Source organism: Devosia sp. Root635, from assembly GCF_001427605.1.
Lineage (GTDB): Bacteria > Pseudomonadota > Alphaproteobacteria > Rhizobiales > Devosiaceae > Devosia.
The window spans coordinates 1-112376 of the sequence record NZ_LMGZ01000001.1 but is presented as its reverse complement, the minus strand read 5'-3'; the positions used below and the strand labels follow the sequence as shown (position 1 = coordinate 112376).

Annotated in this window: 111 protein-coding genes and 1 pseudogene (1 of these 112 running past the window's edge); 73 read left to right on the top strand and 39 right to left on the bottom strand. The window is 65.0% G+C overall.

Annotation, left to right across the window (positions count from 1 at the left end):
- The 3 genes in view from ASD80_RS00545 to ASD80_RS00535 are tightly spaced (at most 9 nt apart) and all read left to right on the top strand, a layout consistent with a single transcriptional unit that may run on beyond the window.
- Nucleotides 1-661 carry the end of a PAS domain-containing sensor histidine kinase gene (locus ASD80_RS00545; protein ID WP_082554948.1) on the top strand. Its footprint begins 1157 nt before the window's first position, so 661 of the gene's 1818 nt are visible here — the last part of the coding sequence; its start codon lies beyond the left edge, outside the window; the stop codon is at nucleotides 659-661.
- Complete coding sequence (locus ASD80_RS00540) at nucleotides 658-1725, top strand: peptidoglycan-binding domain-containing protein (protein WP_056227419.1); 1068 nt, start codon at nucleotides 658-660, stop codon at nucleotides 1723-1725. The genes ASD80_RS00545 and ASD80_RS00540 overlap by 4 nt, the downstream gene beginning before the upstream one ends.
- A gap of 9 nt (nucleotides 1726-1734) precedes the next feature.
- The gene (locus tag ASD80_RS00535) at nucleotides 1735-2070 is read left to right on the top strand and encodes a DUF1491 family protein (protein ID WP_082554946.1); all 336 of its coding nucleotides are present in this window, start codon (nucleotides 1735-1737) and stop codon (nucleotides 2068-2070) included.
- Between the two features lie 40 nt (nucleotides 2071-2110).
- On the opposite strand, the gene ASD80_RS00530 is transcribed toward ASD80_RS00535, so the two are convergent.
- Nucleotides 2111-3259 (bottom strand): DUF2336 domain-containing protein, encoded by a 1149-nt coding sequence (locus tag ASD80_RS00530; protein WP_056227412.1) that lies wholly within the window; start codon nucleotides 3257-3259, stop codon nucleotides 2111-2113.
- A gap of 201 nt (nucleotides 3260-3460) precedes the next feature.
- Here ASD80_RS00530 and ASD80_RS18670 point away from each other — a divergent pair, with 201 nt between their 5' ends.
- The 4 genes from ASD80_RS18670 to ASD80_RS00515 all read left to right on the top strand — a co-directional run bounded on the left by ASD80_RS18670 (nucleotide 3461) and on the right by ASD80_RS00515 (nucleotide 6607).
- Nucleotides 3461-3631, top strand: a complete 171-nt coding sequence (locus tag ASD80_RS18670) for a hypothetical protein (protein ID WP_156460256.1) — start codon at nucleotides 3461-3463, stop codon at nucleotides 3629-3631.
- Nucleotides 3624-4439, top strand: a complete 816-nt coding sequence (locus ASD80_RS00525; protein WP_156460255.1) for a hypothetical protein — start codon at nucleotides 3624-3626, stop codon at nucleotides 4437-4439. The genes ASD80_RS18670 and ASD80_RS00525 overlap by 8 nt, the downstream gene beginning before the upstream one ends.
- Before the next feature lie 128 nt (nucleotides 4440-4567).
- On the top strand, nucleotides 4568-5794 hold the full coding sequence (gene chrA / locus ASD80_RS00520) for a chromate efflux transporter (RefSeq protein ID WP_056228194.1): 1227 nt from the start codon (nucleotides 4568-4570) through the stop codon (nucleotides 5792-5794).
- 78 nt (nucleotides 5795-5872) lie between these two features.
- Nucleotides 5873-6607, top strand: coding sequence for a hypothetical protein (locus ASD80_RS00515; protein WP_056227406.1), 735 nt, complete (start codon nucleotides 5873-5875; stop codon nucleotides 6605-6607).
- Between the two features lie 250 nt (nucleotides 6608-6857).
- Here the strand turns inward: ASD80_RS00515 and ASD80_RS00510 are convergent, their stop codons facing one another.
- From ASD80_RS00510 to ASD80_RS00490, 5 genes are all read right to left on the bottom strand, one after another.
- Nucleotides 6858-7403 carry a hypothetical protein gene (locus ASD80_RS00510; RefSeq protein ID WP_056227403.1) on the bottom strand — a complete coding sequence of 182 codons (546 nt, stop codon included), beginning with the start codon at nucleotides 7401-7403 and terminating at the stop codon, nucleotides 6858-6860.
- Nucleotides 7400-7972: a DUF1214 domain-containing protein gene (locus ASD80_RS00505; protein WP_056227401.1), complete on the bottom strand. Its 573-nt coding sequence runs from the start codon at nucleotides 7970-7972 to the stop codon at nucleotides 7400-7402. The genes ASD80_RS00510 and ASD80_RS00505 overlap by 4 nt, the downstream gene beginning before the upstream one ends.
- A gap of 372 nt (nucleotides 7973-8344) precedes the next feature.
- Nucleotides 8345-8674, bottom strand: a complete 330-nt coding sequence (locus ASD80_RS00500) for a helix-turn-helix transcriptional regulator (RefSeq protein WP_056228193.1) — start codon at nucleotides 8672-8674, stop codon at nucleotides 8345-8347.
- A gap of 11 nt (nucleotides 8675-8685) precedes the next feature.
- Entirely contained in the window at nucleotides 8686-8934 is a 249-nt protein-coding gene (locus ASD80_RS00495; RefSeq protein ID WP_056227398.1) for a type II toxin-antitoxin system RelE family toxin, read from the bottom strand.
- 38 nt (nucleotides 8935-8972) lie between these two features.
- Complete coding sequence (locus ASD80_RS00490; RefSeq protein WP_056227395.1) at nucleotides 8973-11126, bottom strand: transglycosylase domain-containing protein; 2154 nt, start codon at nucleotides 11124-11126, stop codon at nucleotides 8973-8975.
- A gap of 136 nt (nucleotides 11127-11262) precedes the next feature.
- Here ASD80_RS00490 and ASD80_RS00485 point away from each other — a divergent pair, with 136 nt between their 5' ends.
- On the top strand, nucleotides 11263-11718 hold the full coding sequence (locus ASD80_RS00485) for a YcgN family cysteine cluster protein (protein WP_056227392.1): 456 nt from the start codon (nucleotides 11263-11265) through the stop codon (nucleotides 11716-11718).
- Here ASD80_RS00485 and ASD80_RS00480 read toward each other — a convergent pair.
- Nucleotides 11715-12299 (bottom strand): mobile mystery protein B, encoded by a 585-nt coding sequence (locus tag ASD80_RS00480; RefSeq protein ID WP_056227389.1) that lies wholly within the window; start codon nucleotides 12297-12299, stop codon nucleotides 11715-11717. The two genes, ASD80_RS00485 and ASD80_RS00480, sit on opposite strands and share 4 nt — an antisense overlap.
- Nucleotides 12292-12756, bottom strand: a complete 465-nt coding sequence (locus tag ASD80_RS00475) for a mobile mystery protein A (protein ID WP_056228189.1) — start codon at nucleotides 12754-12756, stop codon at nucleotides 12292-12294. Before ASD80_RS00475 ends, ASD80_RS00480 begins: the two co-directional genes overlap by 8 nt.
- Before the next feature lie 242 nt (nucleotides 12757-12998).
- On the opposite strand from ASD80_RS00475, the gene ASD80_RS00470 reads away from it, so the two are divergent.
- The 31 genes and pseudogenes from ASD80_RS00470 (at nucleotide 12999) to ASD80_RS00330 (ending at nucleotide 36973) form a co-directional block, all read left to right on the top strand.
- Nucleotides 12999-13652: a diguanylate cyclase domain-containing protein gene (locus ASD80_RS00470; RefSeq protein WP_056227385.1), complete on the top strand. Its 654-nt coding sequence runs from the start codon at nucleotides 12999-13001 to the stop codon at nucleotides 13650-13652.
- A gap of 226 nt (nucleotides 13653-13878) precedes the next feature.
- A complete protein-coding gene (locus ASD80_RS00465) occupies nucleotides 13879-15135 on the top strand; it encodes an Hsp70 family protein (RefSeq protein WP_056227382.1) in 1257 nt (418 codons plus the stop codon).
- 132 nt (nucleotides 15136-15267) lie between these two features.
- A complete protein-coding gene (locus ASD80_RS00460; protein ID WP_162247290.1) occupies nucleotides 15268-15654 on the top strand; it encodes a DUF2147 domain-containing protein in 387 nt (128 codons plus the stop codon).
- 306 nt (nucleotides 15655-15960) lie between these two features.
- Entirely contained in the window at nucleotides 15961-16383 is a 423-nt protein-coding gene (locus ASD80_RS00455) for a hypothetical protein (protein ID WP_156460254.1), read from the top strand.
- Nucleotides 16384-16405: 22 nt separating this feature from the next.
- A complete protein-coding gene (locus ASD80_RS00450) occupies nucleotides 16406-17617 on the top strand; it encodes a DNA-packaging protein (protein ID WP_056227372.1) in 1212 nt (403 codons plus the stop codon).
- Nucleotides 17618-17799: 182 nt separating this feature from the next.
- Nucleotides 17800-18972, top strand: a complete 1173-nt coding sequence (locus ASD80_RS00445; protein WP_056227370.1) for a phage portal protein — start codon at nucleotides 17800-17802, stop codon at nucleotides 18970-18972.
- Nucleotides 18973-18986: 14 nt separating this feature from the next.
- Entirely contained in the window at nucleotides 18987-19394 is a 408-nt protein-coding gene (locus tag ASD80_RS18665; RefSeq protein ID WP_156460253.1) for a hypothetical protein, read from the top strand.
- 19 nt (nucleotides 19395-19413) lie between these two features.
- Complete coding sequence (locus tag ASD80_RS00435) at nucleotides 19414-19707, top strand: hypothetical protein (protein WP_056227364.1); 294 nt, start codon at nucleotides 19414-19416, stop codon at nucleotides 19705-19707.
- Between the two features lie 303 nt (nucleotides 19708-20010).
- Nucleotides 20011-20199, top strand: coding sequence for a hypothetical protein (locus tag ASD80_RS00430; protein WP_056227361.1), 189 nt, complete (start codon nucleotides 20011-20013; stop codon nucleotides 20197-20199).
- 4 nt (nucleotides 20200-20203) lie between these two features.
- Complete coding sequence (locus tag ASD80_RS19160; RefSeq protein ID WP_274532307.1) at nucleotides 20204-20332, top strand: hypothetical protein; 129 nt, start codon at nucleotides 20204-20206, stop codon at nucleotides 20330-20332.
- Nucleotides 20332-20820 carry an HK97 family phage prohead protease gene (locus ASD80_RS00425; protein ID WP_056227358.1) on the top strand — a complete coding sequence of 163 codons (489 nt, stop codon included), beginning with the start codon at nucleotides 20332-20334 and terminating at the stop codon, nucleotides 20818-20820. Before ASD80_RS19160 ends, ASD80_RS00425 begins: the two co-directional genes overlap by 1 nt.
- Before the next feature lie 10 nt (nucleotides 20821-20830).
- Entirely contained in the window at nucleotides 20831-22051 is a 1221-nt protein-coding gene (locus tag ASD80_RS00420) for a phage major capsid protein (RefSeq protein ID WP_056227356.1), read from the top strand.
- Nucleotides 22052-22315: 264 nt separating this feature from the next.
- Nucleotides 22316-22882: a head-tail connector protein gene (locus ASD80_RS00415; RefSeq protein ID WP_056227352.1), complete on the top strand. Its 567-nt coding sequence runs from the start codon at nucleotides 22316-22318 to the stop codon at nucleotides 22880-22882.
- A gap of 26 nt (nucleotides 22883-22908) precedes the next feature.
- Complete coding sequence (locus tag ASD80_RS00410) at nucleotides 22909-23220, top strand: phage head closure protein (RefSeq protein WP_156460252.1); 312 nt, start codon at nucleotides 22909-22911, stop codon at nucleotides 23218-23220.
- 4 nt (nucleotides 23221-23224) lie between these two features.
- Nucleotides 23225-23623 carry a DUF3168 domain-containing protein gene (locus ASD80_RS00405; protein WP_056227347.1) on the top strand — a complete coding sequence of 133 codons (399 nt, stop codon included), beginning with the start codon at nucleotides 23225-23227 and terminating at the stop codon, nucleotides 23621-23623.
- A gap of 202 nt (nucleotides 23624-23825) precedes the next feature.
- A complete protein-coding gene (locus tag ASD80_RS00400) occupies nucleotides 23826-24239 on the top strand; it encodes a phage major tail protein, TP901-1 family (protein WP_056227344.1) in 414 nt (137 codons plus the stop codon).
- Nucleotides 24240-24248: 9 nt separating this feature from the next.
- The gene (locus ASD80_RS00395; protein ID WP_056227341.1) at nucleotides 24249-24563 is read left to right on the top strand and encodes a gene transfer agent family protein; all 315 of its coding nucleotides are present in this window, start codon (nucleotides 24249-24251) and stop codon (nucleotides 24561-24563) included.
- On the top strand, nucleotides 24560-24751 hold the full coding sequence (locus ASD80_RS00390) for a rcc01693 family protein (RefSeq protein ID WP_056227338.1): 192 nt from the start codon (nucleotides 24560-24562) through the stop codon (nucleotides 24749-24751). The genes ASD80_RS00395 and ASD80_RS00390 overlap by 4 nt, the downstream gene beginning before the upstream one ends.
- Nucleotides 24741-25289 carry a phage tail tape measure protein gene (locus ASD80_RS00385; protein WP_056227336.1) on the top strand — a complete coding sequence of 183 codons (549 nt, stop codon included), beginning with the start codon at nucleotides 24741-24743 and terminating at the stop codon, nucleotides 25287-25289. Before ASD80_RS00390 ends, ASD80_RS00385 begins: the two co-directional genes overlap by 11 nt.
- Before the next feature lie 158 nt (nucleotides 25290-25447).
- Nucleotides 25448-26068, top strand: a complete 621-nt coding sequence (locus ASD80_RS00380) for a DUF2460 domain-containing protein (protein WP_056227332.1) — start codon at nucleotides 25448-25450, stop codon at nucleotides 26066-26068.
- Complete coding sequence (locus ASD80_RS00375; protein ID WP_056227329.1) at nucleotides 26065-26955, top strand: DUF2163 domain-containing protein; 891 nt, start codon at nucleotides 26065-26067, stop codon at nucleotides 26953-26955. Before ASD80_RS00380 ends, ASD80_RS00375 begins: the two co-directional genes overlap by 4 nt.
- Nucleotides 26952-27395 (top strand): NlpC/P60 family protein, encoded by a 444-nt coding sequence (locus ASD80_RS00370; RefSeq protein WP_056227326.1) that lies wholly within the window; start codon nucleotides 26952-26954, stop codon nucleotides 27393-27395. The genes ASD80_RS00375 and ASD80_RS00370 overlap by 4 nt, the downstream gene beginning before the upstream one ends.
- A 108-nt stretch (nucleotides 27396-27503) precedes the next feature.
- Nucleotides 27504-31235, top strand: a complete 3732-nt coding sequence (locus tag ASD80_RS00365) for a glycoside hydrolase/phage tail family protein (RefSeq protein WP_056227321.1) — start codon at nucleotides 27504-27506, stop codon at nucleotides 31233-31235.
- Nucleotides 31228-31992 (top strand): glycoside hydrolase family 108 protein, encoded by a 765-nt coding sequence (locus ASD80_RS00360; protein WP_056227318.1) that lies wholly within the window; start codon nucleotides 31228-31230, stop codon nucleotides 31990-31992. Before ASD80_RS00365 ends, ASD80_RS00360 begins: the two co-directional genes overlap by 8 nt.
- Nucleotides 31993-32116: 124 nt before the next feature.
- Nucleotides 32117-32347, top strand: coding sequence for a DUF1902 domain-containing protein (locus ASD80_RS18380; RefSeq protein WP_082554942.1), 231 nt, complete (start codon nucleotides 32117-32119; stop codon nucleotides 32345-32347).
- Nucleotides 32347-32543, top strand: a pseudogene (locus ASD80_RS19010) (type II toxin-antitoxin system HicA family toxin). The gene ASD80_RS18380 and the pseudogene ASD80_RS19010 overlap by 1 nt, the downstream one beginning before the upstream one ends.
- Nucleotides 32544-32618: 75 nt before the next feature.
- Nucleotides 32619-32912, top strand: a complete 294-nt coding sequence (locus ASD80_RS00350) for a hypothetical protein (protein WP_056227312.1) — start codon at nucleotides 32619-32621, stop codon at nucleotides 32910-32912.
- Nucleotides 32913-32937: 25 nt separating this feature from the next.
- Nucleotides 32938-33597 (top strand): response regulator transcription factor, encoded by a 660-nt coding sequence (locus ASD80_RS00345; protein ID WP_056227309.1) that lies wholly within the window; start codon nucleotides 32938-32940, stop codon nucleotides 33595-33597.
- A gap of 168 nt (nucleotides 33598-33765) precedes the next feature.
- The gene (locus ASD80_RS00340; RefSeq protein WP_056227306.1) at nucleotides 33766-35142 is read left to right on the top strand and encodes a sensor histidine kinase; all 1377 of its coding nucleotides are present in this window, start codon (nucleotides 33766-33768) and stop codon (nucleotides 35140-35142) included.
- A 60-nt stretch (nucleotides 35143-35202) separates the two neighbouring features.
- Entirely contained in the window at nucleotides 35203-35676 is a 474-nt protein-coding gene (locus tag ASD80_RS00335) for a hypothetical protein (RefSeq protein ID WP_056227303.1), read from the top strand.
- Between the two features lie 115 nt (nucleotides 35677-35791).
- Nucleotides 35792-36973 (top strand): hypothetical protein, encoded by a 1182-nt coding sequence (locus ASD80_RS00330; RefSeq protein WP_156460250.1) that lies wholly within the window; start codon nucleotides 35792-35794, stop codon nucleotides 36971-36973.
- Here ASD80_RS00330 and ASD80_RS00325 read toward each other — a convergent pair.
- Both ASD80_RS00325 and ASD80_RS00320 read right to left on the bottom strand, forming a co-directional pair.
- Entirely contained in the window at nucleotides 36970-38961 is a 1992-nt protein-coding gene (locus ASD80_RS00325) for an FAD-dependent oxidoreductase (protein WP_156460249.1), read from the bottom strand. The two genes, ASD80_RS00330 and ASD80_RS00325, sit on opposite strands and share 4 nt — an antisense overlap.
- On the bottom strand, nucleotides 38958-40022 hold the full coding sequence (locus ASD80_RS00320; RefSeq protein ID WP_056227294.1) for a hypothetical protein: 1065 nt from the start codon (nucleotides 40020-40022) through the stop codon (nucleotides 38958-38960). The genes ASD80_RS00325 and ASD80_RS00320 overlap by 4 nt, the downstream gene beginning before the upstream one ends.
- Nucleotides 40023-40112: 90 nt before the next feature.
- Here ASD80_RS00320 and ccmI point away from each other — a divergent pair, with 90 nt between their 5' ends.
- The 9 genes from ccmI (at nucleotide 40113) to ASD80_RS00275 (ending at nucleotide 51725) form a co-directional block, all read left to right on the top strand.
- Nucleotides 40113-41231, top strand: a complete 1119-nt coding sequence (gene ccmI / locus ASD80_RS00315) for a c-type cytochrome biogenesis protein CcmI (RefSeq protein WP_056227291.1) — start codon at nucleotides 40113-40115, stop codon at nucleotides 41229-41231.
- Nucleotides 41228-41701: a cytochrome c maturation protein CcmE gene (gene ccmE / locus ASD80_RS00310; RefSeq protein ID WP_056227288.1), complete on the top strand. Its 474-nt coding sequence runs from the start codon at nucleotides 41228-41230 to the stop codon at nucleotides 41699-41701. The genes ccmI and ccmE overlap by 4 nt, the downstream gene beginning before the upstream one ends.
- 163 nt (nucleotides 41702-41864) lie before the next feature.
- The gene (locus ASD80_RS00305; protein WP_056227284.1) at nucleotides 41865-43838 is read left to right on the top strand and encodes a heme lyase CcmF/NrfE family subunit; all 1974 of its coding nucleotides are present in this window, start codon (nucleotides 41865-41867) and stop codon (nucleotides 43836-43838) included.
- A complete protein-coding gene (locus ASD80_RS00300; protein WP_056227281.1) occupies nucleotides 43835-44275 on the top strand; it encodes a cytochrome c-type biogenesis protein CcmH in 441 nt (146 codons plus the stop codon). Before ASD80_RS00305 ends, ASD80_RS00300 begins: the two co-directional genes overlap by 4 nt.
- Before the next feature lie 263 nt (nucleotides 44276-44538).
- Nucleotides 44539-46071 carry a Do family serine endopeptidase gene (locus ASD80_RS00295; RefSeq protein WP_056227279.1) on the top strand — a complete coding sequence of 511 codons (1533 nt, stop codon included), beginning with the start codon at nucleotides 44539-44541 and terminating at the stop codon, nucleotides 46069-46071.
- 64 nt (nucleotides 46072-46135) lie between these two features.
- Nucleotides 46136-46807 carry a response regulator transcription factor gene (locus tag ASD80_RS00290; RefSeq protein WP_056227276.1) on the top strand — a complete coding sequence of 224 codons (672 nt, stop codon included), beginning with the start codon at nucleotides 46136-46138 and terminating at the stop codon, nucleotides 46805-46807.
- A 3-nt stretch (nucleotides 46808-46810) separates the two neighbouring features.
- Nucleotides 46811-48229: an ATP-binding protein gene (locus ASD80_RS00285; protein WP_056227272.1), complete on the top strand. Its 1419-nt coding sequence runs from the start codon at nucleotides 46811-46813 to the stop codon at nucleotides 48227-48229.
- Between the two features lie 223 nt (nucleotides 48230-48452).
- Nucleotides 48453-51329: a bifunctional [glutamine synthetase] adenylyltransferase/[glutamine synthetase]-adenylyl-L-tyrosine phosphorylase gene (locus ASD80_RS00280; RefSeq protein ID WP_056227267.1), complete on the top strand. Its 2877-nt coding sequence runs from the start codon at nucleotides 48453-48455 to the stop codon at nucleotides 51327-51329.
- The gene (locus tag ASD80_RS00275) at nucleotides 51330-51725 is read left to right on the top strand and encodes a hypothetical protein (protein WP_056227265.1); all 396 of its coding nucleotides are present in this window, start codon (nucleotides 51330-51332) and stop codon (nucleotides 51723-51725) included.
- Here ASD80_RS00275 and ASD80_RS00270 read toward each other — a convergent pair.
- The 3 genes from ASD80_RS00270 to pepN form a co-directional block, all read right to left on the bottom strand.
- Nucleotides 51722-51901 (bottom strand): hypothetical protein, encoded by a 180-nt coding sequence (locus ASD80_RS00270; RefSeq protein ID WP_056227262.1) that lies wholly within the window; start codon nucleotides 51899-51901, stop codon nucleotides 51722-51724. The two genes, ASD80_RS00275 and ASD80_RS00270, sit on opposite strands and share 4 nt — an antisense overlap.
- A gap of 1 nt (nucleotide 51902) precedes the next feature.
- Nucleotides 51903-53465, bottom strand: a complete 1563-nt coding sequence (locus ASD80_RS00265; protein WP_056227259.1) for a PAS domain-containing sensor histidine kinase — start codon at nucleotides 53463-53465, stop codon at nucleotides 51903-51905.
- A gap of 499 nt (nucleotides 53466-53964) precedes the next feature.
- Complete coding sequence (gene pepN, locus ASD80_RS00260) at nucleotides 53965-56604, bottom strand: aminopeptidase N (protein ID WP_056227255.1); 2640 nt, start codon at nucleotides 56602-56604, stop codon at nucleotides 53965-53967.
- Between the two features lie 305 nt (nucleotides 56605-56909).
- Between pepN and ASD80_RS00255 the strand changes: the two genes are divergently transcribed.
- Nucleotides 56910-58760 carry an ABC transporter ATP-binding protein gene (locus ASD80_RS00255; protein WP_056227252.1) on the top strand — a complete coding sequence of 617 codons (1851 nt, stop codon included), beginning with the start codon at nucleotides 56910-56912 and terminating at the stop codon, nucleotides 58758-58760.
- A 336-nt stretch (nucleotides 58761-59096) separates the two neighbouring features.
- A complete protein-coding gene (locus ASD80_RS00250) occupies nucleotides 59097-60956 on the top strand; it encodes an ABC transporter ATP-binding protein (protein ID WP_056227250.1) in 1860 nt (619 codons plus the stop codon).
- Between the two features lie 149 nt (nucleotides 60957-61105).
- Here the strand turns inward: ASD80_RS00250 and ASD80_RS00245 are convergent, their stop codons facing one another.
- A complete protein-coding gene (locus ASD80_RS00245) occupies nucleotides 61106-63082 on the bottom strand; it encodes a putative bifunctional diguanylate cyclase/phosphodiesterase (RefSeq protein WP_156460247.1) in 1977 nt (658 codons plus the stop codon).
- 260 nt (nucleotides 63083-63342) lie between these two features.
- On the opposite strand from ASD80_RS00245, the gene ASD80_RS00240 reads away from it, so the two are divergent.
- Entirely contained in the window at nucleotides 63343-65817 is a 2475-nt protein-coding gene (locus tag ASD80_RS00240; protein WP_056227244.1) for a beta-mannosidase, read from the top strand.
- A 262-nt stretch (nucleotides 65818-66079) separates the two neighbouring features.
- Nucleotides 66080-66997: a DMT family transporter gene (locus ASD80_RS00235; protein ID WP_082554938.1), complete on the top strand. Its 918-nt coding sequence runs from the start codon at nucleotides 66080-66082 to the stop codon at nucleotides 66995-66997.
- Here ASD80_RS00235 and ASD80_RS00230 read toward each other — a convergent pair.
- Nucleotides 66994-68364: an FGGY-family carbohydrate kinase gene (locus ASD80_RS00230; RefSeq protein WP_156460246.1), complete on the bottom strand. Its 1371-nt coding sequence runs from the start codon at nucleotides 68362-68364 to the stop codon at nucleotides 66994-66996. The two genes, ASD80_RS00235 and ASD80_RS00230, sit on opposite strands and share 4 nt — an antisense overlap.
- 251 nt (nucleotides 68365-68615) lie before the next feature.
- Here ASD80_RS00230 and ASD80_RS00225 point away from each other — a divergent pair, with 251 nt between their 5' ends.
- The 3 genes from ASD80_RS00225 (at nucleotide 68616) to ASD80_RS00215 (ending at nucleotide 71136) form a co-directional block, all read left to right on the top strand.
- Nucleotides 68616-68981, top strand: coding sequence for a DUF488 domain-containing protein (locus ASD80_RS00225; RefSeq protein ID WP_056227239.1), 366 nt, complete (start codon nucleotides 68616-68618; stop codon nucleotides 68979-68981).
- A complete protein-coding gene (locus tag ASD80_RS00220; protein ID WP_320410320.1) occupies nucleotides 68908-70383 on the top strand; it encodes a nitronate monooxygenase in 1476 nt (491 codons plus the stop codon). The genes ASD80_RS00225 and ASD80_RS00220 overlap by 74 nt, the downstream gene beginning before the upstream one ends.
- Nucleotides 70384-70461: 78 nt before the next feature.
- Nucleotides 70462-71136, top strand: coding sequence for an RNA polymerase sigma factor (locus ASD80_RS00215; RefSeq protein WP_244488894.1), 675 nt, complete (start codon nucleotides 70462-70464; stop codon nucleotides 71134-71136).
- A 9-nt stretch (nucleotides 71137-71145) separates the two neighbouring features.
- Here ASD80_RS00215 and ASD80_RS00210 read toward each other — a convergent pair whose 3' ends face one another.
- The 7 genes from ASD80_RS00210 to ASD80_RS00180 form a co-directional block, all read right to left on the bottom strand.
- Entirely contained in the window at nucleotides 71146-72219 is a 1074-nt protein-coding gene (locus ASD80_RS00210; protein WP_056227235.1) for a Gfo/Idh/MocA family protein, read from the bottom strand.
- A complete protein-coding gene (locus ASD80_RS00205) occupies nucleotides 72216-73070 on the bottom strand; it encodes a sugar phosphate isomerase/epimerase family protein (protein WP_082554936.1) in 855 nt (284 codons plus the stop codon). Before ASD80_RS00205 ends, ASD80_RS00210 begins: the two co-directional genes overlap by 4 nt.
- A gap of 3 nt (nucleotides 73071-73073) precedes the next feature.
- Nucleotides 73074-74477 carry a CehA/McbA family metallohydrolase gene (locus ASD80_RS00200; RefSeq protein ID WP_056227232.1) on the bottom strand — a complete coding sequence of 468 codons (1404 nt, stop codon included), beginning with the start codon at nucleotides 74475-74477 and terminating at the stop codon, nucleotides 73074-73076.
- Nucleotides 74478-74616: 139 nt separating this feature from the next.
- On the bottom strand, nucleotides 74617-75729 hold the full coding sequence (locus tag ASD80_RS00195; RefSeq protein WP_056227227.1) for an ABC transporter ATP-binding protein: 1113 nt from the start codon (nucleotides 75727-75729) through the stop codon (nucleotides 74617-74619).
- 6 nt (nucleotides 75730-75735) lie between these two features.
- Nucleotides 75736-76566: a carbohydrate ABC transporter permease gene (locus ASD80_RS00190; RefSeq protein WP_056228180.1), complete on the bottom strand. Its 831-nt coding sequence runs from the start codon at nucleotides 76564-76566 to the stop codon at nucleotides 75736-75738.
- Between the two features lie 5 nt (nucleotides 76567-76571).
- Nucleotides 76572-77510, bottom strand: a complete 939-nt coding sequence (locus ASD80_RS00185) for a carbohydrate ABC transporter permease (protein WP_056227224.1) — start codon at nucleotides 77508-77510, stop codon at nucleotides 76572-76574.
- Nucleotides 77511-77686: 176 nt separating this feature from the next.
- Nucleotides 77687-79036, bottom strand: coding sequence for an extracellular solute-binding protein (locus ASD80_RS00180; RefSeq protein ID WP_056227221.1), 1350 nt, complete (start codon nucleotides 79034-79036; stop codon nucleotides 77687-77689).
- Nucleotides 79037-79326: 290 nt separating this feature from the next.
- On the opposite strand from ASD80_RS00180, the gene ASD80_RS00175 reads away from it, so the two are divergent.
- A complete protein-coding gene (locus ASD80_RS00175) occupies nucleotides 79327-80367 on the top strand; it encodes a LacI family DNA-binding transcriptional regulator (RefSeq protein ID WP_244488893.1) in 1041 nt (346 codons plus the stop codon).
- Nucleotides 80368-80376: 9 nt separating this feature from the next.
- A complete protein-coding gene (locus tag ASD80_RS00170; protein ID WP_056227218.1) occupies nucleotides 80377-82308 on the top strand; it encodes a DUF5054 domain-containing protein in 1932 nt (643 codons plus the stop codon).
- Here ASD80_RS00170 and ASD80_RS00165 read toward each other — a convergent pair.
- The 7 genes from ASD80_RS00165 to ASD80_RS00135 form a co-directional block, all read right to left on the bottom strand.
- Nucleotides 82303-83256: a D-2-hydroxyacid dehydrogenase family protein gene (locus tag ASD80_RS00165; protein ID WP_056227214.1), complete on the bottom strand. Its 954-nt coding sequence runs from the start codon at nucleotides 83254-83256 to the stop codon at nucleotides 82303-82305. The two genes, ASD80_RS00170 and ASD80_RS00165, sit on opposite strands and share 6 nt — an antisense overlap.
- 23 nt (nucleotides 83257-83279) lie before the next feature.
- Nucleotides 83280-84158: an MBL fold metallo-hydrolase gene (locus tag ASD80_RS00160; protein ID WP_056227211.1), complete on the bottom strand. Its 879-nt coding sequence runs from the start codon at nucleotides 84156-84158 to the stop codon at nucleotides 83280-83282.
- Nucleotides 84155-84934 carry an amino acid ABC transporter ATP-binding protein gene (locus ASD80_RS00155; protein WP_056227208.1) on the bottom strand — a complete coding sequence of 260 codons (780 nt, stop codon included), beginning with the start codon at nucleotides 84932-84934 and terminating at the stop codon, nucleotides 84155-84157. The genes ASD80_RS00160 and ASD80_RS00155 overlap by 4 nt, the downstream gene beginning before the upstream one ends.
- Before the next feature lie 62 nt (nucleotides 84935-84996).
- On the bottom strand, nucleotides 84997-85812 hold the full coding sequence (locus tag ASD80_RS00150) for a transporter substrate-binding domain-containing protein (protein ID WP_056227205.1): 816 nt from the start codon (nucleotides 85810-85812) through the stop codon (nucleotides 84997-84999).
- Nucleotides 85813-85844: 32 nt separating this feature from the next.
- Entirely contained in the window at nucleotides 85845-86492 is a 648-nt protein-coding gene (locus ASD80_RS00145; RefSeq protein WP_056227204.1) for an amino acid ABC transporter permease, read from the bottom strand.
- Between the two features lie 3 nt (nucleotides 86493-86495).
- A complete protein-coding gene (locus ASD80_RS00140) occupies nucleotides 86496-87167 on the bottom strand; it encodes an amino acid ABC transporter permease (protein WP_056227201.1) in 672 nt (223 codons plus the stop codon).
- Nucleotides 87164-88783: a GMC family oxidoreductase gene (locus ASD80_RS00135; protein WP_056227198.1), complete on the bottom strand. Its 1620-nt coding sequence runs from the start codon at nucleotides 88781-88783 to the stop codon at nucleotides 87164-87166. Before ASD80_RS00135 ends, ASD80_RS00140 begins: the two co-directional genes overlap by 4 nt.
- A 150-nt stretch (nucleotides 88784-88933) precedes the next feature.
- Between ASD80_RS00135 and ASD80_RS00130 the strand changes: the two genes are divergently transcribed.
- A complete protein-coding gene (locus tag ASD80_RS00130) occupies nucleotides 88934-89830 on the top strand; it encodes a LysR family transcriptional regulator (RefSeq protein WP_056227195.1) in 897 nt (298 codons plus the stop codon).
- An 11-nt stretch (nucleotides 89831-89841) separates the two neighbouring features.
- Here the strand turns inward: ASD80_RS00130 and ASD80_RS00125 are convergent, their stop codons facing one another.
- Entirely contained in the window at nucleotides 89842-90897 is a 1056-nt protein-coding gene (locus tag ASD80_RS00125) for a LacI family DNA-binding transcriptional regulator (RefSeq protein ID WP_244488892.1), read from the bottom strand.
- A 233-nt stretch (nucleotides 90898-91130) separates the two neighbouring features.
- Between ASD80_RS00125 and ASD80_RS00120 the strand changes: the two genes are divergently transcribed.
- From ASD80_RS00120 to dusA, 8 genes are all read left to right on the top strand, one after another.
- Complete coding sequence (locus ASD80_RS00120; RefSeq protein WP_056227189.1) at nucleotides 91131-92024, top strand: SMP-30/gluconolactonase/LRE family protein; 894 nt, start codon at nucleotides 91131-91133, stop codon at nucleotides 92022-92024.
- On the top strand, nucleotides 92021-93016 hold the full coding sequence (locus ASD80_RS00115; RefSeq protein ID WP_056227185.1) for a peptidyl-alpha-hydroxyglycine alpha-amidating lyase family protein: 996 nt from the start codon (nucleotides 92021-92023) through the stop codon (nucleotides 93014-93016). The genes ASD80_RS00120 and ASD80_RS00115 overlap by 4 nt, the downstream gene beginning before the upstream one ends.
- 1 nt (nucleotide 93017) lies before the next feature.
- Nucleotides 93018-93647, top strand: coding sequence for an NIPSNAP family protein (locus ASD80_RS00110; protein WP_056227183.1), 630 nt, complete (start codon nucleotides 93018-93020; stop codon nucleotides 93645-93647).
- On the top strand, nucleotides 93644-94642 hold the full coding sequence (locus ASD80_RS00105) for an Ldh family oxidoreductase (protein ID WP_056227180.1): 999 nt from the start codon (nucleotides 93644-93646) through the stop codon (nucleotides 94640-94642). Before ASD80_RS00110 ends, ASD80_RS00105 begins: the two co-directional genes overlap by 4 nt.
- 16 nt (nucleotides 94643-94658) lie before the next feature.
- A complete protein-coding gene (locus ASD80_RS00100; RefSeq protein ID WP_056227177.1) occupies nucleotides 94659-95810 on the top strand; it encodes an iron-containing alcohol dehydrogenase in 1152 nt (383 codons plus the stop codon).
- Nucleotides 95807-97474 (top strand): dihydroxyacetone kinase family protein, encoded by a 1668-nt coding sequence (locus ASD80_RS00095; protein ID WP_056227174.1) that lies wholly within the window; start codon nucleotides 95807-95809, stop codon nucleotides 97472-97474. Before ASD80_RS00100 ends, ASD80_RS00095 begins: the two co-directional genes overlap by 4 nt.
- Nucleotides 97471-98331 (top strand): fumarylacetoacetate hydrolase family protein, encoded by an 861-nt coding sequence (locus ASD80_RS00090; protein ID WP_056227171.1) that lies wholly within the window; start codon nucleotides 97471-97473, stop codon nucleotides 98329-98331. Before ASD80_RS00095 ends, ASD80_RS00090 begins: the two co-directional genes overlap by 4 nt.
- 64 nt (nucleotides 98332-98395) lie before the next feature.
- On the top strand, nucleotides 98396-99409 hold the full coding sequence (gene dusA, locus ASD80_RS00085; protein ID WP_274532309.1) for a tRNA dihydrouridine(20/20a) synthase DusA: 1014 nt from the start codon (nucleotides 98396-98398) through the stop codon (nucleotides 99407-99409).
- Between the two features lie 156 nt (nucleotides 99410-99565).
- Here the strand turns inward: dusA and ASD80_RS00080 are convergent, their stop codons facing one another.
- A complete protein-coding gene (locus ASD80_RS00080; protein WP_056227167.1) occupies nucleotides 99566-100252 on the bottom strand; it encodes a TIGR02281 family clan AA aspartic protease in 687 nt (228 codons plus the stop codon).
- A gap of 91 nt (nucleotides 100253-100343) precedes the next feature.
- Nucleotides 100344-101174: an adenosylcobinamide-GDP ribazoletransferase gene (locus ASD80_RS00075; protein WP_156460244.1), complete on the bottom strand. Its 831-nt coding sequence runs from the start codon at nucleotides 101172-101174 to the stop codon at nucleotides 100344-100346.
- Nucleotides 101175-101240: 66 nt separating this feature from the next.
- On the opposite strand from ASD80_RS00075, the gene cobT reads away from it, so the two are divergent.
- Nucleotides 101241-102263 (top strand): nicotinate-nucleotide--dimethylbenzimidazole phosphoribosyltransferase, encoded by a 1023-nt coding sequence (gene cobT / locus ASD80_RS00070; protein ID WP_056227164.1) that lies wholly within the window; start codon nucleotides 101241-101243, stop codon nucleotides 102261-102263.
- Between the two features lie 39 nt (nucleotides 102264-102302).
- On the opposite strand, the gene ASD80_RS00065 is transcribed toward cobT, so the two are convergent.
- A complete protein-coding gene (locus ASD80_RS00065) occupies nucleotides 102303-103829 on the bottom strand; it encodes a sensor histidine kinase (RefSeq protein ID WP_056227160.1) in 1527 nt (508 codons plus the stop codon).
- Between the two features lie 164 nt (nucleotides 103830-103993).
- Here ASD80_RS00065 and ASD80_RS00060 point away from each other — a divergent pair, with 164 nt between their 5' ends.
- The 3 genes from ASD80_RS00060 (at nucleotide 103994) to ASD80_RS00050 (ending at nucleotide 105655) form a co-directional block, all read left to right on the top strand.
- Nucleotides 103994-104485, top strand: a complete 492-nt coding sequence (locus tag ASD80_RS00060; protein ID WP_056227157.1) for a thermonuclease family protein — start codon at nucleotides 103994-103996, stop codon at nucleotides 104483-104485.
- 283 nt (nucleotides 104486-104768) lie between these two features.
- Nucleotides 104769-105248 carry an Lrp/AsnC family transcriptional regulator gene (locus ASD80_RS00055; RefSeq protein ID WP_056228174.1) on the top strand — a complete coding sequence of 160 codons (480 nt, stop codon included), beginning with the start codon at nucleotides 104769-104771 and terminating at the stop codon, nucleotides 105246-105248.
- Nucleotides 105245-105655, top strand: coding sequence for a VOC family protein (locus ASD80_RS00050; protein ID WP_056227155.1), 411 nt, complete (start codon nucleotides 105245-105247; stop codon nucleotides 105653-105655). The genes ASD80_RS00055 and ASD80_RS00050 overlap by 4 nt, the downstream gene beginning before the upstream one ends.
- On the opposite strand, the gene ASD80_RS00045 is transcribed toward ASD80_RS00050, so the two are convergent.
- From ASD80_RS00045 to ASD80_RS00020, 6 genes are all read right to left on the bottom strand, one after another.
- The gene (locus ASD80_RS00045; protein ID WP_056227151.1) at nucleotides 105652-106068 is read right to left on the bottom strand and encodes a DUF2442 domain-containing protein; all 417 of its coding nucleotides are present in this window, start codon (nucleotides 106066-106068) and stop codon (nucleotides 105652-105654) included. The genes ASD80_RS00050 and ASD80_RS00045 overlap by 4 nt on opposite strands.
- Nucleotides 106061-106288 (bottom strand): DUF4160 domain-containing protein, encoded by a 228-nt coding sequence (locus ASD80_RS00040; RefSeq protein ID WP_056227149.1) that lies wholly within the window; start codon nucleotides 106286-106288, stop codon nucleotides 106061-106063. The genes ASD80_RS00045 and ASD80_RS00040 overlap by 8 nt, the downstream gene beginning before the upstream one ends.
- 8 nt (nucleotides 106289-106296) lie before the next feature.
- The gene (locus tag ASD80_RS00035) at nucleotides 106297-106731 is read right to left on the bottom strand and encodes a hypothetical protein (RefSeq protein ID WP_056227146.1); all 435 of its coding nucleotides are present in this window, start codon (nucleotides 106729-106731) and stop codon (nucleotides 106297-106299) included.
- Nucleotides 106724-107398: a dienelactone hydrolase family protein gene (locus tag ASD80_RS00030; protein WP_056227143.1), complete on the bottom strand. Its 675-nt coding sequence runs from the start codon at nucleotides 107396-107398 to the stop codon at nucleotides 106724-106726. The genes ASD80_RS00035 and ASD80_RS00030 overlap by 8 nt, the downstream gene beginning before the upstream one ends.
- A gap of 1 nt (nucleotide 107399) precedes the next feature.
- The gene (moaA, locus tag ASD80_RS00025) at nucleotides 107400-108413 is read right to left on the bottom strand and encodes a GTP 3',8-cyclase MoaA (protein WP_056227140.1); all 1014 of its coding nucleotides are present in this window, start codon (nucleotides 108411-108413) and stop codon (nucleotides 107400-107402) included.
- 228 nt (nucleotides 108414-108641) lie between these two features.
- Nucleotides 108642-109172: a L,D-transpeptidase gene (locus ASD80_RS00020; protein ID WP_200950184.1), complete on the bottom strand. Its 531-nt coding sequence runs from the start codon at nucleotides 109170-109172 to the stop codon at nucleotides 108642-108644.
- A 314-nt stretch (nucleotides 109173-109486) separates the two neighbouring features.
- Here ASD80_RS00020 and rpiA point away from each other — a divergent pair, with 314 nt between their 5' ends.
- The 3 genes from rpiA to gor all read left to right on the top strand — a co-directional run bounded on the left by rpiA (nucleotide 109487) and on the right by gor (nucleotide 112220).
- Entirely contained in the window at nucleotides 109487-110188 is a 702-nt protein-coding gene (gene rpiA, locus ASD80_RS00015; protein WP_056227137.1) for a ribose-5-phosphate isomerase RpiA, read from the top strand.
- A 26-nt stretch (nucleotides 110189-110214) separates the two neighbouring features.
- Nucleotides 110215-110730, top strand: coding sequence for a DUF2059 domain-containing protein (locus tag ASD80_RS00010; protein ID WP_162247288.1), 516 nt, complete (start codon nucleotides 110215-110217; stop codon nucleotides 110728-110730).
- 110 nt (nucleotides 110731-110840) lie between these two features.
- A complete protein-coding gene (gor, locus tag ASD80_RS00005; protein WP_056227131.1) occupies nucleotides 110841-112220 on the top strand; it encodes a glutathione-disulfide reductase in 1380 nt (459 codons plus the stop codon).
- Nucleotides 112221-112376 lie beyond the last annotated feature (156 nt).

Here is a 112376-nt window from a genome sequence, read left to right as displayed (position 1 = left end):
CGCGGGCCTGATCCACCAGAGCGGCAAGCACCTGCTCGAAGTGGTGCGCATGCTGCTCGACATGTCCAAGATCGAGGCGGGCAAGTTTGAACTGCAGACCGAGCCCTTCATGGTCGAGGACATGGTGGAACCCTGCTTCGGCATGGTCGAGGCTATGGCAAGCAAGCAGCAGGTGACGCTGGTCGCCGATATCGCCGGCCACCTGCCCCCGCTGGTCGCCGACGAGCGCGCCTGCCGGCAAATCCTGCTCAACCTGTTGTCCAACGCCATTAAATTCAGCCATCCCGGCGGACGGGTGACGGTAAGCCTCAAGCGGCAGGGCCAGAGCCTCAACCTGTCGGTCACCGACCACGGCGTCGGCATGGCGCCCGAAGCGCTGAGCCGAATCGGGGAACCTTTCTTCCAGGTGCAGGACGGGCTGGCCCGCCGCTACGAGGGCACTGGCCTTGGCCTGTCCATCGTCAAGGGTCTGGTCGACCTGCATCAGGGCACTTTGCGGGCCATGTCGGAGATCGGGGCGGGGACAACAGTGACTGTTTTGTTGCCTATAAACGGTCCGGCAATAAAGACCGAAGAAACTGCATCGGTCACACCACTCCGCAAAGAGCCAGCCGCCGCTCCGATCCATTCATGGCAAGACGAAAAAAGAAAAGCGCAATGACGGCAACCACTTTCACCCGCCTGCCTTTGCTGGCGGGCAGCGCCTTTGCGACCTCGCTGGGTCGTGCCGGCCTTTGGACCATGTCCCGCTATATGCGCGCGCCGCTGGCCTCGACCGGCATGCTGGCGCTGGTGACGCTGACCGCGCTGGCGGCCAGCAATGCCCTGTATTTCCAGACCGAACGGCACCCCGCGCCGTTCTTTGCGCCCGTGGCGGATGTGCCGGTGGCGCAGCCGCTGGTCGCTCCCGAACCGATGCCCGCCCCAGTGCGCGAGACGGCGGTGATCCCGGCTCCTGTTGCCCAGGAAACGACCGGCAGCGTCGCGGTCGCGCCGCCGACGATTCCCTCGGCACCGGTCGGCAATAGCGATGCCTTCGCGGTGCAGAAGAAGCTGACCGAGCTGGGCCTGTTCAACGGCACGGTCGACGGTTTTTACGGGCCGATGACCGCCAATGCGATTCGCGCCTTCGAGCAGCGCAACGGCCTTGAGCCGACCGGCGCCATGACGCCGGACATGATCGACGCCATCCTGCGCGCCGATGCCGCGGGCATGGTGCCGGTGGCCAGGCCGGCCGTTGTCGTGCAGCCGGTGGTCCAGCCGCAGGCCGTTGTCCAGCCGGCGCCGCAGCCTGATCGCGTCGTGGCACGGTTGCCAGCGCTGTCGCCGGTCGACCAGGCGGTCGACACGATCGGCAATGCGGCGGCACAGACCATCGATTCCATCGTGGCCGCCGTCGATGGCGGCCGCACCACGCCGACGGCGCCTGCCGTCAAGCCCGTCCCGGCCTTGCCGCTGGCCCAGCAGATGCCGGCCCCGGTGCAGGTTGCCTCGCTCGAGCCGACGACGCCGACCTTGGCCCCGGCCAACAATGTGCAACTGGTCAGCCAGATTCAGTCGGGACTGGCGAGCCTGGGCTTCTATCACGGCTCGATCGATGGCCATCCGGGCGACGCCACGGCCAGGGCCATCCGCGAATTCGAGAACTTCCATAGCTACCGGGTGACCGGGCAGGTCAATCCCGACCTGGTGGGCCTGTTGCGGCAGGCTGGCGCGGCGATCTAAGCTGTTCGCATGAGGGCTTTGCGCAGCGATTTGTGGTGCGGCGTTTTCGTCAGACGCCACAATGATTTAGGCAATATGTGCGTGGTGTCGCGTCGTGGCGATCCCATTGCCGGACAGGTGTTTATCGAGGTGGATCACCTCGATGGCACGCGCTCGCTGTTCACGCCCGCGCCCATGGCAAGCCGCCAGGACGATGCCAGCCTGGTGTTCCAGCGCCGTTTCAACCACGTCGAGCCGCCCAAGGTGACGGAACGCATCGCCCAGGAAGTCGATTTCGACCCCGATTTGTGGGTGTTGAGCCTCGATTTGCGCGGGGATGACGTGGGGATCGAGGTGGTGGGGTAGGCGGCCTTCACCTCTCCCCCCAAAGCGAGAGGTAAGAACGTCAGCCCGCGCGGCGGGCACCGATGCGGGCCAGGGCTTCGATGGCCTGGTCGACCACCGGATTATGCGCCGGGGCCAGCGTGTTGGACGGGGCCCGGCGGGCGGTCTCCACGAAGGGCTTGTATTCGGGCTTGTTGAGCTCGAGCAGGTTCACCTCGCCGCGCCAGGCGCCCATCAGGTAGGCCATTGATTCCGGGGTGACATTGCCGAAGAGGGTGGCGAAATCGGCCAGGGCGCGGGAGCGCTCGCTGTCATGGCTGGTGGCGTGGATGAGAACCTTGAGCCCGTCATAGGCGGAGCAGCCAAAGGCGCGCAGGATGACGAAGAGTGAGGCGCCGGTGACGTCATGGGCGATCTGGCCGCAGCGGACTTCGTCGAGCCCGGTGATCTGGCTGAGCAGCCGCGTGACTTCGGGGCGGCGGTTCTCGGAGAACAGCTTCATCAGCGCCTTGGTCAGTTCCTGATTGGCAACGGTGAGTTGCTCGATGGTCTTGCTGATCGGCGCTTTGGGCGTTTCGCGATGGGCGAAAGCCTGGATCACCTTGACCCGATCGACGTCGGAGAGGTCGAAGAAGGCCGGGGCCAGCAGGGCCGCGTCGAAGTCGGCGCGCTGGGCCAGCGACTCGGCGACCATGTGGTCCATCTGCGCCGAACGGGCCAGCGCGCTCAGATAGGCGCCGCGCGGCACGATGGCGGTGTTGGCGGCCAAGGCCCGGTAAACCTTGCGGGAATTCATCTGGAACAGCTTGGCCAGCACGACATTGGTGAGGTCGACGCGGGCGGCGATGGTGGCGGCGCCAGGCACGTCATAGCGGGCGATGATGTCGAGCATGGTGGGCTCGGAAAGGTCGGTCGCGCCAGCCAGGAACTGGTTGAGGTCTTCCCCGATATTGTCGATGACCAGTTGCTCGAGGGCAGGGGACAGCATTTCGGCGCGGCCAAGGATGGCGGCGCCCTTGGCGCGGGCTTGGGGGCCAGCAATGGGGAAGAGCCGGCCGGCCAGCGCTTCGAACTGTTCCATTTCGGGAGCGGTCGGCTTGCCGCGCCGCGCATAGGCGTCGCAGGCGGCGATCAGCAGGGTATTCGTACGGTCGACGCCGCCCGTCTCGATGAGCAGTTGAAACGTCTCGTAGGGCTGAAAACCAAGCATATCTGGGGGACCGTCTATCCGGAATCGCATCACATTCGATGCACATTCACTCTTGCCGCGAATTCGTTAGCAGACTGTTAACCTTGACGATCTCTTAATGCGGATGTCAGCGGTCAGTGCGAGGGGCGTCGCGCGACCGATTTGCAACGCGAAACCGTGGCCTCCATTGGGAATGGAGGAGCGAGCGAACTGGAGGGCAGCTTGGGAAAGCTCGTCAAATTCGATCAGCGGCCGAAAGCCGCCAAAGGCGGGGCAGCCACGCCCGGCAACGCCCAGATCCTGATTTTTACCGGGGTGCGTTATGAGCGCGGGACGTCGCAGCCGCCGAACAAGAGGCTCGATCCTACGCGGCCGAAACGCAAGCGTGGATAAATTCTTTCGCCTGGCCGGCGCACTGGCTCTTTCGGCCATGCTGGCCGGCTGCGTGGCGCGACCCGTAGGCGATTTCGGCCGCGCCGCGCCGAGCTGGACCCATGACACAGCCATGCCGGCGACCGGTGCCTTCATCGCCGGCAATCGCAATGAACCGGTTTCGAGCTTCAACAAGACCGACCAGGAAGAGGAGATGCGTGACCGCGTCTGGCGCTTCCTCGTGGCTGCCCATGCCAAGGACTGGCAATTCGACGGCGCCGTGGAACTGCAGCGCACCCGCATCGTGCGGCCGCGCGACGAGCGCTTCACCATCGAGCGCTACTACGACTGGCTGAAACGCACCGACTACCAGTCCTCGCGCACGCGCTACGCAACCGTGGGCAGCCATGTGACGGCCGATATCGACACGCTGCCGACGACATTCGCCGCCATCTGCAAGGTGATCGAGATCGACCGGCAGCGCGCCGTTGCCTATGGCGGGCTGGGCCATGACCTGCCGCCGCGCATCGGTGCGGAGGTGGCGGCGCGCAAATACGAGAACGATGCCTTCATCGACTGGTTCGTGCGGGCGCTGAACTACCGCTATTCGAGCTACGACTTTGCGCTCGACAACCTGCTGGTGGAAACGCCGCATGAGCAGTCGCTGGCGGTGGACGAGGCTTTGCGGCGCATGGCGGTATTCGTGAACCGCGCCAATCGCCGCGATTTCTGTGCCGCGCCGGGCGGCCATCCGGGCGGGGGCGGCGGTGTCGTCATACCGTCACGCTTCCAGAATATCGGCGACACCGAGATCGTGCTGCCGAAATAGGGCGGTCGATAGATACCCGATGTCATTCCCGCCTTCGCGGGAATGACATCGTGGGTGATGGGAATGACGGTGGTTCTCCGGAATGACGTGGTGGTGGGGCTGCCTTGGCGGGCGATGAACAGGGTGCGATGACCGACGAGCGCGCTTCGGCATCCCGACACGTTCAGCCAACCGGTGCGGCCGGGGAAGTGTTTCTCGCCTTCCTCAAGCTCGGACTGACCTCCTTCGGCGGGCCGATTGCCCATCTCGGTTATTTCCGCGACGAGATCGTGGTGCGGCGGCGCTGGCTGGGCGAGGCCGAATATGCCGACCTCGTGGCTTTGTGCCAGTTCTTGCCCGGACCGGCTTCGAGCCAGGTCGGCTTCGCGCTCGGGCTGTATCGGGCGGGGCCCCTGGGGGCGCTGGCGGCCTGGGCGGCCTTCACCTTGCCATCGGCCGCCCTGCTGGTGGTGTTCGCGCTGGGCGCGGACCTGCTGGACGGGCCGGTGGCGCAGGGCGTGCTGCATGGGCTGAAACTGGTGGCCGTTGCCGTGGTGGCACAGGCCGTGTGGGGCATGGCGCGCAGCCTGACGCCGGACCGGCAAAGGGCGACGATTGCCGTGGCCGCGGTGGCCGTGACGATCCTGCTGGCCGGATCGCCGGGGCAGGTGGCGGCGATCGTGCTCGGTGGGCTGGCCGGGCTGGTCTTCTGCCGCAACGGGGCGGTGATGGCGGCGCCGGTGACGCGCTTTCCGGTGAGCCGTGCGGTCGGCGTGGTGTGCCTGGTGCTGTTTGCCCTGCTGCTGGTTGGCCTGCCGGTGCTGGCTGCGGCGGTCAATGCGCATGGGCTGGACCTGTTCGACGCCTTCTATCGCGCCGGTTCGCTGGTCTTCGGCGGCGGGCATGTGGTGCTGCCGCTGCTCGACGCCGAAACGGTGGCAAGCGGCTGGGTGAGCAAGGATGCGTTCCTCGCCGGCTATGGCGCGGCGCAGGCTGTGCCGGGACCACTCTTTACCATTGCCGCCTATCTGGGCGCGGTGGGCGGGCCGATGCCGAACGGGGTCGTCGGCGCAGCCATTGCGTTGGTGGCGATCTTCCTGCCGGGCATGCTGCTGCTGGTGGGGGCATTGCCCTTCTGGGACGCGCTGCGGGGGCGCCCGGCGGCGCAGGCGGCCATGCGCGGCGCCAATGCGGCAGTGGTGGGGATACTCGGGGCGGCGCTCTATGATCCGGTATGGATCAGCGCCGTGCTGGACCCGCTGGATTTCGCACTGGCGCTGGCCGGCTTCGTGGCTTTGGTGGCCTGGAAGGCACCGCCCTGGGTGGTCGTGCTGCTGCTGGCACTGGCCGGTGGGGTGACCGGCGCGCTCGGATAGGCCACAAGACTGTGTTGCGAGTCGGGCTGGAGCTGCCGCAGAACCCGCAATGGTGGTTGTGGTCGGAGATCAGGATTGATGGAAACCATTGTGCTCACTGCGACGGTACACGATCCGGTGGGACGGTTGGCATCGGCGACGCACCGGCTGGCAGGGTCGCTGCGGGGGATTTTTCCCGAGATCGCGCTGAATGTGTCGGATGCGACCAGGCCCGAAGTGCTGGCGGAACTGGAGGCGCTGGGGGCAGACATCATGACCCATGCGGCGGGCGAGGCCATCATCGGCAAGGCGCGGCGCGATGCGGTGGCCATGGCGGCGGGACGGCCGGCGCTTTATGCCGATTTCGACCATATGCTGCGCTGGATCGAATGCGATCCGGAAGACCTGAGCCATGTGCTGGCCGAGCAGCCTGACGTCGACATGCTGGTGGTGGGGCGCTCGTCCGAGGCGCTGGCGCAGGGGCCGCAGCGGCTGCAGCAGAGCGAGCGGCTGGTCAACCATGTCCATTCCTTGCTGACCGGCGAGAACTGGGACCTGATGTTCGCCATTCGCCGCCTGTCGCCGGAAGCGGCCGGGCTGATCGTGCGGGAGAGCCGCGTCGATACGCTGGCCAATGATGTCGACTGGCCCCTGCTGGTGCGCGGGGCCGGAATGACGCTCGGCTATGCAGAGTCCCATGCGCTGTTCTACCGGACGGTGGAGGAATTCGGCGACGCGGAAGACAGCGGCGACGGCGATCCGCTGCAATGGATCAGGCGGCTGGAATTCGCGGCGCAACATGCCACGGCGATGCGGCCTTATCTGCGGGGATAGGGGTAGGCTCCCCCAGGGAGTGCTTACGTTGAGCTCATGCTCCGACTCCCCCTCTCCCCTTGTGGGAGAGGGTGGAAATCCGCGTCTAGCGGATTTCCGGGTGAGGGGGCTGCACTCTCCCATGCTTCAATGCAGGTGGGAAACTCGGCGCCCCCCTCATCCGCCCTTCGGGCACCTTCTCCCACGAGGGGAGAAGGGGAAGGAGGCATCGGCGTCCAAAGAAGCTCCCCCACAAGGGAAGGTTGGGCCGCTAGCCCCGTGTGCCGCATTCCACTTCGCTCAATTCCTGTTCGAAGCGCTGTCGCATGGCCTGGTGGGGTGGGGCGAGGCGGACAAGGATGAGGAGCCGGTCGCTGGTGGATTCAACGACGAGCAGGCCCTCGGCAATGTCGAGCTGCTGCTGCGCCAGCAGGCGTGTCTGGGCGGCGTTGAAGATACCCAATTGCAGCGTCTGGCCGATGCCGTCGCGATTGGTGGTCGAATAGGTGACGATGCCGGAAGGATTGAACAGGGCGACCGACCAGAAAGCGTCGGGCAGCACGCCGCTGACATAGGCCGGGCCCTGGCTCAAATCCACGCGGCACAGGCCATAGGCCAGAGCCGGGTCGAGACCGAGCGGATTGGCCTCGCCGGCCACGATCGGGGGCAGGATAACCATGTGGTTATCGGCGTCGAGGTCGGCAACGCGGCTCCACACCGACTGCTCGGCCAAAGCCGGCAGGGTGAGGATGACCACGATATGGATGATGCCGCCCAGCACCACGCCGCCCAGCAGCCAGAGCAGGAAGCGGATCATGCGCAATCTCCGCGGATGATCGAGGGCATGGAGGCATCGCTGGAAAAGCCGGAAAAGGCGGCGGTGTCGTAGAGGGTGAGGACCAGCTTGAACGGGCCTTCGCCGGCCAGTTCCAGCCAGTTGAGCGGCAACAGGCGCGTGCCGACATTGATGATGATGGAGCCGTCATCGGCGCGGGCGATATCGCTGCTGCGCATGGCCGGGGCGACATCGGGCGCGGCGATGTTGACGCCGGCCTCGTCCTGCGCCGCCAGCGTCCAGAAGGTGGCGAGCGGGGTTTTGCCAAGGATGCGATAGGCGCAGTCGCGGCTGAGCGGCTGGCCATCGCTATCGGAGGTGGCGGTGAATTGCAGGCCCTCGGACTGGCCCAGCTCGAAAGCGGCGGTGCGCGCGAGATGGCCGCGCGTATAGGGATTGGGCGCATTGGAGCCGACATCGGGCCAGGCGGCCCATGGCCCCACTTGCGCCACGCCGAACAGGCGCCCATCGGTCAGCGCGTAATAGCTGAGGCCGAAACCGACGCAAAGCGCCACGGCGATCATCACGAGGAGATAGAAGACGAAGCGCACGGTTCAGCGGCTCGGAAATGCTGGAATCGGCATGGGCGAAGGAACCTGCGCGAAAGGACTGGACCGGTTGTAGCAAGGGGGGCGGGGAGGCGGAAGGGCGAAGTGGCTTGCGGCCGACGCCTTGCCCATGAGATGAATGTGATGTCGATCCGGAGTGATAGTGTCTCCAGCAAAGACCGAGCAAGTGAAGCTGACGGCCGGGTTATTGAACTCTTTGTCGTCAGGAACCGTTTGGCTGCGATAGTGGCTCCCTATATCGGCATGGGAATGGGGACGCTTAATCCCCAAAGCGACTTGCTAAACCTGACGGCACTCTTACCTCAATCGCCGAAACCGGATGCATCCCGGCGATAGTCCTGGCCGCGAGGCGGATCAAACCAGATCGTCGATAGTGACCCGCAGGGCCTCGGCCAGCTTGCGCAGGGTTTCGACGGAGCCCTTGCCGCGACCGGCCTCGATATCGGCGATCTGTACGCGGTTGACACCCGACGCCTTGGCCAAGGCCATCTGGGTCATGCCACGAAAGTCGCGGAAGACCCGGACGGGGCTTTCGCCGTCGATCATGCGGTTGACAAATTCGGAGGGGATGGATTCTTCTTTAGCGGCGATGGCCCGCTCATAAATCTGGAGATCGGCGAGGTCTTCGGCGGCTTCACGCAGCCGGTCATATTCCGCTCGAGGGATGGTGATCATTTCATTCATGGTGGTCTCCATCAGTCATAAATGCCGCCACGCGAACCGATATCAATAATGTCGAGCACAGTGCCGTCATGCATGATGACACGCCAGTCCCCGACGCGCAGCCTGATTGCTTGGGTGCCTTTAAGCGCCTTGACATTGTTTTGCTGCGAAGCCGGATCGGCTGCATAGGCTTCAATCTTGCCAATGATCCTGTGAGCCGTGTTCGCGGGCATCTTGCGAAGGGCCTTAGTGGCAGCAGGCTTGTAGGTGATCGGCTTCACGACCGAAATGTAGCTTGGGACTACATCGTCGTCAATGGCTACAGCCCCTGCGTATTTCCCGGCACGCTCGCCTGATGGGCCGCTGGCGCCGCGGTTTCCAGTGTCGCTGCGAAGCGGCCGGCCAGGTCGACGAGTTTGCGTGCGGCGGCGGGGGTGAGGCTGGGCGGGCGTTCGATGATCTCGTCTTCGAGCGCGGGATCGGCTTCGGCGACCACGGTCGGTTCGGGCACGAAATCGACGCCGAAAACCGGCAGGATTTCGATATTGGTGTGGGCATAGGCCATGAATTTCTGCCAGGCGACGGCCGGCAGGCTTCCCCCGGTGAGATTGTTGGTGGCGTGGTAATCGTCATTGCCCATCCACACGGCGGCGACGTAATTGCCGGTAAAGCCACAGAACCAGGCGTCGCGATAAGATGAGGTGGTGCCCGACTTGCCGAGTACGGGCACGCCCTCGATACGGGCACGGGTGCCGGTGCCGCCGGTGACGACGCCGCGCAGCATGGAATTCATATTGGCAACCGTGGTGTCGCTGAGGACGCGCTCGCGCGGGGCATCGGGATCGGCCTCGTAGACCAGCTCGCCATTGAGCGTGGTCATGCGGGTGATGCCGAAGCCCGGTGTCTTGTAGCCGTGATTGGCCAGCACGGCGTAGGACGAGGTCATGTCCAGCACCGAGACTGATGCGACGCCGAGCGCCAGCGAGCGGGTGACCGGATAGTCCGCCTGCAGGCCCATGCGATGACTGAGCGCGGCAATCGGCTCGCGGCCGGTCTTGATCGAGAGGGTGACGGGCACGGTGTTGAGCGACTGGGCGAAGGCGCTGGCCAGCGTTACCGTGCCCTTGTAGCTGCGGCCGTAATTGACCGGGCACCAATCGCCGATGCAGACGGGCCGGTCGGTGATGAGATCGGCTGGGGTGAGGCCTAGCTGCTCGAAGGCTTCCGAATAGACGAAAATCTTGTAGGCCGAGCCCGGCTGGCGGGTCGAGACGATGGCGCGGTTGAACTGGCTCTTGGCATAGTCGGTGCCGCCCACCATGGCGCGGATGGCGCCCTGGGTATCGGTGACCACCATGGCCGCCTGGCTGACATCATATCGCTCGCCCTGTTCGAGGATGGTCGAAACCACTGCCTCCTCGGCATATTTCTGCAACGTGGTGTCGATGGTGGTGCGAACGATGAAATTGTTGGAAGCGTGGTTGTGGGTCTCGATCAGGGTCTTGGACTGCTCGAAGGCCCAGTCGAGGAAGTAATTGGGGGAATTGGCATCGTCGGCGCGGCTGATCGGCGTGGCCGGGTGGCGCCGGGCCGCGGTAACCTGGCCCTCGGTGAGGAAGCCGGCGGCCACCATGTTGGACAGCACCAGATTGGCGCGGCCGCGCGCGGCGGCCAGGTCGACATGCGGCGCATAGCGGGTGGGGGCCTTGAACAGGCCCGACAGCATGGCGGCCTCGGCCAGGTTGATGTCCTGCACCTTCTTGCCGAAATAGTAGTCGGCGGCGGCCACGACGCCGAAATTGCCGCCGCCCATATAGGCGCGGTCGAAATAGAGCTTGAGGATCTGATCCTTGGAATAGTGCCATTCCAGCCAGACGGCGAGGAAAGCCTCGATGATCTTGCGCTCGAGCGTGCGCTCGGAGCTGAGAAACAGGTTCTTGGCGAGCTGCTGGGTGATCGACGAGCCGCCCTGGGTGGAATTGTCGCCCTGCGCGTTGCTCATCAGCGCGCGCAGGGTGCCGACGACGTCGATGCCGAAATGGTCGTAGAAGCGGCGATCCTCGGTGGCGAGGGTGGCTTTGAGCAGATAGTCGGGCATGTCATCGAGCGCGACGGAATCGTCGGAACGGATGCCGCGACGGCCGATCTCGGTGCCGAAACGATCAAGGAAGACGACCGAATAGTCCTCGGCCTTGTTGAATTCGCCCGAGGCGGTGGCGTCGAAGGCGGGGAGGGCCAGCGCGGTCATCAGCACGCAGCCGATGGCGAAGAAGGAGAGACCGTCGCTGACCAGTTCCACGAACAGCCGCTTGATGCCGGCGACGTGGAAGATGCTCATGAAATCCTGGAAGCGGGTATAGCCGCGGCCCAGCGCCTGCCAGAACTCGTAGAGCGAGGAATCCAGCCACGCATCGGCGGCCAGCATGCCGCCCGATTTCTTGCGCTTTTCCTTGGTATAGAACGGATCCTGCACCACTATCCCCGGGCTTGGTCTCACGGACTGTTGTCCGCGCAGGCGGTGATCAACGCAACATGATCGCTGGAATATGATTGCGCTGCGCGCCCGACAAGGGCAAACCGGCAACAGGCTTACCAGCCCGCGAGTTAAAATGGCCTTCTGGGACGAAAAAACGCTGGACGAAATGACCGAGGCGGAGTGGGAAGCGCTCTGCGACGGCTGCGGCCGCTGCTGCCTGATAAAACTCGAGGATGAGGATAGCGGTATCCTCATCACCTCGGACGTGCGCTGCCAGCTGCTCGATGGCGATACCTGTGGCTGCACCGACTATCCGGGCCGGCAGGCCAAGGTGCCCGACTGCATCAAGCTGACACCGCAGAACGTCACCGAAATCAAGTGGATCCCCACCACCTGCGCCTATCGCCGCATTGCCGAGGGCAAGGGGCTGGCCTGGTGGCACCCGCTGGTCTCGGGCGATCCGCAGACCGTGGTCGATGTCGGCGTCTCGGCGCGGGGCCGCACCTTCGCCGAACAGGACATCGCACCCGACGAATGGGAAGACCACGCAGTGGACTGGCCGGAATGGGAACCGCCGGAAGCGCTTTAGGACCGCACGAAGGCGAGGAGCGGGGCAAAGTCGTGATTATCGGCCGCGCGCAAGGCGGCCAGATAGGCCTGGCGGGTCTCGCCGACGGAATCGAGGCTGTGGCGGCCCCAGGTGAAGGGCGCAAGGCCAAGTTGACGGCACATAAGGTCGGCAGTGAGCCGGGTGTGGCGGCCGTTGCCATTGGTGAAGGGATGGATCAACACCAGTCCGTGGTGAAGGCGGGCGGCGAGTTCGTCGGGCGGCCAGGTCTGGTTGGCGATCCAGTAATCCACGTCGCCGAGAAACTGGCGCAGCCGGGTGGGGATTTCGTGCGGCAGAGCCCCGATATTGGTTTCGATCTGCCGCAACTGCCCGGCCCAGGACCAGACATCACCGAACATCTGCCGGTGCAGCCGGCGCAGGTAATCCTCCGAAGTCAGCGCGACCCGGCTGCGCATCGCCCAGGCGCGGCCGGCAAGGATATTGGCTTGCTCGGCCGCATTGAGGTCGTCACGGGTGGTGATCCACGATTGGCGGAGGCCGCGCTGATCCTGCGGGTGGAGAGGCGTCGAGCCTTCCGGACCGGCAAAGATGTCAGCCATTGTCGCGCCACAGATCGCGCTCGGAGATATGGTCCTCGATATAATCCTTGACCTGCTGCCCGAGGGGGCTGGGAACCTGTTGATCCTCCAGTGCCATGGTATGGGCGACCCCGGCTATGGCTGCCATGGCAAGGGCCTCGGCGCGCCGTTGCACGATGGTTTCCAGCGACGTGTTCGGAACAAGCGCGTAGACCAGGGTGCAGTCCATGGCCTGGCCCACGCGGGCAATGGCATCGAGGCTGATCGTGCCGGCGGCTTCGCTCCTTTCCAGATCGTCGATGGATTGCGGCCGCACACCCAGCTTGTCGCCAAGTTGTGCGGCAGACAGGCCCAGCGCATTCCGAAGGGCCCGAATCCAGCCCTTTGCCGGAGGAGGATGCTGGCCGGCGGGTTGGAACGCCCGCAGCTTCTGGTCGAGGCTCTGGCGCGCCTGCTGCAACTTACGGTTCCATGCCATGTTCAGACCTTTCACCAGGCTGCGGCCTGGTTTTTTATGCGAAATACCAGGCTGTAGCCTGCTATTGTATGTATTAAAACCAGGTTATAGCCTGGAAATATATGGAATAAAACCAGGCTGTGGCCTGGAATCCGGGTGAGGAGCGACAGTCCTGCCCGCCGCACGGTTCCTACGTATTTACACGTCGTTAACCATGTTGTGGCCTGATCCCGCACAATGCGAGCCTAGGATGGGCGACGATCATGACCGACACCGCGATTGCCAAAGATCAGAGCGAGCCGTTCTGGACCCGTGTCCGGGCGGCTTTGGGCGCGTTGCGACCGGCGCGGCAGGAGCGGGTGCCGGCCTATGGCCAGGCCGCCATCGCCCGCTCCATCGGCATGAAGCCCAAGCTGGGCATCCGGATCGAGGATGAATTGGTGCAGGGCTGGAACCATGCGGCGGCCCGGCATGTCTCGCTGAGCCTGCTGGTCATCGAAATCGACCGCTTCGCCGACTATTTTACCGCCTATGGCCGCGGCGAGGCCGATCGCTGCCTGCTGTCGGTGACGCAGGCGATCACCGAGGCGCTGCCGCGCGCGGGCGATAGCTGCCTGCGGCTGGGCGCCGCCAGTTTCGTCATCGTGCTGCCCGACATGCCGGCGCTGATGGCGCGCGCCACCGCCGGCAAGATTGCCGACGCCATGCGCCGACTGGCCATGCCGCACAAGGAAAGCCATGCCGGCATGGTGACGCTGAGCATGGGCCTGGCGGTGACCAATCCGCGCGGCGGCTATGAACGGAAATTCTTCGAGGCTGCCGCCGAGGCGCTGAAGAAGGCCCAGCGCAGGGGCATGGGCCAGATGCAGGGCGTGGATCTGCGGCCGGCGCAGGAGCGTCGGCGCCGGGCTGCCTGATTTTCTCATGACCCGATGGTGGGAGGGGTGTTGGGAGCCCGGATATCGGGGCTAAACATCCCCCACCCTTGATCCCTCCCCGCAAGGGAGAGGGAGACGACTGAAGAATTTGCGGCCCGATAGCCCTGCGGTGGTGGGGATCACAGAGGTTGCCAGCCAAGACCTGAACCCTTAATAAGCCGTCCCTCGCGCGCCCTGGGCGCGACCCCAAAATGGATGGCATGCCATGACCCTTGTTTGCGGCCTCGACTTCGGCACGTCCAATTCGACCATTGCGCGCCGCGATTCCGGCGGGGTGCCGCAATTGCTCAAGCTGGAGGATGGGCGCGAAACCATTCCCAGCGTGATCTTTTTCGGCTTCGAGGATGACAGCGTGCATTTCGGCCGGCAGGCGGTGGCCGAATATGTCAGCGGCGCCGAGGGGCGGCTGATGCGCTCGCTCAAAAGCGTGCTGGGCACGGCGCTGATCGGGGACACGACGCGGGTCAAGGCGAAGAGCTATGGATTCATCGACATTCTCGGCATCTTCATCGCCGAGTTAAAGCGGCGGGCCGAGGCGGAGCTGGGTGGCGCGGTCGATACCGTGGTCTGCGGCCGGCCGGTGCATTTCGTCGATGATGACCGGCAAGCCGATGCGGCGGCGCAGGGGCAGCTTGAGGGCGCGGTGCGGGCGCAGGGGTTTCGCCATGTCGATTTCCAGTTCGAGCCGATCGCGGCGGCGCTGGACTATGAGCGGCAGGTGACGCGCGAGCGGCTGGCGCTGATCGTCGACCTGGGCGGCGGCACTTCGGACTTTTCGGTGGTGCGGGTTTCCCCGGAACGGGCGCGCGCGGTGGACCGGGCCGGCGATATCCTGTCGACGGCGGGCGTCCATGTCGGCGGCACCGATTTCGACCGGCTGCTGTCGATGGGCAAGGTGATGCCGGAACTGGGGCTGGGCAGCATGACGCTGGATGGCAAGCGGCATTTGCCGGTGGCGCCCTATCATGACCTCTCCACCTGGCATCGCATCAACCGGCTCTATACGGCCAAGACCCTGCGCGACCTGCGCGGCACGCAGCGCGAGGCGCAGACGCCCGAGCGGGTGGGGATGATGGTGGAACTGATCGAGGACCGGTTGGGACATCGGCTGGTGGGGGCGGTGGAAGCAGCCAAGATCGCGCTGTCGGATGCCGAGGCCACGGATTTCACCTTTCCGGTGCGCGACGGCTGGATCGAGACCTCCATTGCTATCGACGACCTGACCCGGGCGCTGCAGGCCTCGGTTCGGCGGATCGAGGACACGATTGCCGAGGCGCTGCGGCGGGCAGGGGTGGTGGCAGGGGCCATCGACAGCCTGATCCTGACGGGGGGCTCGACCCAGGTGCCTGTTATTGCCAACCGGCTGCGGGCGCTGTTTCCGGCGGCGGAACTGGTGCGAACGGATGTGCTGGGGAGTGTGGGGCTGGGCCTGGCGATGGATGCGGGGCGGAAGTTTGGGTGAGCATGAACCCGAACTGAACGCCCGGTTCGCGGCAGGTTCAGTGCGGCAATGGCAATTGCACGGTCAACCAAACCCATTCACGCCGTGGCGCCCTTGCGGGCCGGCCTTCGGCGTGCCGTCGAGGAGACGATCATGACTGTTGCAAAGACCATTGCCGCCGCCGTTCTGGCCCTTTGTGCCGCGGCCCCTGCTTTCGCCCAGGACCTGACGCCAGTCGGCACCTGGCAGACCACGACCGGTGAGTCGCGCTATGCCGTGAGCTATTGCGGCGACGGCACCGCGCTCTGCGCCAAGCTGACCTGGCTGCGCAAGGATGCCCAGAGCCCGGAAAACCTGGCGCTGCTCAACGAATATGTGGTGCAGGGCGCCCGGGCCACCGCCGAAAACAAGTGGCGCGGTACAGTGAAATATGACGGGCACACCGTGTCCGGCTCGGTGACGCTGGTGGATAGCGACCAGATGAGCCTGTCCGGCTGCCAGCTGATCGCCTGCCGCAAGGTGGATTTCGTGCGGATCTGATTTTCGGCTTGTTGCTGAAGTCAGGCCTGTCCCGCGGAAACGGGGCAGGCCTTCTTCATTCACACACCGCGCGTCACCCTCGGGCTTGACCCGAGGGGGGGTGCACTTGCCGAACGCTCCGTAAGTGAAGAGCCCTCGGGTCAGGCCCGAGGGTGACGGCTGGTGGGTGGGCCAGCGCTGTGGTCGTGCGCAGAACTTATCCATCTTATCCCCGCGTCACGGTGATCAGCTATAGTTCAGGCATGGTCGGAAAAGTGGGTGAGGCGGCGATGAGCCGCTGACCCGCCGAAATGCCGGGACCCATTGATGCCAACGTCAAATCTTCAAAACACCCCTGACTGGGTGGCGATCCGGCGTGCCTACGAACAGGGCGACGAAACGATAAAGCAAATCTGCGAGCGGTTTGGCGTGACCAAGAGTGCGTTTGAGCACCGCTGGAAGACGCAGCACTGGATATCGCGGCGAGCCAAGGTGACCAACCGGCGCGGCGCCACGCTGGAGAAACTGTTTGCCCTGCTGGAAAGCCAGGTGACGAAACTGGCCAATAATGTGGGCGAAACATTAGGCGACAAGGAAGCACAGCAATTGACCGAACTCATCAAGAATTTCGACAAGATCACCACGATTGCCAGCGAGGAGACCAAGGTGGTCACGCCGCCGCGGAAGCGGGACATGCGCGACATAAGGGAAAAGCTGGCCCAGCGAATTGACCAGTTCAACCGCCGTTGAGGGGGCCGTCGTTGTCGCCGGATTGAACGACGACGAGGCCTATAACCGCTATTTCGACTGGTCGCGCTGGGCATATGACGCCCAAAAGGAGCCGCCGGGAGACTGGACCACCTGGCTGTTCATGGGTGGGCGCGGCGCCGGCAAGACAAGGGCCGGGGCAGAATGGGTGCGGAGCCTGGTTGCCCGCAAGATTTCACCGATTGCCCTGGTCGGCGAGACCATGACGGAAGCCATGGCGGTGATGGTACGCGGGCAAAGCGGCCTGCTCACCGTCTGCCGCGACGACGAGACGCCGACTATTCGGGGCGCAAGGCTTATCTGGCCCAACAAGGTGGAGGCCACGCTTTTGTCCGCGTCCGACCCCGACAGCTTTCGCGGGCCGCAATTTGCGGCAGCCTGGTGCGACGAGGTGGGCAAATGGCCGAATGCCGAAGCGGCCTGGGACCAGCTACAATTCGGCCTGCGCCTCGGTGACAGACCGCGCCAGCTGGCAACGACGACGCCACGACCTACGGCCTTGCTCAAGCGGCTGCTCGACGACCCGGCCACGGTGATGAGCCGGATGCGGACCGCGGACAATCACGCCCATCTGGCGCCCGATTTCATGGGGCAGGTGGTGGCGCGCTACCAGGGCACGGTGCTGGGGCGGCAGGAACTCGATGGTGAACTGATCGAGGACCTGCCCGGTGCGCTGTGGCAGCGGGGCATGTTCCGGGCCTTTGCGGGCGGGGACATTGGGCGGATCGTGGTGGCGGTGGACCCGCCGGTGACGGGCAATGCCAGTTCGGATGCCTGCGGCATCGTCGTGGCGGGAAGGGTGGGCGACGGGGTGGCGGTGCTTGAGGATTGCACGCTGAAACAGGTGCGGCCGCTTGACTGGGCGCGGCGGGCCGTGGCGGCCTATGTGGCGCATGATGCCGATGCCATCGTGGTGGAGGTGAACCAGGGCGGCGACATGGTGCCGGCGGTGATCGCGCAGGTGGATGCCAATGTGCCGGTGCGGGCGGTGCGGGCCAGCCGCGGCAAATGGAGCCGCGCCGAGCCGGTGGCGGCGCTCTATGCCCGCGGGCTGGTGAGCCATGCCGCGGGGCTGACCGAGCTGGAAGACGAGATGTGCAGCTTCGCCGTTGATGGATTGAGCGATGGCCACTCGCCGGACCGCGTGGATGCGCTGGTCTGGGCGGTGACGGAATTGCTGTTGAACGAGACACGGCCGCAGGTGCGGGGGCTTTAGGTGATGGGCCCCGAGATCGCCCCAACCACCGTGTCACCCCGGCCTTGAGCCGGGGTCCATCCTGAGGTGCCCGAACACCTTGCGGTTGTGGAACGATCTCGAGATGGGCCCCGGCTCAAGGCCGGGGTGACATCGCGGGTGGGGCCACGCCGGCGAATGCGACAGGTTTAAGGATCAAAACAATGCCGAACTGGATCAGCCGCCTGCTGGGCGGGCAGACGAACACGCCTGATGAACGGAAGTCGTTCGGCGGGCATACGCTGCTGAGCCTCAACCAGCTCGGGGCGGCCAACTGGAGCAATCGGGGCTTTGCCAGCCTCGTGAACCAGGGATTCGCGAAAAATCCGGTGGTCTATCGCTGTGTGCGGCTGATCGCCGAGGCGGCCAATCGGGTACCGTTGGTAGTGAGCGAGGGCGGGCAAAGGGTAGATGAGCATCCACTGGCGACCCTGCTGGCGCGGCCCAATGGGCGGCAATCGGGCGGGGAAATGCTCGAAGCGGTCTATGCCTATCTGCAGACGGCCGGCAATGCCTATCTGCAGGCGGGGGCGGTCGATGGCGAGGTGAAGGGGCTGTTCTGCCTCAGGCCGGACCGCATGAAGGTGGTGGCCGGGGTCGATGGCTGGCCGCAAGCCTATGACTATACGGCCGGCGGGCGGACCATGCGGCTGCGGCAGGATGGGGGGCCGGTGCCTGCGGTGCTGCATATGGCCTTGTTCCATCCGATGGACGACCATTATGGCATGGCGCCGCTGGAGGCGGCGCAGACCAGCCTCGACATCCACAATGCGGCCGGCACCTGGAACAAGGCCCTGCTGGACAATGCGGCGCGGCCCTCGGGCGCGCTGGTCTATTCGGCGGGCGGGCAGAGCCTGCGGGCCGACCAGTTCGAGCGGCTCAAGGAGGAGCTGGAAGCCAATTTCTCCGGCGCCGGTAATGCCGGGCGGCCGATGCTGCTGGAGGGCGGGCTGGACTGGAAGACGATCGCGCTCAGTCCGCGCGACATGGATTTCATCGAGGCCAAGCACGCCGCGGCGCGCGACATTGCGCTGGCCTTCGGCGTGCCGCCCATGCTGCTCGGCATTCCGGGCGACAATACCTATGCCAACCTGGCCGAAGCCAATCGCGCCCTGTGGCGGCAGACGCTGATCCCGCTGGTGGTGCGCGTGGCGGATGAATTGAGCAACTGGCTGTCGCCGGCCTTCGGCGGGGCGGTGGTGACGCCGGATTTCGACGGCGTGGAGGCGCTGGCCGAGGACCGGGCGGCGCTGTGGAGCCGGGTGGGCGGCGCGGATTTTCTGAGTGATGCGGAGAAGCGGGCGATGTTGGGGATCGGGGCCGGGGAGCGGGGATGATGTGGCCGGAGCCAATGTCGCTCGAATTGCGGGCCGCAGTTGCGGACTTGCGGCTTCACATCGCGCAGAGGCGGTTCGAGCGCGCGCTTGATGATCTGGTGCGCAAGTACCGGCCGGACCAGCCCCGCGCGCCCAAGGGCACGTCGGAGGGTGGGCAGTGGGTTGATGGCTCAACCAATTCAAGCCAAGCTCAAGCTCAAGCTCAGCCAAAACGGCTTGTCGCAGATTTAGCGGCTCGTCTGGAAAGTCTGGGTGGTGGTGCGCCTATACTTCGACCCAGCCCGAAAGGCGCGACGCAATTCATCTTTCCTAATGGCATGATATTGCGTTTCGATCTGTTGCCGGGACAGTATCTCGGCGGGCAAAGTCCCCACATAAATCTCCACTATGGTGGCTTCAACTATCATATTATCCTCAAATAACTAGGCCAACAGGTTCGCTATGCCGTATGATTTCAACCGCTTTGAACGCTCGGCCAGCCAGCTCAAGACGCTCCGGCGTTGGCAGGATGCGTTGGAGGTTTACCTGTTCATGGCCGATGGCGATCCGTCGCTGGATGCCGGATATCTTGGGATGCGCATCGCCGAATGCTACGAAGCGATGGGGCGCATACGCGAGGCCAAATATTGGCATGGGCGCGCGGTGGAGGAAAATCCTGGCATTTGGACCGCCAGTGAAAACGCGCTGCGTCTGATTGGCGATCTGCCGATCGAGCACTTGCTGATCGCGGATTGATCGTTACGCGCCTGACAGCGCGAGGCGTTCGAGCGAGGCTTTGGCCGGCCATCTCGTGCGCGGTTTGTCGCCGGAGGAACGGCGTGAACTGGCGGAGTTTCTGGATTGGATTCTCACTCAGCCCGACGCCAATCTCCGCTTGAAGAAGATTTGGAACCAATCGCCATCGGATTTTCGCACCAGGCGGGCTGGAGGATTGTCGGAGCTTTTCGCGATGGTCCGAGGCAAGCTTTAGGCTAGGCCGGAACATTCTGGAATATTCCCAGCCCCCTCACGGGGGCTTTTTCTTTGCCCGGAGGAACCATGGACGACCTCACCAAAACCGTCATCGAGCGGGGTGACCTGGCGCATCTGGCGCTGTTCCTGTGGGCGAGCGGCGCCAGTGCGCTTCTCGTGTGGAGCCTGCGCGAGATGGCGAAGGTGAATCAACACTTCAACGACTTCGTGCAGGAGATCGCAAGTTTGAATCGGCTTTTCAGGAAGGATGACTAAGCCCATGGCCAACAAGCAGAATCGGGAGAATGCGCAGCAGACCTTCCGGCAATTTGCCTGGAACCTGGCGGGAACGCTGGCCGGCGCCAAGGGGGCGCAGCGGCCGGCGGCGGGCAAGCCGGGCAAGCGCTGATGCAGAAACTTTCCGAGTCCATTCCCATCGACGCCGAAGGACGGTTTTCGGGCTATGCCAGCATTTTCAACCGGCTCGACAGTGGCGGCGACATCGTCATGCCGGGGGCGTTCGCAAAGAGCCTGGCGCGGCGGCGCGACCGGATCAGGCTGCTGTTCCAGCATGACCCCAAGGAGCCGGTCGGTATCTGGGAGGCCATTGGCGAAGATGCCAATGGCCTTTTTGTTGCCGGGCGCCTCGTGCCGGGCGTGGAACGGGCCGATGCGCTGCGCCGGCTGATCGAGAACGGGGCGCTGGATGGCCTGTCCATCGGCTTTCGCACGGTGCGGGCGACCCGCGAAAGCGGGCACCGCAAGCTGTGGGCGATCGACCTGTTCGAAATCTCGATCGTGACTTTTCCGATGATGGAGGACGCGCGGATTGCGCCCTCTGGATATTCGACCGGCGCCGCCATCGTGGCCGCCACCAACACTATCCGCAACCGATAAGGACAGATGCATGGACATGACCAGTGACGGCCTTGAAACCAAGGCCGGCGCAGGGAGCGACGTTGGCGCGCTCTTTGCCGAATTTTCGCGTGCCTTCGAGGAATTCAAGGCCAGCAACGACGAGCGCATCAAGCAGATCGAGAAGCGCGGTTCGGCCGATGGGCTGATCGAGGGCAAGATCGAGCGGCTCAACGCCGTGCTCGACGGGCAGAAGGCGGCGATGGACCGCGTGCTGGTGGAGCGCGCCCGCCCGCTGCTGGACGGCAAGGCGGCGCAGGCCGATGGCGAATACAAGGAAGCCTTTTCCGCCTATGTGAAGCGCGGCGAGGAGAAGGCGCTCTCCATCGGCGTCAATGCCGATGGCGGCTATGTGGTGCCGGGAGAGACCGAGACTGAGATCACCAGGCTGATGACGGCGGTATCGCCGATCCGCGCCATTGCGGGCGTGCGGCAGGTGTCGGGCTCGGTCTATAAGCGGCCGATCTCGGTGACCGGCCCGGCCACCGGCTGGGTGGGGGAGACGGCTTCGCGCCCGACCACCAACAGCCAGACGCTGGCCGAGCTGAGCTATCCGACCACTGAACTCTACGCCATGCCGGCGGCCACCTCGGCCTTTCTCGACGATGCGGCGGTGGATGTGGGCCAGTGGATCGCCGACGAGGTCAATGCGGCCTTCGCGGCGCAGGAAACCACGGCTTTCGTGACCGGCAACGGCACCAACAAGCCGACCGGGTTCCTGGCGGCGACCACGGTGGCCGAAGGGAGCTGGGAATGGGGCAAGCTGGGCTATGTCGCCACCGGCGCGGCCGGCGCCCTGCCGGTCAGCAATGCCAGCGACGTGCTGATCGACCTGGTCTATGCGCTCAAGGCCGGCTACCGCCAGAATGCGAGCTGGGTGATGAACCGCAAGGTGCAGGGCACGCTGCGCAAGCTCAAGGATGCCGATGGCAACTATCTGTGGCAGCCGGCGCTGACGGCGGATGGCAAGGCCCGGTTCATGGGCTTCGACCTGGTCGAGGCCGAGGACATGCCGAATATTGCGGCCAATTCGCTGTCGATGGCCTTTGGCGATTTCCGCCGGGGCTACCTGATCGTGGATCGCCAGGGCGTGAGCGTGCTGCGCGACCCGTTCAGCAGCAAGCCCTATGTGCTGTTCTATACGACGAAAAGGGTCGGCGGTGGGATCGCGGATTACGACGCGATCAAGCTGCTGAAGTTCGCCGCTTCGTAGGAGCCGTGATCCTGGCCAGCTAGAGCGGAGCGCCTGCGCTCCGGTGCTCACGTACCTAGAGTACGCTCCGCTCCGCTCCGGTGCTCCACTCTATCTGACTCAGGCTGACGGATCCTACTTCGCGGCGTGCCCTCCACCCACGCGCCGTCACATCGCCCCACCTCGCGGCTGTGGGGCGATCTCGGGATGGATCCCGGCTCAAGGCCGGGATGACATCGGGGGTGCGGTAGCAACGGCAGCCACCAACAACCAGAAAGCAAAACAATGACTTCCTACCTTCTCGCGGGGCCCGCGGAGGAGCCGGTTTCGCTTGTCGAGGCCAAGGCTTTTCTCAAGGTGGACGACACGGCCGAGGACGGGCTGATTACCACCCTGATCGGGGCGGCGCGGCTGCATGTCGAGGGTGTGACGGCGCGGGCGCTGCTGGCGCAGAGCTGGCGCGTGGTGCTCGACGGCTGGCCGGTGGACCGGCAGGTGAAATTGCCGGTGACGCCGTTCATGGCGGTGACGGAAATCACCGCCCATGACGCGGACGGGGCGGCGCATGACGTGCCGCTGGCGCAGTTTTTGAGCGAGCCGGACCGGTTGTTGTTGCCGGCGGACGTGGCCGGGATGCCGGGTTTGCGGGAGCGGCAGGGCATCGAGATCGACTATGTCGCCGGGTTCGGGACCGAGCCGGAAGACGTGCCGGCCGACCTGCGCCAGGGGCTGCTCATGCTGATCGGCTATTGGTTCGAGCATCGCGACGCGGTGATCGTGGCCGGATCGGGCGCGGTGGTGCCTTCGGGCTTCGAGCGCCTGGTGGGCGGCTACAAGCGGGTGCGGCTGTGAGCGAGCGGGTGCCGCCGATCGGCACGATGACCGACCGCGTACAGCTCAAGCGCCGGGAAATGACCGGCGAGGCCGAAGGCGGGCATGTCGCGCTCTTCGTGCCGGTGACGAGCCTGTGGGCGCGGGTGCGTTCGCTGACCGGGCGGCAGGGCACCAGCGCCGATGGGCGGGCGGTGGAAATCTCGCATTCGGTCGTGGTGCGGTTTCGCAATGATGTGAAGCCGGGCGACCGCATCATCTATCGCGGACGAAACCTGGATGTGGTGAGCGCCGCCGATCTCAATGGGCGGCGGGCCTATCTGAGCTGCGCCTGCAGCGAAACCAGTTTCACGGGGTAGGGCGGTGCATCCGATCAGTGAATTGCAGGGGGCGCTGGTGACGGCGCTCAAGGGGGACGCGGCTTTGGTGGCGATCGTGGGCGCCGATGGCGTGTTCGATGCCGCGCCCAACGGCCGGCCAGCACCCTATGTGGTGATCGCCCGGCACGACATGATTCAGCGCGATGGCGATGCCGCGCCAGGCCAGGAACACCGGCTGCTGCTGCATTGCTGGGGCGACCAGCCCAGCCGCAAGCGGGCGCTGGATATGGCCGAGCGTGTGGTGATGGTGGCGACGGCGTTGGTGGCGGCCGACATCGTGGTGACGCATCGCCAGCATCTGCGGACGGAGACGGTGATCGACAGGAATACCGGGCTGGCGCGGGCGGCGGTGGCGCTGCGGTTTTTCAGCGAGACTTCTTAGCCCCTCCCCCTTGAGGGGAGGGGTTGGGGTGGGGGTGTCGGACGTCCCGCAACCCAGTGTCCCGCGGATAGATCGACACCCCCGCCCTGCTCGATTCAACGGACTTAGCTGACGCAAAGCCCTATCTCGCTTCCCTCCCCTCAAGGGGAGGGTGGTCTCCACTCATGGGCCTGTTCGGTGCCCAACTTGAAAGGCGAAACACATGGCCGCTCAGAGCGGAAAGAATATGCTGCTCAAGCTCGACCAGACCGGGTCGGGGAGCTTTCTCACCGTGGCGGGTCTGCGCACGCGGGCATTGGCGTTCAACGCCGCGACGGTGGACACGACCGACCAGGAAAGCGCCGGGCGCTGGCGGGAATTGCTGGCGGGCGGTGGGGTGAAGCGCGCCTCGGTGAGTGGGGCAGGCGTTTTCAAGGACACCTCGTCGGACGCGCAGGTGCGCTCGCTGTTCTTTGCCGGAACCATCCGCAACTGGCAGCTCATTATTCCCGATTTCGGGACGGTGGCGGGGCCGTTCCAGATCGTGGCGCTGGAATTCGCGGCGGACCATGCCGGGGAAGTGACGTTCGACCTGGCGTTGGAAAGCGCCGGGGAAATGACGTTCACGGCGATCTAGGAGAAACACATGGCCATCACCCAACGCGGGGAAATCGAAGCAATCATCGGCGGCGAGGCGCGGGTGCTCTGCCTGACGCTGGGGGCGCTGGCCGAGCTGGAGGCGCGGCTGCAGGCGGGCGATCTGGTGGGGCTGGCCGAGCGGTTTTCCAGCGGCCGGGTTTCGGCGCGGGATTTGACGGCGATCCTGGGGGCAGGTTTGCGCGGCGGCGGCAATGCGGTGAGCGACGACGACCTGGCGCGGCTGAGCATTGAGGGCGGGCTCAAGGGCGCGGCCGAGATTGCCGCGCGGCTGCTCCGGGCGACGTTTGGAGAGGCGGCATGACGCCGTTTCCCTGGGCGGCGGCGATGGCGTTTGGGCTGGGCGTGCTGCGGCTGCCGCCAAAGGAATTCTGGCGCATGACGCCGCGCGAACTGGCGGCAGCCTGGGGGGCGGTGATGGGGGACCGGAGCGGGCCATTGGGCCGCGACGACCTCAATGGATTGATGGAGCGTTTTCCTGATGGACGATGAGCTTTTTCCCGACGGCTTTCGCGACGAGCTGGACAGCGTGTCGGTTGAGCTGGAACGCATCGAACACCTGGCCGACGGCGTGGCGCGCTCGATCAGCGCCGGGTTCCGCGGGGCGCTGCTGGAGGGCAAGTCGCTCAAATCGGTACTGGGCGATATTGCGCGCGGCTTCGCCGATATCGCGCTCAAGGCCGCATTCAAGCCGCTGGGCGACCTGGTGGGCGGGCTGGTGGGGAATCTGTTTGCCGGAAGCAATCCGGCGCTCGGCACGGTGACACCATTCGCCAAGGGCGGGGTGATCGCAACGCCGAGCTACTTTCCGCTGGGGACGGGGCATGGCCTGGCGGGGGAAGCGGGGCCGGAGGCGATCATGCCTCTGGCCCGCGGCCCCGACGGTCGGCTGGGCGTGGCAGGCGGCGGCGGGGCGGTGCAGGTGACGTTCAACGTGACGGCGAGCGACGCGCGGAGCTTTGCGGCGAGCGAAGCGGAGATCAGCGCGATGCTGTTAAGGGCGGTGAAGCGCGGGACGCGCAGCGCTTGACATTCAGGTGATGCCGGCCTGCAAGCGGCAGGCTTCTGCGCTTCCGGTGCTCACGTACCCAAAAGTACGCTGCGCTCCGGTTCTCGAAGCCTGCCCCTTTCGACTCGGCCTGACCTGAATCTCCGCGCGCTTCAGTGCCAAAACGAGAGAGTAGAAAGATGGCTTTTCATCCAGTTCGCTTCCCCCTCGACGTCGCTCTCGGCGCGCGCGGCGGCCCGGAGCGCAGGACCGATGTGGTCACATTGGCGTCCGGCCGCGAGCAGCGCAATGGGCGGTGGCAGCATTCGCGGCGACGGTACAATGCCGGCTATGGCGTGAAGTCGCGGGCCGATATGCAGGCGGTGCTGGCGTTTTTCGAGGAGAGGCGCGGGCGGCTGCATGGGTTTTTGTGGCGCGACGGGCTGGATTTTTCCAGCGGTGGCGCGGTGCCTGATGCGCTGGACCAGGTGATTGGCGCCGGGGACGGCAGCAGGACCGCGTTTCAGCTGAGCAAGCGCTATGGCGCGGCGTTCGACCCCTATCTGCGGCCGATCACAAGGCCGGTTTCGGGGAGCGTGAAGGTGGCGGTGGCGGGGGTGGAACTGGGGAGCGGCTGGGCGGTGGATGTGACGACGGGCGTCGTGACGTTTGCGGCGGCGCCAGATGATGGGGCCGAGGTAACGGCGGGGTTTCTGTTCGATGTGCCTGTTCGATTCGATACCGATCGGCTGGATGTGGAACTGACCAGCTTCGACGGGGCCGAGGCGCCTGCCATTCCGCTGGTGGAGATATTGCCATGAGGACACTGGATATCGGGCTCGCGGCGCATCTAGCGCAAAGCGAGACGACGCTGGCCACCTGCTGGAAGCTGGTGCGGAGGGATGGCGTGGTGCTGGGCTTCACCGACCATGATCGTGTGCTGAGCTTCGGCGGCGTGGATTTCGTGCCGGCGCATGGCCTCGATGGCGGCGAGGTGCCGGCGCGGCTGGGGGCGCAGGTGGAGACATCGGAGGTGCTGGGCGTGCTCCATGCCGAGGCGATCAGCGAGGACGACATCCTGCTCGGGCGCTACGACGGGGCCGACGTGGAGACTTGGCGGGTCAACTGGGTCGATGTGAGCCAGCGGGTGAAACTGCGCAGCGATGCGATTGGCGAAATCATCCGTGAAGACAATGTGTTCCGGGCGGAACTGCGCTCGGCGCAGCAGGGGCTGAATGCGACACGCGGGCGGCTTTACCAGGGGCTGTGCGACGCCGTGGTGGGCGATGCCCGATGCGGTGTGGGCCTGGCGGGCACGGCCTATCGGGGCTTTGCCACGGTGACGGCGATGGACGACGACCATCGTGTCGTGGTGGCGGGGCTGGGTGGGTTCGAGGAGGGCTGGTTCGGTTTCGGCAGCGCGGAGTGGACCGATGGGCAGCGGAGCGGGCTGCGCGACGGGGTGGTGAGCCATCAGCGCGGCATGGGTGGCGATGTGCTGGGGTTCGGCGTGGCGGTGGGCCAGCGGGTGGCGGTGGGCGATACGCTCGAAGTGACGGCCGGGTGCGACCGGCGGTTTGCCAGCTGCCGGGACAAGTTCGCCAATGCGGTCAATTTCCGCGGCTTTCCGCATATTCCGGGCAGCGATTTCGTGCTGCGCCATCCGCGCAATGGTGATGCGCTGGATGGGCGGGCGGTGGTGAAATGAGCGCCGAAATCGTGGCGGCGGCGCGGGAATTTCTCGATACGCCCTATCGGCACCAGGCGTCGCTGGCTGGGGCGGGGTGCGATTGCCTGGGGTTGCTGCGCGGCGTGTGGCGGGCGCTTTATGGCGCCGAGCCGATGGCAATGCCGGCCTACCGGGCGGATATGCGCGACCCGGGCAATGCCGGAGCGCTGCGGCGGGCGGCGGAGAGGCTGCTGGTGGCGGAGAATGGGCCGATGGCCGCGGGACAGGTGGTGCTGTTTCGGCTCGGCGGCATGGTCGACGCCAAGCATTGCGGGATCCTGGTGGGGCCGGAGCGGTTCATCCATGCCCAGGAACGGCTGGGCGTGGTCGAGGCGAATTTGACCGAAGCCTGGGTAAGGCGGGTGTCGGCGCGGTTTCGGTTTCCACCTCTCGCTTTGGGGGAGAGGTCGGCGCGTTAGCGCCGGGTGAGGGGGCCTTCCCCTCGCACCGCATCAAGAAAGGCCCCCTCACCCGACCCAAGAGGGTCGACCTCTCCCCCAAGGGAGAGGTGAAGAAAGGAAACACACATGGCCACTCTCGCGCTTTCCCTTGCCGGGCAATTTGTTGGCGGCTTCGTGGGCGGGCCGCTGGGTGCGACGGTCGGGCGGGCGCTTGGTGCGCTGGCCGGGAGCGCGGTTGATAGCATGTTGTTCGGGGAGCAGCGGGCACCGGCGGCCGGCGGTGATATCCGGCTGCAGGGATCGAGCGAGGGCGGCGCGGTGCCGCGGCTTTATGGCTGGAGCCGGCTATCGGGCAACATCATCTGGGCGCGGGAGCTGGAACTGCTGGCGGTAGAGAATGGCGGGGCCAAGGGCTTTGGGCAGGAGCCGGACCAGGATGTGGTCGGCGCCAGCTTCGCCGTGGCCTTCTGCGAGGGCGAGGTGCAGCGGCTGGGGCGCATCTGGGCGGATGGGCAATTGCTCGATACGACCGGACTGGCGCTGCGCTTTTATCGCGGCACCGAGGACCAGTTGCCGGACGGGCTGATCGAGGCCACGCAGGGTGTAGCGCCTGGATATCGCGGGCTGTGCTACCTGGTGGTCGAGCAATTGCCGCTCAATCGCTTCGGCAACCGCATTCCGCATCTGAGCGTGGAATTGTGCCGGGTGGTGGGCGACCTGGAGCCGAGTATTCGCGCGGTGACGGCAATCCCCGGCGCCACCGAATTCGGCTATGACCCCACCCCGCGGGTGCGCATTGTCGGGCCGGGGCAGACGGCGGGTGAGAATACCCACGTGTCGTCATCGGTGAGCGACTGGACGGCGTCGATCGACGAGCTGGTGGCGCTGTGCCCCAATCTCGAACATGTGGCACTTGTCGTGGCCTGGTTCGGCGATGACCTGCGCTGCGGGCATTGCGCCATCGGACCGCGGGTCGAGGCGGCGGAGCGGACCGTGCTGGGCGCCGAGTGGAGCGTCATGGGGCTCGGGCGCGGCGACGTGCCTGTCGTGTCGAGCCACGGCGGCGGGGCAGCCTATGGCGGCACGCCGTCGGATGCGGCGGTGCTGGCGGCGATTGCCGACCTCAAGGCGCGCGGGCTGGGGGTAACGCTCTATCCCATGGTGATGATGGATGTGGCCGGGGGCAATGGCCTGCCCGACCCGCATGGGGGCAGCGAGCAGGCGGCTTATCCGTGGCGCGGACGCATCACCTGCTATCCGGCACCGGGACAGCCGGGGTCGCCCGACCAGTCGGCGGCAGCGGCGGCGCAGGTGGCGACATTTGCCGCGGCCTATCGGCAGATGGCGCTGCATTATGCCGGGCTCGCGGTGGCGGCCGGGGGTGTCGATACGCTGCTCATCGGCTCGGAAATGGTCGGGCTGACGACTGTGCGCGGCGTGGGGAACAGCTTTCCGTTCGTGTCGGCGCTGGTGGCGCTGGCCGATGACGTGCGAGCGGTGGTGGGCGAGGGGACAAGGCTGACCTATGCCGCGGACTGGAGCGAATATTCGGGCTATCAGCCGGGGGGCGGCGAGAAATTCTTTCATCTCGATCCGCTCTGGGCCGCGGCCAATATCGACGCGGTGGGCATAGACAATTATATGCCGCTGGCCGATTGGCGGGACGGGCATGGACATGCGGACGCGGGTGCCTCGGCGGCAGGTTATGACCTCGACTATCTGATGGGCAATGTCGCCGGGGGCGAGGGGTTCGACTGGTTCTATGCCAGCGACGCCGACCGGCAGGCGCAGGTGCGGACGCCAATTACCGACGGCGCTTATGGCGAGCCCTGGGTGTGGCGCTTCAAGGACATCCGCAACTGGTGGAGCCAAGCCCATCATGACCGGCCGGGCGGCGTGCGCAATGGCAGTCCAACGGCCTGGATACCGGGTTCGAAGCCGGTGGTTTTCACTGAGCTGGGCTGTGGCGCGGTCGACAAGGGGGCGAACCAGCCCAATATCTTCGGCGATCCCAAGAGCGCCGAAAGCGGGCTTCCGTATTTTTCGGCGGGCACACCCGATCCGCTGATCCAGCGGCAGGTGTTGCGGGCGCACCGGGCCTGGTGGGGCGATCCGGCCAACAATCCGGCCGGCATGGTCGACATGGAGCGGATGTATCTGTGGACCTGGGATGCGCGGCCCTATCCGGCCTTTCCGGCGCTGAGTGATGTATGGGCCGACGGTCCCAACCATCGCAACGGGCACTGGCTGACCGGGCGGCTGGGCGGCATGGCCAGCGATGAACTCGCCAGTGCCATCGCCGCCGATCATGGCGTGGCCCTGAGCGCCGAAGCAGCTGCGCCGCTAGTGGGTGGGCTGGTGCTGGGCACGGCAACCACCGCACGCGAGGCGCTGGAGCCGCTGCTGGCGGCGACGGGGCTCAGCCTGCGCAGCGGCGCGGATGGGCTGCATCTCGGCGTGAGCCGCCATGCCCAGGCCGTGGTGCTCGATGCGGAGGAGTTGGCAGCGGGTGAGGGGGCGATTGTGGCGCGCCGGCGGGGCGACCCGGCCGAGACGCCGGGGCGGCTGGCGCTGACCTATCTCGACCGCGAACGGGATTACCTGATCGGCACGGTAACGGCGCTGAATGGCGGCAATGGGCCGCTGGCGGGCGAGACGAGTGCGATGACGCTCGATGCCTCGGCCGCGCGGCTGGCGGCGGAGCGGATGCTCGATGGCCGCAGCACGCAGCGCGAGGTGCTCGATTTCAGCCTGCCACCTTCGGCGCTGGCGCTGGAGCCGGGCGATGTCACCGAGATTGACGGGCTGGCCGAGGGGCCGTTCGAGATCGGCGAAATCCGCGACGGGCTGATGCGGAAAGTGACGGCGAGAACCCTGCCGGCGGATACGGCCGTCGCGACCGGTATCGACAGGCCGCTGGCCTCAGGGGGAGGGGCGCAGGTGCGGGCGCTGCCGGTGGTGACAGTGGCGCATCTGCCGCCGCTGCCGGGCGATGCGACGCGGTCCCGGCTGATGGCTGCCGCCTATGCGCAACCCTGGCCGGGCAGCGTGCAACTGGTGGACGACACGACCGGCGCCGTGGCTGCGACCCTGCCGCGGCGCGGGTTCCTGGGCGCGATGGCGACGCCATTGCTGCCGGGACCGGTGGCGATCTGGGACGAGGGCAATGTGGTGGAGGTGACGTTGCTGGCCGGGCACCTGGCCTCGGTCGAACCGCTGGCCGTGCTCTCGGGCAGCAACCGGCTGGCGATCGAGACCGATGGCGGTGGCTGGGAGGTGATCGGCTTTGCCGAGGCCGAGCTGGTCTCGTCCGGGCGCTATCGACTGCGCCGGTTGTTGCGCGGATTGGAGGGCACTCCGGTTGGGGCCGCTGCCATGGGCGCGCGCGTGATGGTGCCGGATTCGCGGGCGGTGACGCTGCCGGTGGAGCCGGGACTGCTGGGGGAGATGCGGGACTTCCGCATCTATGCCGGGGCGACCGATATCGAGGGCACAAGCCTTTCGGTCGAGGCCGGGCTGGGGCCGGCTTTGCCGCTGGCGCCGGTGCATCTGCGGGCGGAGCGGGACGGCAGCGGCGATATCGGCTTGCGCTGGGTGCGGCGCAGCCGGGCCGATGGCGATGGCTGGGGCGTGGCCGATGCGCCGATGGAGCATGTGCCCGAGCGCTATCGTGTGACGATCTTCGATGGCGCGGCGGCGGTGCGGGTGCTGGAAACCGGCCTGCCCTCGGCGGCCTATTCAAGCGCTGAGCAGGTAGCCGATTTCGGCGTGCTGCCGGCCGCATTCGATTTCACCGTGGCGCAATTGAGCGCGGTGCTAGGCCAAGGCCATGCCGCGCAGGGGGAATTTCATGGCTAGAAGCCGGTTCGATATCTGCCTCGACGCGGTGCTGCGGCAGGAGGGCGGCTATGCTGACCATCCGTCCGATCCCGGTGGCGCCACCAATATGGGCATCACCCACAAGACGCTGGCGCGCTGGCGCCTGGTCTCGCCGTGGTGGAAACTGCCCAAGAGCGCGGTGATGGACTTGCAAAGGCCCGAGGCGGCGAAGATCTATCGCGCCAGCTATTGGGACCGCTGCCAGGCCGGGCAATTGCCCACCGGGCTCGACCTGGCGCTGTTCGACTTCGCGGTCAATTCGGGCCCCGATCGGGCCATTCGCACGCTTCAGGCCGAGCTCGACGTGGCGGCAGACGGGCAGGTGGGGCCGCTGACGCTCGATGCGGTGGAAGCTTATGCCGCGCGCAAGGGGCTCGGCGCGCTCATCGGCGCACTCTGCGACCGGCGCCTGGCCTTCCTCAATCGCCTGCCGACCTTTGCCACTTTCGGCAAGGGCTGGACCGCCCGCGTGGCAACAGTGCGGGCGGCTGCTCTCGATGCAGCCGGAACGACGGCACCGATCAACACGATCACACTCTGGAGAACGATCATGGATATTCTGAACGGCTACAAGACCTATATCGTCGCCGCCTTCATGCTGCTGGCGGGGCTGGCACAGATGCTGGGCGTGGACTTGCCGGCGCTCGATGGTGCTTCGGCTGGACATCTGATCATGGAAGCACTGGCGGTGCTGTTCCTGCGCAAGGGGCTGAAGGGGGATTTGGGGAAGGTGTAGGAACAGGGACAACGCGGGCGAAACACTGCCATGTTTCACCCGTTGTTCAGGCGTCTTGTTCTAACGATATATTCGTGCTTGAACTCGCCAGAACCTAGGAGCCGACACGAAAAAGCTTCTCGTCATTGCCCAGTGGGACAATGAAGCGGGCGTTTGGGTTGCCACAAGCGATGATATTCCGGGCTTGGTCACAGAGGCAGCAAGCCTTGATGAACTGCTGGAACGCGTTCTGGCCGTTGCCCCCGAACTTCTCGAAGACAACGCCCATCTCATCGAAGACGGCAGCCACCCCGGCGATCTGATCGACGTGTGCATCCAGTCCCAATTCCGTCTCGACGCGGCTCGCGCGCATTAATGGGCCAGGGCCTCTATCGACAGATCGTGGAAGCCCTGAAAGCCGCCGGCTGTGAGTATCGTCGCCAGGGCAAGGCGATCACGAGATCTGGTATAGCCCAATTACCGATCGCACGTTCACGGTGGACAGGGGCTCGCTATCTCGGCACACGGCCAATGCCGTTATGAAACAGGCGGGGATAGAGCATCATTTCTGATCCGTTGATACGCCTCGGACTGGCGCTCCTGCCTTATTCATGTCCCATTCAGCAACAGCCTCCTAAGTTGCTGTCATGAAAACCTTGACCTCAAATTTCCTCGCATCGATCGCTGTCGCACTGGCGGTTGGCCTTGCCTCGACTGGGGCGGCCCATGCGCAGGCGTGCCTCGACAAGCGCCAGATCCAGGATGCGGTGTCGTCCGGCCAGATCATGTCGCTCGATGCGGTGCTGGCTTCGGCCGGCGTCGATGGCAGCGCGGAAATCCTTTCCGTTCAGGTATGTGACGAAGGCGGCGGGCTCGTCTATATTATCGGCGTGCTGACTCCCGAGGGGGAAGCGCAGAACCTGGTTCTGAGCGCGCAGTAACGCATAGACGTAGCGGGGGCCTGCAATGCGTATTCTCGTTGTCGAAGACGATACCAATCTCAACCGGCAGCTCAAGGAAGCCCTGACCGAGGCCGGTTATGCGGTCGACGTGGCCTTTGACGGCGAGGAGGGACATTTCCTCGGCGACACCGAACCCTATGACGCCATCGTGCTCGATATCGGGCTGCCGCAGATGGACGGGCTCTCGGTGCTGGAAGAATGGCGGCGCGCCGACAAGACGACTCCGGTGCTGCTGCTCACGGCGCGCGATCGCTGGAGCGACAAGGTGCAGGGGATCGATGCCGGCGCCGATGATTATGTCGCCAAGCCGTTCCACATGGAGGAAGTGCTGGCGCGCATCCGCGCCCTGGTGCGCCGCGCGGCCGGGCTCGCCTCCAACGAGATCGTGGCCGGTGCGGTGCGGCTCGATGCGCGCTCGGGCAAGGTGACGGTCGATGGCCAGTCGGTGAAACTGACCAGCCACGAATTGCGGCTGTTGAGCTATCTCATGCACCACAAGGGCAAGGTCATCTCGCGGACGGAACTGACCGAGCATCTTTACGACCAGGATTTCGATCGCGACAGCAACACGATCGAAGTGTTTGTCGGCCGGCTGCGCAAGAAGCTGCCCGAGGATTGTATCCAGACGGTGCGCGGGCTGGGTTATCAGATCGCGGAAGACTGATTTTGCTCTACGCTTTCAACACCCACTGCGCCATTCCCTCCCCCTTGAGGGGAGGGCTTGGGTGGGGGTGTCGAGTTTTCCATGCGACGAGATGCCATCGGATAGCGCGACACCCCCACCCCAACCCCTCCCCTCAAGGGGGAGGGGCTTTCAGTCCGGCGCAAGATCATGCGTAAGGGCTCCATCGCGGCATCATTGTTCTGGCTGTCGGCGGGCTGGCTGATCCTGGCGCTGGTGGCGACCGGCTTTCTGCTGACCGATCTCTATTCGCGGGCGCTCGATACGTCGCTGTCGGACACGCTCGAATTCCATGTCGAGAGCCTGGCTGGGGCCCTGCTGGAGGCGGGCGATCCGTCGAGCGCCGATATCGCCCTCAGCGATCCGCGCTTCGACCGGCCGCGCTCGGGCTGGTACTGGGCCATCCGCGATGCCGACGGCACGCTCTACAACCTCTCGACCTCGGTGGTCGGCATCGACCTTCCCGACATGACCGGCGCCGCCGATGCGCGGGGCCGGCGCACGGCCATCATGGACGACGTATTCGGCACGCGCATGCGCGTGGTGGAGCGCGCGGTGACGCTGGCGCCGACCACCTATCAGATCGTGGTCACCGGCAATCTCAGTGAAATCCTTGAGCTGGTGGGCAATTTCCGCGGACAGGCCTTTATCGTGCTGGGCGCGGTGGGAGTGATGCTGGCGATCATGAGCGCCATCGTGGCGCGCTTCGCCATGCGGCCCATCGACCGGCTCAGCGCCGCCATCGAAAGCGTGCGCGAGGGTGAGAGTGTCGCGATTGCCGGCACCTATCCCCGCGAGATCGCGCCGCTGGCCGAGGAGGTCAACGAATTGCTGCGCTCCAATGCGCAGATCATCGAGCGGGCGCGCAACCAGGTCGGCAATCTTGCCCATGGGCTCAAGACCCCCATCGCCGTGCTGCGCAACGAGGCGGCCGCGAAAAAGGGTGCGCTGGCCGACGTGGTGGTCGCCGAGAGCGAGAAGATGAGCACCATGGTCGCGACCTATCTCGAGCGCGCGCGACTGGCGGCCCGGACCTCGGTGGTGGGCAAGAAGGCCGATGCCACCATGATCATGCTGCGGCTGACGCGGGTCATGCGCAAGATCAACCCCGACTGCACCATCGCTTTCCAGCGCCCCGACGCATCATTGCCATGGTTCCGCGGCGATGAGGCCGATCTGGAGGAAATGGCGGGCAACCTGCTCGACAATGCCTGCAAATGGTCAAAGGGGCAGGTGGGCGTGCGGCTCGACGCCGAGCGCAGCGACACCGGCACCATGTTGCTGATCCGCATCGACGACAACGGCCCCGGCCTGTCCGAGCAAGACGCGCAGAAAGTGTTGCGCCGTGGTGTCAGGCTGGACGAGAAAACGCCCGGTAGCGGCCTGGGGCTCGATATCGTCAAGGAACTGGTGGATGTCTATGGTGGCAGCCTGGCGCTCAAACGTTCGGCGCTGGGCGGACTGCTGGTGGAATTGCGGCTACCAACGGCACGTCTTGGCGCCATGGCCAGGCCAAACGCAACCTGACGCACTTTCGCCGCATTACGACAACAAGAGCCATTACAAACGACCACGAGATTTTTGCACATGAACCGCATCGCCCTAATCGCCGCGCCGCTGCTTGCCTTGACCCTTGCCGGCTGTGCCAGTACCGGTCCGACCCAGGTGGCGCAGGCCCCGGTGGTGATGACGCCGGTGACGCCGCAGCCGCTGGTGGCGACGCCGGCGCAGACGACGCAACAGGCTCTGCTGACCACCAGCGTCGCCAATGGCTTCGTCGACCCGGCGGCCCTGGCGATCATGACGGCCAAGGATTCGGCCGAAGCCAACAGCGCCCAGTTCTACGCTTTGCAGTTCGGTCGCCCCGGCGCACCGCGCCAGTGGGCCGGCGACAGGGGCACGACCGGCACGGTGGCCGTGGGCCCCTATGTCCGCGTCAACAATCTCGACTGCCGCGACTTTACCCACACGGTCAAGGCCAACGGCCAGGACTATGTGAAGAAGGGCACCGCCTGCCGCGAGCAGAACGGCAACTGGGCCGTGGTGCAGGGCGCCGCCTGATAGAGTTCGCGGTCTTCCCGGATAAGGATTGTTTACCAACGCGCTATAGGGTTTGGGGACGAATTCGTTTTCCAGACCCGCTGCGTTGATGTCCCAAGCCGCCAATCAGAGTGAAATGCCGGCCTCCGCCGCGCCCCGCCGGACTGGGCGCACCCCCGCGCGTCCGTTCGCCGGCGTCATCGATGTGATCCTGGTGCAGGACCCGGTGCCGTTTCCTTTTGCCGGCTCGGTATCGCGCGCCTATGCGGAAGCCGGCTGGACCTGGGTCTACCGCGATCTCTGCCCCGACCTGATCTCTGCCGAGGGCGTTGCCAACGGCAATTTCCTGGCCAAAGACCTCGAAGTCGTGCTGCCCGACATACTGACCCGCATGAAGGACGCCCTGGCCGCAGCCGCCGGAGATCAGGAGAAGGATCGGCGCCTGCGCGCTGCCCTCGGCAGCACCGAGGCCCGCGATGCTCTGCCGGCCATCATGATGGCCTTGCGCAGCCGGGCCTTGCTTGCCAAGGCCCAGGCTTTCGGTAAGGCCGTCAACGCCATAGGCGAAGACGGCGCCCTGGGCGTGGCCTTGCAATCCATGCCCTTGAAGGATCCGGCGCTGGCTTCGCTGCTATTTCACGCCGCCCTCGGGCATATCGCCAATCCGACGCGGCTCATCACTACCATCATCAAGCTGTCGGGCAATGCCACCGAAGTTGCCGTGATCCGCATGGGCTTCAGCCCGGTAGTCGACGCCATCCTGGCCCATGCGCAGAACCAGATTCACATCCTGCAGCCGATGGGCGCCTTCGCCGATATCGACCTCGTCTGCCGCAGCCTCGAGCGCTTCCACCGGCTGGTGCGGTCGCTGACCGGCTATATCGAATTTGCCCGTGGCAGCCGCTGGGCCATGGTGCTCTCGGCCATCACCAAGCAGGTATCGGACCGCATCGAGCCCCGCCTGCGCGACGTGGTCGCCGACCTCAACCAGGCCATGCGCCGTGGCCGCGAAGGCAGCGACCGGCTCGACAATGACCGGATACTGGCCGCCATCAACGGCGTCTATCTGCTGGCGACGATCCGCGAATGCCGCGACTCGCTGGCGCTCAACGCCCTGTTCGAGCAGGCCTGGAGCCAGATCGGACAGGCGCTGGAAGTTCATCTGCAGCGCAATCTCGACCTGATCCGCCAGCATCCGGCCGACGCGGTGATCGGCGCGCGGCTCGATGCCGGCATCAAGATGGCCGAAGTCCGCTTCAATCCCGAATATGCCGAAACGCTGAAGCGCGCTCGCGCAGCCGCCGAACGGCGCAGCTAGGCCCGATACGGCTCCACCAGCCGGATACCCACGGCACGGCCGGGTTCGCGGACGCTGGCGCTTTGGCCGGCACTGCCGTCGACGAGAGCGACGGCAGTGCCGTTGACGATCCGCACTATGACACCGATGGCCTTGAGCGGGTCGGTTTCGTCGGCATTGGTGTGGATCAGCGCGCCGGCATCGAGGGTTCGCGCATCGTCGGGCACGGCCAGCCAGAGCGTGGCGCCGGCATAGCGGGCGGCGAGCCAGGGCGGCGGCAGGGGCAGGGGGCCGGCGGGGTGCGCGGTTTCATCGGGCTGATCGCTCTCGATGACGACCATGGCCACACGCTCCTGCGCTACGATGCCGGCGCTGGTGGCCGGAATGGCGCCGAGCTGCACGCCTGCGGCGATGTCGGCGATATCCAGCGGCTGCGGCGTATCGGCGAGCGACCATCCCGGCGGCTTCGGCGCGAAGGGCAGCCAGGCCGGCCAGCGCGAAACGACGCGGCGCGGACGCTGGATATGGCGCCAGCCGCCATCGAGAAAGACCGGCTGGGCCGCCTCGTCGGGCTCGTCTCCCACCGAAGCGGGGGCATCGGGCGTCTCGTAAATGGGGTCGATCAATCGGTCCTCGACCAGCCGGCGATGGCGACCGAGCAGCACATCGACGGCATCACCGCCGCTGGCGAGGCAGGCGCTGCGGCTGACCCAGCCGGCGGCACTGCCGGCGAGCACCGTTCCCTCTGGACCGCCACGCCCTTCGAGGCGCATGCCGCCGGCATTCCAGGCGCTCTCCCCGCCCGCCATATGCCACAGGGTCAAATCCGGCTGCCAGCCGCCGCAGACCACGAGCCGGTCCACCGGCAATGCCGGCTCGGTGCGTGAAAATCCCTCCATCGACAATTTCGGCATGGCGACGACGCCATTGCCTCGGCGCGCCGGGGTGGCCGACGCGACGATGGTGCCCGCGGCCAGCGTAATGCCGTAGGCCTTGGAGAATTCGATGAAGCGCGACTGCGGATGCGGCCGCGAATCGATGATGCGCGGCACGGTGATGCCGGCATCGGTGAGCAGCATGGCCAGCCGGTAGGCGGGGCTGCTGCCGGTGGCGACGAGGGCGGACGAGCCCGGCCACAGGCCATAGAGCTGCGCAAGCTCGAACGCATCGAGCGCTCCGATGACGCCGGGCAGCCGGTTGCCCGGAAACAGCGGCAGACGCTCCAGCGCCCCGGTGGCCAGCACAATATGGGGCGCGTGTATGTCGATGACCCGCCCGGTCGGCGTGCCGTCGGGCATTTCGACCTGATGCAGCCGCACCACGCCGGGACGCAGGGCAAAAGCCTCGGCGGACGTGAGCACGGTGATGGCATCGGTTTTGGCTACGGCGGCGGTCAGGCGGGCAATGGCCGCGTCGGGCGTTTCCTCGCCGTCCTGCGTGCCGAACAGGCGGGCCTTGCCGCCGAGCAGCGGCGTTGCCTCGGCCAGGACCACCCGCAGGCCGCGCCTGGCGCCGGCCAGGGCAGCCGAAAGACCGGCAACACCGCCGCCGACCACGACGAGATCGGCTTCTGGCCCAGCCGCCGCCGGGGTGCCCAGCCAGGGCCGCGCCAGCGCATCGGATCGGTCGAGATCGATATCGAGCGAACGTCCGCCACGCCGCAGCAGGCGCGCAACAAGATTGCCCCCGACCTTTTGTGCCGTGGTGAGATAGTCGGCGCCATTGGTGGCGAGCGTTCGTTCCATCGGCAGGGCGCGCTGGTGGTCGCCCGCCAATGCTGCAAAGGTAATGGCCGGCGCATGCCGCGCCGAGAGCGCCAGCGCCACCCCGTCGCGCCGCCCCGCGGCATCGATGCCCGATGCCAGTGCGGCGCTCAGCACGGTATCGCCGGCAAAGCCGGAAACGATCCGGCCATCCAGCCTGAATTGCAACGGGCGGTCGCGGTCTATGGCGCTGCCTTGCAGGTGATGCTGACGCTCAATGCCGAGGCGGCCGGGCTGGCTCCTCATGCCGCGCACCCATATTCGGCGACGGCCGACGGCGCTGCCCTGCGGTCCACCAGCCGGGCGCCGAGCCAGGCGTTTTCGGCCGGGTCGGCCTTGCCGCAGAGCCAGCGCGCGATGGCGGGCGCCAGAAAGGCTCCGCTGGGGCCGAGGCCAGCCAATATGTCCGGACCGCTGCCGCGCAGCCGGCCAACGGCCGGGGCCGCGTCCACGGTGACCAGGGCTTCGTAGCTCGATTGGCCCGCCTGCCGAAATTCCCGCTCCCGGCCCAGCAAGGTTCCAAGGGCGGCGGCGAAGGGATCGATGGCGCCCGGGCCGATGGCGGCGATGCCGCGCCCGGGCTGCTGAACCAGCGTGAGGCCGGTATCGAGCCGGTGCATCACCGTGGCGGCAATGGGGCGCGTCGGTTCGGTGAAGATCGTACTCGTTACGTGACGGGTCAGCAAAGCGGGCCAGAGCGGGCCGGGAACATGGTCGATGACGGCGGCATCGTCGGCCAGCACGGCTTGTTCGATTTCGATGCGATCCGCTCCGGAAACCAGTTCCGCGCTGCCGCTGCTGCGCACTGTCAGCGTCTCGCTCTCGCCGCAGCGGCGCACGCCGTGCTGGTCCAGCCACCGATCGAGGCCCGCTTCCAGCGTTGGCCGATGCAGCAGCACCGCATCGCGCAGCAGCAGGCCGCTGCGGCCGGGCCCGATGGCGCTGGCGGGCACCAGCTCGGCGGCATGGCCGAAGGCCAGCGCCATGTGGCGGATATGGGCCAGGGCTTCCTTGCCCGCCGCCGCCTCGGAGAAGAAGATCGGATCGACGCGCGACCAGGCGCCGCGTCCGCCGATGCGCGATAGCAGCTTCAGCGCCTCGGGCAGGCCGGCCTTGAGCAGACCCCAGGTTTCGGGGCGGGTGATCGGGGCGACCGACAGGTCGATGGCACGCGGCAGGCGGTATCCAGACTGGCTTTCACCGGAAAACACCACGCTTTTGCCATGCACCGACGCCAGCAATCCCGCGACCAGCCGGGCGAGGGGTGTCGATCCGATAATGACAAAATCGGCACGGGTCTCACTCATGCGGCAATGCGCGCCTGTGGCAATGCGTCCGCCCCACGATCTCGTGTTTTGGTGGTTTTTCGCCGTATTGGGCTTATAGATGACGCCATCTTGCCGCGCGCCGGCGTCAAGCATTCGGGCCCCATGCTCTTCTGGTTCATCGCCATCGCTGTTACCGCCATTGCATGCGCTGCACTTTTTTACGCAGCGGGCCCGCGTGCGGTCAACGCAGCAGCCCCCGAATTGGACGATGCCAACAGTCATTTTCGCCTGGTGCTGGCCGGGATCGACGCCGATGTCGCTGCCGGCAAGCTGGGCGAGCCCGAAGCAGTAGCGGCGCGGGGTGAGCTGGCGCGCGAAATCCTGCGACTCAAGGCCGAGGCCGGGCGGATGGTCGCACCCCCGCATGGGCTTGGCCGGATGCCGCTGCTGGCGGGCCTTGGCGGGATCGCCGTGTTGGCGCTGGGGCTCTATGCCATGCTGGGCAGCCCGGACCTGCCGAGCCAGCCGCTGGCCGGGCGTGACGATGCCATGGCCCAGCAGATCGACCTCGATGCGGCCATTGCCCGTATCGAGGCGCAGCTCACCGCCAATCCCGACGATTTGCGCGGCTGGACCGTCATCGCGCCCGCCTATCTCGAAATGGGCCGCTATGCCGATGCGGCACGGGCCTATCGCCGGATGATGGAACTGGGCGAGCCGACGGCGGACCTGCAGACCAGCCTTGCCGAAGCGCTGATGCTGGGCGCCGACGGCGCCGGGTCGGCGGAAGCCATGGACCTGCTGCGGGCGGCCGCGGCATCGGACCCCAACCATGTGCTGTCGCGGCTCTATATCGCCGCCGATCTGACCCGCGCCGGGGATTACCCGGCTGCCGCAGCGGCCTGGCAGGCGGCGCTGGCTTTGTCCAAGGGGGACGAGCCCTGGCTGCCGGCAGCGCAGCAGGGGCTGGCCGTGGCGCAGAATGGCGGCGTTGCTCCGGCCAATGCGCAGGAAGCCGAAATGATCGGCCAGATGGTCGGCGGCCTGGCCGACCGGCTCGCCGCCGAGGGCGGCAGCATTGCCGAATGGACGCAGCTCGTGCGCGCCTATCTGGTGCTCGATGATACCGACAGCGCCCAGGCTGCCTATGACGCCGCCGTGGCGTCCTATCCGCAGGCCTTCGATCGGGGCGATCTCGATACGCTGGCGCTGGGCGCCGGCCTGACTCTCAATGGAGCCCAGCCATGACCATGCCTTCCACAATCCGCAAGCAGGGTTGGTCGCGCAAGCAGAAGCGGCTGGCCGTCATTGCCGGCCTCGCGGTGGTCGTGGCGCTGGCGACGACGCTGGTGCTGGTGGCCCTGCGCGACCAGATCGTGTTCTTCTATTCGCCCTCCGACGTTGTCGCCCGCGAAGTTGCCGCGGGCACGCCGATCCGCCTGGGTGGTCTGGTCAAGGATGGGTCGTGGGTGCGCCAGGGGCAGGACAACAGCTTTACCGTTACCGACGGGGCCAGGGATATCGCCGCCCGCTATACCGGCATATTGCCCGACCTGTTCCGCGAAGGGCAGGGCGTGGTGGCCGAGGGGAGCCTGGGGCCGGACGGGACGTTCATGGCCACCAATGTCCTGGCCAAGCATGACGAGAACTATATCCCCAAGGAGGTCGTCGAAGCCCTGAAAGCCAGTGGCGAATGGCGGCCGGAGGGCGGGGAGTGATGAACCTGGGTGTTCGGCTTTGTCTCCCTTCACCCCTCCCTTTGGGGGAGAGGTCGGCGCGTCAGCGTCGGGTGAGGGGGCCTTTACTGGGTGCGGTGCGGGGGAAAGGCCCCCTCACCCGACCCAAGAGGGTCGACCTCTCCCCCGAAGGGAGAGGTTAAGCATGAGCATCGAACTCGGTCACTTTGCCCTCATCCTGGCTTTTGCCATCGCCACGGTCTCGGCCGTTGGCGGCTTTGCCTTCTGGCGTTCGGGCCAGCGTATCGCGCTGGTGCTGAGCCAGGGCGCCGTGCTGCAATTCATCCTTATTGCTGTCGCCTTCGCGGCGCTGATCCAGGCCTTCGTCACCTCCGATTTCAGCCTGCTGCTGGCGGCCAACAATTCGCATTCGCTGAAGCCGCTGATCTTCAAGATTTCCGGCGTCTGGGGCAATCACGAGGGCTCTATGGTCCTGTGGATCTTCATCCTCGTCGCCTTTGGCGCCATGGTGGCTACGTTCGGACGAAAGCTCCCGCATGACCTGCTGGCGCTGGTGCTGGCGACGCAAAGCCTGCTGACATCAGCTTTTGCTGGCTTCACCATCTTCACCTCGAACCCCTTTGCCCGGCTGATCCCGGCGCCCATCGAGGGCAATGACCTCAATCCGGTGCTGCAGGATATCGGCCTCGCCATCCATCCGCCGCTGCTCTATGCCGGCTATGTCGGCTTCTCGATCTGCTTTTCCTTCGCCATTGCCGCGCTGGTTTCCGGCCGCATCGATCAAGCCTGGGCGCGCTGGGTACGGCCCTGGACCATGCTGAGCTGGACTTTCCTGACCCTGGGCATCGCCATGGGCTCCTACTGGGCCTATTACGAACTCGGCTGGGGCGGTTGGTGGTTCTGGGATCCGGTGGAAAATGCCAGCTTCATGCCCTGGCTGGCCGGCACCGCTTTGCTGCATTCGGCGCTGGTGATGGAAAAGCGCAATGCGCTCAAGATCTGGACGGTCTTTCTCTCCATCATCACCTTCTCGCTCTCGCTGCTTGGCACCTTCCTGGTGCGCTCGGGCATCCTGACCTCGGTCCACACCTTCGCCAGCGATCCCACGCGCGGGCTGGTCATCCTGACGCTCTTGGCGCTGGTCATTGGCGGGGCCTTTGCGCTCTTCGCCTTCCGCGCCGCCTCGTTGCGGCAGGGCGGGCTGTTTGCGCCGGTCAGCCGCGAAGGGGCGCTGATCCTCAACAACCTGTTCCTGGCGACGGCCGTCGGTGCGGTGCTGGTCGGCACGCTCTATCCGCTGCTGCTAGACGCGCTGGCCGGCACCACCATCTCGGTGGGTGCGCCTTTCTTCAATCTCACCTTTGGCACGCTGATGGCGCCGCTGCTGCTGGTGCTGCCCTTCGGGCCGCTGCTGGCCTGGAAGCGCGCCGATATCGTTAGCGCGGCGCAAAGACTGATCGGCGCCGCGGCTCTGGCCATCTTTGTCACGATCCTGATTTCGGCGCTCAGCGGCATCGCGGTCTCGCTGGCCCCGCTCGGGCTGCTGCTCGGCTTCTGGGTTGCCTTCGGCGCCATTGCCGAACTGGTCGATCGCAGCAAGCTCGGCCGCATTCCGCTGGCCGAAAGCGGTCGCCGGCTGATCGGCCTGCCGCGCTCGGCCTGGTCCACCGCCATCGCCCATTTCGGCATCGGCATCACCGTGCTCGGCATCGTCGCCACCTCGGCCTGGGAGACCGAACGGGTCACCACGCTCAATCCGGGCGAAAGCACCGAGCTATCCGGCTATACCATCGCCTTCGACCGCTTCGACACCGTGGAGGGGCCGAACTACCTGTCCGACGAGGGCCACTTCACCGTCACCGCGCCCGATGGCGGCACGCGCCAGATGCTGGCCGACCGGCGGACCTATGTCGCCTCCGGCATGCCCACCACCGAAGCGGCCATAGAGACCTATGGCTTTTCCCAGCTCTATCTCCAGCTCGGCGAACCGCTGGACAATACCCATGTCGTCCGTGTCTGGCACAAGCCGTACATCACCCTGATCTGGCTCGGTGCCATCCTGATGGCCTGCGCCGGGTTTTTGTCGCTCACCGATCGCAAGCTGCGCGTGGGCGCACCGCGCCGAGCCGCCAAATCCGCTGCGCAGGCTGCGGAATGATCTGGCTCCGCGCCCTCCTGCTAGCCTTCTGCCTCGCGACGCCGGTCATGGCACTGAGCCCTGACGAAGTGCTGCCGGACCCGGTGCTGGAGCAGCGCGCCCGCGACATTTCCGCCGGCCTGCGGTGCCTCGTCTGCCAGAACCAGTCCATCGACGACAGCGATGCCGATCTCGCCAGGGATTTGCGCGTGCTGGTGCGCGAACGGCTGGTGGCAGGGGACAGCGACGAAGCGGTGCGGCAATATCTCGTCGACCGCTACGGCGAATATGTGCTGCTCAATCCGCGCGTGAACAGCCATACCATCCTGCTGTGGATCGCCGCGCCGGTATTGCTGCTGGCGGGTTTGGGCACGCTGTTCGTGGTTGGACGCCGGCGGCGAGTGGTGGAGACGGAGCTGAGCGCAGAAGAGCAGGGAGCCCTGGACGAGCTGGAGTAGCAAGCACCCTGCCACGCCCTCGTGGTTCGAGGCGCGCGAAGGACGCGCACCTCACCATGAGGGCTACTCTTGGCGCGGTGTACCAGTGGGAGCGTAGCGACCCTCAAACCACGAGGGCGTGGCACTGGCAATGCCACATTCCCCGCCCTATTCCCGCCGCCAACATTGCCAAGGTTTAATGTTGGCGCAACCTCACAGAAAGATCGCCCGTTCCATATCTAGGCCCACAAGCTGTTGAGGGCTTGCCGAAGGAGAATGATTTTATGCGCTCGACCATTCTGAAGCGTACCAGCCGCTGGCTCGGGGCCTCTGCCCTGGCGCTGCTGGTGGGTATCGGTGGTGTTTCCACCGCGTTCGTCATGACCGGTCAGGCCGCGACTGCCCAGGTGCAGAACGCCGCCCAGATCATCGTACCCGAGGCGGTCCAGCCGCAGGCCGGCTTTGCCGACCTGGTGGAAGCGGTCAAGCCTGCCGTGGTCTCCATCCTCGTCGAAGCCGAGGAAAGCCCCCGCAACGTGCAGCGCCGCGGCGGCGAGTTCAATTTCAACTTCCCCGACCTCCCCCCCGATCACCCCTTCCACGATTTCTTCGACCAGTTTGGCGACCAGTTCGGCCAGCAAGGTCCGCGTGGCGAGCAGGCTCCCCGCCATTTCATGGCCGCCGGCTCGGGCTTCGTGATCTCGGCTGACGGCTATGTCGTCACCAATAATCACGTCGTCGAGGACGCCACCAAGGTAACGGTCGTGTTCGATGACGGAACCGAGCAGGTTGCCGAGATCGTCGGCACCGACGAGCGCACCGACCTCGCCGTGCTCAAGATCGAGGGCACCGACCTGCCCTTCGTGAACTTCGAAACCGAACAGAGCCGCGTCGGCGACTGGGTGGTTGCCGTGGGCAATCCGTTCGGCCTCGGCGGCACCGTGACCGTTGGCGTCATTTCGGGCTCCGGCCGCAATATCGGTGGCTCGAACTATGGCGATTTCCTGCAGATCGACGCGGCGGTGAATACCGGCAATTCGGGCGGCCCGGCCTTCAACACCAAGGGTGAAGTGGTCGGCGTCAATACCGCCATCTATTCGCCCAATGGCGGCAATGTCGGCATCGCCTTCGCCATCCCGGCGGCCACCGTCAAGGGCATCGTCAACCAGTTGATCGATAGCGGCACCGTGACCCGCGGCTATCTCGGCGTCGGCATCCAGGACGTAAACCGTGACATCGCCGACGGCGTCGGCCTTGCCGATGCCAAGGGCGCCATCGTCAGCAATGTGGCCGATGACGGCCCCGCAGGCCCGGCCGGCGTCAAGTCGGGCGATATCATAACCGCCGTCGATGGCGACAAGATCGACGACGCGCTCGACCTCAGCCGCACCATTGCCGGCAAGTCGCCCGATTCCACCGTCGAGCTGACCATCTGGCGCGATGGCGCCGAGACCACGGTTTCGGTGAAGCTGGGTACGCTCAATGAAGAAGCCCTTGCCCAGGCCGACCAGGGCCAGTCGCCAGTTCCGCCGGCTCCGCTGCCGGCCGAGACCAGCGTCGGTCTGACGTTGGTGCCCAACTCTGACGGCTCGGGGGGGCTGCTGATCCAGAATGTCGAGCCTGAATCGCCTGCTGCCGCAAAGGGCCTGGCCGTTGGTGACGCGATCCTCGAGGTCAACAATACGCCGGTCAATACGCTCGAAGAGTTCGAGTCGGCGCTTGACGCGGTCAAGGCGCAGGGCCGCAGCACGGCTCTGGTCAAGGCCAGCCGCGACGGCAATGATCGCTTCATCGGCCTGCCGCTGGCGGCCGACTGATCTCCCGACGGTCCCGGGCTTCAGCCCGGGGCCGCCCTCCCGCCACTGACCACGGAGCGTCGCGGTGAAAATCCTGCTGATCGAAGATGATCGGGAAGCCGCGAGCTATCTCATCCAGGCGCTGGACGAAGCCGGCCACATCACCCATCACGCCGCCGATGGCGAAACGGGTTATGCCATGGCCTCGGGCATGGATTACGATGTCCTCATCGTCGACCGCATGCTGCCGCGCCGCGACGGCCTGTCCATCGTCGAGTCGCTGCGCGCCGAAGACGACAAGACCCCCGTCCTCATCCTGTCTGCCCTGGGCGAAGTCGATGACCGGGTGACCGGCCTGCGCGCCGGGGGCGACGATTATCTCACCAAGCCCTATGCCTTCACCGAGCTGCTGGCCCGCGTCGAAGTCCTCGCGCGCCGCTCCAGCCCCTCCGAGGCGGCCACCAGTTACGAGGTTGCCGGTCTGACGCTGGACCGGCTGTCCCGCAAGGTCGAGCGCGATGGCGAGACCGTGCTGCTGCAGCCGCGCGAATTCCGCCTGCTCGAATATCTGATGAAAAATGCCGGCAAGGTGGTGACCCGCACCATGCTGCTGGAAAATGTCTGGGACTATCATTTCGATCCGCAGACCAATGTCATCGACGTGCATATGTCGCGCCTGCGCTCCAAGATCGACAAGGGCCACGCGACCCCGCTGCTGCATACCGTGCGCGGCGCCGGCTACATGATCCGCGAGTAGATCTTGACCCGCTTCGCTCAACTCTGGCGCACGTCGACGGTCAGGCTGACGGCGACGTTCATCCTGATCTTCTCACTATTCGCCATCCTGCTGCTGGCCTTCATCACCTGGCAATCCAGCGTGCAGATCCAGCGCCAGCAGGCCAATGACATCGACCGCGAAGTGCGGGTGCTGCAGCGCATTGATGCCACCCAGGGCATCCGCGCGCTGGCCTTTGCCCTGGAGCGCATTTCCCGCGCGCCGGGGCCGGGCGTCTATTATCTTGGCGACGCTACCGGCCAGTACCTGCTGGGCAATGTCACCGACGTCCCGCCCGATGTGCTGATCGAGCCGGGCATCTACAGCTTCGACTATGAGCGGGCCAATCCCTTTATCGATCCGCCTGATGGTGCCGAATCCCCGCCGCGCCGGATACGCACCGGCTTTGCCGTGGTGCGCTCGGTCGAGCTGACCAACGGCATGCGGCTGGTCGTCGGCCGCGATGTGGTGGAGCGCCAGGGCTTTTCGGCCATCATCGTGCAGAGCTTCCTGTTCGGCGTGCTCGGCATCATCCTGTTCTCGCTGGTGGCCGGCGGCATCACCGCCCGTCGCGTGCTGCGCCGCATCGACACCATCCGCGATACCTCGACCAAGATCATGTCGGGCAATCTCAGCGAGCGTGTGCCGGTGACCCGGCGCAATGACGAATTCGATGGCCTCGCCACCAATCTCAACGCCATGCTCGACCGCATCGAGCAATTGCTGCAGGGCCTCAAGGAGGTCACCGACAATGTCGCGCATGACCTCAAGACGCCGCTGACCCGCCTGCGCAACCAGGCCGAGACGGCTTTGCGCGACGGCGCCAGCGACGAGACCCGCCAGCAGGCGCTGGAAACCACCATTGCCGAGAGCGACCGGCTGATCCAGACCTTCAATGCCCTGCTGATGATCGCCCGCGCCGAGGCCGGCGCCCCCTCGGGGGCGCTTGCCGACGTCGATGTCAGCGCCGTGGTGGCCGACGTGGCCGAGCTTTATGGGCCGGTGGCGGAGGACGAGGGCATCGTGGTGGAAACCGGCATCGATGCGGATGTGCACCTGCATGCCAACCGCGAACTGATCGGCCAGGCGATGGTCAACCTGCTCGAAAATGCGGTGAAATACGCCAAGCCCGAAGGGGAAGGGCAGGGGCGCATCACTGTCGGCCTGCGCCGGCTGAATGATCGGGTGCTGATCGAAGTAGCCGACAATGGACCCGGCATTCCCGAGGCCGACCGCAAGCGCGTGCTGGAACGCTTCGTGCGCCTGGAGAAAAGCCGGTCGGAGCACGGTTCGGGCCTTGGCCTGTCGCTGGTGGACGCAGTGGCCCGCCTGCATGGCGGGGAATTCCGGATAGAGGACAGTGCGCCGGGGGTGAGGGCCGTGATCGACCTGCCGGGGGCTTAGTGCTGCTATTGTCCAAGTGAGTGGAGCCACCCCTCGCCCCTTGTGGGAGAGGGTGATTTTTACGGCGTTCAGCCGGAAAAATCGGGTGAGGGGGCTGCGCCCTCCCTTGCTTTGATGCTGGTGGGTAGCTCCGTGCCCCCTCATCCGCCCTTCGGGCACCTTCTCCCACGAGGGGAGAAGGGGAGCGCTTGCCGGCTTGCGTTAGCCAAGTTATCCCTCGCTCATGGCCATCACGCTTTCCGCCCTGCCGCCCATCGCCACGCCGCTTTTCGACGCCTGGCTCGCTGACCTTCCGGCCGATCAGCGCGCCGCGCTCGCTGCGGCCGCCCCCTCCATCGGCCCGCTGCTCGAATCCGCGCCCTACCTGCTTGATCTGGCCCAGGACAATGCCGACTGGCTGGTCGCCACCCTGGCCGATAGTGCCGATGGCGGCTTTGCCGACATCATCGACACCGTCGAGGGCGCCACCGCCGCCAACGAGGAAGAGCTCGCCCCCATTCTCCGTATAGCCAAGGGCCGCACGGCGCTGCTGGCCGCGATTGCCGAAACCGGAGGCGCCTGGACGACCGCACAATCCACCGCGGCCCTGTCGGACCTGGCCGACGCGGCGCTCGATGCGGCGCTGAACCTGCTGATGCGCCAAGCCGCCGACAAGGGGCTGCTGGCTATCCCCGCCAGCCAAGCCTCCGCCGCCAATTCGGGCCTCGCCATCTTCGCCCTGGGCAAGCATGGCGGCCAGGAACTCAATTATTCGTCCGACATCGACATCGTGGCCTTCTACGATCCCGCCAAGGCCGTCCTCGCCGACCCGTTGGAGGCGACCAAAATCTATTCGCGCATGGTACAGCGGCTGGTCGCGCTGATGGAAGATCGGCAGGCGCATGGCTACGTGTTCCGCACCGACCTGCGCCTGCGCCCCGATCCCGGCTCGACCCCCGTCGCCATCTCCTTCGATGCGGCGCTCGCCTATTACGAAAGCCGCGGCCAGAACTGGGAGCGCGCCGCCTGGATCAAGGCCCGCGCCTGCGCCGGCGACCGGCAGGTGGGCGAGGCCTTCCTGCGCGAGATGGCGCCCTATGTCTGGCGCAAGCATCTCGACTTCGCCACCATCGCCGATATTCAGGCGATGAAGCGGCAGATCAACATCGCCAAGAATGTCGGCGATATCCGCGTCGAGGGTCACAATGTGAAGCTCGGCCGCGGCGGCATCCGCGAGATCGAGTTCTTTACCCAGACCCAGCAGCTCATTGCCGGCGGGCGCGACAAGACCCTGCGCGTCAAGCCGACCGCGCATGCGCTGGCAGCCCTGGCCGACGCCAACTGGATCACGCCGAAAGCCGCCACCGAGCTGACGCAGACCTATTGGTATCTGCGCGCCGTCGAGAACCGGCTGCAGATGCTGCGCGACGAGCAGACCCATGTCATGCCGGCCTCGGCCGAAGAGGTCACGATCATCGGCCGACTGATGGGCGAGCCCGACCTGCGCGCCTTCGAAACCGGCTACCGCGGCGCGCTTGAGCGCGTCGTCGGCTATTATTCCGAGCTGTTTACCGAGGGTGAAAGCCTGGGCAGTGGCGAGGGCAATCTTGTTTTCACCGGCAACGACGACGATCCCGGCACCGTGGAAACGCTGTCCGCCATGGGCTTCGCCAATCCGTCCAAAGCCATCGAAATGGTACGCAAATGGCACTATGGCAGCTATGCCGCCACCCGTGCCGCCGCCGCTCGCGCACATCTGACCGAATTGCTGCCCGCGCTGCTGAACACGCTGGGCAGCGCCGGCAATGCCGATGAAGCACTGGCCAAGTTCGACGACTTCCTGTCCCGCCTGCCGTCCGGCATACAGCTTTTCGCGCTGCTGCGTACCCATCCCGATCTGCGCACGCTGCTGGTCCAGCTCATGGCCTCGGCGCCGCGCATGTCTGAAGCGGTGATCCATCGCGCCCACGTTATGGACGGCCTCATCGATCCGGCCTTCGCCAATGAAATCACCCATCGCGACGTGTTGGTCGCCAAGGTCGATGCCTTCCTCGCCGAGTCGCGGTCCTATGAGGAGATCATCGACCGCGCCCGCATCATCGGGCAGGAGCAGAAATTCCTCATCGCCGCCGGCCTGCTATCGGGCACCGTCAGTGCCACAGGGGCGGGCGAGCAGTTCGCCGCCCTGGCCGAAACGCTGGTCAACCGCCTGTTCGGCAGCGTCCGCGCCGAATTCGAGCGCCGCCACGGCCAGCTTGCCGGCGGGCGCGTTGCGCTATTGGCCTTCGGCAAGATGGCGAGCCGCGAGATGACGGTGACCTCCGACCTCGATTTCATCCTGCTCTACGACGCACCCGATGCGGAATCGAACGGTGACAAGCCGCTGACCACCAACCACTATTACACCCGCCTGACCCAGCGCCTCGTGGCGGCGGTGACCTCGCCGACCGCCGAAGGCGTGCTCTACGAGGCCGACATGCGGCTGCGGCCCTCGGGCAATGCCGGCCCGCTGGCCACCAGCCTTGCCGGCTTCCGCGCCTATCACCGCGACAATGCCTGGACCTGGGAACACCTGGCCCTGAGCCGGGCCCGCGTCATCGCCGCCGATAATGCCTTCGGTGCGGAGGTCGACGCGGCCATTGCCGAAGTCATGTCGCGTAGCCGCGACGTGGTCAAAACCGTGGATGATGTCGTTTCGATGCGGGCACTGATGGCCAAGGAACGACCGGCCCGCCACCCCTTCGATCTCAAGCTGGCCGAAGGCGGGCTGGTCGACCTCGAGTTCATCGCCCAGTCCGCCCAACTGGTGGCCGGCGCCGCCATCGGCCTGCCGCAGGCGCCCACGGTCCGCGTGCTCGCTCGCCTGGCCGAGGCCGACCTGGTGCCGGAGGGGGCGCGGATGGCGGAAATCCATGCCATCTATGCCACGGTGCTGCAGGTCATGAGTTCGGCCCTGATCAGCCCCTTCAAGGACGAAGCCTGGACCGGCGCCTTCAAGGAGTTGCTGGCCGGCCTGACCCATTACCCCGATTTTACGCGACTGGAACTCGATCTGGTCCAGATGCGTAGCGAAGTCAGCGCTGCCGCTGCGACATGGTACGAGAAGGCAAGGGGGCTTTAGATGGCGCAGCAGACCCTGGCGAAAACCGTTCTGGCGATCGGGATCGACCCGGCCTTCGCCGACCTCAGCGCCATGCCGGGCTATACCGTGGATGTGGTGCGGGCCTATCTCGACGCACAGATCAACCGCATCGGCGAATTCGGCTACGAGGTCGAGAGCTGCCTTGTCGACCTCGGGGATACTGCCGAGGGGGTTGTCGAAAAGGCCCTCCGGTCGAAGGAGTTCGATTGCGTGGTCATCGGCGCGGGACTGCGCGAGCCGCCCGAGCTGCTGCTGCTCTTCGAGAAGGTGGTCAACCTGGTCCACACGCTCGCGCCGGGCGCCAGGATTGCATTCAATTCCAGCCCAACGGATACGGCGGAAGCGGTCCAGCGCTGGCTTGGATCGCCGGACTAGACCTCGGTTCGTCGCGGCGGCACCGGCGTTCCGCGCTGCTCAAGTGCGCGCTTGACGCTTTCGGGAATATCCCGGCAGCCGCATTGTTCGGCATGCTCGATATGCCATTCGATGCGCTGCTCGATATTGGCGTTCCTGGGCATGCGGTGGGTTTCGTGCCAGTCCCGGTTGATCATGTCAGGCCGCTTTCATGGCTTCCGACGCGGGCAACGGGAGCGAAATCGCCACGGTCGTCCCCAGCGAAGGACTGGAGTCGATGGCCAGGTTCCCCCCGCTCAGTTCGGCGATGGCGCGGGAGATGGAAATACCGAGGCCCGGACCGATGCCGTCGCGGGTAAAGGTGGAGTCGCCCAGGGCAAAGGGCTGCGACAGGCTCGCCAGCCGCTCCTCGCCCATGCCCAGGCCGGTATCGGTGATCTCGATGACCACGCCGTCGCGCGCGGCGAAGGCGTTGAGCGTCACCTTGCCGCCGGATGGCGTAAAGCGCAGGGCATTTTCGACAATATTGGCGACCATGCGCGACAGGCCCAGCCGGTCCCCGTTCACCACAGCGGCGCAGGGCTCGCCCAATACGAACAGCACGCCCGCGCGCGATGCCTGCGCCTGGAAGCGCTGGATGGTGCCGTCGAGCAGGTCATCGATGGAAACCGGTTCGCTGCGCAACGGCTTCTGTCCGCTTTCAAGTTCGACAAGATCGAGGATGGTCGCGAATGATGTCAGCAGGTGTTCACCCGAGCTCTTGATCGACTGCACGTAGTCGGCATAGCGCTCGTCGCCCAACGGCCCATAGGTCTGGTGCCGCATCAGTTCGGCGAAGCCAATGATGTGGTTGAGCGGGGTGCGAATGTCGTGGCTGAGATGGGCGAGGAAATTGGTCTTGGAGCGGCTGGCCGCTTCCGCCTTGAGCTTTTCCTCATGGTAGCGCCGGGCCAGCAGGCGTTGCTCCTGCCGGATGGCGTGGAGCATGGTGTCGGTCTTCCTGGCCTCGGTCACGTCGCTGATCAGCGTCATGATGGCGCCGTCGCCCAGCGGCCTCTCGTCGATCAGCAGGCAGGAGCCGTCCTCGCGGTGCAGCTCCACCATCTTGCTGCCGTCGTCCTCGTTCAGCAGCTTGATATAGCCGCCCATGGTCAGCCGTTTCACGGCCTCCGGATAGGTGGTGCCGAAGCCGTTGATATCGAGCCGGCTGCGATATTGCTCGTTGCAGACGATGAGCTTGCCGCTCCTGGTCCAGCAGGCGACGCCCATCGGGATCGCCGCGGCGAGCGTGCGATAATTGTGGCGCTGCACCATGTCGGGCATGTCATTGCGCCGCCGCCGCGCCACCAGCAGCACGATCAGTCCCACCAGCCCGAACGCCGCCGCGCCTCGCTGACCGATACCGGACCAGGCGCGGCCCTGTTCGGTTTCGAGCGACAGCACGCCATGCGGCGCAGCCGGCACCCATTGGCTGGTGAGGGCATTGCTGCCCGGCACGGTCGATGGCACCAGCAGGCTGGCGCGGGCGATACCGGCGAAGCGCTGACTGGAGGCGCTGACGACTGCGCTGGCCGCTTCCGGCGCCATGTCTTCGATTTCCGAAGCCAGCACATGCCCGACAATGGAGAGCTCGCGACGGGCATCATCGAAGGTGCGGACGGTGTCGTAGACCACGAACAAAGTGGCGGCCATCAAGGCGGTGAGCGCCACGGCGATGGTGATCGGGGAAAAACTGATGCGGAACGGCTGTGTCGGGGGCACTTGCCCGCCGTTCGCCGGTTGGCGGAAACCCGCCTGACTCCTGCCAGCGCCGAATCCGGTAACGCTGGCGCCGGATGCCTCCGCCGACCGCATGTAATTCTCCCGATCTGTGAGGCTGTTCCAGCCCGCCCGATTTGCCCTTTAACAAACAATGAATCACCCCGACTCACCTGTCCAGACCCCCTTCGGGCACCCCGGAGGGCAATCCGGAAAATCGCGAGTCGTCTGAATCACTTAGCCGGTGAAGAAAAATTCTTCCAACAATGGTGGACGTTTAGGCATGCCAGCGCTTGTGCCTGTCCGCCAACCTGAGGGGAGGCTGAGCACATATGGGTTGGCGGGCGGCAAATATCTCAGAGGGATCAAGGGTGGGGGGATGTTTAGCCCCGATATCCGGGCTAAACGACACCCCCACCCAGCCTCCCCCGTCAAGGGGGAGGAGCCGCGCGGTGGACGGGGGGAGGTCGTGCTTGGAGGCGAAGCGGCGCGTTCCGTGCCCTTACCTCGCCAGCATACGCGTCAGGATATCCGCGGTGTTGCGGCTGAGCGTCCCACCCGCCTGTAGCCCCGTCAGCGCTGCCTTGGCGGCTTCGCGGCGGCCGTTTTCCAGCATTGGCCAGATGCGGAAGCCGGTCAGTACCCGTGCCGCCACCTGCGGGTTGACCTTGTCGACCTCGGTGACGAAATCGGCCACGAAACGGAAGCCGGCGCCATCGGCGCGGGCGAACTGCGTCGGGTTGTTCATGACGAACGTGCCCACCAGCGAGCGCAGCCGGTTCGGATTGGTCCTGGGGAAGACCGGATCGGCCAGGATCGCCTTCATGTCATCCACGACGCCGTCGCGCGGCGCTGCGGCGGTCACGCTCAGCCATTTGTCCAGCACCAGCGGGTCGCCGCCGAACCGAGTGCGGAAGTCGGCCAGCAGGCCGGGCGCCAGCGCGGTTGTGCCATAGACGCTGGCGGAGAGGGCGGCCAGCCTGTCGGTCATGTTGCTCGCCCCGTCATATTGCTGGGCCGCCAGCAGCGCGGCGCCGGAAGCGTCGCTGGCGACAAGCAGGCTCAGCATGCGGTTGCGCAGGGCGCGACGACCGGTGCTGGCCGGGTCGGGCGCATAGGGCGCCGTGCTGGCCAGCGCGTTGTAGGTAGTGAGCATCGGCCGGGCCAGTGGTTCGAATACCGCCCGCAGCAGCCTGTTGCGCACAGCGTGGATCGCGTCGGGGTCGATATCCTTGCCGATGGTGCGGCCCATCAACTGTTCGTCGGGCAGGGCCAAAGCCAGCGCCTTGAAGGCATTGTCGAGCGTATCGCTGGCCAGCGTGTCGCCCATCGCCTGGCTCAACGCCGCCACTGCCACATCGCTCCATGGCTTGCCCTGCACTGCGTCCACGGCCAGCGCCATGCCCACATCCTGCAAGGCCTGCCAGCGATTGAACGGATCGCTGTCATGCCGGGCGAGAAACAGCTGATCCTCCTGGCTCGCGCCGGTTTCGAGGATCACGGGGGCTGAAAACCCGCGCAGCAGCGAGGGCACCGGCCGGTTCGGCACGCCGGTAAAACTCACTTCGGCACTGGCATCCTTGAGCACGATCATCTCGTCGCGCACTTCGGCGCCGCTGACCCCGCTCCAGCCCATCGGGCTGCCATTGGGCCCGATCAGCCCGAACTTGATCGGCAGCACCAGCGGCGCCTTGCTCGGCTGGCCCGGCGTCGGCAGGGTCTCCTGCTTGAGCTTGAGCGTATAGGTCTGCTTGTCGGGGTCGTAGTGCTCCGCCACCGTCAATCGCGGCGTGCCGGCCTGCAGATACCAGGTCTTGAACTGGTCGAGGTCGATATCGTTGGCGTCGGCGAATACCTGCAGGAACGCCTCGATGGTCGTGGCTTCCCCGTCATGCCGCTCGAAATAGAGGTCCATGCCCTTGCGGAAGCCGGCTTCGCCCAGCAGCGTCGCCAGCATGCGCACGATTTCGGCGCCCTTTTCGTAGACAGTGGTCGTGTAGAAGTTGTTGATTTCGCGATACTGGTCCGGGCGCGGCGGATGGGCCAGCGGCCCACCATCCTCGGGAAACTGCGCGCTGCGCAATGTCGCCACGTCCGAAATGCGCTTCACGGCGCGGCTGCGCTCGTCGCTGGTGAATTCCTGGTCGCGATAGACGGTCAGCCCTTCCTTGAGGCAGAGTTGGAACCAGTCGCGGCAGGTAATGCGGTTCCCCGTCCAGTTGTGGAAATATTCATGCGCGATGACTCGCTCGATGCCATCGTAATTGGCGTCGGTGGCGGTCTCGGGCTGGGCGAAGACCAGCCGGTCGTTGAAAATGTTGAGTCCCTTGTTCTCCATCGCACCGAAATTGAAATCGCTCACGGCGACGATGTTGAACATGTCGAGGTCATATTCCCGCCCGAACCGGCGCTCGTCCCACGCCATGGAGCGCTTGAGGCTGTCCATGGCCCACAGGCACTGGTCCTCCTTGCCGTGCTCGCAATAGATGGCGAGGGCCACCTTGCGGCCTGAAGCGGTGGTAAAGCTGTCGGTGATGGAGCCCAGGTCACCCGCCACCAGCGCAAAGAGATAGGCCGGCTTGGGGAAGGGGTCTTCCCACACGGCATAATGCATGCCGTCGCCGGCATCGCCCTTGTCGATCAGGTTGCCATTGGCCAGCAGCACCGGCGCCACGTCGCGCGGCGCGGTCATGCGCACCTTGAACACCGCCAGGTTGTCCGGCCGGTCTAGATAATAGGTGATGCGGCGGAATCCCTCGGGCTCGCATTGGGTGCACCACGTGCCGCTGGAGCGATAAAGCCCCATCAGCCTGGTATTGCCCTCGGGCTGGATGGTGACTTCGGTTTCCAGCACGAAGCGGCGCAATGGCGGCTCGACCACGGTCAGCCCATTGGCATCGGCTGCATAGGCCGAAAGCGCCAGCGGCAGCCCGTCGATGGCGATGGAGCCCAGGCTCAGCTCATCCCCGTCAAGCACCAGCGGCGTGCCCGGCGCGGTGCCTTCGCGCGGCTCGACCGTCAATTGAGCGCGCACCCTTGTATTGTCGAGCCCGATCCTGAAATCCATGTCTACTGACACGATCCGGTACGGGCTCGGCGTGTAGTCCTTCAGGAAGATGGTGTGTTCGGTTTCGGTGCGCATGGATATATTCCGCAAAAATCGTCGGTCTGAACTGTGTCTGCACCGCAACAGTAGATTCGGCGCATTCGTGTATCCTGATCGGCCAGTAACCGCTTCGGTTCACTCTTCTACGCCAATTGGGACGGCATTGGGGAGGGGCTGTTGTCGGTTGCGGCACGTTGCTCCTCTGCGCCCTCCATGGGCGTATCGAGCACGGTATCCAAAATTTCCGGTCGGCATCGCATCGGCCCGTTCGTCCTGGTTCCATCGGCTGAACCGGAGGCGCCGTCTTCGCGATGTGGCCCTGCAAATCTCGGTGACAAACAATGCTGCGTTGGTTCGAACGACGTCTTGATCCCTATCCCGGCGGCGACCCGGTAGAGCCCCCCAAGGGCCTGCTGGCTTTCTGCCTCTATTACAGCCGCGGCGCCAAGAAATGGCTGGCGCTGATGGCCTTTGCCGCCGCCGCGGTGGCCATCGGCGAAATCGTGGTCTTCGGTTTCATCGGCGATGTGGTGAACTGGCTTGCCGGCGCCGACCCGGAGACGTTCCTGGCCACCGATGGCTGGAAGCTCGCCATGATGGGCGCGATGATCGTCATCGTGCTCCCAGGCTTCGCACTGGTTTCGACCCTGACCATGCACCAGACGTTGCTGGGCAATTTCCCCCAGCGCATCCGCTGGATGAGCCACCGCTATCTCATCCGCCAGTCGATGAGCTACTTCCAGGACGAGTTTGCCGGCCGCATCGGCGCCAAGCTGATGCAGACCTCTCTCGCCGTGCGCGAAGTGGTGATGAAGCTGCTCGACATGCTGGTCTATGTCGTCGTGTACTTTACCGGCGCCGTCGTGCTGGCGGCTGCCGCGGACTGGCGGCTGGCCATTCCGTTCCTGGTCTGGCTCGCCGGCTATGTGTCGATGATGATCTATTTCATCCCGCGCATGGGCAAGATTTCCCAGGCCCAGGCCGACGCCCGCTCGATGATGACCGGCCGCATTGTCGACAGCTATACCAATATCGCCACGGTGAAGCTCTTCTCGCACTCCAATCGCGAAGAGATCTACGCCAAGGAGGCGATGGACGAGTTTCTCGACACCGTCTACCGGCAGATGCGCCTGTTCACCGTGCTCAACATGCTGGTGCTGTGGTCCAATGCCCTGCTGCTGGCCTCGGTGGGCGGCGTCGGCATCTGGCTCTGGATGCAGGGGCTGATGACGCCGGGTGCGCTGGCCGTCTCGCTGGGCCTGGTCATGCGCTTCCAGGGCATGAGCCAGTGGGTCATGTGGGAAATGTCGTCGCTGTTCGAGAATATCGGCACGGTCAAGGACGGTATTTCGTCCTTCTCGCTGCCGCGTGTCGTCTCCGACGCCCCGGAAGCCGAGCCGATCGGCGCGGTCAACGGCGATATCAAGTTCGAGAATGTCTCGTTCCACTACGGCAAGAAAACCGGCGTGATCGACAATCTCAACCTGCATATCCGCCCCGGCGAGAAGATCGGCCTGGTCGGCCGCTCCGGCGCCGGCAAGTCGACCATAGTCAACCTGCTGTTGCGCTTCTATGACCGCGCCGATGGCCACATCCTGGTCGACGGGCACGATATCGCCAAGGTCACGCAGGACAGTTTGCGCGCCAATATCGGCGTGGTGACGCAGGACACCTCCCTGCTGCACCGCTCGGTGCGTGACAACATCCTCTACGGCCGCCCCGACGCGACCGAGGCGATGATGCGCGAAGCCGCCGACCTGGCCGAGGCATCCGACTTCATCATGGGTCTCGGCGATGCCTCCGGCCGCAAGGGCTTCGATGCCCATGTCGGCGAGCGGGGCGTCAAGCTGTCCGGTGGCCAGCGCCAGCGTATCGCCATTGCCCGCGTGCTGCTCAAGAACGCCCCGATCCTGGTGCTCGACGAAGCTACCTCCGCCCTCGATTCCGAGGTCGAAGCGGCCATCCAGGGCCAGTTGCAGCTTTTGATGAAGGGCAAGACCGTGATCGCCATCGCCCACCGCCTCTCCACCATCGCCATGATGGACCGGCTGGTGGTGCTGGACAAGGGCCGTGTCGTCGAGACCGGCACCCATGCCCAGCTCGTCGATACCGGCGGCATCTACAGCCAGCTCTGGCATCGCCAGTCCGGTGGCTTCATCGACGCCGACCAGCCCGAGGAGGCAGCGCAGTGATCGGGCCAAAACCATAGTCTGCCCTCCCTCCCCCTTGAGGGGAGGGTAGCGCAGCTAGGCCGTCAGGCCTTAGCGAAGCTGGGGAGGGGGTAATTCAGTGGACGACTGAGCGACCCCCACCCCCAACCCCTCCCCTCAAGGGGGAGGGGAGGACGACTGAAGCATCCAACCAACCAAAGGAGAACCCAGATGGGTGACATCATCACGATCCGAGCAAACGGCACCACCAATCCCGGTGTGGGCGCGTCCCGCCAATCCAAACCCTCCGATCGTCACCGAACCTGACCAGCGAGTAGAAACTCCCCGTCAGGCGCGGCTCAAAATAATGAGCTCAAAATGTTCAACCGCGTCATCGACTATTTCGACCATCTCTATTCGCCCACCGCCCTGGCCGAAAACCGCCAGCCGCCCATGGGCCTCCGTGCCTTCGTCAGCTATTTCATCGGCCAGTTCCGCGCGGCCTTCATCATCCGTATCGTGCTGGTGTCCATCGGCTCCATCGCCGATGCGCTGATGCCGGTCTTTGTCGGCCTCGTGGTCGGCATGCTGGCCACCACCAATCCCGGCGACATGTTCACCACCCACGGCCAGACCTTCCTCTGGATGATCTTCGTCGTCGTGCTGGTCCGCCCGCTGACCTTCCTGCTCGATACATTGATCCGCAATCACGGCATCGTCCCCAACCTGGTCGATCTGGTGCGCTGGCAGAGCCATTGGCACGTCATCCGCCAGAGCTGGACCTTCTTCCAGAACGACTTTGCCGGGCGCATCTCCAACAAGATCATGCAGGCCGGCGAGGCCATCGAGATCGGGGTGAACCTCACCATCGACGCTGCCTGGTATGCGCTGGTCTTCGTGGTGGTGGCGATTGTCGTGTTGGCCCAGCTCGATCCGGTTCTGCTGGTGCCCATCGGGGTATGGCTGCTGCTCTATGCCGTGCTGTTCACCATTACAATGCCGCTCATCGCCCGCTATTCCGAGGAACTGTCGGAGAGCAAATCGGTGATGACCGGCCGGATCGTCGACAGCTATACCAATATCCAGACGCTGAAGACCTTCTCCACCGGCGACCACGAAGATCGCTATGTGGCGGACTCCATCGAGGACCACGCCATCAGCTTCCGCAAGCTGATGCGGGTGTTCACCTATATGTGGTCCACTTTGTTCCTGCTCAATGCGGGCCTGGTGGTCTCGGTCACCTGGCTGGCGCTGACCGGCTGGAACAATGGCGTGCTGACCGCTGCTGCCGTGGCGACCGCCATTCCCTTCGCCCTGCAGATCATGAACATGAGCGGGTGGATCCTCGAAATCGGCTCCAACATCTTCCGTCAGGTCGGCAATGTCAGGGACTCGATGGATACCATCGCCCAGCCCCTGACCATGCTCGACAAGCCGGAGGCAAACCATCTCGACGTTACCAAGGGCGAGCTGGCCTATGACAATGTCAGCTTCAACTACTGGCGCGGCAAGGAAGGGAGCGTCATCGACGCCTTCAACCTGACAGTGGCGCCGGGCGAGAAGATCGGTCTTGTCGGCCGCTCGGGCTCCGGCAAGTCGACGCTGGTGAACCTGGCTCTGCGCATGTTCGACGTGCAGGACGGCGCCATCCGCATTGATGGGCAGGATGTCCGCGACGTCACGCAGGAAAGCGTGCGCGCCGCCATTGGCCTGGTCAGCCAGGATACCTCCTTGCTGCATCGCTCGGTCCGCGAAAATCTCAAATACGGTCGCCAGTCGGCGAGCGATGAGGAGATGATGCGGGCGGCCGAACAGGCCAAGGTGCATGACGTGATCATGGGCCTGGTCGATCCCAAGGGGAACAGGGGCTATGACGCCCATGTCGGCGAGCGCGGCGTCAAGCTCTCGGGCGGCCAGCGCCAGCGCGTCGCCATCGCCCGCGTGCTGCTCAAGAATGCGCCGATCCTGGTGCTGGACGAGGCCACGTCGGCTCTCGACTCCGAAGTCGAGGCGGCCATCCAGGAACAGCTGACCAGCCTGATGCAGGGCAAGACAGTGATCGCCATCGCCCACCGCCTCTCCACCATCGCGGCAATGGATCGGCTGGTGGTGCTGGAACAGGGCCGGATCGTGGAGGAGGGCACCCATGCCCAGCTCCTCGCCTCCGGCGGTCACTACGCCCACCTCTGGGAACGCCAGTCCGGCGGTTTCCTGGATCTGGACGCTGCGGCGGAATAGGGGAGCCCGCCCATGCCTCCCACCCACAATCGCTTCCCCCGGACTTGATCCGGGGGTCTCTCGCCACTTGCGCTGCGTTGATGGAGACCCGCGGATCAAGTCCGCGGGAAGCGCCGGATGGTGTGGAAGTGTCGTGGCTATAGGAAGCTTCAGCCCGCCGCGCCGAATATCTGGCGGCGGTGCTGCTGCCAGCCCTTGTTTTCGCCGGCAATGTGGTCGAGCACCTTCTCTTCGCTCATCGGCCGGCCGAACAGGTAGCCTTGCATGACAGTGCCGCCGAGCCCCAGCAGGGCATCGAGCTGCTGTTCGGTCTCGATACCTTCGAACACGCAGGAAATGCCCAGGTTGCGGCAGAGATCGACCGTGGTCTTGATGATCGCCCGGCTGGTCGGATCATCGGTGACTTCGGCGACGAAGCTGCGATCCACCTTGATGCGGTTGAGCGGCAGCTTCTGCACATGCGTCAGGCTGGAATGGCCGGTGCCGAAATCGTCCAGCGCGATGCGCGACCCCAGCGCCAGCAGCGCCAGCAGGCCTTCATTGGCCTGGGCCATGTCGCGCATAACGGCGGTTTCGGTGATTTCGAAGTCGATGCGGCAGGGCTTGCCGGCCTGTTCCACCAGCCTGGCGATGGCTTCCATGGCCGTGGTGGAGCCCAGGTCATGGGCCGAAAGGTTGACCGACAAGCGCAGTGATTTCGGCAGCCTGGCGGAAACGGCCAGCGCCTGGCGCAACACGGTCTGGGTAATCTTGGAAATCATCCCGGTCCGCTCGGCCAATGGGATGAATTCGCTCGGGGAAACCTCGCCCAGGGTCGGGCTGCGCCAGCGGGCCAACACCTCGTAGCCGGTTGTCCGGTTCAGCGCGATATCGAATTGCGGCTGGAACAGGATATGGATTTCCCGGTCGAGATCGGCCGTGTGCAGGGCATGCTCCATCCGCCGCACCCGGCTCAGTTCATCCGCATGCCGGTCCGAAAACACCAAGGCGTGCCCGCGCGCTTCCCGCTTGGCCACCCAGGTCGCATAGTCCGCGCGATCGAACAGCGTTTCGGCCGTATCGCCGGGTTTCGACGCGGCAAACCCGGCCGACGCCGACAGATGCACCGTTCCCAGCTTCAATTCGAACGATGGCCGCATGGCTGTGGTCAGCACATCGCCGCATGCCTGGAGTGACGCCTCGTCGGTCGCTCCCGACAGGATCAGCGCAAAGCTGTTCGAACCCAGCCGCGCCACGAAGGTCGATGTCTGCCGCAGCATATTGATGCGGTTGGCGACCTCGGCCAGTACGCGATCACCGGTGATCTGGCCGAATATGTCGTTGACCGACTTGAAGTTGTCGAGGTCCAGCCGGGCGACGGCAATCTGGCGGTGTTCGGCATCCGCCCTGTCCAGAATGGCCTGCAGGTGCCGGTCGAACGAGCGCCGGTTCGGCAGGCCGGTCAGCGCGTCGATATTGGCGAGCCGGTAGTTCTCGTCCGACAGGCGCTGGGTTTCGGCCTGCTTGTGCTCCATCTCGGCGCGCGAGGCCACCAGGGCGCTGAAATCCCGATAATTGTTGAGCAGCACCGTCATCAGCGCTGCCACCACCAGCAGCAGGTTGATGGCCAGCGCCAGGAAAACCCAGTTGCCGCTGGTTGTGAAGAATGCGGTGAACGGAATGACGACGCATAGCGCCACCATTGTCGCCGCGCCGCGCAGATGCATGAGGCAATAGACACAGCCGATGCTGGTAATCCCCATGTAGAAAGCGACATGCGATTGCTGGAAGGGCCCGCCATAGGGGTAAAGGCTCAATGCCCAGGCCGAGAAACTGATGCCCAGCCCGGCTGCAACCCACACAGTGCTCGCCAGCAGCCGCCTTGCCCTGGCATAGCTCATGGGTTTGCCTTGCGAGCGCCACCAGGTGACGACGCGAATGGCGCAGGCCAGTGCCAGCAATGCCGGTATGTAGAGCCGCAGCAAGTCCGGTGCATCGGTATGGGTCGCGGCCAGGGCCAGCGAATTGACCAGCAGGATGCCATACATCAGCGGAACCTGCTGGCTGAAGGCAAGTGCTTGTGCCTGCACCAGTTCCGAATTGTCCGGAACGGCAAAGTACTGCACCAACCTTTTTACTGCCGACATGGCCGCGACGAGCTCCTTGCTCACCGGTCGAGGTTATGCGGCCAAACCCTAATACATGTGTAAACGGCAATGCAGGATTCGGGCGTTTGCCGCAAATTCTGGTCGTCGCAACGATGCAATTGGTCAAAAATTCCATCACGCCACCCATTGGAAGGCGTCGCGAGACCGGCTAGAACCCGCTGCAATCGATTGCAACGGAAGTCCGGGCGTCGACATCCAGCAGCCCCGGCGCCTTTGCAGGTGCCGCCAGGAGACGTCCCATGGCCCTTGCCGCCACCTATTCCGCCCTCGATCTCGCAGGAACCTTTACCCTGTCTTCGCCGACGAAGGCCATCAAGACGCCCATCACCCTGCCGGGCGACGTTCATACTGCATTGCTGGCCGCCGACCACATCCCCGACCCCTATTTCGGTGAAAACGAAAAGACGGTGATGTGGGTCAACGAGACCGCCTGGTCGGTCGAACGCAGCTTTTCCGCTTCGGCCACCGATATCGACGGCTACCTGACCCTGACTCTCGCGGAAGTGGATTGCATTGCCACCGTCCTGCTCAATGGCGAAGTCATCGCCAGAACGCAGAACAGCTTCATCCGCAACGATATCGACGTGACCGGCAAGGTGCGTGAGGGTGACAACACCCTCCGCATCGACTTCGACATCGCGCCCGACGTGGCCAAGGCGCGCGCCGACGCGCACCCCTTCCCGATCCCCTTCACCTACAATTACCAGACCAATGGCTTGAAGGGCATCCACATGAACTTCATCCGCAAGGCGGCCTGCCATGCGGGCTGGGACTGGGGCATCTGCGTCATGCCCATTGGCGTCTATGGCACGATGCGCCTGCGCAAGTCGCGACTGGCCCGCCAGGACAGCGTCCAGGTCGATCAGGCTCATGGCAGCAAATCGGTCGAACTGTCGATAAAGACTCGGCTTTTCGCCTTCGCCCACGGTGAAGTGGAACTTGAACACACCATCGATGGCCAGGTCGTCACCGACAAACTCGTGGTGCAGAAGGGCGAGAACGTCTTCACCCACAACCTCACTATCCACGATCCGAAATTGTGGTGGCCGGCCGGGCAGGGCGAGCAGCCGCTCTATGAGCTGGTGACCAATCTCGAAGGCGAAAAGACCACGCGCCAGATCGGCCTGCGCAAGCTTGAATGGATCGTCGAGAAGGACGAGATCGACCACTCCTTCAAGTGCCGCATCAATGGCCGCGACATCACCATGATGGGCGCCAACTGGATTCCGGCCGACGCCATCCCCTCGCGCATTACCCCAGCCACCATCCGCGACCTGCTCGACAGCGCCAGGGCCGCCAATATGAACATGCTCCGCATCTGGGGCGGTGGTCAGTATGAGCCCGACTACTTCTATGAGATGTGCGACGAGCTCGGCATCCTCATCTGGCACGATTTCATGTTCGCCTGCATGAGCTATCCATCCGATCGGCCATTCCTTGACAATGTCCGCACCGAGATCACCCAGCAGGTCCGCCGCCTCAGCCACCACGCCTCGATTGCGCTGTGGTGCGGCGACAACGAAGTCATCGGCTCACTGCACTGGTATCCGGAAACCAAGGCCGCGCCCGAGCGCTACGTCGCCAACTACGACCGCCTCAACTCGATGCTCGGCAACATCGTCGAGGACGAGGATCCGGCCCGCCGCTTCTGGCCGTCCTCGCCCTCCATGGGCTATCTCGACTTCTCCGACGGCTGGCACGCCGACACCCGTGGCGACACCCACTATTGGGACGTCTGGCATTCGGCCAAGGCCTTCGACGCCTATCGCAGCGTCAATCCGCGCTTTGCCTCCGAATTCGGCTTCCAGTCCTTCACCTCGATGAATGTCATCGAGACCTTCGCCGAGGAAAAGGACCGCAACCCGTCCTCCCCCGTGATGGAAAACCACCAGCGTAACAATGGCGGCAATGCACGCATCCTCGAAACCATGACGCGCTACTTCCGCTTCCCGCGTGACTTCGACCAGATGGTGTTTTTGAGCCAGATCCAGCAGGGCCTCGCCATCAAGACCGCCATCGAATACTGGCGCTCCACCAAGCCGCGCTGCATGGGCACGCTGTTCTGGCAGATCAACGACATCTGGCCGGTGGCCAGCTGGTCCAGCCTCGATTACGGCGGGCAGTGGAAACTGCTGCAATACATGGCCAAGCGCTTTTTCCTGCCGGTCAACATCGTTGCCGTGCCGAGCAAGGACAATGCAGACATCACCTTCCGCGGCATCAACGATACGGGCAAGCCGACCTCGGTCGCTCTCGAAATCCGCGCCGTCAAGGTGAGCGGCGGCGATCGTATTGTCTTCTCGGGCAATGCCGCAATCGGGGCCGACGCCGCCATTTCCATCACCACCTTGCAGGCCGCCGATCTGGCGGGTGACGAATTCCTGTTCTTCTCGTGGCGTGATGCCTCCGGCAAGCTGCTGGGCGAAAACGACTATTTTCCCAAGCCCTACAAGGCCTACGAACTCGTCGAGCCCAAAGTGCGGGCCGCCTGGTCCGATGTCGATGGCCAGCTCGTGCTGAGCCTTGCCAGCGACAGGCCGGCTTTGTTCGTCACCGCCAGCGTCGATGTTCCCGGCTACTTCTCGGACAATGCCGTGACCCTGCTGCCGGGCCGTCCCACCGAACTGACTTTCATCCCGCGTCACGGCGCCGCGCCATCACCGGCAGAACTGGTGCAGTCGCTCAAGGTCCGCAACCTAAGTGAGACGTTCTAAGGCGCGGTGACTGCACTACATCGCCCTCGGCTTGACCACTCCCAACACGGCACAAACGGTGAGTGGTCAGGCCCGAGGACCGTACGGTGCAGACCGACTTCCGCAAACTTCCATACAAGTTGTCATTGACTCCGTGCCCTCTATCATCCATCGCTGATGGCCCGCGTCCGTGCGCGCCAATCCGCGCAATGCCGCCTTCGCCGGATATCTGATGACCAGTCTTGCCTCGCGTCGCGCCGCCATATTGGTCCGGATCTAGCCAATGGCCCACGCCGTCTTACCCGTGGAAAGCCGGGCCAATCTTGGCATCATGCTGGTGCTGGCGTCCCAGCTCGTGCTGCTCGTCCTCGACGTTTCGGCCAAATGGCTGTCGATCGAGGGGCTCCCCACGTCGGAAATCGTGTTCATGCGCTATGGCATGCACCTGATCCTGCTTCTGTTGCTCTTCCTGCCGGTCAGCGGATCGCGCCTGTTCGTCAGCAACAACTGGAAGCTCGAAGTCCTGCGCGGCATATGCCTGCTGACCACGACGGGCCTCAATTTCCTGGCCATGCGCTATTTGCCGCTGACCGTAACCAGCGCCATTCAATTCACCTCGCCATTGATGATTTGCGCCATGTCGGGACCCCTGCTTGGCGACAAGGTGGGATGGCGCCGCTGGATGGCCATCGGTGTCGGTTTCCTGGGTATTCTGGTTATTGTGCGGCCCGGCACCGAGGCGTTCCAGCCGGCTGCGCTGCTCAGCCTTGGCTGCGCTTTCTTTCTCGCGCTGTTCTCGATCATGACGCGCAAGCTGGCCGGGGTGGATACCGCGCAGACGCAGCAGTTCTATGCCGGCGCCACGCCCGTCATCCTGCTCCTGCCCATAGCGTTCACCGACTGGGCCTGGCCCAGCCAGCCCATATCCTGGCTGGCCTTTTTCATCATGGGTGCCGCCGGCCTGGGCGGGCACTACCTCAATTCGGTGGCGCACCGCTTCGCTTCGCCCGCAATCCTGGCGCCGTTCAGCTATCTCAGTCTTATCTATCTGTCCTTGGCCAGTTGGCTCATCTTCCAGCAGCCGCCAGACCAATGGTTCATTCTGGGCGTCTGCATCATCGTGTCGAGCGGCCTCTTCATCTGGCTGCGCGAGCGGGCGCTGGCCAAGGCGGAATCGGCCGTCGAGGTCGGTGAACGCTAGCGTTTCCCAGGCGATGCGGCCGCGCGCCAGCGTTGCGCATAGGCGTCGAAGCCCGGCACGTTGAGCGGCACGATTTGTGTGCCCGGCGCCCCCCGCTGTTCGCCCGCGCCAAACAGCATGCTGGCGCCCAGGCTCGTTCCGGTCGCATCCCCCGATGCACTCACGGGGACGCCCGCCAGCCGCGCCAGCGCCTGCCCGAACAGGGCATTGCGCGCCAATGGTCCTTCGATGATGATCTCGCGTCCCAGCCCGCAGAGGTCGAGGCAGGCGCGCGTCATCAGCGCCAGGTAGAGCGAGGCTGCCGCCGTCCGCTCGGCCGCCGTCTCCGGCTCGTGCGTCCAGTGTCCGGCAGCGGTGGGGAAGGGGCCAACTCCGGGCAGGAAGCTCGGCTGTACCCGAATATCTGCGGCAATGGCCCGCGCAATATCGGCCGCACTCGGTTCGACAATGTTGGGCACCAGCCGGTCGAATTCGCGCCCACCCATGAACCGCGCCGTCGGCACCGCCCGTCCGAAGGCGTCGACATTGGCAAGGCTGTCCCGCGCCGGATCGAGCCCTGCCGTATCCCCGCCCACCGTCATGGCGATGGCCCAGGTCCCGGTGGAAAGGATAGTGAAGGGCGCTTCATGCGCCCCCAGATGTGGCAGCAGCGAGGCGTTGGAATCGTGGATGCCGCACGTCACCGGCGTATCGGCCCCGAGCCCGGTCGCTGCGGCGACTTCGGGCGAAACGGCCCCCAGCACCGACGCGGCCGGGCTGATCGCCGGGAACAGTCCCGCCCAGCCCTGCGCTCCGACCATGCCGGAAAACGTGGCCCGTCCCGGCGCCCACAAATCGGTGTGGCACCCCAGCGACGTCACCTCGCTCGCCATCACGCCGGTCAGCCGCCACGCCCAATATTGCGGATAGGTCAGGATCGCCGTTGTCCGCGCGAAAGCCGCCCCATGCGCTCGCGACTGCCAGAATATCTGCGCGCCCAGATTGAGCCCGTTGGGCAGGCGCGGCGACAGGCTCTCGGCAAAATCCGGCCGCGCGGCGCCATAGGCTTCCGCCGTCTCTTCCGGCCCGGCATGCTCATAGTCCAGCACCGGCATGGCCAGACCGCCATCCGCCACCAAAGCCGCCGTTGCACCATGCGTGGTGATGGAAATCCCGTCCACGCCATGCTCGGCCCGCAGCGCCTTGAGACTGTCGAGGATAAAGCTCCACAACATCTCCACATCGGCATGCGGATAGAGCCCGTCGCGTCGCACGACATTGGGCGTGCTGCGCGCCGCCACCTGCTGCCGCGTCGCTGCGTCGATCAACACCACCTTGGCATTGGTCTTGCCGATATCAATGACGGCAATGGAGCGGGGCAGGGGCATGGCGGGCACTCGACGATTCCGTTGCAGCGCCAATACCGGAAATTGCGCGGCTACGCCATCGCTAACATGTTAGGCGCCTGCTCATCGCCGGACGCGACATAATAGTCGTTGAACTGATTTATCCATCGGCGCTAGCGTTGCAGTGAGCCTCGGAAGCGCCGCCTCTTGCGGCCTGGCCACCGGTGGGAGGATGTCGAAGATGAGAGCGTGTCTCCGCGATCTGCTGGTCGCCTGCTCCTGGCGCGTCTGAGATGCCCGATCTCCCCGCCCATTTTGCCGTCAAGCGCATCTACGAGCCCTCGGCGCCTGGCGATGGAACGCGCGTGCTGGTCGATCGGCTGTGGCCGCGTGGCATGACCAGGGCCGAGGCGCAGATCGACCAATGGCTCAAGGCGGTGGCGCCCAGCCCGGCCCTGCGGAAATGGTTCGGCCATGACCCTGCCAATTGGGACGAGTTTGGCCACCGCTACCGCGCAGAACTCGCCGCCAATACCGAAGCGGTCGACCAATTGCGCGGCATGCACGGCAAGGTCACGCTGCTTTATGCCGCCCATGACGAGCGGCACAATCACGCGCTGGTGCTGCTCGATTTCCTGCAATCGCCTCGAAAGGCCTGAAATGACACTGCCTCATAGCCCCGCCTGCGACTTGCTGGGGAGCAGGATTCCCCTTGTTCTGGCGGGGATGGGTGGGGTGGCCCGCGCCGAACTGGTATCGGCGGTTACCGCGTCGGGCGGCTTCGGCTTTCTCGGCATGGTGCGCGAGCCGCCCGAATTGATCCAACGGGAAGTCGAGCGCCTGCGCCAGTCGGGCCACCGGCATTTCGGGGTGAACATCATTCCCGCCGCCACCGATCCGGCTTTGCTGGAGCGGCAGGTGGCGACCTGCATCGAACTGGCCGTTCCCGTTGTCGGCACCTTCTGGGATCTCGATGGGCACGTGACGCGGCGCCTGCGCGACGCCGGGATCATGGTGGTCCATCAGGTGGGATCGGTCGACGAGGCCATTGAGGCGGAGCGCGCCGGTGTCGAGATCGTCATTGCCCAGGGGCGCGAGGCGGGCGGTCATGTGCGTGGCGTGCGCCCGCTCCGCGACCTGCTGCCCGAGGTGTGCGCCGCAATCAACATCCCTGTCCTGGCGGCCGGCGGCATGGCGACCGGAGGCGACCTCGTGACGGCCATGGCGCTGGGGGCCGCCGGCATCGTACTGGGCACCGCCCTGATGGCCACCGAGGAATCCTTCGCCCACCCCTATCACAAGCAGCGGCTGCTGGCGGCCGATGCCGCCGATACCGTGCTGACCAGCAGCTTCCACATCAACTGGCCGCCCAATGCACCGGTTCGCGTGCTCAAGAGCGACGTCACCAGCGGCGCCCGCGGCGATCCACACGCTCCCGAACGCACGGTCATCGGCGACGAGGAAGGCCGTCCGATCTACCTGTTCAGCACGGATTCGCCCCTGCGCTCGATGACCGGGGATTTCGAATCCATGGCCCTTTATGCCGGCACCGGCATTGGTCGCATCCATGACATCGGCAGCGCGGCGGCGCGGCTGCAAACCATCCTTGTCCAGGCCGCGGAACTGCTGGCGGTCGATCCGGCGGACACTGGCGACCAAGACGTAGAGGTCAGCTCGTCCGTCTGTTACGCCGGAGAAATGAACGGCGCCTATATGGGCGAGGCGGACCTGGCCGACGATCTCTGGCTGCTCGCCGCCCAGATGCAAGCGGCATTGCGCGCCGCGCTGGCGCAGGGTGTCGATCCCGCCGCCGCGAGCCAGCCGCCCTTTGCGGCAGATGCAGCGGCGCTTGCAAGCTGGTCGTTGCAGGTGCGGCAATTGGCGGAAGGTGAGGGCGCGGCCACCGCCCATCCCATCGTGCCCGGCAAGCTGCCGCCCCGCGCTTTGCTGCTGCAAGGCCTTGGCGCCCTGGTGCCGCGGATCACGCGGCCGGGCCTGCGCGACCGGCTGGCGCGGCTGCGGCTTTTTCTTGCCGCCGAGGAGCGGGACGCCTCGGCGTGAACCCTTGGCGCGGCGGGAACCTTTCGCGCCACCCGGCATCCAATGGCGGCAATAGGAAAGATCGGCATCGACATGACAATGACGAGCGACGCCGTGGAAAGTGAACAGGCCCTTGTCGCACAAGCGCGGCAGGGCAGCGAAGCTGCCATTCGCCGGCTGATCAAGGCCAACAACCAGCGGTTGTTCCGGGTGGCGCGTGGCGTCCTGCGCAATGATGGGGAAGCCGAGGATGTGGTGCAGGCGACCTATGTGAAGGCCTTCACCCATCTCGACACCTTTCGCGGGGAGTCGCAGTTTTCCACCTGGCTCACCCGCATTGCCCTCAACGATGCGCTGGGGCGGATGCGCAAGCGCCGGGTCACCACCGAGCTGACGGCATTGGACGCCGCGACCGAGGCCGATGCGGGCCTCGCCCTCCTGTTCCCGATCTCCCTGGTGCCCCTTCCTGCCGATAGCGAGGCTGACCGAACCGAAATGCGAAAACTGCTTGAACACGCCATCGACGAATTGCCGGAGGCTTTCCGGCTCGTTTTCATCCTGCGCGACATCGAAGGGCTGTCGGCGGCCGAGGCCGGCAGCCAGCTCGATATCAAGGCCGAAACCGTCAAGACACGTCTCCACCGGGCCCGGCAATTGCTGCGAGCCGCCCTGGAGAGGCAGATCGCCGGCGGCTTCGCCGAGGTCTTTCCCTTCGATGGCGCCCGCTGCGACAACATGGCCGACCGTGTAATTGCTGCCATCTCGGCGGGCTGACGCCTGTCGCTACCGCGGGTGGAAATGGCGTCCGACAGCCTTGAACAGCAGCAGGTCGGCCAACGAATCCTCTAGCGTCGTGCGGTTCGGTGTGCCGTTGACGATGCTGTCGCGGAACGCATCGAGCTCGACGCGGAATGGGTCCTCGTAGACCGGGCCGATGATTTCGGTGCCCGTACAGGTATCGCTGGACGCGGTGATTTCGAGGCGCGTCGGCAGGTTGCGGATATAGGGCGTGTCATAGTTCATCTTGAAATGCTGGCGCTGGGTCAGCACTTCGATGCCGGCGTCAAACCGGGAAACGTCGTCGATTACCGCCTCGTAGAGCGCGCTGAAATGGCCATAGTCGAATACAGCCATGACCGTCTCGCCATTATGCTGGGTGGCATAGGAACACCCTCTGGGCGGCCCCAGCAGGTCGCGCATGGCCGAGAAACTGTGCGATGACAGGCCGGTCAGCACCTGATAGGCGCGCAGCGCGTCGGGCGGGCAATCTTCTCCCATGACGGAGCGCAGCATCGCCTGGGTGCGGCCGCGGCCCTCAGCGATCAGCTCGGCCGGCACGTCGGTCGGGCGAAAGATATTGCGGGTCTGGGCGACGAAGAACGGCGCCTCGCGGATGATATCGCGGATGCGGACATGGCGAATGTCGGACTGCGGCGGCAGGCGTTGCTTGAGTTCGAGGAACGGCCGCGAAAAGCGGCGCATATAGCCCACGAACACCACTTGGCCGGGGCGCCGGGCGATATCGAGTATGGGCCGGAGCTGCTCCGCCGTGAGGCAGGCCGGCTTTTCAACGAAGACATGCTTGCCCGAGCGGATGGCCTTTTCCAGCAGGTCGGCGTGGAGGTGATCGGGCGTGAGGATGAAAACCGCGTCCAGCGCCGGATCGGCGATGAGCGCATCAGCATCCGGGTGGCGCGTGGACACACCATAGCGGCCAGCGACGTATTCAACCAGGCTCGGCGATACATCGGTGATCGCTGCTATGGCGAAGCGCCGGTCGTCGGCCAGCAGCGGCAGATGCATGAGTTGGGCGACTTCGCCCAGGCCGATAAGGCCGACTTTGATCGGGTTGGTCATTTGGCGATGGCGTTCATGTAGGAGAGGTTGCGGGTCGCGAGCTGCAGCGGGCTTTCCACCGCGTTGGCGGCGACATCCTGCTCGACTACGACCGGGCCGGCAAAGCCGCGCGCCTCGAGCAGGCGCATGACGGCCTGGATATCGACCACGCCGTCGGGCAGGGGGCACATCACCCCGGCGCCATAGGACGCAGCAACCGAAAGCTGGCCATCCAGAACCCGCCGGCGCACGGCGCCGTCGACATTCTTGAGGTGCATATAGGCGATACGGGGGAAAGTGCGTTCCATATAGGCGAGCGGGTCTTGATCCCAGAAGGCGTGGTGTCCGGTATCGAAGCAGAGATCGATCGCGGTCTCGGCCAGCAGGCGGTCGATCTGGGCCTCGCGCTCGACCGCGGTGCCGATATGGGGGTGGAAGCTGAGCTTGAGACCGTGGTCGCCTTCGACCAGCGCCTGCGCGTCACGCACCATCTGCGTCAGCCCCGCCCAGCCGGCTTCATCCAGCGCGCCTTCCTGTCCTTCCGGGTACCAGTTGCTCTCATCCATAATGACGAGGTGTTTTGCCTCCAGCGACACCAGCAGCGGCGCCAGTTCGCGCAAAGTCTGCATCAGCAGCGGCGCGGAGGCAGCATCGCCAAAGGTGTGGACATGGGTCGCCCCGACCATTGCCAGATCGCGCTTGGCCAGCGCGTCCTTGAGCAAAGCAGGGTCTTTGGGCAGGAAGCCGAAGGGGCCGAGCTCAGTGCCGCGATAGCCCGCCGCGGCGACCTCGTCGAGATAGTGCTGCCAGGTGTAGGCATTGCCGGTGGGGTAGGTAATGCCCCAGGAACAGGGGGCGTTGGCGATAAGCATGGATCAGGTCTCGATATAGATGGGATTGCCCAGGGCGCGGCGGATGGGCTGGTCGGCCAGGTTGACGCCCCTAAGCTGCCAGGGCAGTTCGCGGCCCTCAATCAGGGCAAGGAATTCGGCGCCGAGCCGCTCCCGGCTGGCGTCGGCGACGATTTCGGCGCGGATGAAGCCCTGGGCGCTCGAAATGACAAATTCGCGCTGCCAGTCGTCGGCATCGATGGCCGCCGAGCCTATCTGGCCGGTCGCATCGATCCACACCAGCCGGTCGCCTTTGGCCCCCTTGACCTCGACGCGCATGCTGCGCGGATCGGCGATGCTCGAACCCATGGGCCGGCCATCGACGGTCATCACCAGAGCGGGCCCCGACGGACTCTCGGTGACATAGCCATGTCCTGCCTTCATCGCGGCGAGCACGGCGTCCTCGCTGAGTTCGGGCAGCCACAATACCGTGGTCGGGCGCGCCAGCACCAATGGTCCCTCTGACATGAGCTGGGCCGGCTGGTGGTAGTCCGAGCCGCCAATGGCCGAGAGGCGCAGGCCGGAGGCCAGCCGCTGCTGCCAGCGATCCAGCGCGATCCAGTTCCAGGCCATCCATGTGCTCTGCCAGACCTCCTGGCAGTCCGCTTCGGGGAATTCATAGTCCCAGGCGATGGCCGGCTTGTCATGGTTGATCGACAGCAAGCCGCCCCGCTCATGCACCAGCCGCGCCAGCGTGTGCGCGTCCGATGGCCGGGTCATGCGGAAATCGATCCACGCGTCCACGCCATAGACATTGGCATGCCCCTCGGCCGTGGTGACTTCCATGGCGCGCACGAAGACCAGCTCGGGCGAGGATTGCGGATGGAAATAACGCCGCTGGGTGGTGGTGTTGTGGTCGGCAATGGCCAGAAAATCGAGCCCGGCCTGCCGCGCCGCCGCATGCAGCAGTTCGGGCGAGCCCTTCGCATCGGAATGGAAGGTGTGGCAATGTAGGTCGCCCCTGTACCAGCCCGCCACCTTGCGCACGGGCATTGTACGGGCCGGCTGCGGCTCCAGCCTGCGCGGCGTGGCGTCGAGGCCGATGGTGACGCTGACCTCGGTGCCGGCCTCGGGCACCTTGTAGAGCCCCAGGATGACGTTCCAGCGTCCGGGCGGAATTTCGCCATGCACATAGCCAGGCGTCGCATCATCGGTGGCGATGAAGAAGCGGTCGCGCGCCCCACCGCTCCAGCCGCGAAAGCCCTCTTGCGTGGGATAGCCGGTGTCGCGCGGATCGAACGCGCCCAGATCGATGATGCAGTCCTCGGCCTTGGGATAGGCGAGGGTGACATCGATCCGCGTCGTGCCTTCGGGCACGTCGAAGGGAATGTAGAAATAGGGATTGGCCGCCTGATCGGCGCGCGTGATGTGGGTGACGATCGTGGTCATGGCGCATAACTTTGGTTTGTCGTCTCCCTCCCCCTTGAGGGGAGGGCCGGGGAGGGGGTGGTCCGGTGGGCAACTGAGCGACCCCCTCCCCCAGCCCCTCCCCTCAAGGGGGAGGGGAGAGATGCGGAGCGCTTCGTGCTCACAGCGCCTGCTCCCCGTCGGCGGCAATGCGCACGCCGGCGCCATCGAACAGATGCACATGCTCGCTGCCAAAGCCCAGTGTCACGTCCTCATCCAGCGCAATATGCTCGTCGGTGAAGATGCGAGCAGTGAGGCGCGAGCCATCGGCGCGCTCGATGGTGACGAGGCTTTCCGGCCCCATATTCTCGTTGGCAAACAGCTTGCCCGAAATGGTGTTGACGGCGCCGGGCGCGGCAATGGAGAGGTGCTCCGGGCGAATGCCGAGTGTCAGCGCCTTGCCACCGCCGAGCGCTGTCTCGATACCGGAGGACATGGCGAGCCCGCCCAGCGTCAGCCCCTCGGCTGCCAGCCGCAACTGCCCATCGCCCTGCATGGCCTCGACCGGCACCAGATTCATCGGCGGGTTGCCGACGAAATTGGCAACAAAGGTCGTGGCGGGACGGCGATAAATCTCGATGGGTGGCGCATATTGCACGATCCTGCCCTGATCCATCACCGCAATGCGGGTTGCCAGCGCCATGGCCTCGGCCTGGTCATGGGTCACATAGACCGCCGTCATGCCCATGTCGCGCTGCAGGTGATTGAGGAAACCGCGTGCCTCAAGGCGCAGCTTGGCGTCGAGATTGGAGAGCGGCTCGTCGAACAGATAGACTTGGCTTGGATAGACCAAAGCCCGCGCCAGCGAGGTGCGCTGCTGCTGGCCGCCCGAAATCTGGCTCGGCAACCGGTCGAGCAGGTGGCCGATCTTGAGCACGTCGGCCACTTCCTTGGCCCGGCCATGCCGATCGGAAACCGACTTGCCGCGCACCTTGAGCGGATAGGCGATATTGTCGGCCAGGTTCATATGCGGGTAGAGCGCATAATCCTGGAAGACCATGGAGATTTGACGATCCTTGGGGTGATAGTGAGTAACATCCTCGCCCCCGATCAGCACCTGGCCCGAGCTGGGTGTTTCCAGGCCCGCGATCATCCGCAGGCTGGTGGTCTTGCCACAGCCCGAGGGACCGAGCAGGCAGACGAACTCCCCGTCGCCTATGGAAAAACTGACATCCGACACGGCGTTGAAACTGCCGAAAGTCTTGGTGACGTTGCGGAATTCGACTGATGCCATGATGCGTTAGGCCTTGATGCCGCCAAAGAACCGGAAGCCGAACTTCCAGCTGACGAAGAGGTAAAGGGCGATGACGGGGAGTGAATAGATGAGCGAATAGGCGGCCAGCAGGGTCACGATGGGCGTGCCCGCCTCCGAGTAGAAGGAGTAGATGGCCACTGATGCGGGCATCTGGTCGTCGCTGCGCAAGAGGATGAAGGGGATGAGGAAGCTGCCCCAGATATTGACGAACCCCCACACCACAACGACCACGATGCCCGGCCGGATCACCGGCAAGGCAACGTCGAAAAACGCCTGTACGGGTGAGGCGCCGGCCACCATGGCGCTTTCCTCGTAGGATTTGGGGATGGAGTCGATGAAGTCGCGCAGGATGAACATGGCGGTGGGCAGCAGCCCGCCGGCAAAGGTCAGGATCACCGCCAGATGCGTGTCGATCAGCCCGGCAGCCGAGACGATGAGGAAGATCGGCACCATGGCCGCCGACCCCGACACGACCGAGGAAAACAGCAGCAGGATGTAGGTAACGGCCCCCTTGCCCGGCAGCGAGGAGCGGCTGAGCGCATAGGCCGCCAGCGTCGCCGCCGCGCCGACCAGGATCACCCCGCCGACAGACTGGATGAGGCTGTTCCACAGCGCCTGAACGGCGAAACTGTTGCCGAAGACCGTGACGAAATTGCTTAGCGTCCACGGATCGGGGACGGCAAGACCCAGTTCGGCGCGCGCGTTGAACGGCGCAAACAGGAACCATAGCAGCGGCAGGGCGAAAGCGGCGCCGATCAGCGCGGCAAGGGCCGAAAAGGCGATGCGGCCGACAAAGGCGGGCAGGGTGAGTTTCATGGCGGTCACCCCTTCTTCTTGCGGCCGATGCCGAGATAGACCAGCGCAAAGGCCAGGTTGATCAGCATCATGATGACGCCCACCGCCGCGCCCTTGCCGAACTGGAAGTCGTGGAAGGCCACGCGGTAATTGTAGATGGAGACCAGCTCCGTCCGGTAGCTCGGCCCGCCATTGGTGAGCAGGAAGGGCGTGAAGGTGTTGAACGTCCACATCGTGATGAGGATGAGGTCGGTGACGATATGTCCGCGGATCAGCGGCAGGCCGATATCCTTGAACTTCTGCCATGAGGACGCCCCGGCCACGTCGGCCGCCTGGAAATAGCTGGGCGGGATGGACGAGAAGGCCGAGCCGAACAGCATCATCGAGAAGGCGGCACCGCGCCAGGTATTGAACACCACGATCACCCAGAACGGCTGCTCCAGCAGGAAATCGCCCTTGGGCAGGCCGACGCCGGTGAGCAGCGCATTGAGCGTGCCCTGGTCACGGTCGAGGAAGGCGAACCAGGCAAAGCCGATCACGACTTCGGGCAGGATCCAGGCGGCGATGACGAAGGTCTCGGTGATGCGCTTGACCCAGGGCGGCACGGTCTGGATCAGCCAGGCCAGCAACAGGCCGAGCAGCGCCTGCCCGAGCAGCGCCGAGGCCAGCACGAATTGCGTGGTGAGGATCAGCGAGAAGCCGAACTGGCCGCGCTGGAAGAAATTGGAAGGGTCGAACAGGGTCAGGTAGTTGGCGAGGCCGACGAATTCGGGATTGAGCGCCGTCTTGCCCAGCAGGGTGCGGTTGGTGAATGAAACGAAGATGATCCAGAAGAAGGGGACGATGACGAAGACCGAGACCAGCAGGCCCGCCGGCGTCAGGAACGCCGCGCCTGCCCGATTGGAGAGCAGGGCGAAATTCCTGAGCTTGCGCCTGGGTTGGTCGGAAACGGGTTCTGTGGTCATGCGCTTATCCCGGATGGTGGACTCCCCTCGCCCTTGAGGGGAGGAGTTGGGGGGCTTGAGTGGTCAACCGACCGACCCCCACCCTCGGTCCCTCCCCTCAAGGGGGAGGGAGGCGATGGAGCCGAGGCACCATTGACGCCCGGCATCCCGAAGGACGCCGGGCGCAGGAGGGAGGGCTACAGCAGGCTGACGGTGTTCTCTTCGCCGACAATGCCGATGACCGAGGCCTTGTACTGGGCCATGGCCTCTTCCGGCGACAACTCGCCGGACACGACGGCTTCGGTCATGCGCTGGATTTCGGCCGAGACGGCATTGTAGTTCTCGTCATTCGGACGGGCCGTGGTGAGCGGCAGCAGCGCCTGGCTGGCTTCGGTCAGGAACGGGCTGTTGGGGATTTCAACATCCGTGCGGGCGGTGATGCGCGGCTGGATGGCCTGGAAAGCATTCTGCATCTCGACCTCGTTCATGAACGAGAGCAGGGCCCAGGCTTCCTTGGGCGTATCGGTCGCCGGATTGAGCACGAAGCCCGTGCCGCCCGAAATGGTCACGAAATCCTGCCCGCGAATGCCTGAGCCGGGCTTCTCGGCCGGCACCTTGACCCAACCCATGACATTGTCACGGTCGGCCACGGCGAATTCGGACCCTTCCGGGGTCACCGAGCGGTAGAAATAGTCACCCTCGAACAGCAGGGCCGTCACGCCATCGCGGAAATTGGCGAAGGAGCGGTTGCGGCCGTCGGCGAGAAGCTGGGCACGCTGGTCGCCGAGCTGTTCGTCGACATAGATGGTCTTGTAGAGGTTGAGCGTATCGAGAATTCCCTGGCTCGAAACGATATACTTGCCGTTCTCGTCGGTGACGCTTTCGCCTGTCCCCAGCAGCGCCAGCCAATAGCCCTGCATGGTGGTGGCTTCGCCCATGGCGACGCCGGCATTGAGCTGGATCGGGAAGCTGTCAGGCTTGATCTTTTTGATGGCGCGGGCCGCGTCGAGAATGTCTTCCCACGAGGTCGGCTGCCAGGTGTCGGCGTCGATGCCGGCCTCTTCCAGGATATCCTTGCGCGTATGGATCATGCGCACGTCGGTCCCGAGCGGAATGCCGTAATACTTGCCCTGATACTGCATCAGCGCGCGCGAGCCATCCGACAGCGCGGCCCAGCCGGACCAGTCGTCGACTTCGGGGCCGGCAACTTCGTCCAGCGGCTTGAGCAGCCCGCCTTCGACGAAGCTGGGGATCAGGAAACCGTCAAAGGCGGTGACGTCAGGGCCGGCGCCGGTCGAGAAGTCGAGCGCCAGCTGCTGGGTGAGCTGGGCGTCTTCACCGCCGAACTGGTTGAGGTTGACGTTGATATCCGGATTGGCGGCTTCAAATGCCGGGATGACGCTGTTCTCGATCCACTCGGCAGTGCCGCTGTTGACGCCGCCGATAACGCAGCGGCAGGTGATGTCCAGATCGACGGCGAAGGCCGGAACGGCAACGGCCGAAGCGCCGATTATCCCAAGCGCAAGGCTGCGCAGACGATTGCTCATCGCAAAACTCCTCCCATGAAATGGCTCCGAATTCTCCGGTAGCCGACTTTTGGCCGCCCCAAAGGGGGTCAGCCAACCAAGAATGAACACGTTTTCACTTTCCGTCAATGCGGAGAATTCGCAGACGGCGGTCCGGTATTGAACCGTGCTGCCAACTAGGCACGGTTTTGCAACGATCCTGTGACAATCTGCTGGTTGTCCGATCGTTTTGGTCTTCGCTGCGGCTTGACAGTTGAACATGTCAGGGTCAGAAAATTGAACACGATTTCATCAGGGTGGCAGGAGGCTATGTGGACGACGATGGCAGCATGACGCGGGGCCGGGCCACTGCCGAGATGGTGGCGCAGCGCGCCAAGGTCTCGCGCGTGGCGGTGTCGCGGGCCTTCAACCCCCACACCTCGCTCAAGCCGGAAAAGCGCGAGCTGATCCTGCGCATCGCGCAGGAACTCAACTACACCCCCGACCGCGCGGCGCGGGCACTGGTCAGCGGCCGCTCGCATCTGGTGGGCGTCATCGTCCCCGACGTCTGCAGCCACTGGGAAAGCCAGGAAATCGATGCGCTGACCACCGCGCTGCAGAACGAAGGCTTTGCCACGCTGCTGTTCAAGACGCGCACCGACTACAGCATGGACGAAAAGCTGCTCGCCTATATGCGCGGCTTCAATCCGGATTCGGTCATCGCCTTCGTGGAGAATGTCAAGCCGACGACCTTGGCGCGCTTCCTCGACCGCGCCGTGCCGATCTATGTGCATTATCCCCATCCCGGCTCCGTCGACAACGGTGACACCGGGCCGCTGCATGACCGGCTCAACGTCCTGCAGCGCGCCGGTGTCGAGCAGGCAGTGGCTTTGCTGCAGGGCTATGGCGCGCGGCGCATCGCCTATGTGTCGGGCGTCAGCAAGTCCCGCGCCAATACTGCGCGCGAGCAGATGTTGCGAACGGTGATGGCCGAGCGCGGCTTGCCGCCACCGATCATCGCTCCCAGCGACTACAGTTACGACAAGGCCTATGCAGCGACGCTCGATCTGTTCCGGCTCGGCGCCGGCGCGGACGCCATCTTTGCCGCCAACGACGTCGGCGCCTTCGGCGTGCTCGACGCGCTGCGGCACGAACTGGGCCTGCGCGTGCCCGAGGACGTCAAGGTCGTCGGTTTCGACGATATCGCCCAGTCGCACTGGAAGAGCTATAATCTCACCACCGTCAAATTCGACCTCGAAGAGCGTGTGCGGGCGCTGGTGCGGCTGATCCTGCGTCGGCTGAACAATCCCGAGGCGCCGGCTCTCCAGGAAACCCTGCAAACGAGGCTCGTCGTGCGCGGCACGGTCGGCTGATGGAATCCCATGACTGACAGACGCATCCACCTGGTCTTCAAGACCCATCTCGATATCGGCTTCACCGATCATGCCGCGCGCGTGCGGCGGCAATATCATGACCAGTTCATCCCCCAGGCCATTGCCACCGGCGAGCATTTCTTCGCCGAAAACCCCGAACGCCCGGCCTTCATCTGGACCACCGGCGCCTGGCTCATCTGGGATCACCTCAACAGCCAGGATGCCGGACGCGTCAGGCGGCTGGAGCGGGCCATCGAGCGCGGGCTGATCGTCTGGCATGGCTTGCCCTTCACCACTCATACCGAGTTGATGTCACCCGCCTTGTTCCGTGCCGGCCTCTCCTATGCGCAGGAGCTCGACCAGCGTTTCGGCAAAACCACCATTGCCGCCAAGATGACCGACGTCCCTGGCCACACCCTCGGCATGGTGCCGCTACTGGCCGAGGCCGGCATCCGCTTCCTGCATCTGGGCGTCAATACGGCCAGCCCGGTGCCATCAGTGCCGCCCCTCTTCCGCTGGCGCGCGCCGGATGGCTCCGAGCTGGTGGTGATGTACCAGGCCTCCTACGGCGCGACCGATTTCCCCGCCGGCCCCGATATCGGCCTGAGCTTTGCCCATACCAGCGACAATATCGGCCCGCAAAGCGTCGGCCAGACCGTGGAAGCGTTGCGGCATATGCGCCATGCCAATCCCGATGCCGATATCGTCGCATCGACGCTCGATGCCTTCGGTGCCGAAATGTGGGCGCAGCGGGAGCAATTTCCGGTGCTGACCCAGGAAATCGGCGATAGCTGGATCCACGGTACCGCCAGCGATCCGCAGAAGCTCGCCCGCTTCCGCGCCCTGCAACGGCTATATGATGGTTTCGACACCATCACCCCCGAGCGCCGCGCCTTCGGCCGCGGGCTGACACAGGTGGCCGAACATACCTGGGGCGTCGATATCAAGACCTATTTGCGCGACGAAGCGGCCTGGGATCGTCCCGATTTCGAGGCGGCACGTCGTAGCGACTATCGCTTCGCCTATGCCGAGCAGTCTTGGGCCGAGCAGCGCGGCTATATGGAGACGGCGCTCGACGCTCTCGCGCCCGAGGATCGGGCCGCCGCCGCCAGCGTGCTGGCAGAGCTGGTCCCGGCAGCGCCGGCGGAACCCCACTCGGGCACCAGCCTGCGCGACAATGGCTGGATTGCCGAACTGGACCCGGCGAGTGGCGATATTGTCCGACTTGCCGCGCCGGATGGTCGTGCCCTGTCCGGCGCCTCCGGGGCGCTGCTCTTCTATCGCCACGAAAGCTACGACTGGACCGAGCTGCAACGTCATCTCGACTCCTACCTGCAGCATCGCGACGAATGGGCCATTCTCGACCATGACAAGCCCGGTCTGAACGGCGCACGGACCGCCCGAACCGCCAGCTTCGGGCCCAACCATCTCGGCATCGACTCCTCTGGGCGCACCGCCATCGCCATGCTGCCGGACAAGGCCCGCGAGCAGCTCGGCGGTCCGACCCGGCATGAATTGTCCATCCGTGGCATTGACTTGGATCGGGTCGAAATAACGCTGGTGCTGCGCGACAAGCCGGCCAACCGCATGCCGGAAGCCGGGTTCATCAACCTCACCCCGGCCGGTGCCGGGCCCTGGTCCCTGCTCAAGCTGGGGCTATGGAACGATGAACGGAATATCGCCCGCCGCGGCGGCGGCCAGCTTCAGGCTGTCGCTGCCATGCGCGCCCCTGTCGGGACCGGCATGCTCACGGTCACGCCGCTCGACAGTGCCCTGGTGGCGCCGGCATCGGCACCCTTCATGCCTTTTCAGCCCGAGGTGCCGGACTTTGCCCAAGGCCTCCGTTTCAACCTCTACAACAACAAGTGGGGCACGAATTTCCCGATGTGGTGGGAGGGCACGGCCGTCTTCAGGTTGGTCCTGACCTTGCAGGCGTCATGACTCGATGGTCCGCTGGGGTGCGCCGGCGATGAAACCGGCGATATTCTCGACGATCTGGCCGTAGCTCAGGCGGTAGTTGCCCTCGGTGACATAGCCCAGATGCGGGCTGATCTGCGCGCGATCGAGGCTGCGATAGGGGTGGTCGAGCGGCAGCGGCTCGACGTCGAACACATCCAGACCCGCCCCCCCGATACGGCCATCGCGCAGGGCGGCGATCAGCGCGGCTTCCTCGATGATCGGGCCGCGCGACGTGTTGACGAGAAAGGCCGTCGGCTTCATGCGGGCCAGGTCGGCAGCCCCGATGAGGCCCCGGCTGCGTTCGCTCAGTTGCAGATGCACCGAGATATAGTCCGACTTGGCGAAGAGTTCGTCCTTGCTGGCATAGGTCGCGCCGGTCCCTTCGCATTTCTCGGGCGTCAGGTTCTGGCTCCAGGCGATGACGTTCATGTTGAACGCCCTGGCAATTGTCGCCACCCGGCTGCCGAGCCGTCCCAGGCCGATCAGGCCCAGCGTCTTGCCATCGAGGTCTTGTCCCAGTGTCGTCTGCCACGGGACCCCGGCTTTCATGCGGGCATTCTCGTAGCCGACCCGGCGATTGAATTCGAACAGGTGGGCAAAGACCAGTTCGGCGGTGGGATGGGACGCCGATTGCGTGCCGCTGACCACGACGCCACGCTCTCGTGCCGCCGCAACATCGATCGCGGCGTTGCGCAGGCCGGTGGTGCAGATGAGCTTGAGCCGCGGCAGGGCCTCGATCACCGCCCGCGGAAACGGCGTGCGTTCGCGCATCAGGCAGACAATGTCGAAATCCTGCAGCGCCTCGATTACCTGTGCCTGGTTGCCCAGCGCCGCGTTGAACACCGTGATGTCGGCGCCGGCCTTGCTCCAGTCGGCCATGGTCAGGGCAACATTCTGGTAGTCGTCGAGTATCGCGCAGCGCAAAGCCATCTCGTCAGCCTTTCTCGGCGAGCCTAGAGGCTCTGGACCCACATTTCGGAATGGACGTCATAGCCCTTATGGGCATTGCCGGTCATGTGCAGGAAGCCGGGAAAATGCATATGCATGCCCGCCACCAGCAATTGATCGGTCGACGCCATGTCGAAGGCCCGCAGGCGCGTGGCGACGGCCTGGCGCGGGTCGCTATCGGGCTCGACATGCACATCCGGACGCGGCACCTGCACATCGGGGATATGGAAGATGTCGCCCCAGACGAAGAGCTGCTCATTGCCCGACTGGATCAGGTAGCCGGTATGGCCCGGCGTGTGGCCGGGCAGGGGGACGGCCGTAACGCCGGGAAAAACCTCGCCCACGCTGTCGCGGCGCCGGTTCATATAGGGCACGATCTGGAAGCGGGCGCCCATGAAGAAGCGATCCTGGTGGCGCGGTACGGCAATGCTCATGGCGCCATCGTCATGCCAATGCTTGACGTCGACCTCCGACACCACCAGCTCGGCATTGGGAAAATTGGCCGTACCATCATCGGCGGTCAGGCCGTTGGAATGGTCGGGATGCATATGGGTCAGCATCACGGTGTCGATATCGGCGATATCGACACCGGCCCGCTTGAGATTGCCGAACAGCTTGCCCTGCAGGTCCGTCATCTGGGTGCCGCAGCCGGTATCGATGATGGCGACGCGGCCGGCCGAGTGGATGACAAAGCAATTGACCGAAATATGGGGCGGCGCCGGCCGATAGGCGGCCTTGAGCAGCGCCTCGGCGGCATCAGGTTCGATTTCGCGCATCATCGCATATTGCGCGTGGACGACGCCGTCGCTGACGGCGGTCACCACGATGTCGCCGATGCGGCGGCGATAGATTCCGGGGATTTGGATCGTGGGGGCGTCGGTCATAGCGGTGCTTCTGTAAGAATCTGTGGGTGAGAGGCCAGGATTTGGCCGAGAAACTGGCGGGCGCGCTCGTTCTTGGGGGCGCCGAAAAACTCCTCCGGCGGCGCAATTTCGGCGATCTCGCCGCGATCCATGAAGATGACGCGATCGGCGACGCTGCGCGCAAAACCCATTTCATGGGTGACCACCACCATGGTCATGCCGGTCCGGGCGAGTTCGACGATCACGTCGAGCACTTCCTTGACCATTTCCGGGTCGAGCGCCGAGGTGGGCTCGTCGAACAGCATGACCTTGGGATTCATGCAGAGGGCGCGGGCAATGGCGACGCGCTGCTGCTGGCCGCCCGAAAGCTGGGCCGGCAACTTATGCGCCTGGTCGGCGATATGGACGCGCTCGAGATAGGTCATCGCCAGTTCGCTGGCTTCGGCCGGCTTCATGCCGCGTACCCGCATGGGGGCCAGCGAACAGTTCTGCAGCGCCGTCAGGTGCGGAAAAAGATTGAAGCTCTGGAACACCATGCCCACTTCGCGGCGCACATCGGCCACGTTGCGCATGCTGCGGCTGACCTCCACGCCGTCGATGACGATCGTGCCCTTCTGATGCTCCTCAAGCTGGTTGAGGCAGCGGACCAGTGTCGACTTGCCCGAACCCGAAGGGCCGCAGATCACGACCTTTTCGCCGCGCCCGATCTCCAGGCTGACATTCTTGAGCACCTGGAACGAGCCGCCATACCATTTGTCGACGCCGGTAACTTTGATGATGGGGTCTGTCGCGGTCATTGCGGAAAGTCCTTGGAGAGTGCACGGCCGGGCGACCGGCCGTGCGGTGTTGGTCGGATCGATCAGAACGTCGGCATCGGCGGCAGTTCTTCCAGCGGCGAGCCGAACCAGGTCTGGTTGATCTCGCTGAGCTGGCCATTGGCGACGATCTCGGCGATGAAGGCGTTCACATAGTCGAGCAGCTCGGTATCCTCCATGCGGATGCCGATGCCGTTGCCCTGGCTATGCAGCAGGAACTTGCGCTCGATATTGAGTTCGGGATGGTCGCGCTGCAGCATGGCAAGGTGGATCGAGCTGGCGCCGGTGACTTCCACCTGGCCCGAGATCAGCGCCTGCAGCGAAGCCGGATCGTCCTCGAAGCGCATGATGTTGGTGCCGGCAGGAGCCACCTGCGTCAGGAACGTGTCCTGGCTGCCGGCGCGGGTGACGCCGACGGTGTATTTCGGCAGGTCTTCCGGCCCTTTGACCTCACGATCCTTGGGCGCCATCACCATGATGTCAAGCGTGGAATAGGGGTTGGAGAAACTGACCTGCTTGGCCCGTTCGGCATTGATGCCAAGCGCGGCGATCAGGATGTCCACGCGGTTGGTCAGCAGGTAGGGAATGCGGTTGGGTCCGGTCACCGGCACCAGCTCCAGTTCGACGCCCAGCTTTTCGGCCAGCAGCGCGGCGACATCGTCGTCATAGCCGGCCGGATTCTGGTTTTCGTCGATGCCCGCGAAAGGCGGGAAGTCGGTCAGTACGCCGACCACCAGCTTGCCCTTGGCCGTGATTTCCTCGGGCGTCAGGGCATAGGCGGCGGGCGCCATGCCGGCCATGAGACCCGCGACGAGCAACAGGCTCGCCGTGCGGCGGGTGATCTTTCCAAGAATAGTCATAGACGTCTCCTCCGTTTCAAACGTTGAACCAACTACCTGTTGAGCAGTAGTTTTCTTTCCATATAGGAAGAATAAAGCGACAGCGGCCAGCAGATACAGAAATAGATCACGCCGACGAGGCCGAAGATCGCAAATGGGGTGAAGGTCATGTTATTGATGATCTGGCCGGCGCGCGTCACTTCGACGAAGCCGATAATGGCGGCCAGCGACGTTCCTTTGATCAGCTGCACCAGATAGCCAATAGTGGGCGGAATGGCGATGCGGGTTGCCTGCGGCAGCACGATTTCGAACGTGCGCGAAATGTAGCTCAGTCCCAGCGCCGTGGCCGCCTCGGACTGGCCACGCGGCACCGTCTGGATACAGCCGCGCCAGATATCGCCCAGGAAGGCCGAACCGTTGAGCGACAGCCCGATGGCGGCCGCAGTCAGTGCATCGATATTGAAGCCGAACAGGCTGGGCACGAAGAAGGCGAGGAACAATTGCATCAGCAGCGGCGTGCCCTGGAATACCCGTACAATCGCGACCGCCGGCCATTCGAGGGCGCGCTTGCCGCTGGTCAGTGCCAGCGCGATCAGCATGCCGCCGATGGCGCTGCCGACCAGGGCGATGGCGGCCAGCAGGAAGGTCCAGCGCACCGAGAAGATGATGAAGAAGATCTCGTTGGGTCCGAGTTCGCGCATGGCTCACCTCCCCTGCGGGCTGGTCAGGAAGCGCCGATCGATCAATCGGAACAGCATCCAGAACAGGCATGAGAGCAGGAAGTAGATAACGGTGACGGTGAAATAGCCCTCGAAGCTGCGGAAGGTGCGCGAAGTAATGTCGTTGGCAGCCCCGGTCAATTCCGTCGCGGCAATGGTCGAGCACACGCTCGAATAGAGCATGGTCAGGATGAACTGGCTGGTCAGGGCCGGATAGATGGCCTGGATAGCCGGCTTCAGCACGACATAGCGGAACACCTGCAACGGTTGCAGCCCCAGCGCCCGTCCCGCCTCCAACTGGCCCTTGGGAATGCTCTCGATCCCGGCGCGCACGATTTCGATGCCATAGGCGGCAAAGTTGAGCGTCAGGGCCAATACCGCCGTCACATTGGGCGACATGCGGATGCCGATGCTGGGCAGGCCGAAAAAGATGATGAACAACTGCACCGGGAAGGGCGTATTGCGGATGATCTCGATATAGGCGCTGATGATGAACCGCACCCATTTGGGCGCCGATGTCTTGCCCAGTGCGCCGATCACCGCGATGAGCAGGCCCAGCACCATGGCGGCTGCCGAAAACCAGATGGTTTGCAGGGCGCCATTGAGCAGCAGCGGCCAGGCTTCGAAGATCGGACCGAAGTTGAACTTGTAGGTCATGACGCGTCGGCGAGGATCATCCCCGCCCCCTTCTCGGCAATCATGATGGTGGGTGAATTGGTATTGCCCGAGGTGATGCGCGGCATCACCGAGGCATCGACGACGCGCAGGCCGCTCACGCCCATCACCTTGAGCGAAGCATCGACCACCGCATCGCCATCGCCTTCCACGCCCATGCGGGCGGTGCCGACCGGATGGAAAATGGTGGTGCCGATCCGGCTGGCAGCCTCGAACAGGTCTGCATCGGTCTGGTAGCTGTTGCCGGGCAGGTACTCGACCGGATTGAACCGCGCCATGGCCGGCTGGGCCATGATGGTGCGGGCGCGGCGGATGGAATCGGCGGCAACCTGGCGGTCATCGGCGGTCGAGAGATAGTTCGGCGCGATCGCCGGCATATCGCTCATGGCGCTGCCGCGCACGTGGATCGAGCCCCGGCTGCTGGGCTGAAGATTGCAGACGCTGACCGTTATCGCCGGAAAGTCGTGCATGCCTTCGCCGAACTTGTCCAGCGACAACGGCTGCACATGAAACTGGATATTGGGCCGCGCAAAGGCGTCCGACGAGCGGGTAAAGGCCCCGAGCTGCGACGGCGCCATGGTCAGCGGCCCGCGCCGGCGCAGGGCATAGTCCATGCCCATGAAGGCCCGCCGGACCGGCGAGCGATAGAGCATGTTGAGCGTCGGCACGTTGTCCACCTTGTAGATCGGCCGCAATTGCAGGTGGTCCTGCAGATTTTCGCCGACGCCGGGAGCGTGGCGCACCACATCGACCCCGAGAGCGCCCAGGCGGGTGCCATCGCCGATGCCGGAGCGTTCGAGGATGCCGGGGCTCGATACGGCGCCGGCCGACAGGATCACCTCGCGCCGCGCCGCCAGCACGCGGCGCTGCCCGTTCTGATGCACGACGATGCCGGTGGCACGTTTGCCCTCGAACAGCACCTTGTCGGCCAGCGTGCCGGTGAAAACCTTGAGATTAGGGCGGGCGAGGGCAGGCCTGAGAAAGCCGCGCGCCGCGCTCCAGCGCACGCCATCCTTCTGGTTGACGTCGAAATAGCCGCAGCCCTCATTGTTGCCGGTGTTGAAATCGGCGGTGGGCGGGATGCCGGCTTCTTCGGCCGCCTTGATGAAGCGATCGAGAATTTCCCAGGAGAGGCGCGGGCGATCGACACGCCATTCGCCGCCCACCCCATGCAGGGCGGTTTCGCCGCGCCAGCTATTCTCGTGTTGCTTGAAGATGGGCAGGACATCGTCCCAGCCCCAGCCGGCGAGGCCCATATCGCGCCAGCCGTCATAGTCGGCAGCCTGGCCGCGCATGTAGATCATGGCGTTGATGGCCGAAGAGCCGCCCAGCACCTTGCCGCGCGGGTAGGCGATGACGCGATTGTCGAGCCCCGGCACCGCTTCGGTCGAATACATCCAGTCCGAACGCGGATTGCCAATGGAAAAGAGGTAGCCGACGGGGATGTGGAACCAGATCCAGTTGTCGCGCGTGCCGCCTTCGATCAGTGCGACCGTATAGCGGCCGCCTTCGGAAAGGCGATTGGCCAGCACGCAACCGGCCGAGCCGGCGCCGGCGACGATGAAATCAAAACTCTCGGTGACCTGTTCTACCGGCACGACCCGACCGCCACGACAATGACGGCCTCCCACATTTTCTCGTTGCCCATTTTGTAATGTGCGAAAATGTTCTAGTGTAGAGGAAAGTTTGCGCAGTACCTGTGGTGAAATGATACAACCTGCGCCGTTGCGGCGACTGGAGCACCGATCATGCGGTTCGACTGGAATGACATGCGCTATTTTCTGGAGGTGGCGCGGCTGGGTACGCTGAGCGCGGCGGCGCGCACCCTCGGTACCGATCACGCCACGGTGGCGCGTCGGGTGCTGGCTCTCGAAAAGGCCCTGGCCCAGACCCTCTTTCACCGCAGCCCGCTCGGCTACATGCTGACGCCCAACGGCGAGGCCTTGCTGCCGCTGGCCGAGCAGATGGAGGCGCGCGCCTCCGAGGCGGTGTCGCGCATGGGCCGGCCGGAGCATGGCCTGAGCGGAACAGTGCGGCTGGTCACGCCGGAGGGATTCGGAAACCACTTCCTCGCCCATCATCTGGGAGCGTTCGCCGCGGCCTATCCGCGCCTCCAGCTCGAACTGGTGACGATCCAGCAGATTCTGTCGCTCTCCCAGCGCGAAGGCGATATCGCGGTAACGCTTTCGCCGCCGCGCACCGGCCGCTTCGCCGTCGGCAAGCTCGCCGACTACTATCTGCGGCTCTATGCCGGCGCCGGCTATATCGAACGCGCCGAAACCATCGCGCGGCGCAAGGATCTGGGGGCGCACGACTTCATCGGCTATGTCGACGAACTCATCTTCACCAAGGAGCTCGACTATCTGGGCGAGGTGCTGCCGGGCCTGCGCGCCAGGCTGCAATGTTCGAGCCTTTTCGCCCAGGCCGTCGCGACGCGGGCCGGTCTCGGCCTGTGCCTGCTGCCCACCTATCTCGGCGGACCCGACGACGATTTGCAGGTCGTGCTGGCCGGAGAGGTGCTGCTCAAGCGCTCCTATTGGGTGAGCGCCCATGAGGAAATGTCCAACATGCCGCGCATCAAGGCGGTGTGGGCCTTTCTCGAACGCATCTGCCGCGACGAGCCCCATTTCCAGCTTCCTCAATAGCGCGCGACCGCTCATGGCGTCCTCGCCGCCACGGTGGCCCGCTCGACCAGCGGGATTTCGAGCTTGGTGACCATGGCGCGATGCGGGCGATCCAGTAGTGCCATATCCACCAGCAGTTCCACCGCCCGGCGGCCCATGTCGTAGTTGGGCACGCGGCAGGTGGTCAGCGGCGGACGCAGGTGGCGCGAGAGTTCAAGGTCGTTGTAGCCGATCACCGAAACATCGCCCGGCACGCTGAGGCCGAGATCGGCAATCGCCTCCATGGCGCCCAGCGCCATCAGATCGTTGGCACAAAAGATCGCCGTCGGCGGCAGCCGCAGTTTCATCAGCGCGATGGTGTGGTCATAGCCGCTGGCCGAGGTCCAGTCGCCTTCACGCACCAGTTCCGCGTCGGCGCCGATATCGGCGGTCGCCAGCGCCTCGCGATAGCCCTTGAGGCGGTCGCGCGAAGCGTCCATCCAGGCTTCACCGCCAATGATGGCAATGCGGCGATGCCCCTTGGACAGCAGATGTTGGGTCGCGGCGAACCCGCCGGCGACCTCGCCCGGCAGCAGGGTGGGATGGAGCCGTTCGGCCGTGTAGCAATTGACCAGCACGGTCGGCAGGGCCCTCGGCAGGATCGGCGCCTCAACCTCGCGGGTAAAATGGGTGGCATAGATAACCCCGAGCACCGATGGCTCGCGGGCGATCGCCGCCAGCGTCTCGGTCTCGATGGCCTGGTTGCCGCGCGTCACATGTACCTGCAACAGGCACTCGGCCGCCCAGGCCGCATCGCGGGCGCCATCGACATGCAGCACCGGATGCGGGCTCAGCGATAATTCGTCCACCACATAGGCAATGACATTGCGGCTGCTTCCGCTGGTCGGGCTAGACTTCTTGCGCGCCCGGCGCTCGGGCAGGCGGTAGCCCAGGGATTTGGCGGTCGCCAACACATGCTGGCGTGTCGTCTCCGAAAGCCGTGCGCCCGGCGGATCGTTCAGCACCAGCGACACGCAGGACTGCGATACGCCTGCCGCCCGCGCCACATCGATCATGGTTGGTCCCGTGGGGGGCGCTTTCTTTGCCATGGATTCTCCGTCGGCGCGGGTCTCCTTCCGCGCGTTCCGATCATTCATATTCGCAAAAATATGAGCATGCAATGAGCTGACGAGAAATTTAGATGGCAAAGAAGATGGGCAGATAACATTTTGATATTTAATAGAAATTTGCAACTTGTATCGATTGAACTACAGGGCCTTGCCATCCCTGATTGACGCTGATAGCCATTGCAAAGTTGATAATATTAGCAGGGAGGGAGCTGATGGAGCAGCGAGCGATATCGCACGCCGGTCTTCCGATTGCTGTTCTCACGGGGTCGGACGATATCCTTGGCGAATGCCCGAACTGGGCCGAGGAGGAGCAGGCGCTGTATTGGATCGATGTGCGCGGCAAGCTCGTGCGCCGCCGCGATCATCGCACCGGTGCGCTGCAAAGCTGGGCTGCCCCCGATCTCATCGGCTGCCTGTCGCTGCGCCGGAAGGGCGGGGCAGTTGTCGGCCTGCGTCAGGGCATTGCAACCTTCGACTTCGCCACCGGCGCCTTCGCGATGATCTCCGAGCCACATCCGGACCAGCCCAACATGCGCTTCAACGATGGTCATTGCGACCGCCAGGGGCGCTTCTGGGCCGGAACCATGAACGACGTGACCCGCCAGCCGGTCGGCCACCTCTATCGCATCGACGAGCGCGGCACGACGCGCATGCTCGATCTCGTGGTCGTCCCCAACAGCCTCTGCTGGTCGCCCGATGGCACCGTGATGTACTTCGCCGATGGCCGCGAAACCATCATCTGGGCCTTCGACTTCGATACGCGCACCGGCGACCTCTCCAATCGCCGCGTCTTCGTCGATACCGGCAATGTGGGCATCCCCGATGGCGCCACCGTCGACGCCGAGGGCTGCGTGTGGAGCGCCCAGTATGGCGCCGCCGCCGTCAATCGCTTTTCACCCGAGGGTGTGCTGATCGAAACCATTCCGATGCCGGTGACGCAACCCACCTGCGTCGCCTTTGGCGGCCCGGATTACGCCACGCTTTTCATCACCACCGCGCGACAGCGCCTCTCGCCCGAAACATTGGCCGCCGAACCACTGGCCGGCGCGCTGCTCTCCGTCACGCCTGGCGTGCGTGGCCTTCCCGAACCGAGATTTGCCCTATGACCACCACGATTTTCGGCAGCGGCGCACATCAATATCGCCTGGATGAAGGCTGGGGGCGTCTGCCCGATGGCTGGACGCTCGGCGACGTCGCCGCAGTCGGCGTCGATGGCAAGGACAATGTCTATGTCTTCCATCGCGGCGAACATCCGATGATCGTGTTCGACCGCGACGGCAATTTCCGGCGCTCCTGGGGCGAGGACATCTTCAACCGCCCCCATGGCATCAGCATGGGGCCGGACGACACCATCTTCTGTACCGACGATGGCGACCACACCATGCGGCAACTGACGCTGGACGGCAAAGTGCTGATGACGCTGGGCTATCCCGGCAAGCCCTCGACTTACCAGAGCGGACAGCCCTTCAACCGCTGCACCCACACCGCCCATGCGCCCAATGGCGATTTCTACGTCTCGGACGGCTATGGCAATGCGCGCGTGCATAAATATGCTCCCGATGGGCGCCATATCCTCTCCTGGGGTGAGCCGGGCACCGATCCGGGCCAGTTCAACCTGCCGCACAACCTGGTCTGCGACGACGACGGCTATGTTTATGTCGCCGACCGCGAGAACCACCGCATCCAGGTGTTCGACGGCAACGGCAAATACGTGGCGCAATGGAACAACCTGCACCGCCCCAGCGGCCTCTACATGACCCGGGGCAAGTGCCCGATCTGCTTTATCGGCGAGATCGGCCCCTATCTGCGCGCCAATTTCGGCTGGCCCAATGTCGGCCCGCGCGTCAGCATCCTGTCCCATGAAGGCACGCTGCTGGCCCGCATCGGCACCGTGCCTTCGGCCGGCACCGGGCCGGGCCAGTTCATCTCGCCCCATGGCATCGCCGCCGACAGCCGCGGCGACATCTATGTCGGTGAAGTGTCCTACACCGGCTGGCCATCGCTGTTTCCGAATGAGCCGATACCCGAAGGCCTCCGCTGCCTGCAGAAATTCGTGAAGGTCGAGGCGCCACCAAGCGTCGCCCCTGGGGAGAAGTGACATGCAATTTTATGAACTGACCACCCTGACGACGCCGGTTGGCTATCAGCGCGGCGAAAAGCTGGCGCGGCTACTGTCGGGCGTCACCAACGCCCTGGCCGAACCTGGCTGCGGCGGCACTTTGCTCGGCTCCTGGCTTTCCGAATTCAGCCCGCAAAACCGCATCCTGGTGCTGCGCGGCTTCGAGAGCCAGGATGCGCTCCACGCCGAGCGCGAGCGGGTGCTGCGGCTGGCCAGGCCGTTCGGCGGGGACGAACTGGTGGCCATCTCCATGGAAAGCTACGCCCAATTCCCCGACCTGCCGCCGATCGAGCCCGCCGACTTCGGCCCGGTCTATGAATTCCGCACCTATAATCTCAAGATCGGCGGGCTGACGCCGACGCTGGAAGCCTGGGGCAGGGCCATCCCCGATCGGGTCAAGGTCTCGCCACTGGTGACGGTGATGTATGCGCTCGATGGCCCACCGCGCTTCACCCATATCTGGGCCTACAAGAGCTTCGAGGACCGCCTGGCCAAGCGCGCCAAGGCACTGGACCTCGGCGTCTGGCCGGCCAAGGGTGCGCCGGAATGGCTGATGACCGAGATGAAGTCGGAATGCTACCTGCCCACCGCCATCTCGCCGCTGCAATGAGTGCGGACCTGGCCATCGCGCCGCAGGCATTGCGGGACTGGGCCCTGGGCGTGCTGGTCGCCCGCGGCCTGCCGCCGGAGGAAGCCGCGCTGGTCGTCGACGCCCTGGTCGATACCAGCCTGCGCGGCGTCGATACCCATGGCATCGCGCTGCTGCCCAATTATGTGGACCTGCTCGAAAAGGGCGTGACCAATCCACGCCCCCAGGTCGCCATCACCCCGCATGGCGCTTTGCTCAAGGTGGATGCGGATCGAGGTCTCGGGCAGGTGGTGGTCACCTCCATACTGGATCAAGCCGTCGTCATGGCCGGCACCTTCGGCTCCGTCACCGCCACTATCGGGCAGGTGGGTCATCTGGGCGCTTTGGGCTATTTCGCCCGCCGCGCCACCGATGCCGGCATGATCGCGCTGCTGCTGCAGAACGGCCCGGCGCTGATGGGCCTACCGGGCTCCACCGCGCGCGCCATCGGCAACAACCCGATTGCCTTCGGCATACCGGCGCCCGGTCGCCCGCCTGTCATCTTCGACGTGGCCACCAGCGAAGCCGCCTATGGCAAGCTGATCGGCGCCTCGGCGAGGAACGAGCCCATTCCCGATGGCTGGGCCATGGACCAACAAGGACGCCCGACCAACGACGCCAGTGCCGCCATGAGCGGAATTCTCCTGCCCTCGGGGGGAGCCAAGGGCATCGGCCTGGCCATGCTGGTAGAGGCCCTGGCGGGCAGTCTCAGTGGCACCCGTCCTGCTGCCAGCGGCAATATCTTCGGCGCCTTCCTCATGGTGGTCGATCCGTCCGCCGGCCATGGCGGCTTTGCCGACGACCTGGCGCAATGGCTCGACCACTATGCCGCCTCCGGCCCCGATGCGCGCTATCCCGGACAGCGTGCGCAGGCCGTGTTCGACCAGCGCTCCCGCGATGGTATCCCGGTCGCCGCCGGGCTGCATGAAAAACTCGTCGCCACCGGCAAGACTGTCGGCATACCGTTCACCGCCTGACGCAAGGGAGAAGACGATGGTCAGTTTCCGGCTTTCCAACCCCACCGAAATCCTGTTCGGGCCGGGGCAGATCGCGGCTCTCCCAGAGCTGTTGCCCGCCGATGCGCGCGTGCTGCTGCTCTATGGCGGCGGCAGCATCAAGGCCAACGGCGTCTATGATGCGGTCGTGGCGGGCCTTGCCGGCCATGCCTGGGTCGAATTCGGCGGCGTCGAAACCAACCCGGTCTACGAGACTATTGCCACGGCCGCCGAGCTGGCGCGCGCTTCGCGCAGCAATTTCATTCTCGGCGTCGGCGGTGGCTCGGTCATCGATGCGGCCAAGTTTCTCGCCGCCATCGTCCCCATCACCACCGGCGATGCCTGGGATGCCCTGCGCACCGGGCCGGCCCCCACCAATGTCCTGCCGGTGGGCGCCATACTGACGCTGCCGGCCACCGGCTCGGAGAGCAACGCCGTTTCGGTCATCTCCCATGCCGGCCGGCATCTGAAGCTGCCCTTTGCCAATCAGGCCGCCCGGCCGCGCTTTGCCATTCTCGATCCCACGACCATGAAGAGCCTCAGCCGCCGCCAGCTGGAAAACGGCGTCGTCGATGCCTTCACCCACATACTCGAGCAATATCTGACCTATCCGGTCAATGCGCCGGTGCAGTCCGGCTTCAGCGAGACGCTGCTCGACGTCCTGATCGAATGGGGCCCCAGGCTGATCGACGACAACAGTGACGAGGCCCGCGAAAATGTCATGTGGGTGGCCAATCAGGCGCTGAACGGCCTGATCGGCGCCGGCGTGCCGCAGGACTGGTCCACCCATATGATCGGTCATGCCATCACCGCCCTGCAGGGCACCGATCATGCCCGGACCCTGACCATGGTCATGGCCAGCGTGCTGCGCAGCCAGCTCGACGCCAAGCTGTCGATCCTGGCGCGCTACGCAAGGCGGGTCTGGAAGCTCGATATCGCCGACGACCGGCTGGCCGCCGAGGCCGGCATCGCCGCCACCGAGGCATTCTTCGCCCGCATGGGTTGCCCCACACGCACCGCCGGCCTCGATCCGGTTGCGGTGGTCGATCACATCGAGATGGCCGGACAGTTCCCGCTGGGCGAGAATGGGACCATCGACGCCGATATCGTGCGCGACATACTGCGCCGCGCGGCAGAGGAATTGGCATGAAGAAGCTCATCAACGATCCCCATCACCTGGTGCGGGAACTGCTCGAAGGAACTGTCGATCTCGCGCCCGGCCTGGCGCTGCTGGAGGCCGAGAACGTCGTCATCCGCCGCGAGCTGCCGCCACCGGCCCAGCGCAAGGTGGCAATCCTGTCGGGCGGCGGCAGTGGCCATGAACCGGCCCATGCCGGCTATGTCGGCATGGGCATGCTGACCGCGGCCATTGCCGGCGATGTGTTCACCTCGCCCTCGACCGACGCTGTGCTCGCGGCCATCCTGGCCGTGTCCGGCCCGGCCGGCGCCCTGCTGGTGGTCAAGAACTATACCGGTGACCGGCTCAATTTCGGGCTGGCCGCCGAACTGGCACGGCAGCAGGGCATCCCGGTCGAAATCGTCGTCGTCGCCGATGACGTCTCATTGCGCGCACTGGTCAAGCGCGAGCGCCGCCGCGGCATTGCCGGCGCCGTGCTGGTCCACAAGCTGGCCGGCGCCGCCGCCGAGGCCGGTCGTTCGCTGGCCGAAGTGGCCGACATCGCCCGCCGCGCCGCCGCCGATCTGGGTTCGATGGGGGTGGGACTGGGTGCCTGCATCGTCCCGGCCGCCGGCGTCCCCGGCTTCGAGCTGGGTGAAAGCGAGATCGAATTCGGCCTCGGCATCCATGGTGAAAAGGGTGTCGAGCGCACCACCATCCGCAGCGCCGACGCCATAGTCGAAGCGCTGCTCGATACCATCGTCTCGGACCTGGCGTTGGTGTCCGGTGCCCGCGTTGCCCTGCTGGTCAACGGTCTTGGCGGCACTGCCCCGATGGAGCTGGCCATTGTCGCGCGCGCCGCGCTGGCGGATTTGCGCCGCCGGGGCCTGGTCGTCGAACGGGCCTGGTCGGGCAATTTCATGACCGCGATCGAAATGCCCGGCTGTTCGCTGACGCTGCTGCCGCTCGACGCGCAGCGCGACGCGCTGTTCGACGCCGCTGCCGACATACCCGTCTGGCCGGGCAGCGGCCGCATAGCCGCCCGGCGTGCCGTGGTGGCTGCTGCGCCGCCTCTTGCCGTACTGCCCGGCATTCCCGGTCCGCTGACACAGACGCTGCGAACGCTGGCTCTGGCCATCGCCCAGGCGCTGGAAGCGGCCGAAGACCGCCTGACCGATCTCGATGCCAGGGCAGGCGACGGCGATCTCGGCGCCAGCATGGCCCGCGGCGCTGCCGCTATCCGTGCCCTGCCGAACGACAGCTTTGCCAATCCGAGCCGCCTGCTGGCTGATCTGGGCAATGCGCTCCGCCGGGCCATCGCTGGCAGTTCCGGCCCCTTCTACGCCACCGCATTGTTGCGGGCCTCGGCCCGGTTGCGCGATTTGCCGGAACCGCTTGCGTCCGACTGGCTCGGCGCCCTTGAGGCCGCCATTGCCGCCATCACCGAGCTGGGCGGGGCAAGGGCAGGCGACCGCACCATGGTCGATGCGCTGCTGCCCGCCCTCGCGGCCGGGCGGGCAGGGGCCGATCTGGCCGGCATGGCGGCTGCGGCCGAAACCGGCGCCGAAGCCACCAGTGCCATGCACCCCGCGCTCGGTCGCGCCAGCTATCTCGGCGAGCGCGCCATTGGCACGCCCGATGGTGGCGCCGTGGCGGTCGCCATCTGGCTGCAGGCTCTGGCGGAGGCCTCCCAATGAAGTTCGCCAGCGTTTCAACGGCCCATGGCCCACGCTATGGCATCATGCGCCCCGACGGCCTGCAACTGGTGTCCGGCGCGTGGCAGCAGCGCTTCCCCTCTCTGCGCCACGCCTTGGAGGGCGATGCGCTGAACCAGGTCGCCGTAGCCGAAGGCGGCGAGATGCTTCCCTTCGATGGCCTCACCTACCTTCCGGTCATCCCGAATCCGGGCAAGGTCATCTGCGTCGGCAAGAACTATGCCGCCCACGCGGCCGAAAGCGGCGATAAGCCGGCCAGCTTCCCCAATCTCTTCGCCCGCTTCACCGAAACCCTGGTTGGCCACCACCAACCCATGATCCTGCCGCGTCTCTCGTCGGATTTCGACTATGAAGGCGAACTCGCCATCATCATCGGCAAAGCCGGCCGCCATATTCCCGCGTCGGAAGCCCTTGGGCACATCGCCGGCTATACCTGCTTCAACGACGGCTCGGTGCGCGACTACCAGTTCGGCCACTCCCTGCTGGCCGGAAAGAACTTTGCGGCCACCGGCGCCTTTGGTCCGGTCATGGTAACGGCCGACGAGGTGCCCGATCCACAGGCTCTGCAGGTGCTGACGCGGGTCAATGGCGAGCTTGTCCAGCATGGCTTTACCCGCGACATGATCTTTGATTGCGCGGCGCTGCTGGCCTACATTTCGGGCTTCGTCGCGCTCGCCCCCGGCGATGTCATTGCCACCGGCACGCCCGAGGGCGTCGGCTTTGCGCAAAAGCCGCCACGATGGCTCAAGCCGGGCGACCGGGTAGAGGTCGAAATCCCCGGCATCGGCCTTCTCGGCAATGTCATCGCCGCCGAACTTGGTGCCGCCCCGCTCGTATAGTATAGGTGCGCCGCATCCGACCCGCTCGGCCATAAAATGGAGCGCACCCCAAACCGTGCCAGGCATCGATACCGCACAAACAGCCGCCCTGAATCGCGCCCGCCGCTTTTCGGTGGCGCCTATGATCGACTGGACGGATCGACATTGCCGCTATCTGCATCGGCTGCTCACGCGCGAAGCCCTGCTGTTCACCGAGATGATTACGGCCGCGGCCATCGTGCATGGCGATGCCCACCGCCACCTGCGCCTCAATGAAGAGGAAGCGCCCGTTGCTCTGCAACTGGGCGGCTCCGATCCGGCCGAGCTGGCCCAGGCTATCAGTCTGGCCGAAGACTACGACTATGCCGAGATCAACCTCAATGTCGGCTGCCCCTCCGACCGCGTACAGTCAGGCCGCTTCGGCGCCTGCCTCATGGCCGAGCCTGAGCTCGTGGCCGATTGCGTGCGCGCCATGCGCGAGGTCACCACGCGCCCGGTCACCGTCAAATGCCGCATCGGCATCGACGATCAGGATACCGAAGAAAGCCTCGATCGTTTTGCCGACGCCATGGTCGCATCCGGCGTCGATGCGCTCTATGTCCATGCCCGCAAGGCCTGGCTCAAGGGCCTTTCCCCCAAGGAAAACCGCACCATTCCGCCGCTCGATTATGAGCGCGTGCATCGCCTGCGCGCCCGCCTCGCGCCGCTGCCGGTGATGATCAATGGCGGCCTCGAAACCCTCGAAGCCGCCGAAGCCGAAATGGCGCATATGGATGGCGTCATGCTCGGCCGCGCCGCCTATCACAGCCCCATGCTGCTGGCCGAAGTCGACCGCCGCTTCTTCGGCGCCACCACCGCTGTTCCCACGCTCGAAGCGATCATGCAGGCCATGGCCGACTATGCCGACCGTGAGGCGGCCGAAGGTACGCGCATCAACAATATCGCCCGCCACATGCTCGGCCTCGCCAACGGTCTGCCCGGTGCCCGCCAGTTCCGCCAGATCCTCAGCGTCGACGCCTGCAAGCCTGGCGCCGACTCCTCGGTGATGTTCCGTGCCCTCGAAGCCGTCACCCGCCCCCGTCTCGCCGAAGCGAGCTGAGGCAGATGCCACGCCCTCGTGGTTCGAGGCGCTGAAGAAGCGCACCTCACCATGAGGGCTACTGGTGTACCGGCTGGACTGGATGGCTTAGTAGACCTCATGGTGAGGTGCGAGCCCTTGCGAGCCTCGAACCACGAGGGCGTGCCACGATGGCACTCAATCCAGCAGCTCCAGCGAATTCTGCGTCACACTGTAGCGGCTGAGCGTTTCCAGGAACGTCATGCCCAAGAGGCTCGTATCCAGCGCGCCGGTCTCCGTGACGAAGGCCGCCACACCCTCGCGCACGATACCGCCCACCTCGATCCGGTCGAGCCGCACCCGCGCCGCCCGCCCGGTGCCATTGGCCGTCGATACCGGAATGGTGAAGGCCAGCCCCTTCGTATTGATGCCCGCCGCCTTGGCATCGGCAATGGTCAGCACCACCGCGCTGGCGCCGGTGTCGAAGATCATCGGCGTCGTATGGCCGTTGACCGTGGCATTGATCTCGAAATGCCCGCCCATGCCGCGCCGGAACGTGGCGCTGCCGGCCTCGGCATCGACTACGGCTACACCCGGACGGAATTCTCCGGCAATGCGCGCCGCCACGCCCGTCAACTCGTCCCGATAGGCATAGGTCAGCGCCGCGACCCCGAAGATGCCGACCCACAGCAGCACGCTGCCGACCAGTTCCGAAGCCTTGCGCCGCCGCGTGAACAGCCCGCCCGCGAACACGATGAGGATCACCAGCAGCGGCACCAGTTGCGCCGTCTGTGCCTGCGTCAGCCCCACCATGCTGCCGGCATCGGCGCTGATGAGTAGAGCAATGCCAACCGCGATGACTAGCGCAATGCCGATGAAGATCATGCCCGCGCCTCCATGTGCTTCGTCTTGTCCATCCGGACGATAAAGGCATCGCCCACGGCATTTTCAAGGCCGCAACCGGCCGAAGGTTCCCTCACGCGAATGGCAACAGCCCGGCCAGCACCGCGATCTCCACCAGCGCCCCCAACGCCCCGATCAGGTCGCCCGTCTGCCCGCCCACCAGTCGCCGGCATAGCACCGTCCAGCCGGCGATCACGCTCACGGCCAGCAGTAGCGACGCGCCAAGTCCTGTCAGGCTCGTCGCTGGCCCGCCCAGCAGGAACAACAATAGCGCTGCAAACACCGCGCCCACCGCAAAGCCCCGCATCGGCAGCCGCCCCGCCGTCGCCGATGCGCCCTCGGCCCGCGCCGGCGGCAGCGCCACCGCCACCCACAGCGCGCCCGAGCGTCCGACAATGCTGGCGGCCAGCCAGATCGCCCCCGCCGCCAGCGGATTGATCGCCGCCACGGCCCCCAGCGCCGTCACCCGCAACAGCAGGAACAGGCAGAGTGCCGCCACCCCATAGGTGCCGTGCCGGCTGTCCTTCATGATCTCCAGCCGCCGCTCCACGCTATGCCCACCGAACAGCCCGTCGGCGGCATCGGCCAGCGCATCCTCGGCCATGGCGCCGCTTGATATCGCCATGGCGCCTACCGCCAAAGCCGCTGCGAAATAGCTCGGCAGCCCGACCAGCGCCCCGCCGATCAGCAGCAATGCCGGCCCGATACCGATGACCGCGCTGGCCAGCGGCAGCGCCATGGCGATCCGCCCCAGGTCGGGCGTCTGGTGCGGTGAATCCCCCGTCGGCAGCCGCGAGAAGAAGCGCAGGGCCATGATGAAATCATCACGCAACCCGATGCCGCCGGCAGGCGCGCGCGGGCTGCTCGGTTCGGCCGGTTCGACGGAAGGTTCATCGGCGTTCAATTGCTTTTCGTCCTGCAATCGGCAACAAGGTCGCGTCCTTCCTAGCCAAAATCAGGCCGACTCGCCATGCCCCCGCTCAGCCCCGCCTATGCCGATGTCATCGAGCTCCTGACGCTGCCGCCCGATGGTGACGAGGCCGCCGTCGCGGCCGTCCGCGCCCGAGACGCACAGCTCACCAAGCCGGCCGGCTCGCTCGGCGCGCTGGAGGGTCTTGTGGAATTCCTCGCGCGTTGGCAGGGTAGGGCGCAGCCCCGGCTCGACAATCCCATGGTCACCATTTTCGCCGGCAATCACGGCGTCACCGATCAGGGCGTCTCCGCCTTCCCGCGCGAGGTGACGGCCCAGATGGTCGCCAACTTCACCAATGGCGGCGCCGCCATCTCCCAGATTTGTGCGCTGCACGAAATCAACCTGCGCGTGTTCGAACTGGCCCTGGAACTCCCCACCGGCGACATCACCCTCGAACCGGCGCTCGACGACAAGATGTGCGCCGCCACGATCGCCTATGGCATGGAAGCCATTGCCGGTAAGCCCGACCTGATCTGCATCGGCGAAATGGGTATCGGCAACACCACGGTTGCCGCTGCCCTCTATGCTGCCCTTTATGGCGGCACCGGCAGCGACTGGGTCGGCCGCGGCACCGGCGTCGACGATGCCGGCCTCACCCGCAAGGCCGACGCTGTCGACCGCGCCCTGGCGCGCCACGCCGGCGAGCTGGATCACCCCCTGGCTGTCCTCGCCCGCCTCGGGGGTCGCGAAATCGCCGCCATGCTGGGCGCCCTCATCGCCGCCCGCCACCAGAAAGTGCCAGTCATCGTCGATGGCTTCGTCGCCACCGCGGCCGCCGCCATCGCCCATGCCGTCAATCCCGCCGCCATAGACCATTGCCTCTTCGCCCATGTCTCGGCTGAATCCGGCCATGCCCGCGCCTTGGATGCCATGGGCCAGAAAGGGCTGCTCGATCTCGGCATGCGTCTCGGCGAAGGCAGCGGCGCCGCCCTGGCCGCTGTACTGGCCAAGACCGCCCTCCACCTCCACAACAATATGGCCACCTTCGAAAGCGCCGCCGTCAGCGGCAAGGAGGGGTAAGGCTATTCACCGTGCGTCAGGAGGAGCGATGAAGCGGCCTCAGCCGGCCTGCGAGAAAATCTCGAGCTTGTTGCGCTTCTCCACCACCGGCGCCAGCGCATCCATCACCCGCGCCCGCGGGAAGGTGGCGATGACCTCGGTGCCGAAGCGCAGCTTGCTGAACAGGTCGAACCGTCCCTGATGCAGCTCCATGATCTTCTGCACGATGGGCAGGCCCAGGCCTGCGCCCTGTTCGGCGGTCTTCTGCGCCAGCGAGCCCTGGCCGAAGGACGACAGCACCGTCTCGATTTCGTCCTCGGGAATGCCGGGCCCGTTATCCTTGACCGAAATGAACTGCCCGCCATCGCCGCTCCGCGTCACCACCAGCACGATCTTGCCATGCTGCGGCGTGAACTTGATGGCATTGCTGAGCAGGTTCAGCACCACCTGGCGGATAGCGCGCTCGTCGCCCCATAGCTTGGGCAGGTTGTTGCCGACATTGTAGACCAGCTCGATACCCTTGGATTTGGCGCGCAGCTCCATCATGCGGCGGCAATCCTCGGCGATATCGACCAGCGACACCACTTCCTCGTTGAGCTCATACTTGCCCGCCTCGATGCGGCTGAGGTCCAGCAGCTCGTTGATCAGGTTCAGCAAATGCTGCCCGCTGCCATGGATATCGCCGGCATATTCCTTGTATTGCGGCACCTGGTGCGGCCCCAGCAATTCCGATTTCAGCACTTCGGAAAAGCCGATAATGGCGTTGAGCGGCGTGCGCAGCTCATGACTCATGGTGGCGAGGAATTGCGACTTGGCGATATTGGCCTGTTCGGCATGCCGCCGGGCTTCGTCCGACATCTGCCGCGCTTCTTCCAGTTCGCCGATCAGTGCGTCCTTTTCCGCCTGGTGCGAAATGGTTTCGAGCTCGGTTCCGTGCATCTGGCGCGCCAGGTAGACGAAGAAGATTTCGCCGCAGATGGCCACGGCACCAAGCGTATAGTTGAGCGTGCCGCCCAGGGCGATGAGATTGGCCGAAACCGTCAGCGTCACCGGCAGCGTGCTCATCAGCGTGGCCGGGGGCAGGGTGTGGGTTGCCACCGCATTGGCTGCCACGCTCACCAGCACCATGGCGAACATGACCGGTGTCAGCGTTTCGGGCTGTGCGACCAGCGTGAACAAGGCCAGCATCGACCAGGCCAGGCCATAGACCAGCTCGCCGGCGACGAAAGTCGTAGTCCACTGGCTGGCATTGAACTTGGATGGATCGCTGGTCTTGAAGCGCCGCGCCATGAGGATGACGATCAGCAGGCTCAGGATCACCAGCCCGGCCCAGAGCGAGGTGAAGACCACCGGCACCCACAGGCTCGACACGACCGACAGGATGACCACGATAGCCGCCATCGGCAGCGCCGCGTTGATGCGGGACTGCGCATAGTCGTGCATCAGTTCGAAGTCGAAGTCGGCGCGCGTGCCCGAGCTCGAGGTCAGGCGCTGGCGCGCATCCAGCACGGTCTTCTGCGCCGTGCGCTTGCCGTCGCGTCCCATCTGTGAACGGACGTCATCGATGACAGCCGGCTGCGACGCCATGGGGACTCGTTACTCGTTACTAAATGATGCGAACAAAACACGCATTCGCTACGCTACGCTCAACACTAGCGAGCGCGTAGTTAACGGACGGTGAAATCCTGCTGCGACAAACCCGGCGCAATACCATCTTTCGCGGCCCCGGCGGGGCGGTCCTGGCCATCATTGTGCTGGCCACCCTCGCCGTGGTCGCCGCCGCGCTCGATCGCCCGCCACCGCCGGTTTCCGGCCGCGCCCGCGCCAGCGATGGCGACAGCTTCCGCCTTGGCGAGGACCGCATCCGCCTGCTCGGCCTGGATGCCCCCGAACTGGCGCAGAGCTGCACCGATGCCGATGGCCGGACCTGGCCCTGCGGCCGCGTGGCGCGAGACCGCATGGCGGACCTGCTGGCCGCCGGCCCCGCCGATTGCCGCCCCGAGGACACGGACCAGTATGACCGGCTCCTCGCCACCTGCAGCGTCGGCGGCCGCGATCTCGGCACCACCATGGTCGCCGAAGGCCTCGCCATCGCCTCGGGCCGCTACTGGACCGAGGAAGCCGCCGCCCGCCGCGACCGCCTGGGCATCTGGTCCGGCGACTTCGAAGCCCCCCGCACCTGGCGCGACGACCATCCTCGCCCGCAAGGCGCCTGGGGCTGGCTATCGACATTGGGATTCTGAGGGTTGAGGCGGGGTCGCACCCACAGATCGTCACCCTCGGGCTTGACCCGAGGGCTCTTCACTTGCAGCGTGTCCGTTCAGTCTAGTGTCCTCGGGTCAAGCCCGAGGATGACGGCCGGTGGTCGGGGTCGGAAAACGAAGGTTAACCAAACCTTACCGCAACCGCGGCACTTCATCTCGCGCAAGATTATTGCTAATGACGCCCGAACGTGGCAGGTATTCGCCAATTTCGGGTTGAATTGACCCGGATTTGGAAATCTGATTTCGCGGGGGCGTTATGGCGCTGGACAAGATCGACCGGAAAATTCTCACGCTTCTGCAGAAGGATGCCACCATGCCCGTGGCCGAAATCGGCCGCAAGGTGGGGTTGTCGACCACCCCATGCTGGCGCCGCATCCAGAAGATGGAAGAAGATGGGGTCATCCAGCGCCGCGTTGCCGTGCTCGACCCGTCCAAGGTCAATGTCGGCGTCACCGTCTTCGTCTCGGTCAAAACCAATGAGCACAACGACGCCTGGATGCGCAAATTCGCCGGCGTCATCGACGAATTCCCCGAAGTGGTCGAGTTCTACCGCATGAGCGGCGAGGTCGATTACCTGATGCGCGTCGTGGTACCCGATATCGGCGCCTATGACGCCTTCTATAAGCGGCTCATCAGCAAGATCAATCTGACCGATGTCAGCTCCGCCTTCGCCATGGGTCAGATCAAATATACCACCGCCCTGCCGCTCGATTTCGCCATCGTGGTCGACGACGACAAATGAGCGGCCTTCTCGGTTTTGAGCATGTCGGCATGACATGTGGTGATCTCGACCGCACCATCGCCTTCTATTGCGGATTGCTGGGCCTCACCCTGGCCCTGCGCAAGCAGAACGAGCGCGGCGAGATGGCCTTTCTCGATACCGGCAGCGGCATGCTCGAAATTGCCTGTCCCGCCGCCGAAATTGCCCGCTCGCGCGACGTGCCACCCCACGAAGCGGGCATGCGCCACCTGACTTTCGCCTTCGAGAGCATCGATGCGATCTTCGCCAAGCTCGAAGCGGCCGGCGTCGAACTCATCGAGCCGCCGCGCCCGGCCTATTTCATCGAAATGGTCAAGCGCGTCGCCTTCGTCCGCGATCCCGACGGCACCATAGTCGAACTGGTCGAGCGCGCCGACAGTAGAGGCTAGGACAAGCCGGCCTTGCGGGGGCGGCCGCCCTTGGCGCCATTCGCGCGACTCGCCGCCACCTTGGCCGCAGAGCGGGATTGCCCACCCTTGCGCTGGGCAGCCATGAATTGCGCTGTGCCGAAAATGCCCTGCATCAGCCCGGCAATGGTAAAGTCGACATCCCGGCTTGGCCAATGCAGGCCGGTTTCGCCGGCCAGTTCCACCTCTGCCAGTTGAGCATCGGTGGCCTCCTCAAGGCCTTGCAGAGACCGTGCAGGCACCATCAGGGCTGCCCCGTTGGTGAATTCCACCACAAGCCTGCCGGTGCGTGCGTCGAAACGTACGAGCGACGGAAGAGGTGAAAGAGCGCGCGCGCTCTCACCGCGGCGGGTTGCTGCATCGTATTGGCTGTCTTCGAACTCGATGTCATCCATGGATGTCATGCCATTTGTTGAGGAACATTTCCTGGTACTCCAGGACGATGTTCAATGCCCGCGTGAGATCGCGTTTGCTCATGCCACGGTTGGAAATCACCGCAAGCTGCGCGATATTGATCCGCGCCTCGCCGTCACCGTAGACATGCAGGTGTGCCGGTTCGTGATCATCGGTGTAGATCACAAACCGCATCCCGGCCGCGCGAAGCAAGGTGATCATAAAATAACCTAACCTGTTGGGTTATTCAAGTCGGCCAGCGCTGCAATGGCCTCGCCCAGCACGTCCATCAAATCCAGCCGCCCACCATCCGGCAGCGCCAGCCGCAGCTTCTGCACTGTGTGGTCGTTATAGAGGCTCACCATGAAGTCCTCGACACCAAGAGCCCCGTAGTCGGCCAGAGGCACTGCGACCGCCTCCGTCACCACGCTCATTCCGTCCCGCCCCGCGCAGAGCGCCATGATCAGGCCAAGCGCCGGCGAGGCCATAGCCACGCGTTCCCGATAAACGAGGATGTCGTCCGCGCCGTCTGCCGCGAACATCCGGTCTACATAGGCGTCCACCAGCGCCGCCACCAGCATCGCCTTGCGCCGCGACAGCGGCGCCGCCCGTGCCGCCAGCCATTCCGCCTCCAGATAGGCCCGGTGGTGATCCAGGCTATCCAAGATGCTTGCGGAAGAAATCGAGCGTTCGCGCCGAGGCCTTGGTACAGGCTGCCTCGTTGAAATTGCCCGGCCGCTGGTTGTTGCAGAAGCCGTGCCCGGCCGGGTAGGTGTATATGCCCACCTCCGGATACCGCGCCTTCAGCGCCTCGATCTGCTCCAGCGGAATGCCGCTGTCGCTGTCGCCATAGTGCATTTCCAGCGGGATGGCCGGGGCCAGGTCGATATAGTTGGGAATGCCGCCGCCGTAATAGCCCGACGCGACGCTCAGTCCCATGCCATGATGGGCCGCCCGCCAGCTCACCGCCCCGCCGAAGCAATAGCCGGTGATACCTACCTTGCCGGCAGGCTTGGCGGCCTCGATCGCCGCCGCCACGTCGAGCATGGCGGTCTTGTGGTCGAATTTCTTCATCAGCGCGCCGATGACCACGAACTGCTCGGGCGTGTAGTCGTCGCTTTCGTAGCCGAACTCGACGCGGTCGAACATGGCCGGCGCCACCGCGAGGAACCCGTGCCGGGCATAGCGGTCCACCACGTCGCGGATGAAATTGTTGAGCCCCCACACTTCCTGGATCACCACCACGCCGCCGCGTGGCGTGCCTTCCGGCGCGGCGCGATAGGCGTTGAGTGTGAAGCCATCACTGGCCGTCAAAGTCGTCCGTTCGCCCATCCTAGCCTCCCGTTACGCTCATATGCCGCCCCAGCGCCGGCTCGGGCCGGCTGCGGTCGATCACGAAGTCATGCCCCTTGGGCTTGATCAGCATGGCATGGTCCAGCGCCGCGTCGAGCGCCGGCATGCCGCCATTGCGCAAGGCATCGCGCAAATTCACCTGGTCGTCCTGCCCCAGGCACAGATAGAGCTGCCCCGTCGCCGTCAGGCGCACGCGGTTGCAGCTCTCGCAGAAATTGTGGCTCATCGGCGTGATGAAGCCCAATATGCCCCCGGTCTCGGCCACATGCACATAGCGGGCCGGGCCGCCGGTGCGCTTGTCCAGCTTGCTCAGCGTATAGCGCCGGGCCAGCCGGTCATGCAGTTCGCGCAGCGGCAAATAGCTGTCGACCCGGTCGATGCCCACTTCGCCCAGCGGCATGCCCTCGATCAGCGTCAGCCCCATGCCGCGCCCATGCGCCCAGGCCATCATGGGTTCGATTTCGTCGTCATTGACGCCGCGCATCGCCACCATATTGATCTTGATGGCCAGTCCCGCCGCCTGCGCCGCGTCGATGCCGTCGAGCACGTCCGCGATCCGCCCGCGCCGCGTAATGGCGCGGAAGCGCCCGGCATCCAGTGTATCGAGCGACACATTGAGCCGCCGCACCCCGGCATCGGCCAGCCCCTGCGCATGCTTGCGCAACTGGCTGCCATTGGTGGTCAGCGTCAGCTCATCGAGCCCATGCCCGATCCGCCCGCCCAGCGCCGCCACCAGCTCCATGATGTCGCGCCGCACCAGCGGCTCGCCGCCGGTCAGCCGGATTTTATTGACGCCCCGGCCAATGAACGCGCCGGCAATGGCTTCGATCTCCTCGAAGCTCAGCACGTCCTTCTTGGGCAGGAAGGTCATGTCTTCGGCCATGCAATAGACACAGCGAAAGTCGCATCGATCCGTCACCGAAATGCGCAGATAGGAAATATGCCGCCCGAACGTATCGACAAGCGGCCGGGCAGAGGAGGTCACAGCAGTCATGGCGCCAACCTACATCCTGTCCCACGGCTTTTCAAAGACCAAGCCAAACAAAAAGGCCGCCGAAACGGCAGCCTTTCGCAATCTTGCGCTAGGACCAAGTCAGTCAGGTCAGGCTGTGCCGAAAATGGCGGCTATCGAGAACCGGACCGGAGCGTACTCTCGTACGTGAGGACCGGAAGCGCAGATAGCCACTATTTGCAGGCCAGCATCACCTGACTGGCGCCGGTCCTAGTGGTTGACGACGATGAGGGCGCCGACCTTTACCCGTTCATAAAGATCGGTGACGTCGTCATTGGTCAGCCGGATGCAGCCCGAGGACACGGCCTGGCCGATGGACCAGGGCTCGGACGTGCCATGCACGCGATAGAGCGTCGAGCCGATATAGAGCGCACGGGCGCCCAGCGGATTGTTGGGGCCGCCTTCCATATAGGCCGGCAGGTCCGGCACACGCTTGCGCATCTGCGGCGGCGGCGTCCAACCGGGCCACTCGGCCTTGCGGGTAATCCGGTGCGTGCCCGACCAGGTAAACCCGTCGCGCCCCACGCCGATGCCGTATTTCATGGCCTTGCCGTCTTCCAGCACCAGATACAGCCGCCGCTCGTCGGTCTCGATGACGATGGTGCCGGGCTTGTGGTTGGTTTCGTAACTGACGATTTCCTTGCGGATCGGGCTGCCGCCGCGCGGGCTCGGCGCCAGGACGGATTCTTCCACCCAATTGCCGCTGCTGCGATCGTATACCAGCGCAGCCGTGGCGGGCATGACGCTGCTAGCCGACAAGATAACCGAAAGCCCGATTGCTATCGTTGACTTGATATTGAACATCTGCGACTTGGCCTCTGGAATAGAATGGGCATTCGACTCGCCCACCTGACAATTGCGGTTGTTACGCGCTTTGCATATGAGCGAAAAGAGGCGGGTGCCTCGGATTCGCCGCACTCGCGCCACCTTCGCAAATTTGTGTTGCCGGCAAGTTACAGTTCCTGTTCACCAATCCGTGATCCCTGCGGCGCAGCGGCATTGACAGATGGCTCAACCCCTGCAATTGCCCTCGTCAAACACGGTGAGAGGCGACCATGAGCGAAGAGCTGAAGCGTCAGGCGGCCGCAATGGCGATTGCCGATCTGCGGCCGGGTATGCGGCTTGGCCTCGGCACCGGCTCCACCGCCCGCCATTTTGTGGATTTGCTGGGCCAGGAGGTCGCGGCGGGCTTCGAATGCATCTGCGTTCCCACCTCCGAGGTGACGGCCCGCCAGGCGCTGTCGCTCAACATTCCCCTGTCCGATCTCGAAACCCTCGATCGCCTCGACCTGACCATCGATGGCGCCGACGAGATCGATCCCCATCTCAACCTCATCAAGGGCGGTGGCGGTGCCCTGCTGCGCGAGAAGATCGTCGCCGCCGCATCCGACGCCATGGTGGTCATCGCCGATGACACCAAGCTGGTGTCCGCGCTCGGCCGCTTCCCGCTGCCGGTGGAGGTCAATCGCTTCGGCCTCGGCGCTACGCGCCGCGCCGTTGCCGAGGTGATCGCTGCCCACGGCGCCGAGGGCGGGTTGCATCTGCGCGAGACTTCGCCCGGCACTCCCTTCGTCACCGATGGTGGACACCTCATTCTGGATGCTTTTTTTGGCCGCATTTCGCAGCCAGAAGCGCTGTCGCGCGACTTGCTCGACATCGCCGGGGTAGTGCAGCACGGGCTGTTCCTCAAAATGTGCAAGACGGCTTATGTGGCGACCCCGGATGGCGTAAAAACGCTGACGAACGGCACGAACTGATGGATCGGGACAAGATGGGTATTTCGATGATGACCGGTGTTATGACGCGCGCCAAGGCGCTGGTGGCTGTGGCTTTGAGCGCCGCCATGCTCGTGGTTGCGGTTCCCGCAATGGCCCAGGAGGTTCCGCCCGAGCAATTGGCGCTGGCCCGCAAATATGTCGATCTGACCGACCGCGGCGCCGTCTACGAGGTCACCCTCGTCGAGATCGGCATTGGCACCCTGCGCCAGCTCACGACGCAGAATCCCGAAATTGCCGAGGAAACCGACCTTGCCGTCGGCAAGGTTCTGGAAGAGTACAAGGACCGCAAGGGTGAACTGCTCGACCAGTTCGCGCGCGTCTATGCCGTGCGCTTCACCGCCGAAGAGCTGCAGGAAATCGTCGCCTTCTACGAGACGCCGACCGGCCAGAAGCTGGCCCAGGCCAATTCCGAGGTGAACACCGACCTGCAGGCGGTTCTCCAGGTCTTCACCAACAATACGCGCTCCGAATTCTTCGCCAAGGTCCGCGCCGAGCTGCGCGCCCAGGGCTTCGAAGTCTAGCATCGGCTGCATATCAGCAATCCGGCCCCGCCTTGTGCGGGGCCTTTTTTTATGCGAAATGCCACCCGATATTCATCGTCATATGCCGATGATTGCCAGGGGAGTCGTGGATGGCCGATAGCTATGATCTCGTCGTTATTGGTGCCGGCTCCGGTGGCGTCCGCGCTGCCCGCATGGCCGCCACCTACGGTGCCAAAGTCGCGATCATCGAGGAATTCCGCGTTGGCGGCACCTGCGTCATTCGCGGCTGCGTCCCCAAGAAGCTCTACGTCTACGCCTCCCGCTTCCACGACATGTTCGATATTGCCCAGAGCTTCGGCTGGCAGGTCGATGCCTCCTTCGACTGGCCGACCCTTGTCGCCGCCAAGGACAAGGAAATCACCCGCCTCGAAGCCGCCTATGTCGCAAATCTCGAAAAACCGGGCGTCGAGATCATCCGCGATCGCGGCCTGGTCACCGGCCCCAATGGCGTGCATCTGGTTGGGCAGGACCGTGACCTGACGGCGAAATACATTCTCGTCGCCACCGGCGCCCATCCCTACATTCCGCCCATTCCCGGCGCCGAACTGGCCATCACCTCCAACGAAGCCTTCGACTTGCCGGCTTTGCCCCATTCCATCCTCATCGAGGGCGGCGGCTATATCGCCGTGGAATTCGCTACCATCTTCGCCGGCCTGGGCGTCGATACCACGATCATCTATCGCGGCGACTGCATCCTGCGCGGCTTCGACGAGGACATGCGCCGTGGCCTCGAAGCCGGCCTGACCGATCGCGGCATCAAGCTCATCTACCAAACCACAATCAAGTCGCTCGCCAAACACGGCAAGGACATTGCCGCCACGTTCAGCGACGGCGTCACCGCCCCCTATGGCGCCGTCATGTTCGCCACCGGCCGCACCCCCAATGTCAAGGGCCTCGGCCTCGACAAGGCCGGCGTCAAGCTGACCCCCAAGGGCGCCATTGCGGTCGATGCATATTCGCAGTCTTCCGTGCCCTCGATCTACGCTGTCGGCGATGTCACCGGCCGCGCTGCGCTGACCCCCGTCGCCATCCGCGAAGGCTGGTACTTTGCCGAAACCGTATTCAACGACAACAAGCTGGCCGTCGATCACTCCCAAATCCCCACCGCGGTCTTTTCCGACCCCGAAATCGGCGTCGTCGGCCTCACCGAGACCGAAGCCGCCACCCATGGCGATATCGACGTCTATCTCGCCCGCTTCCGCCCGATGATGCACACGCTCTCCACCCGCACCGAGCGGATGGTCCTCAAGCTCATTACCGAAAAGGACGGCGGCAAGGTCCTCGGCTGCCACATCCTGGGCGCCAGCGCCGCCGAAATGATCCAGCTCGTCGCCATCCCCATGGGCATGAGTGCCACCAAGGCGGACTTCGACCGCGCCATCGCCCTGCATCCCTCGGCGGCCGAAGAACTGGTGACCTTCAAGGCCCCCACCTACACCTATCGCAACGGCGAGAAGATCGGCGGCTAGTAGCCTGCATCCCACCCCTTACTCGATGTCATCGCGGCCTTGAGCCGGCAACTGTAGTTTAGGGGTGGAAGGGGGTTCTTGATTTCATCATGGCGTTGAGAGTGACGATGATCTTTCTGGCCAATGCGATGAGGGCGACCTTTGCCGGTTTTCCAG

What these genes read in the sequence shown, in the direction of transcription:
- ASD80_RS00540 (WP_056227419.1), top strand. Translation starts at nt 658, where the DNA reads ATGACGGCAACCACTTTCACCCGCCTGCCTTTGCTGGCGGGCAGCGCC.
- ASD80_RS00535 (WP_082554946.1), top strand. Translation starts at nt 1,735, where the DNA reads ATGAGGGCTTTGCGCAGCGATTTGTGGTGCGGCGTTTTCGTCAGACGC.
- ASD80_RS00530 (WP_056227412.1), bottom strand. Translation starts at nt 3,259, where the DNA reads ATGCTTGGTTTTCAGCCCTACGAGACGTTTCAACTGCTCATCGAGACG.
- chrA (WP_056228194.1), top strand. Translation starts at nt 4,568, where the DNA reads ATGACCGACGAGCGCGCTTCGGCATCCCGACACGTTCAGCCAACCGGT.
- ASD80_RS00515 (WP_056227406.1), top strand. Translation starts at nt 5,873, where the DNA reads ATGGAAACCATTGTGCTCACTGCGACGGTACACGATCCGGTGGGACGG.
- ASD80_RS00510 (WP_056227403.1), bottom strand. Translation starts at nt 7,403, where the DNA reads ATGATCCGCTTCCTGCTCTGGCTGCTGGGCGGCGTGGTGCTGGGCGGC.
- ASD80_RS00500 (WP_056228193.1), bottom strand. Translation starts at nt 8,674, where the DNA reads ATGAATGAAATGATCACCATCCCTCGAGCGGAATATGACCGGCTGCGT.
- ASD80_RS00485 (WP_056227392.1), top strand. Translation starts at nt 11,263, where the DNA reads ATGGCCTTCTGGGACGAAAAAACGCTGGACGAAATGACCGAGGCGGAG.
- ASD80_RS00480 (WP_056227389.1), bottom strand. Translation starts at nt 12,299, where the DNA reads ATGGCTGACATCTTTGCCGGTCCGGAAGGCTCGACGCCTCTCCACCCG.
- ASD80_RS00475 (WP_056228189.1), bottom strand. Translation starts at nt 12,756, where the DNA reads ATGGCATGGAACCGTAAGTTGCAGCAGGCGCGCCAGAGCCTCGACCAG.
- ASD80_RS00470 (WP_056227385.1), top strand. Translation starts at nt 12,999, where the DNA reads ATGACCGACACCGCGATTGCCAAAGATCAGAGCGAGCCGTTCTGGACC.
- ASD80_RS00465 (WP_056227382.1), top strand. Translation starts at nt 13,879, where the DNA reads ATGACCCTTGTTTGCGGCCTCGACTTCGGCACGTCCAATTCGACCATT.
- ASD80_RS00460 (WP_162247290.1), top strand. Translation starts at nt 15,268, where the DNA reads ATGACTGTTGCAAAGACCATTGCCGCCGCCGTTCTGGCCCTTTGTGCC.
- ASD80_RS00455 (WP_156460254.1), top strand. Translation starts at nt 15,961, where the DNA reads ATGCCAACGTCAAATCTTCAAAACACCCCTGACTGGGTGGCGATCCGG.
- ASD80_RS00445 (WP_056227370.1), top strand. Translation starts at nt 17,800, where the DNA reads ATGCCGAACTGGATCAGCCGCCTGCTGGGCGGGCAGACGAACACGCCT.
- ASD80_RS18665 (WP_156460253.1), top strand. Translation starts at nt 18,987, where the DNA reads ATGTCGCTCGAATTGCGGGCCGCAGTTGCGGACTTGCGGCTTCACATC.
- ASD80_RS00435 (WP_056227364.1), top strand. Translation starts at nt 19,414, where the DNA reads ATGCCGTATGATTTCAACCGCTTTGAACGCTCGGCCAGCCAGCTCAAG.
- ASD80_RS00430 (WP_056227361.1), top strand. Translation starts at nt 20,011, where the DNA reads ATGGACGACCTCACCAAAACCGTCATCGAGCGGGGTGACCTGGCGCAT.
- ASD80_RS19160 (WP_274532307.1), top strand. Translation starts at nt 20,204, where the DNA reads ATGGCCAACAAGCAGAATCGGGAGAATGCGCAGCAGACCTTCCGGCAA.
- ASD80_RS00425 (WP_056227358.1), top strand. Translation starts at nt 20,332, where the DNA reads ATGCAGAAACTTTCCGAGTCCATTCCCATCGACGCCGAAGGACGGTTT.
- ASD80_RS00420 (WP_056227356.1), top strand. Translation starts at nt 20,831, where the DNA reads ATGGACATGACCAGTGACGGCCTTGAAACCAAGGCCGGCGCAGGGAGC.
- ASD80_RS00415 (WP_056227352.1), top strand. Translation starts at nt 22,316, where the DNA reads ATGACTTCCTACCTTCTCGCGGGGCCCGCGGAGGAGCCGGTTTCGCTT.
- ASD80_RS00410 (WP_156460252.1), top strand. Translation starts at nt 22,909, where the DNA reads ATGACCGACCGCGTACAGCTCAAGCGCCGGGAAATGACCGGCGAGGCC.
- ASD80_RS00400 (WP_056227344.1), top strand. Translation starts at nt 23,826, where the DNA reads ATGGCCGCTCAGAGCGGAAAGAATATGCTGCTCAAGCTCGACCAGACC.
- ASD80_RS00395 (WP_056227341.1), top strand. Translation starts at nt 24,249, where the DNA reads ATGGCCATCACCCAACGCGGGGAAATCGAAGCAATCATCGGCGGCGAG.
- ASD80_RS00390 (WP_056227338.1), top strand. Translation starts at nt 24,560, where the DNA reads ATGACGCCGTTTCCCTGGGCGGCGGCGATGGCGTTTGGGCTGGGCGTG.
- ASD80_RS00385 (WP_056227336.1), top strand. Translation starts at nt 24,741, where the DNA reads ATGGACGATGAGCTTTTTCCCGACGGCTTTCGCGACGAGCTGGACAGC.
- ASD80_RS00380 (WP_056227332.1), top strand. Translation starts at nt 25,448, where the DNA reads ATGGCTTTTCATCCAGTTCGCTTCCCCCTCGACGTCGCTCTCGGCGCG.
- ASD80_RS00375 (WP_056227329.1), top strand. Translation starts at nt 26,065, where the DNA reads ATGAGGACACTGGATATCGGGCTCGCGGCGCATCTAGCGCAAAGCGAG.
- ASD80_RS00370 (WP_056227326.1), top strand. Translation starts at nt 26,952, where the DNA reads ATGAGCGCCGAAATCGTGGCGGCGGCGCGGGAATTTCTCGATACGCCC.
- ASD80_RS00365 (WP_056227321.1), top strand. Translation starts at nt 27,504, where the DNA reads ATGGCCACTCTCGCGCTTTCCCTTGCCGGGCAATTTGTTGGCGGCTTC.
- ASD80_RS00360 (WP_056227318.1), top strand. Translation starts at nt 31,228, where the DNA reads ATGGCTAGAAGCCGGTTCGATATCTGCCTCGACGCGGTGCTGCGGCAG.
- ASD80_RS00350 (WP_056227312.1), top strand. Translation starts at nt 32,619, where the DNA reads ATGAAAACCTTGACCTCAAATTTCCTCGCATCGATCGCTGTCGCACTG.
- ASD80_RS00345 (WP_056227309.1), top strand. Translation starts at nt 32,938, where the DNA reads ATGCGTATTCTCGTTGTCGAAGACGATACCAATCTCAACCGGCAGCTC.
- ASD80_RS00340 (WP_056227306.1), top strand. Translation starts at nt 33,766, where the DNA reads ATGCGTAAGGGCTCCATCGCGGCATCATTGTTCTGGCTGTCGGCGGGC.
- ASD80_RS00335 (WP_056227303.1), top strand. Translation starts at nt 35,203, where the DNA reads ATGAACCGCATCGCCCTAATCGCCGCGCCGCTGCTTGCCTTGACCCTT.
- ASD80_RS00330 (WP_156460250.1), top strand. Translation starts at nt 35,792, where the DNA reads ATGCCGGCCTCCGCCGCGCCCCGCCGGACTGGGCGCACCCCCGCGCGT.
- ASD80_RS00325 (WP_156460249.1), bottom strand. Translation starts at nt 38,961, where the DNA reads ATGAGGAGCCAGCCCGGCCGCCTCGGCATTGAGCGTCAGCATCACCTG.
- ASD80_RS00320 (WP_056227294.1), bottom strand. Translation starts at nt 40,022, where the DNA reads ATGAGTGAGACCCGTGCCGATTTTGTCATTATCGGATCGACACCCCTC.
- ccmE (WP_056227288.1), top strand. Translation starts at nt 41,228, where the DNA reads ATGACCATGCCTTCCACAATCCGCAAGCAGGGTTGGTCGCGCAAGCAG.
- ASD80_RS00305 (WP_056227284.1), top strand. Translation starts at nt 41,865, where the DNA reads ATGAGCATCGAACTCGGTCACTTTGCCCTCATCCTGGCTTTTGCCATC.
- ASD80_RS00300 (WP_056227281.1), top strand. Translation starts at nt 43,835, where the DNA reads ATGATCTGGCTCCGCGCCCTCCTGCTAGCCTTCTGCCTCGCGACGCCG.
- ASD80_RS00295 (WP_056227279.1), top strand. Translation starts at nt 44,539, where the DNA reads ATGCGCTCGACCATTCTGAAGCGTACCAGCCGCTGGCTCGGGGCCTCT.
- ASD80_RS00280 (WP_056227267.1), top strand. Translation starts at nt 48,453, where the DNA reads ATGGCCATCACGCTTTCCGCCCTGCCGCCCATCGCCACGCCGCTTTTC.
- ASD80_RS00275 (WP_056227265.1), top strand. Translation starts at nt 51,330, where the DNA reads ATGGCGCAGCAGACCCTGGCGAAAACCGTTCTGGCGATCGGGATCGAC.
- ASD80_RS00270 (WP_056227262.1), bottom strand. Translation starts at nt 51,901, where the DNA reads ATGATCAACCGGGACTGGCACGAAACCCACCGCATGCCCAGGAACGCC.
- pepN (WP_056227255.1), bottom strand. Translation starts at nt 56,604, where the DNA reads ATGCGCACCGAAACCGAACACACCATCTTCCTGAAGGACTACACGCCG.
- ASD80_RS00255 (WP_056227252.1), top strand. Translation starts at nt 56,910, where the DNA reads ATGCTGCGTTGGTTCGAACGACGTCTTGATCCCTATCCCGGCGGCGAC.
- ASD80_RS00250 (WP_056227250.1), top strand. Translation starts at nt 59,097, where the DNA reads ATGTTCAACCGCGTCATCGACTATTTCGACCATCTCTATTCGCCCACC.
- ASD80_RS00245 (WP_156460247.1), bottom strand. Translation starts at nt 63,082, where the DNA reads ATGTCGGCAGTAAAAAGGTTGGTGCAGTACTTTGCCGTTCCGGACAAT.
- ASD80_RS00240 (WP_056227244.1), top strand. Translation starts at nt 63,343, where the DNA reads ATGGCCCTTGCCGCCACCTATTCCGCCCTCGATCTCGCAGGAACCTTT.
- ASD80_RS00235 (WP_082554938.1), top strand. Translation starts at nt 66,080, where the DNA reads ATGGCCCACGCCGTCTTACCCGTGGAAAGCCGGGCCAATCTTGGCATC.
- ASD80_RS00230 (WP_156460246.1), bottom strand. Translation starts at nt 68,364, where the DNA reads ATGCCCCTGCCCCGCTCCATTGCCGTCATTGATATCGGCAAGACCAAT.
- ASD80_RS00225 (WP_056227239.1), top strand. Translation starts at nt 68,616, where the DNA reads ATGCCCGATCTCCCCGCCCATTTTGCCGTCAAGCGCATCTACGAGCCC.
- ASD80_RS00220 (WP_320410320.1), top strand. Translation starts at nt 68,908, where the DNA reads ATGCCGCCCATGACGAGCGGCACAATCACGCGCTGGTGCTGCTCGATT.
- ASD80_RS00215 (WP_244488894.1), top strand. Translation starts at nt 70,462, where the DNA reads ATGACGAGCGACGCCGTGGAAAGTGAACAGGCCCTTGTCGCACAAGCG.
- ASD80_RS00210 (WP_056227235.1), bottom strand. Translation starts at nt 72,219, where the DNA reads ATGACCAACCCGATCAAAGTCGGCCTTATCGGCCTGGGCGAAGTCGCC.
- ASD80_RS00205 (WP_082554936.1), bottom strand. Translation starts at nt 73,070, where the DNA reads ATGCTTATCGCCAACGCCCCCTGTTCCTGGGGCATTACCTACCCCACC.
- ASD80_RS00200 (WP_056227232.1), bottom strand. Translation starts at nt 74,477, where the DNA reads ATGACCACGATCGTCACCCACATCACGCGCGCCGATCAGGCGGCCAAT.
- ASD80_RS00195 (WP_056227227.1), bottom strand. Translation starts at nt 75,729, where the DNA reads ATGGCATCAGTCGAATTCCGCAACGTCACCAAGACTTTCGGCAGTTTC.
- ASD80_RS00190 (WP_056228180.1), bottom strand. Translation starts at nt 76,566, where the DNA reads ATGAAACTCACCCTGCCCGCCTTTGTCGGCCGCATCGCCTTTTCGGCC.
- ASD80_RS00185 (WP_056227224.1), bottom strand. Translation starts at nt 77,510, where the DNA reads ATGACCACAGAACCCGTTTCCGACCAACCCAGGCGCAAGCTCAGGAAT.
- ASD80_RS00180 (WP_056227221.1), bottom strand. Translation starts at nt 79,036, where the DNA reads ATGAGCAATCGTCTGCGCAGCCTTGCGCTTGGGATAATCGGCGCTTCG.
- ASD80_RS00170 (WP_056227218.1), top strand. Translation starts at nt 80,377, where the DNA reads ATGACTGACAGACGCATCCACCTGGTCTTCAAGACCCATCTCGATATC.
- ASD80_RS00165 (WP_056227214.1), bottom strand. Translation starts at nt 83,256, where the DNA reads ATGGCTTTGCGCTGCGCGATACTCGACGACTACCAGAATGTTGCCCTG.
- ASD80_RS00160 (WP_056227211.1), bottom strand. Translation starts at nt 84,158, where the DNA reads ATGACCGACGCCCCCACGATCCAAATCCCCGGAATCTATCGCCGCCGC.
- ASD80_RS00155 (WP_056227208.1), bottom strand. Translation starts at nt 84,934, where the DNA reads ATGACCGCGACAGACCCCATCATCAAAGTTACCGGCGTCGACAAATGG.
- ASD80_RS00150 (WP_056227205.1), bottom strand. Translation starts at nt 85,812, where the DNA reads ATGACTATTCTTGGAAAGATCACCCGCCGCACGGCGAGCCTGTTGCTC.
- ASD80_RS00145 (WP_056227204.1), bottom strand. Translation starts at nt 86,492, where the DNA reads ATGCGCGAACTCGGACCCAACGAGATCTTCTTCATCATCTTCTCGGTG.
- ASD80_RS00140 (WP_056227201.1), bottom strand. Translation starts at nt 87,167, where the DNA reads ATGACCTACAAGTTCAACTTCGGTCCGATCTTCGAAGCCTGGCCGCTG.
- ASD80_RS00130 (WP_056227195.1), top strand. Translation starts at nt 88,934, where the DNA reads ATGCGGTTCGACTGGAATGACATGCGCTATTTTCTGGAGGTGGCGCGG.
- ASD80_RS00125 (WP_244488892.1), bottom strand. Translation starts at nt 90,897, where the DNA reads ATGGCAAAGAAAGCGCCCCCCACGGGACCAACCATGATCGATGTGGCG.
- ASD80_RS00120 (WP_056227189.1), top strand. Translation starts at nt 91,131, where the DNA reads ATGGAGCAGCGAGCGATATCGCACGCCGGTCTTCCGATTGCTGTTCTC.
- ASD80_RS00115 (WP_056227185.1), top strand. Translation starts at nt 92,021, where the DNA reads ATGACCACCACGATTTTCGGCAGCGGCGCACATCAATATCGCCTGGAT.
- ASD80_RS00110 (WP_056227183.1), top strand. Translation starts at nt 93,018, where the DNA reads ATGCAATTTTATGAACTGACCACCCTGACGACGCCGGTTGGCTATCAG.
- ASD80_RS00105 (WP_056227180.1), top strand. Translation starts at nt 93,644, where the DNA reads ATGAGTGCGGACCTGGCCATCGCGCCGCAGGCATTGCGGGACTGGGCC.
- ASD80_RS00100 (WP_056227177.1), top strand. Translation starts at nt 94,659, where the DNA reads ATGGTCAGTTTCCGGCTTTCCAACCCCACCGAAATCCTGTTCGGGCCG.
- ASD80_RS00095 (WP_056227174.1), top strand. Translation starts at nt 95,807, where the DNA reads ATGAAGAAGCTCATCAACGATCCCCATCACCTGGTGCGGGAACTGCTC.
- ASD80_RS00090 (WP_056227171.1), top strand. Translation starts at nt 97,471, where the DNA reads ATGAAGTTCGCCAGCGTTTCAACGGCCCATGGCCCACGCTATGGCATC.
- ASD80_RS00080 (WP_056227167.1), bottom strand. Translation starts at nt 100,252, where the DNA reads ATGATCTTCATCGGCATTGCGCTAGTCATCGCGGTTGGCATTGCTCTA.
- cobT (WP_056227164.1), top strand. Translation starts at nt 101,241, where the DNA reads ATGCCCCCGCTCAGCCCCGCCTATGCCGATGTCATCGAGCTCCTGACG.
- ASD80_RS00065 (WP_056227160.1), bottom strand. Translation starts at nt 103,829, where the DNA reads ATGGCGTCGCAGCCGGCTGTCATCGATGACGTCCGTTCACAGATGGGA.
- ASD80_RS00050 (WP_056227155.1), top strand. Translation starts at nt 105,245, where the DNA reads ATGAGCGGCCTTCTCGGTTTTGAGCATGTCGGCATGACATGTGGTGAT.
- ASD80_RS00045 (WP_056227151.1), bottom strand. Translation starts at nt 106,068, where the DNA reads ATGGATGACATCGAGTTCGAAGACAGCCAATACGATGCAGCAACCCGC.
- ASD80_RS00040 (WP_056227149.1), bottom strand. Translation starts at nt 106,288, where the DNA reads ATGATCACCTTGCTTCGCGCGGCCGGGATGCGGTTTGTGATCTACACC.
- ASD80_RS00030 (WP_056227143.1), bottom strand. Translation starts at nt 107,398, where the DNA reads ATGGGCGAACGGACGACTTTGACGGCCAGTGATGGCTTCACACTCAAC.
- moaA (WP_056227140.1), bottom strand. Translation starts at nt 108,413, where the DNA reads ATGACTGCTGTGACCTCCTCTGCCCGGCCGCTTGTCGATACGTTCGGG.
- ASD80_RS00020 (WP_200950184.1), bottom strand. Translation starts at nt 109,172, where the DNA reads ATGCCCGCCACGGCTGCGCTGGTATACGATCGCAGCAGCGGCAATTGG.
- rpiA (WP_056227137.1), top strand. Translation starts at nt 109,487, where the DNA reads ATGAGCGAAGAGCTGAAGCGTCAGGCGGCCGCAATGGCGATTGCCGAT.
- ASD80_RS00010 (WP_162247288.1), top strand. Translation starts at nt 110,215, where the DNA reads ATGATGACCGGTGTTATGACGCGCGCCAAGGCGCTGGTGGCTGTGGCT.
- gor (WP_056227131.1), top strand. Translation starts at nt 110,841, where the DNA reads ATGGCCGATAGCTATGATCTCGTCGTTATTGGTGCCGGCTCCGGTGGC.